107 protein-coding genes (1 of these 107 running past the window's edge) are annotated in these 115,343 nt (G+C 33.2%); 42 read left to right on the top strand and 65 right to left on the bottom strand.

Translation table 11 applies throughout. From position 1 onward, the window contains the following. Together ABJM36_RS05560 and ABJM36_RS05555 are read right to left on the bottom strand one after the other, a co-directional pair. Positions 1-909, bottom strand: partial view of a M56 family metallopeptidase gene (locus ABJM36_RS05560; RefSeq protein ID WP_348450029.1) — the 5' portion only. The gene continues 174 nt to the left of window position 1, outside the view; only the first 909 of its 1,083 coding nucleotides appear in the window; its start codon is at positions 907-909; its stop codon lies off the left edge, out of view. Positions 910-911: 2 nt separating this feature from the next. Then, positions 912-1,271 (bottom strand): BlaI/MecI/CopY family transcriptional regulator, encoded by a 360-nt coding sequence (locus ABJM36_RS05555; RefSeq protein WP_348450027.1) that lies wholly within the window; start codon positions 1,269-1,271, stop codon positions 912-914. Between the two features lie 164 nt (positions 1,272-1,435). Between ABJM36_RS05555 and ABJM36_RS05550 the strand changes: the two genes are divergently transcribed. Further along, complete coding sequence (locus tag ABJM36_RS05550; RefSeq protein ID WP_348450025.1) at positions 1,436-2,380, top strand: calcium/sodium antiporter; 945 nt, start codon at positions 1,436-1,438, stop codon at positions 2,378-2,380. 376 nt (positions 2,381-2,756) lie between these two features. Here the strand turns inward: ABJM36_RS05550 and ABJM36_RS05545 are convergent, their stop codons facing one another. Continuing rightward, complete coding sequence (locus ABJM36_RS05545) at positions 2,757-3,779, bottom strand: glutamine synthetase beta-grasp domain-containing protein (protein ID WP_348450023.1); 1,023 nt, start codon at positions 3,777-3,779, stop codon at positions 2,757-2,759. Between the two features lie 271 nt (positions 3,780-4,050). Here ABJM36_RS05545 and ABJM36_RS05540 point away from each other — a divergent pair, with 271 nt between their 5' ends. The 6 genes from ABJM36_RS05540 to ABJM36_RS05515 all read left to right on the top strand — a co-directional run bounded on the left by ABJM36_RS05540 (position 4,051) and on the right by ABJM36_RS05515 (position 12,528). Continuing rightward, a complete protein-coding gene (locus ABJM36_RS05540; protein ID WP_348450021.1) occupies positions 4,051-6,237 on the top strand; it encodes a glutamine synthetase III in 2,187 nt (728 codons plus the stop codon). Positions 6,238-7,012: 775 nt separating this feature from the next. After that, positions 7,013-8,191, top strand: a complete 1,179-nt coding sequence (locus ABJM36_RS05535) for an AIR synthase related protein (protein WP_348450019.1) — start codon at positions 7,013-7,015, stop codon at positions 8,189-8,191. A 71-nt stretch (positions 8,192-8,262) separates the two neighbouring features. Beyond that, positions 8,263-9,225 (top strand): DUF3078 domain-containing protein, encoded by a 963-nt coding sequence (locus ABJM36_RS05530; protein ID WP_348450017.1) that lies wholly within the window; start codon positions 8,263-8,265, stop codon positions 9,223-9,225. 499 nt (positions 9,226-9,724) lie between these two features. Then, on the top strand, positions 9,725-10,801 hold the full coding sequence (gene prfA, locus ABJM36_RS05525; RefSeq protein WP_348450015.1) for a peptide chain release factor 1: 1,077 nt from the start codon (positions 9,725-9,727) through the stop codon (positions 10,799-10,801). A 93-nt stretch (positions 10,802-10,894) separates the two neighbouring features. Continuing rightward, the gene (gene pyrF, locus ABJM36_RS05520) at positions 10,895-11,707 is read left to right on the top strand and encodes an orotidine-5'-phosphate decarboxylase (RefSeq protein WP_348450013.1); all 813 of its coding nucleotides are present in this window, start codon (positions 10,895-10,897) and stop codon (positions 11,705-11,707) included. 11 nt (positions 11,708-11,718) lie between these two features. Continuing rightward, on the top strand, positions 11,719-12,528 hold the full coding sequence (locus ABJM36_RS05515; protein WP_348450011.1) for a helical backbone metal receptor: 810 nt from the start codon (positions 11,719-11,721) through the stop codon (positions 12,526-12,528). Here ABJM36_RS05515 and ABJM36_RS05510 read toward each other — a convergent pair. Further along, a complete protein-coding gene (locus ABJM36_RS05510; RefSeq protein ID WP_348450009.1) occupies positions 12,488-12,634 on the bottom strand; it encodes a hypothetical protein in 147 nt (48 codons plus the stop codon). The two genes, ABJM36_RS05515 and ABJM36_RS05510, sit on opposite strands and share 41 nt — an antisense overlap. A gap of 132 nt (positions 12,635-12,766) precedes the next feature. Beyond that, a complete protein-coding gene (locus ABJM36_RS05505) occupies positions 12,767-13,471 on the bottom strand; it encodes a DUF4197 domain-containing protein (protein ID WP_348450007.1) in 705 nt (234 codons plus the stop codon). Positions 13,472-13,591: 120 nt separating this feature from the next. On the opposite strand from ABJM36_RS05505, the gene ABJM36_RS05500 reads away from it, so the two are divergent. Further along, a complete protein-coding gene (locus ABJM36_RS05500) occupies positions 13,592-14,725 on the top strand; it encodes a TlpA family protein disulfide reductase (protein WP_348450005.1) in 1,134 nt (377 codons plus the stop codon). Positions 14,726-14,986: 261 nt separating this feature from the next. Here ABJM36_RS05500 and ABJM36_RS05495 read toward each other — a convergent pair whose 3' ends face one another. Both ABJM36_RS05495 and purU read right to left on the bottom strand, forming a co-directional pair. Next, on the bottom strand, positions 14,987-16,084 hold the full coding sequence (locus tag ABJM36_RS05495; RefSeq protein ID WP_348450003.1) for an OmpA family protein: 1,098 nt from the start codon (positions 16,082-16,084) through the stop codon (positions 14,987-14,989). Between the two features lie 128 nt (positions 16,085-16,212). After that, positions 16,213-17,067 (bottom strand): formyltetrahydrofolate deformylase, encoded by an 855-nt coding sequence (purU, locus tag ABJM36_RS05490; protein ID WP_348450001.1) that lies wholly within the window; start codon positions 17,065-17,067, stop codon positions 16,213-16,215. A gap of 143 nt (positions 17,068-17,210) precedes the next feature. Between purU and ABJM36_RS05485 the strand changes: the two genes are divergently transcribed. Beyond that, positions 17,211-20,648 (top strand): methylmalonyl-CoA mutase family protein, encoded by a 3,438-nt coding sequence (locus tag ABJM36_RS05485; RefSeq protein ID WP_348449999.1) that lies wholly within the window; start codon positions 17,211-17,213, stop codon positions 20,646-20,648. Between the two features lie 277 nt (positions 20,649-20,925). Beyond that, positions 20,926-21,465 (top strand): sigma-70 family RNA polymerase sigma factor, encoded by a 540-nt coding sequence (locus ABJM36_RS05480; RefSeq protein WP_348449997.1) that lies wholly within the window; start codon positions 20,926-20,928, stop codon positions 21,463-21,465. Between the two features lie 16 nt (positions 21,466-21,481). On the opposite strand, the gene ABJM36_RS05475 is transcribed toward ABJM36_RS05480, so the two are convergent. Next, complete coding sequence (locus tag ABJM36_RS05475; protein WP_348449995.1) at positions 21,482-21,877, bottom strand: hypothetical protein; 396 nt, start codon at positions 21,875-21,877, stop codon at positions 21,482-21,484. Between the two features lie 123 nt (positions 21,878-22,000). Here ABJM36_RS05475 and ABJM36_RS05470 point away from each other — a divergent pair, with 123 nt between their 5' ends. Beyond that, on the top strand, positions 22,001-22,444 hold the full coding sequence (locus ABJM36_RS05470) for an Lrp/AsnC family transcriptional regulator (RefSeq protein ID WP_348449993.1): 444 nt from the start codon (positions 22,001-22,003) through the stop codon (positions 22,442-22,444). 31 nt (positions 22,445-22,475) lie between these two features. Here the strand turns inward: ABJM36_RS05470 and ABJM36_RS05465 are convergent, their stop codons facing one another. Together ABJM36_RS05465 and ABJM36_RS05460 are read right to left on the bottom strand one after the other, a co-directional pair. Continuing rightward, complete coding sequence (locus ABJM36_RS05465; protein ID WP_348449991.1) at positions 22,476-23,447, bottom strand: YpdA family putative bacillithiol disulfide reductase; 972 nt, start codon at positions 23,445-23,447, stop codon at positions 22,476-22,478. Further along, a complete protein-coding gene (locus ABJM36_RS05460) occupies positions 23,444-24,658 on the bottom strand; it encodes an MFS transporter (protein ID WP_348449989.1) in 1,215 nt (404 codons plus the stop codon). Before ABJM36_RS05460 ends, ABJM36_RS05465 begins: the two co-directional genes overlap by 4 nt. A 267-nt stretch (positions 24,659-24,925) precedes the next feature. On the opposite strand from ABJM36_RS05460, the gene ABJM36_RS05455 reads away from it, so the two are divergent. Both ABJM36_RS05455 and ABJM36_RS05450 read left to right on the top strand, forming a co-directional pair. Continuing rightward, on the top strand, positions 24,926-25,453 hold the full coding sequence (locus tag ABJM36_RS05455) for a DUF4252 domain-containing protein (RefSeq protein ID WP_348449987.1): 528 nt from the start codon (positions 24,926-24,928) through the stop codon (positions 25,451-25,453). After that, positions 25,453-26,058, top strand: a complete 606-nt coding sequence (locus ABJM36_RS05450; protein WP_348449985.1) for a DUF1684 domain-containing protein — start codon at positions 25,453-25,455, stop codon at positions 26,056-26,058. The genes ABJM36_RS05455 and ABJM36_RS05450 overlap by 1 nt, the downstream gene beginning before the upstream one ends. A gap of 90 nt (positions 26,059-26,148) precedes the next feature. Here ABJM36_RS05450 and crcB read toward each other — a convergent pair whose 3' ends face one another. The 3 genes from crcB to ABJM36_RS05435 form a co-directional block, all read right to left on the bottom strand. Continuing rightward, complete coding sequence (crcB, locus tag ABJM36_RS05445) at positions 26,149-26,514, bottom strand: fluoride efflux transporter CrcB (RefSeq protein ID WP_348449983.1); 366 nt, start codon at positions 26,512-26,514, stop codon at positions 26,149-26,151. A 3-nt stretch (positions 26,515-26,517) separates the two neighbouring features. Next, a complete protein-coding gene (locus ABJM36_RS05440; protein WP_348449981.1) occupies positions 26,518-27,537 on the bottom strand; it encodes a GyrI-like domain-containing protein in 1,020 nt (339 codons plus the stop codon). A gap of 659 nt (positions 27,538-28,196) precedes the next feature. Next, positions 28,197-29,519: a DUF5723 family protein gene (locus ABJM36_RS05435; protein ID WP_348449979.1), complete on the bottom strand. Its 1,323-nt coding sequence runs from the start codon at positions 29,517-29,519 to the stop codon at positions 28,197-28,199. Positions 29,520-30,260: 741 nt separating this feature from the next. On the opposite strand from ABJM36_RS05435, the gene ABJM36_RS05430 reads away from it, so the two are divergent. Then, entirely contained in the window at positions 30,261-30,647 is a 387-nt protein-coding gene (locus tag ABJM36_RS05430; protein WP_348449977.1) for a nucleoside triphosphate pyrophosphohydrolase family protein, read from the top strand. Positions 30,648-30,704: 57 nt separating this feature from the next. Beyond that, positions 30,705-33,719, top strand: coding sequence for a ThuA domain-containing protein (locus ABJM36_RS05425; protein ID WP_348449975.1), 3,015 nt, complete (start codon positions 30,705-30,707; stop codon positions 33,717-33,719). A gap of 92 nt (positions 33,720-33,811) precedes the next feature. On the opposite strand, the gene ABJM36_RS05420 is transcribed toward ABJM36_RS05425, so the two are convergent. Continuing rightward, positions 33,812-34,876 (bottom strand): branched-chain amino acid aminotransferase, encoded by a 1,065-nt coding sequence (locus tag ABJM36_RS05420; protein ID WP_348449973.1) that lies wholly within the window; start codon positions 34,874-34,876, stop codon positions 33,812-33,814. 94 nt (positions 34,877-34,970) lie between these two features. Between ABJM36_RS05420 and ABJM36_RS05415 the strand changes: the two genes are divergently transcribed. The 7 genes from ABJM36_RS05415 to ABJM36_RS05385 all read left to right on the top strand — a co-directional run bounded on the left by ABJM36_RS05415 (position 34,971) and on the right by ABJM36_RS05385 (position 40,214). Beyond that, on the top strand, positions 34,971-35,474 hold the full coding sequence (locus ABJM36_RS05415; RefSeq protein ID WP_348449971.1) for a DUF4920 domain-containing protein: 504 nt from the start codon (positions 34,971-34,973) through the stop codon (positions 35,472-35,474). 246 nt (positions 35,475-35,720) lie between these two features. Beyond that, a complete protein-coding gene (mnmD, locus tag ABJM36_RS05410) occupies positions 35,721-36,413 on the top strand; it encodes a tRNA (5-methylaminomethyl-2-thiouridine)(34)-methyltransferase MnmD (protein ID WP_348449969.1) in 693 nt (230 codons plus the stop codon). 184 nt (positions 36,414-36,597) lie between these two features. After that, positions 36,598-37,500 (top strand): TIGR01777 family oxidoreductase, encoded by a 903-nt coding sequence (locus ABJM36_RS05405; protein WP_348449967.1) that lies wholly within the window; start codon positions 36,598-36,600, stop codon positions 37,498-37,500. Positions 37,501-37,677: 177 nt separating this feature from the next. After that, complete coding sequence (locus ABJM36_RS05400) at positions 37,678-38,610, top strand: peptidylprolyl isomerase (protein ID WP_348449965.1); 933 nt, start codon at positions 37,678-37,680, stop codon at positions 38,608-38,610. A gap of 128 nt (positions 38,611-38,738) precedes the next feature. Continuing rightward, positions 38,739-39,161 carry a hypothetical protein gene (locus ABJM36_RS05395; RefSeq protein WP_348449963.1) on the top strand — a complete coding sequence of 141 codons (423 nt, stop codon included), beginning with the start codon at positions 38,739-38,741 and terminating at the stop codon, positions 39,159-39,161. 21 nt (positions 39,162-39,182) lie between these two features. Beyond that, on the top strand, positions 39,183-39,728 hold the full coding sequence (locus ABJM36_RS05390) for a YfiT family bacillithiol transferase (protein WP_348449961.1): 546 nt from the start codon (positions 39,183-39,185) through the stop codon (positions 39,726-39,728). Next, positions 39,729-40,214, top strand: coding sequence for an N-acetyltransferase family protein (locus ABJM36_RS05385; RefSeq protein ID WP_348449959.1), 486 nt, complete (start codon positions 39,729-39,731; stop codon positions 40,212-40,214). It abuts the gene before it with no gap. On the opposite strand, the gene ABJM36_RS05380 is transcribed toward ABJM36_RS05385, so the two are convergent. Next, on the bottom strand, positions 40,211-40,768 hold the full coding sequence (locus tag ABJM36_RS05380) for a thioredoxin family protein (RefSeq protein ID WP_348450171.1): 558 nt from the start codon (positions 40,766-40,768) through the stop codon (positions 40,211-40,213). The genes ABJM36_RS05385 and ABJM36_RS05380 overlap by 4 nt on opposite strands. 46 nt (positions 40,769-40,814) lie before the next feature. Between ABJM36_RS05380 and ABJM36_RS05375 the strand changes: the two genes are divergently transcribed. From ABJM36_RS05375 to ABJM36_RS05365, 3 genes are read left to right on the top strand one after another with little or no spacing between them, the layout of a single operon-like run. Continuing rightward, complete coding sequence (locus ABJM36_RS05375) at positions 40,815-41,150, top strand: tRNA-binding protein (RefSeq protein ID WP_348449957.1); 336 nt, start codon at positions 40,815-40,817, stop codon at positions 41,148-41,150. A gap of 3 nt (positions 41,151-41,153) precedes the next feature. Beyond that, a complete protein-coding gene (locus tag ABJM36_RS05370) occupies positions 41,154-42,059 on the top strand; it encodes a bile acid:sodium symporter (protein WP_348449955.1) in 906 nt (301 codons plus the stop codon). Further along, a complete protein-coding gene (locus ABJM36_RS05365; RefSeq protein WP_348449953.1) occupies positions 42,056-43,087 on the top strand; it encodes a lysophospholipid acyltransferase family protein in 1,032 nt (343 codons plus the stop codon). Before ABJM36_RS05370 ends, ABJM36_RS05365 begins: the two co-directional genes overlap by 4 nt. Before the next feature lie 37 nt (positions 43,088-43,124). Here the strand turns inward: ABJM36_RS05365 and ABJM36_RS05360 are convergent, their stop codons facing one another. Then, positions 43,125-43,517, bottom strand: coding sequence for a PUR family DNA/RNA-binding protein (locus tag ABJM36_RS05360; protein WP_348450169.1), 393 nt, complete (start codon positions 43,515-43,517; stop codon positions 43,125-43,127). A gap of 205 nt (positions 43,518-43,722) precedes the next feature. Further along, a complete protein-coding gene (locus ABJM36_RS05355; protein WP_348449951.1) occupies positions 43,723-45,486 on the bottom strand; it encodes an ABC transporter ATP-binding protein in 1,764 nt (587 codons plus the stop codon). A gap of 331 nt (positions 45,487-45,817) precedes the next feature. On the opposite strand from ABJM36_RS05355, the gene nusB reads away from it, so the two are divergent. The 4 genes from nusB to ABJM36_RS05335 all read left to right on the top strand — a co-directional run bounded on the left by nusB (position 45,818) and on the right by ABJM36_RS05335 (position 48,288). Further along, complete coding sequence (gene nusB, locus ABJM36_RS05350; RefSeq protein WP_348449949.1) at positions 45,818-46,765, top strand: transcription antitermination factor NusB; 948 nt, start codon at positions 45,818-45,820, stop codon at positions 46,763-46,765. A gap of 104 nt (positions 46,766-46,869) precedes the next feature. After that, positions 46,870-47,343 carry a DUF1573 domain-containing protein gene (locus ABJM36_RS05345; RefSeq protein ID WP_348449947.1) on the top strand — a complete coding sequence of 158 codons (474 nt, stop codon included), beginning with the start codon at positions 46,870-46,872 and terminating at the stop codon, positions 47,341-47,343. A 12-nt stretch (positions 47,344-47,355) separates the two neighbouring features. After that, the gene (gene yajC, locus ABJM36_RS05340) at positions 47,356-47,649 is read left to right on the top strand and encodes a preprotein translocase subunit YajC (RefSeq protein WP_348449945.1); all 294 of its coding nucleotides are present in this window, start codon (positions 47,356-47,358) and stop codon (positions 47,647-47,649) included. A 192-nt stretch (positions 47,650-47,841) separates the two neighbouring features. Continuing rightward, positions 47,842-48,288: a hypothetical protein gene (locus tag ABJM36_RS05335; protein ID WP_348449943.1), complete on the top strand. Its 447-nt coding sequence runs from the start codon at positions 47,842-47,844 to the stop codon at positions 48,286-48,288. 41 nt (positions 48,289-48,329) lie between these two features. On the opposite strand, the gene ABJM36_RS05330 is transcribed toward ABJM36_RS05335, so the two are convergent. From ABJM36_RS05330 to ABJM36_RS05270, 13 genes are all read right to left on the bottom strand, one after another. Then, a complete protein-coding gene (locus ABJM36_RS05330; protein WP_348449941.1) occupies positions 48,330-48,932 on the bottom strand; it encodes a DUF1801 domain-containing protein in 603 nt (200 codons plus the stop codon). A gap of 4 nt (positions 48,933-48,936) precedes the next feature. After that, positions 48,937-49,509 (bottom strand): pentapeptide repeat-containing protein, encoded by a 573-nt coding sequence (locus ABJM36_RS05325; RefSeq protein ID WP_348449939.1) that lies wholly within the window; start codon positions 49,507-49,509, stop codon positions 48,937-48,939. A gap of 188 nt (positions 49,510-49,697) precedes the next feature. Next, positions 49,698-51,002, bottom strand: coding sequence for a deoxyribodipyrimidine photo-lyase (locus tag ABJM36_RS05320; RefSeq protein WP_348449937.1), 1,305 nt, complete (start codon positions 51,000-51,002; stop codon positions 49,698-49,700). 1 nt (position 51,003) lies between these two features. Next, complete coding sequence (locus tag ABJM36_RS05315; protein ID WP_348449935.1) at positions 51,004-51,465, bottom strand: SRPBCC family protein; 462 nt, start codon at positions 51,463-51,465, stop codon at positions 51,004-51,006. 4 nt (positions 51,466-51,469) lie between these two features. After that, a complete protein-coding gene (locus ABJM36_RS05310; RefSeq protein WP_348449933.1) occupies positions 51,470-51,931 on the bottom strand; it encodes a TspO/MBR family protein in 462 nt (153 codons plus the stop codon). Next, a complete protein-coding gene (locus ABJM36_RS05305; RefSeq protein WP_348449931.1) occupies positions 51,918-52,094 on the bottom strand; it encodes a Lacal_2735 family protein in 177 nt (58 codons plus the stop codon). The genes ABJM36_RS05310 and ABJM36_RS05305 overlap by 14 nt, the downstream gene beginning before the upstream one ends. A gap of 7 nt (positions 52,095-52,101) precedes the next feature. After that, complete coding sequence (locus ABJM36_RS05300; RefSeq protein ID WP_348449929.1) at positions 52,102-52,638, bottom strand: glutathione peroxidase; 537 nt, start codon at positions 52,636-52,638, stop codon at positions 52,102-52,104. Positions 52,639-52,641: 3 nt separating this feature from the next. Continuing rightward, positions 52,642-53,325: an SDR family oxidoreductase gene (locus ABJM36_RS05295; protein ID WP_348449927.1), complete on the bottom strand. Its 684-nt coding sequence runs from the start codon at positions 53,323-53,325 to the stop codon at positions 52,642-52,644. Between the two features lie 22 nt (positions 53,326-53,347). Beyond that, the gene (locus tag ABJM36_RS05290) at positions 53,348-53,563 is read right to left on the bottom strand and encodes a hypothetical protein (RefSeq protein WP_144116908.1); all 216 of its coding nucleotides are present in this window, start codon (positions 53,561-53,563) and stop codon (positions 53,348-53,350) included. Between the two features lie 153 nt (positions 53,564-53,716). Next, on the bottom strand, positions 53,717-53,935 hold the full coding sequence (locus tag ABJM36_RS05285; RefSeq protein WP_348449925.1) for a hypothetical protein: 219 nt from the start codon (positions 53,933-53,935) through the stop codon (positions 53,717-53,719). 254 nt (positions 53,936-54,189) lie between these two features. Then, on the bottom strand, positions 54,190-55,620 hold the full coding sequence (locus ABJM36_RS05280) for an SDR family oxidoreductase (protein WP_348449923.1): 1,431 nt from the start codon (positions 55,618-55,620) through the stop codon (positions 54,190-54,192). A 73-nt stretch (positions 55,621-55,693) separates the two neighbouring features. Beyond that, positions 55,694-57,004: an AarF/UbiB family protein gene (locus ABJM36_RS05275; protein ID WP_348449921.1), complete on the bottom strand. Its 1,311-nt coding sequence runs from the start codon at positions 57,002-57,004 to the stop codon at positions 55,694-55,696. A gap of 6 nt (positions 57,005-57,010) precedes the next feature. Further along, on the bottom strand, positions 57,011-57,667 hold the full coding sequence (locus ABJM36_RS05270) for a TetR family transcriptional regulator C-terminal domain-containing protein (RefSeq protein WP_348449919.1): 657 nt from the start codon (positions 57,665-57,667) through the stop codon (positions 57,011-57,013). A 220-nt stretch (positions 57,668-57,887) separates the two neighbouring features. Here ABJM36_RS05270 and ABJM36_RS05265 point away from each other — a divergent pair, with 220 nt between their 5' ends. Further along, positions 57,888-58,736 (top strand): DUF2911 domain-containing protein, encoded by an 849-nt coding sequence (locus ABJM36_RS05265; protein WP_348449917.1) that lies wholly within the window; start codon positions 57,888-57,890, stop codon positions 58,734-58,736. Between the two features lie 71 nt (positions 58,737-58,807). Here the strand turns inward: ABJM36_RS05265 and ABJM36_RS05260 are convergent, their stop codons facing one another. The 8 genes from ABJM36_RS05260 to ABJM36_RS05225 all read right to left on the bottom strand — a co-directional run bounded on the left by ABJM36_RS05260 (position 58,808) and on the right by ABJM36_RS05225 (position 69,354). Further along, a complete protein-coding gene (locus ABJM36_RS05260; RefSeq protein ID WP_348449915.1) occupies positions 58,808-59,779 on the bottom strand; it encodes a Gfo/Idh/MocA family oxidoreductase in 972 nt (323 codons plus the stop codon). Beyond that, positions 59,772-61,481, bottom strand: a complete 1,710-nt coding sequence (locus ABJM36_RS05255; RefSeq protein ID WP_348449913.1) for a sodium:solute symporter — start codon at positions 61,479-61,481, stop codon at positions 59,772-59,774. The genes ABJM36_RS05260 and ABJM36_RS05255 overlap by 8 nt, the downstream gene beginning before the upstream one ends. A 113-nt stretch (positions 61,482-61,594) precedes the next feature. Continuing rightward, the gene (locus tag ABJM36_RS05250; RefSeq protein WP_348449911.1) at positions 61,595-64,120 is read right to left on the bottom strand and encodes a PIG-L family deacetylase; all 2,526 of its coding nucleotides are present in this window, start codon (positions 64,118-64,120) and stop codon (positions 61,595-61,597) included. 161 nt (positions 64,121-64,281) lie between these two features. Then, on the bottom strand, positions 64,282-64,764 hold the full coding sequence (locus tag ABJM36_RS05245; RefSeq protein WP_348449909.1) for a hypothetical protein: 483 nt from the start codon (positions 64,762-64,764) through the stop codon (positions 64,282-64,284). A 308-nt stretch (positions 64,765-65,072) separates the two neighbouring features. After that, the gene (locus ABJM36_RS05240) at positions 65,073-65,903 is read right to left on the bottom strand and encodes an FKBP-type peptidyl-prolyl cis-trans isomerase (RefSeq protein WP_348449907.1); all 831 of its coding nucleotides are present in this window, start codon (positions 65,901-65,903) and stop codon (positions 65,073-65,075) included. A 91-nt stretch (positions 65,904-65,994) separates the two neighbouring features. Then, the gene (locus tag ABJM36_RS05235) at positions 65,995-66,954 is read right to left on the bottom strand and encodes a tRNA-dihydrouridine synthase family protein (protein WP_348449905.1); all 960 of its coding nucleotides are present in this window, start codon (positions 66,952-66,954) and stop codon (positions 65,995-65,997) included. 172 nt (positions 66,955-67,126) lie between these two features. Further along, complete coding sequence (gene lpxD, locus ABJM36_RS05230) at positions 67,127-68,119, bottom strand: UDP-3-O-(3-hydroxymyristoyl)glucosamine N-acyltransferase (RefSeq protein WP_348449903.1); 993 nt, start codon at positions 68,117-68,119, stop codon at positions 67,127-67,129. 62 nt (positions 68,120-68,181) lie between these two features. Next, positions 68,182-69,354: an LETM1-related biofilm-associated protein gene (locus ABJM36_RS05225; protein ID WP_348449901.1), complete on the bottom strand. Its 1,173-nt coding sequence runs from the start codon at positions 69,352-69,354 to the stop codon at positions 68,182-68,184. A 151-nt stretch (positions 69,355-69,505) separates the two neighbouring features. Here ABJM36_RS05225 and ABJM36_RS05220 point away from each other — a divergent pair, with 151 nt between their 5' ends. From ABJM36_RS05220 to ABJM36_RS05210, 3 genes are all read left to right on the top strand, one after another. Further along, positions 69,506-70,186, top strand: coding sequence for a DUF4331 family protein (locus tag ABJM36_RS05220; RefSeq protein WP_348449899.1), 681 nt, complete (start codon positions 69,506-69,508; stop codon positions 70,184-70,186). A gap of 32 nt (positions 70,187-70,218) precedes the next feature. After that, positions 70,219-70,782 carry a DUF4331 family protein gene (locus tag ABJM36_RS05215; RefSeq protein ID WP_348449897.1) on the top strand — a complete coding sequence of 188 codons (564 nt, stop codon included), beginning with the start codon at positions 70,219-70,221 and terminating at the stop codon, positions 70,780-70,782. Positions 70,783-70,893: 111 nt separating this feature from the next. After that, positions 70,894-72,186 (top strand): cell surface protein, encoded by a 1,293-nt coding sequence (locus ABJM36_RS05210; protein WP_348449895.1) that lies wholly within the window; start codon positions 70,894-70,896, stop codon positions 72,184-72,186. A 141-nt stretch (positions 72,187-72,327) separates the two neighbouring features. On the opposite strand, the gene ABJM36_RS05205 is transcribed toward ABJM36_RS05210, so the two are convergent. Together ABJM36_RS05205 and ABJM36_RS05200 are read right to left on the bottom strand one after the other, a co-directional pair. Further along, positions 72,328-73,395, bottom strand: a complete 1,068-nt coding sequence (locus ABJM36_RS05205; protein WP_348449893.1) for a serine hydrolase domain-containing protein — start codon at positions 73,393-73,395, stop codon at positions 72,328-72,330. Further along, entirely contained in the window at positions 73,392-74,675 is a 1,284-nt protein-coding gene (locus ABJM36_RS05200) for a DUF1343 domain-containing protein (protein ID WP_348449891.1), read from the bottom strand. The genes ABJM36_RS05205 and ABJM36_RS05200 overlap by 4 nt, the downstream gene beginning before the upstream one ends. Positions 74,676-74,684: 9 nt before the next feature. Between ABJM36_RS05200 and ABJM36_RS05195 the strand changes: the two genes are divergently transcribed. Beyond that, on the top strand, positions 74,685-75,920 hold the full coding sequence (locus ABJM36_RS05195; protein WP_348449889.1) for an FtsX-like permease family protein: 1,236 nt from the start codon (positions 74,685-74,687) through the stop codon (positions 75,918-75,920). A gap of 124 nt (positions 75,921-76,044) precedes the next feature. Here the strand turns inward: ABJM36_RS05195 and ABJM36_RS05190 are convergent, their stop codons facing one another. From ABJM36_RS05190 to ABJM36_RS05175, 4 genes are all read right to left on the bottom strand, one after another. Then, the gene (locus tag ABJM36_RS05190) at positions 76,045-76,527 is read right to left on the bottom strand and encodes a CIA30 family protein (RefSeq protein WP_348449887.1); all 483 of its coding nucleotides are present in this window, start codon (positions 76,525-76,527) and stop codon (positions 76,045-76,047) included. A 165-nt stretch (positions 76,528-76,692) separates the two neighbouring features. Further along, positions 76,693-77,499, bottom strand: coding sequence for an anti-sigma factor (locus ABJM36_RS05185; protein ID WP_348449885.1), 807 nt, complete (start codon positions 77,497-77,499; stop codon positions 76,693-76,695). A gap of 1 nt (position 77,500) precedes the next feature. Further along, positions 77,501-78,031: an RNA polymerase sigma factor gene (locus ABJM36_RS05180; RefSeq protein WP_348449883.1), complete on the bottom strand. Its 531-nt coding sequence runs from the start codon at positions 78,029-78,031 to the stop codon at positions 77,501-77,503. 44 nt (positions 78,032-78,075) lie between these two features. After that, positions 78,076-78,693 (bottom strand): YceI family protein, encoded by a 618-nt coding sequence (locus ABJM36_RS05175; protein WP_348449881.1) that lies wholly within the window; start codon positions 78,691-78,693, stop codon positions 78,076-78,078. Positions 78,694-78,817: 124 nt separating this feature from the next. Here ABJM36_RS05175 and hemN point away from each other — a divergent pair, with 124 nt between their 5' ends. Together hemN and ABJM36_RS05165 are read left to right on the top strand one after the other, a co-directional pair. Then, positions 78,818-80,182, top strand: a complete 1,365-nt coding sequence (hemN, locus tag ABJM36_RS05170; protein WP_348449879.1) for an oxygen-independent coproporphyrinogen III oxidase — start codon at positions 78,818-78,820, stop codon at positions 80,180-80,182. 82 nt (positions 80,183-80,264) lie between these two features. Beyond that, the gene (locus tag ABJM36_RS05165) at positions 80,265-81,098 is read left to right on the top strand and encodes a universal stress protein (RefSeq protein WP_348449877.1); all 834 of its coding nucleotides are present in this window, start codon (positions 80,265-80,267) and stop codon (positions 81,096-81,098) included. A 287-nt stretch (positions 81,099-81,385) separates the two neighbouring features. Here the strand turns inward: ABJM36_RS05165 and ABJM36_RS05160 are convergent, their stop codons facing one another. The 12 genes from ABJM36_RS05160 to ABJM36_RS05105 form a co-directional block, all read right to left on the bottom strand. After that, positions 81,386-82,789: a TolC family protein gene (locus ABJM36_RS05160; RefSeq protein WP_348449874.1), complete on the bottom strand. Its 1,404-nt coding sequence runs from the start codon at positions 82,787-82,789 to the stop codon at positions 81,386-81,388. Continuing rightward, complete coding sequence (locus ABJM36_RS05155) at positions 82,789-84,144, bottom strand: biotin/lipoyl-binding protein (protein WP_348449872.1); 1,356 nt, start codon at positions 84,142-84,144, stop codon at positions 82,789-82,791. Before ABJM36_RS05155 ends, ABJM36_RS05160 begins: the two co-directional genes overlap by 1 nt. A gap of 3 nt (positions 84,145-84,147) precedes the next feature. Further along, positions 84,148-85,815 carry an ATP-binding cassette domain-containing protein gene (locus tag ABJM36_RS05150; RefSeq protein ID WP_348449870.1) on the bottom strand — a complete coding sequence of 556 codons (1,668 nt, stop codon included), beginning with the start codon at positions 85,813-85,815 and terminating at the stop codon, positions 84,148-84,150. A gap of 2 nt (positions 85,816-85,817) precedes the next feature. Continuing rightward, positions 85,818-86,489, bottom strand: a complete 672-nt coding sequence (locus ABJM36_RS05145) for a TetR/AcrR family transcriptional regulator (RefSeq protein ID WP_348449868.1) — start codon at positions 86,487-86,489, stop codon at positions 85,818-85,820. Between the two features lie 345 nt (positions 86,490-86,834). Beyond that, positions 86,835-87,536: a sulfite exporter TauE/SafE family protein gene (locus tag ABJM36_RS05140; RefSeq protein WP_348449866.1), complete on the bottom strand. Its 702-nt coding sequence runs from the start codon at positions 87,534-87,536 to the stop codon at positions 86,835-86,837. A 1-nt stretch (position 87,537) separates the two neighbouring features. Continuing rightward, complete coding sequence (locus tag ABJM36_RS05135; protein WP_348449864.1) at positions 87,538-87,984, bottom strand: FixH family protein; 447 nt, start codon at positions 87,982-87,984, stop codon at positions 87,538-87,540. Positions 87,985-88,251: 267 nt separating this feature from the next. Further along, positions 88,252-89,676, bottom strand: a complete 1,425-nt coding sequence (gene ccoG / locus ABJM36_RS05130; RefSeq protein ID WP_348449862.1) for a cytochrome c oxidase accessory protein CcoG — start codon at positions 89,674-89,676, stop codon at positions 88,252-88,254. 32 nt (positions 89,677-89,708) lie between these two features. Beyond that, positions 89,709-90,605: a cbb3-type cytochrome c oxidase N-terminal domain-containing protein gene (locus tag ABJM36_RS05125; RefSeq protein ID WP_348449860.1), complete on the bottom strand. Its 897-nt coding sequence runs from the start codon at positions 90,603-90,605 to the stop codon at positions 89,709-89,711. After that, complete coding sequence (locus ABJM36_RS05120) at positions 90,602-90,787, bottom strand: CcoQ/FixQ family Cbb3-type cytochrome c oxidase assembly chaperone (RefSeq protein WP_144116952.1); 186 nt, start codon at positions 90,785-90,787, stop codon at positions 90,602-90,604. The genes ABJM36_RS05125 and ABJM36_RS05120 overlap by 4 nt, the downstream gene beginning before the upstream one ends. Before the next feature lie 21 nt (positions 90,788-90,808). Further along, a complete protein-coding gene (gene ccoN / locus ABJM36_RS05115) occupies positions 90,809-93,001 on the bottom strand; it encodes a cytochrome-c oxidase, cbb3-type subunit I (RefSeq protein ID WP_348449858.1) in 2,193 nt (730 codons plus the stop codon). Positions 93,002-93,012: 11 nt separating this feature from the next. Beyond that, entirely contained in the window at positions 93,013-93,198 is a 186-nt protein-coding gene (ccoS, locus tag ABJM36_RS05110; protein ID WP_348449856.1) for a cbb3-type cytochrome oxidase assembly protein CcoS, read from the bottom strand. A 242-nt stretch (positions 93,199-93,440) separates the two neighbouring features. Further along, a complete protein-coding gene (locus tag ABJM36_RS05105; protein ID WP_348449854.1) occupies positions 93,441-95,816 on the bottom strand; it encodes a heavy metal translocating P-type ATPase metal-binding domain-containing protein in 2,376 nt (791 codons plus the stop codon). A gap of 112 nt (positions 95,817-95,928) precedes the next feature. Between ABJM36_RS05105 and ABJM36_RS05100 the strand changes: the two genes are divergently transcribed. The 6 genes from ABJM36_RS05100 to ABJM36_RS05075 all read left to right on the top strand — a co-directional run bounded on the left by ABJM36_RS05100 (position 95,929) and on the right by ABJM36_RS05075 (position 103,925). After that, on the top strand, positions 95,929-96,606 hold the full coding sequence (locus ABJM36_RS05100; RefSeq protein ID WP_348450168.1) for a Crp/Fnr family transcriptional regulator: 678 nt from the start codon (positions 95,929-95,931) through the stop codon (positions 96,604-96,606). Between the two features lie 85 nt (positions 96,607-96,691). After that, on the top strand, positions 96,692-97,819 hold the full coding sequence (locus ABJM36_RS05095; protein WP_348449852.1) for a VWA domain-containing protein: 1,128 nt from the start codon (positions 96,692-96,694) through the stop codon (positions 97,817-97,819). 90 nt (positions 97,820-97,909) lie between these two features. Further along, positions 97,910-99,376, top strand: a complete 1,467-nt coding sequence (locus ABJM36_RS05090; protein ID WP_348449850.1) for a magnesium chelatase — start codon at positions 97,910-97,912, stop codon at positions 99,374-99,376. 265 nt (positions 99,377-99,641) lie between these two features. Continuing rightward, the gene (locus ABJM36_RS05085) at positions 99,642-101,726 is read left to right on the top strand and encodes an HAD-IIB family hydrolase (RefSeq protein ID WP_348449848.1); all 2,085 of its coding nucleotides are present in this window, start codon (positions 99,642-99,644) and stop codon (positions 101,724-101,726) included. A 27-nt stretch (positions 101,727-101,753) separates the two neighbouring features. After that, positions 101,754-103,031, top strand: a complete 1,278-nt coding sequence (locus tag ABJM36_RS05080; protein ID WP_348449846.1) for a glycosyltransferase — start codon at positions 101,754-101,756, stop codon at positions 103,029-103,031. A gap of 12 nt (positions 103,032-103,043) precedes the next feature. Then, positions 103,044-103,925 (top strand): carbohydrate kinase, encoded by an 882-nt coding sequence (locus ABJM36_RS05075; protein ID WP_348449844.1) that lies wholly within the window; start codon positions 103,044-103,046, stop codon positions 103,923-103,925. A gap of 6 nt (positions 103,926-103,931) precedes the next feature. On the opposite strand, the gene ABJM36_RS05070 is transcribed toward ABJM36_RS05075, so the two are convergent. The 9 genes from ABJM36_RS05070 to ABJM36_RS05030 all read right to left on the bottom strand — a co-directional run bounded on the left by ABJM36_RS05070 (position 103,932) and on the right by ABJM36_RS05030 (position 115,039). Next, complete coding sequence (locus tag ABJM36_RS05070; protein ID WP_348449842.1) at positions 103,932-104,504, bottom strand: YdeI/OmpD-associated family protein; 573 nt, start codon at positions 104,502-104,504, stop codon at positions 103,932-103,934. 5 nt (positions 104,505-104,509) lie between these two features. Beyond that, on the bottom strand, positions 104,510-106,156 hold the full coding sequence (locus ABJM36_RS05065; RefSeq protein WP_348449840.1) for a M1 family metallopeptidase: 1,647 nt from the start codon (positions 106,154-106,156) through the stop codon (positions 104,510-104,512). Positions 106,157-106,205: 49 nt separating this feature from the next. Beyond that, on the bottom strand, positions 106,206-106,682 hold the full coding sequence (locus ABJM36_RS05060; protein WP_348449838.1) for a DUF6265 family protein: 477 nt from the start codon (positions 106,680-106,682) through the stop codon (positions 106,206-106,208). Between the two features lie 96 nt (positions 106,683-106,778). Continuing rightward, on the bottom strand, positions 106,779-108,587 hold the full coding sequence (locus ABJM36_RS05055; RefSeq protein ID WP_348449836.1) for an acyl-CoA dehydrogenase family protein: 1,809 nt from the start codon (positions 108,585-108,587) through the stop codon (positions 106,779-106,781). A gap of 25 nt (positions 108,588-108,612) precedes the next feature. Next, positions 108,613-109,809, bottom strand: coding sequence for an acetyl-CoA C-acyltransferase (locus ABJM36_RS05050; protein ID WP_348449834.1), 1,197 nt, complete (start codon positions 109,807-109,809; stop codon positions 108,613-108,615). 29 nt (positions 109,810-109,838) lie between these two features. Further along, positions 109,839-110,195 (bottom strand): four helix bundle protein, encoded by a 357-nt coding sequence (locus ABJM36_RS05045; protein WP_348449832.1) that lies wholly within the window; start codon positions 110,193-110,195, stop codon positions 109,839-109,841. Between the two features lie 91 nt (positions 110,196-110,286). Continuing rightward, positions 110,287-112,695 (bottom strand): 3-hydroxyacyl-CoA dehydrogenase/enoyl-CoA hydratase family protein, encoded by a 2,409-nt coding sequence (locus tag ABJM36_RS05040; RefSeq protein ID WP_348449830.1) that lies wholly within the window; start codon positions 112,693-112,695, stop codon positions 110,287-110,289. 7 nt (positions 112,696-112,702) lie between these two features. Continuing rightward, positions 112,703-113,149, bottom strand: coding sequence for a MarR family transcriptional regulator (locus ABJM36_RS05035; RefSeq protein WP_348449828.1), 447 nt, complete (start codon positions 113,147-113,149; stop codon positions 112,703-112,705). Between the two features lie 111 nt (positions 113,150-113,260). After that, positions 113,261-115,039, bottom strand: coding sequence for an AMP-dependent synthetase/ligase (locus ABJM36_RS05030; protein ID WP_348449826.1), 1,779 nt, complete (start codon positions 115,037-115,039; stop codon positions 113,261-113,263). Positions 115,040-115,343 lie beyond the last annotated feature (304 nt).

Here is a 115,343-nt window from a genome sequence, read left to right as displayed (position 1 = left end):
ACCTTCAAGGGCGTTTACTCCAACGGTTGTTTTCCAGGTACTTGTTTGTTCGTCATTAACCTTTTTGATATTGGTCTTTTCAGAGTTACAACTTATTAAGAATAGGATTATTAAAGGCAGGACTAAGGCATATTTTACTAAATTGATTTTCTTTGATTTTGATTTGTGTAACATAATGATTCGTTTTTTAATTAATGAATTGTAAAAATTAGTGCTCAACTCCATTTGATTACATGTTGCTGTTGTTTTTAATAAGGTTGTTTGATAGCTCTTGTGATCAAATTTATTTTGGGTTTTAAAGTCGGCTATAAATTCTAAATTTTGTTTTAGGTCTTTGTTATAAAACCATATAAATGGATTAAACCAAAGAGCTATACAGGATAGTTGTCCAATTAAAATATCTATGGAATGTTTTTGGTTAGCATGCATTTGTTCATGCGTGATTATATGATTTAATTCTGTGTTGTTAAAAGCATTATAATTTAAAACAATCCAATTGAAAAATGAAAAGGGAGATATATTATTAGTTGTTTCCACATAAGTATAATTTCCTTTTTTATAACTTGTGTTGTTATTAATAATAGAAAATAATGATACAAACTGTATTATAAAACGTATTATGAAAAAGAAGACACCTAAAGCATAAATTAATAGGAAGTATTTAGAAACATTAAACTTGTTAGAGGTTAAAGTAGTGCTAATGGCTTCTTCTGGAATATAATTTGGTATTAGTAATTGTCCAAATTCAATATCAATAGGAATAACTAGAAATGGAATTATAAAGGATGATAACAAACCTAACAGTAAAAAGTATCTACTAGCATTAAAAAAGGTGTCGCGTTGTAAAAACAGTTTGTAGGATAGATAAAATATAACAGAAACTGTGCTTGCTTTTAGAAGATATTCCATGGTTAGTTATTTTTTTCTATGAGGTCAATAATTTCCTTAAGCTCTTCAACGCTTATTTTTTCTTCCTTAGCAAAAAACGATACCATGTTTTTGTACGAATTATTAAAATAGTTGTTAATGGCTGTATTCATAAAACCTTTTCTATAATCTTCTTTAGAAACAATAGGGTAGTATTGGTGTGTTTTGCCATATGCGATATAGGAGACATAGCCTTTTTCTTCTAAATTTCTAATTATTGTTGATAGGGTATTGTAATGGGGTTTGTCTTCCTTTATTTCTGCCAGTACGTCTTTTACAAAAGCTTTTTCTAGCTGCCATAAAATATGCATGATTTCCTCTTCCTTATTTGTTAATTTCTCCATTTAAGTAATGTGTTAATTATCAGTGCTAAACAAACCTATAACTATTTTTATAGTTATACAACTAAAACAGTAGTTGTTTAACTATAATTTAAGTTTTTAAAAAAATGTATGACAAGTTACATTTCATTTTTACTTTCAATTATCTTCGCAAAAAATAAATATTTATGAGTATTCTTTTAGTTATTATTGGTTTTGTGTTATTGGTAGTAGGAGGAGAATTTTTAGTACGCTCTTCTGTAGCTTTGTCATTTAAATTTAATATCTCTAAAATGGTAATTGGTATGACAGTGGTTTCGTTTGCGACCTCTGCTCCCGAATTATTAGTGAGTTTACAAGCGGCGCTTTCAGGATCGCCAGCTATTGCTATAAATAATGTTGTAGGGTCTAATATAGCCAATATAGGTTTGGTGTTGGGTATAACGGCTATGGTTGGTACAATTGCAGTAGATAAATCGTTTTATAAGCTTAATTGGCCTGTAATGATGGTGTTTTCGATAGTGTTGTATTACTTTTTAAAGAATGATGGTAAATTAACTGCTATTGAAGGAGGTGTTTTATTTGCAGGACTTGTTGTATTTCTAGCCTATCTTATTAGAGGTGTAAAAAAGGATGCCGATGTAGAAGATGTTGATGATGCTTTATCTGTAGTATCTAATTTTAAAATAGGTTTATGGTTATTAATAGGAGCGGCAGCACTTTATTTTGGAAGTGAGTGGCTTGTTTTTGGAGCAAAAGATATTGCTACAGCCGTTGGTGTTAGCGAAGCTGTAATAGGGGTTTCATTAATCGCTATAGGTACTAGTGTGCCAGAATTGGCAGCATCGGTTATTGCCGCGGCAAAGCAGGAGAAGGCTATTTCGTTAGGAAACTTAATTGGGTCTAATATATTTAATATAGCATCCGTATTAGGTTTAACGGCTATGGTAAAACCTATTCCGGTTACAGAACCACAAATATTATCGAGCGATATTTTTTGGATGCTTGGGTTTTCGGCAGTATTAATTCCTCTTGTATTTTTACCAAAACGTTTTGAAATTAGTAGGTTAAAGGGCTTCTTTTTAGTAATTTGTTATGGTGTTTTTATGTTTTTGGTGTTTACTACTAAGTAAATAAAAGAATCATTTTAAGGTTTGTTTTCTTAAACTTATTTTAATTCAAATTTTGAATCTAGGTTGCTAACCCAAGTTAGGATTTAGCGGTTCAACTAGGCTTACCTCAGGCTAAATATTTGAACTCTCCGAGTTTTTAGTAGGGAGGGAGTAGTGAAATATTTATATTCATGAGTTCTTTTGTTTAAAATTAAAATCAACGAATAAAGTACAACCTAGGTCCTGAGTTAAATTCAGATTATAGGTAATAGCCTATTTTTGGATACCATTCTGATAAAATTAACAGAATTACTAAAAATGAGATTTGATGGAGACAAAAAAACGCTAACAAATTAATGTTAGCGTTTTTTTATGAACAAAACTGAATCTAAAATACTTATATTTTAGCGGATTTAACAGTTTTAATAATACGTCCTGCAATTTTGTATGGATCTCCGTTTGAAGCTGGTCTTCTGTCTTCTAACCAACCTTTCCAGCCTTTTTCTACGGCAATAATCGGAATACGAATTGATGCGCCTCTATCTGAAATTCCCCAAGAGAAATCTGTAATAGCAGCTGTTTCGTGTAAACCTGTTAAACGTTGGTCGTTAAACTCACCATAAACAGCAATGTGTTCTTTTACTACTGGGCGGAAAGCCTCGCAAATTGCAGCATAAGTATCTTTGTCACCACATGTTCTTAATGTTGTGTTAGAGAAGTTAGCGTGCATACCAGAACCATTCCAGTCCATATCTTTTCCTAATGGTTTTGGGTGGTAATCAATGTAGTAACCATATTTTTCAGTTAAACGGTCTAGTAAATATCTAGCAATCCAAATTTCGTCTCCGGCTTTTTTAGCTCCTTTGGCAAACAATTGGAATTCCCATTGTCCTGAAGCAACCTCTTGGTTAATACCTTCAAAGTTTAAACCAGCATCGATACATAAATCTGCATGTTCTTCAACTAAGTCTCTACCATGTGTGTTTTTTCCTCCAACAGAGCAATAGTACATTCCTTGTGGTGCAGGATATCCACCTACAGGGAATCCTAAAGGAAGTTGAGTTTTAGTATCCATAATAAAATACTCTTGCTCAAAACCAAACCAGAAATCATTATCATCATCATCAATAGTAGCTCTTCCGTTAGAAACGTGAGGCGTACCGTCAGCATTCATAACTTCAGTCATAACTAAGTAACCGTTGATTCTATCTGGATCTGGGTAAATAGCTACAGGAACTAATAAGCAGTCAGATGAGCCACCTTCAGCTTGTCTAGTTGATGAACCATCAAAAGACCAATTTCCTATTTCTTCTAAAGTCCCTTTAAAGTCTTCATGCTCTTCTACCTTAGTTTTACTTCTCAAATTTTGAGTAGGGTAGTAACCATCTAACCAAAGGTATTCTAATTTAATTTTTGCCATAATGAATATTTTATAATTGAAATATTGATAATAATATCACAAATATATATTTTTATATTTTTACTTCATATTTATAGGGGGTGTTTTAGTAATTTGATGACTTATTTTTATTTATACCCTATTAAATTGAGCTTTATTTTAAAAAAAGATGATTTTTTAATAAAAATACTGAAAAAAGCTTAAAAGTTATTTTAAGGAGTAGGGTTTTTACCTGCAAGCTGTTTATTTTTGTCTAACATATTATTATCAAACAAATTAAATTACCATGCCGATGTCCACATTAAGATTTCATGCCATTAAAGAATCACTTAAATTTAAACCTGTTTTGGTTGAAGAAAAGGAGCGTCGTTCAGATTTATTCGGAAAAAATGTGTTTAATGAAAAGGCTATGCGTCATTACTTAACAAAGGATGCATTTAAGGGGGTTATGAATGCGATTCGCTATGGTAAAAAGATTGATAGAAATATTGCTGATCAGGTAGCTTCTTCCATGAAAGATTGGGCCTTAACAAAAGGAGTAACTCACTATACACACTGGTTTCAGCCATTAACGGGAACAACTGCAGAGAAACACGATGCCTTTTTTGAAACTATTGGCGATGGCATGGCGGTAGAGAAGTTTGGAGGTTCGCAATTGGTGCAACAAGAACCCGATGCCTCTAGTTTTCCTAATGGAGGTATTAGAAACACCTTTGAGGCGAGAGGTTATACAGCTTGGGATCCCACTTCGCCAGCATTTATTTATGGCACAACACTTTGTATTCCAACTATTTTTGTGGCTTATACTGGTGAAGCTTTAGATTACAAAACACCACTTTTAAGAGCCTTAAATGCCGTTGATAATGCAGCAACAGCTGTTTGTAAATATTTTGATAAAAACGTAAAAAAAGTAACCTCGTCCTTAGGTTGGGAACAGGAGTATTTTTTAGTAGATAAATTAATGGCCGCAAGTAGGCCAGATATTGCCTTAACAGGTCGTACTATGTTGGGGCATTCTGCAGCAAAAGGGCAGCAGTTAGACGACCATTATTTTGGTTCTATCCCAACAAGAGCGTTAAATTTTATGCGCGAGCTAGAAACCGAGTGTATGCTTTTAGGTATACCTGTAAAGACCAGACATAACGAAGTAGCGCCAAACCAATTTGAGTTGGCACCTATTTATGAGGAAGCTAATTTAGCGGTCGATCATAATGCCCTGTTAATGGATGTTATGGGACGGATAGCATCGCGCCATAATTTTAAAGTACTACTACACGAAAAACCTTTTGCAGGGGTAAACGGTTCTGGAAAACACAATAATTGGTCGTTATCAACCGATACCGGCGTTAATTTATTGGCACCAGGGAAAACGCCTATGAGCAACCTTCAGTTTTTAGCATTTTTTATAAATACCATAAAAGCAGTACATACGCACGAAGCTTTGTTAAGAGCAGCTATTGCATCGGCAAGTAACGATCATAGACTTGGTGCAAACGAGGCGCCACCAGCAATAATATCGGTATTTATTGGCGAGCAGTTAACTAAAGTTTTAGAGGAGTTAGAAGGGGTTACAAAAGGCAAGCTATCTCCTAAAGAAAAAACCGAATTAAAACTAAATGTAGTAGGTAAGATTCCCGATGTTTTATTAGATAATACCGATAGAAACCGTACCTCGCCATTCGCATTTACAGGAAATAAGTTCGAATTTAGAGCTGTAGGTTCATTGGCTAATTGCGGAAACCCTATGACGGTTTTAAACACCATAGTAGCTAAGCAACTTAAAGATTTTAAAATAGAAGTAGATGCTCTTATCGATAAAAAAGATTTAAAAAAGGACGAGGCTGTATTTAACGTTTTACGTGAGTATATTAAATCGTGCCGTCCTATATTATTTGAGGGTAACGGTTACGGTGCCGAATGGGAAAAGGAAGCTAAAAAACGCGGATTAAGTAATAATAGAAATACTCCCGAAGCCTTAAAAGCAAGGGTGTCCAAAGCGTCTATTGCGTTATTTGAAGAAATGAATGTTATGAGTAAAATAGAAACCGAAGCCCGATATGAAATCGAGGTGGAGGCTTACATTATGCACATACAAATAGAAAGTCGTGTATTGGGCGATATTGCACGGAATCATATTGTGCCAACAGCTGTGAAATATCAAAATATTTTGGTTGAAAACGTACGCGGATTAAAGGAGATTTTCGAAGAAAAATATAATAGCGTATCCAAAGAGCAAATTAATCTGATAGAAGATATATCGAGCCATATAGAAGGCATTAACGTGAATGTTACTAAAATGACTGACGCCCGAAAAGCAGCCAATAGTTTAACAGATATTGAAAAGAAAGCACACGCTTATTGCCATAAAGTAAAACCTTTGTTCGACGATATACGTTACCATTGTGACAAGTTAGAATTGTTGGTCGATGATGAAATTTGGCCACTAACTAAGTATCGCGAAATGCTATTTACAAGGTAGTCTTGTTGTTTCGATTGTGTTAAGAAATTGGTCGCCTGCCTACTAGCATGCAGGTTGCCAAAAGGTGCGGGATTTTATTTATGTATTTCTATTTTAAATTTTTTTGATAATTGTAATTCTTGTCTTTTGTGAAATTTCCTTCTTTTATTTGAAGTAAATAATAGTTGTTATAAAAAGACGCGTATTCTGAATGCCTATGCTCAATCATTTCTCCGTATAACAAAATTAGAAATCCGATGTACCAATCCATTCTAACTGTATCTCCATCTAGAAAAACCTGTTTATATATTGAAATTGATTTTGTTTTTGACTTTCCATACAAATCCGTATAATGACGTGGAATTGTAATATGTGTTTCGAATAATTGATTTTCTATTGTTTTAATATGACCTACGTAACCACGATATAATGCAGTTATATACCATTGAGGCCTTTTTTTAGGGGACTTTTCAAAATAAGGTTCTAATGTAATGGAATAGTATTCTATGAATATTGAATTCCATTGTACTTTATTTTGTCAGGATTCTAGGCGGTCAATAAATTTTTCGGCTTTAAAATGTCCAATTGAAAAAATAAAAATGGTATTACCATAAGTTTTTTCATATTACGTAAAACATTATAAAGTAGCTTTTGTGTTTCACAGCCGGTAAATAGAATTGATTTTTCTTAAGAAATTAAAGTGGTTTAAAACCCGTTAATAAAACCTGTTTCATATTTCAATTAATGCCTGTTACTTTTAAAATATTACTTTACTTTTGCATCACAATACAACATTATGAGTCAAGAAGTTTCAAAACGATACGCACAACGAGGTGTTTCGGCATCAAAAGAAGATGTTCACAATGCTATTAAAAACATTGATAAAGGATTATTTCCGAAGGCATTCTGTAAAATAGTTCCAGATTATTTAACCAACGATGATGATTATTGCTTAATCATGCATGCCGATGGTGCTGGTACAAAATCGTCTTTAGCCTATATGTATTGGAAAGAAACGGGCGATGTGTCGGTTTGGAAAGGTATTGCTCAAGATGCGTTAATTATGAATATTGACGATTTACTTTGTGTGGGAGCAACAGATAACATTATGCTATCTTCAACCATAGGGAGAAATAAAAATTTAATTCCTGGCGAAGTACTTTCTGCTATTATTAATGGTACAGAAGAGTTGCTTGAGGATTTAAAATCTTTTGGTGTAACCATTCATTCTACGGGTGGAGAAACTGCCGATGTTGGCGATTTGGTTAGAACCATTATTGTAGATTCTACAGTTACGGCCAGAATGAAACGTTCAGAGGTTATTGATAATGCCAATATTAAAGCTGGCGATGTTATTGTTGGTTTAGAGAGTTTTGGACAAGCATCTTACGAAAAAGAATATAATGGAGGTATGGGAAGTAACGGATTAACTTCTGCGCGCCACGATGTATTTAGTAAATATTTAGCAGAAAAATATCCAGAAAGTTTTGATGCTTCGGTACCCGAAGAATTGGTGTATTCCGGTGGTGTTAAGCTAACCGATAAAGTTGAAAATGCGCCTATTGATGCTGGTAAATTAGTATTGTCGCCAACAAGAACCTATGCACCTATTATAAAGAAAATATTATCTGAATTTAATAGCGATACCGTTCATGGTATGGTTCATTGTTCGGGAGGTGCACAAACAAAAATTCTTCATTTTGTTGATGAGTTTCATATTGTAAAGGATAATATGTTTCCAATTTCGCCGCTTTTCAAATTAATACAAGAGCAATCTAAAACCGATTGGAAAGAAATGTACCAGGTGTTTAATTGTGGACACCGCATGGAGTTATATGTTTCGCCCGAAGTAGCAGATAGGATTATAGAAATTTCTAAATCATTTAATGTAAATGCGCAATTAATTGGTAGAGTTGAAGCTTCAAAAAATAAAAAGCTTACAATAAAATCGGAGTTTGGGGAGTTTAACTATTAAAATTATCTGTTTTTAGTGAAAAACGGAATAGTTTTTGATAATAAAAGAAATTTAAAGCTAACCAAGCAACAATGAAGTATTTATCAATAATTTTAATTACCCTCTGTTTTCAGTTTTCATTTGCACAACCAGATTCTCTTTTTATAAAAGTAAAAAAGGTTAAATATGTTGGTCCGCAATGGAAACAAGAAAATAAAGCCTCGGTCGATATTAATCAAGTCTCATTTACTAATTGGAATTCTGGTGGTAGTACATCTATCTCAGGTTTATTAGGTTTGGTGTCTTCTTTAAATTATTCTGATAAATTCTTCAATTGGAAAAATAACGTTAATATTCGTTATGGTATAAATAAGCAAGAGGATAGGGAAACTAGAAAAACCGACGATTTATTTGAGATTAATTCTAATTTAGGCTACAATCCAGATGATGGGATTTCTAACTGGTTTTACTCTGCGCGTCTTAATTTTAGAACCCAACTTACAAATGGTTTTAACTACCCTAACAAACAAGATCCAATTTCTAGATTGCTTGCACCAGGATATTTGTTTTTTGGTGGTGGTATGGAGTATGGTAAAAATATAGATAGATTATCCTTTTACTTTTCTCCATTAACTTTAAAAGCCACTTTTGTTTTAGATGAAGATTTGGCAAATGCCGGTTCTTTTGGTGTTTCACCAGCTGTTTATGACTCCGCAGGTAATGTAATTGTTCCTGGAGATAAGGTGCGAAAAGAGGTTGGTGTTTTGGTTACCAATAGCTACGAAATGGAAATTATTGAAAATATTAATGTAAAAAACCAAGTGAGTTTATATTCCGATTACGTTAATAACTTTGGTAACGTAGACGTCGATTGGCGAATAGATTTTGATTTTAAAGTAAATTCTTTTGTTAGAGCTTCTTTAGGTTCGCATATAAGATATGATGACGACGTTAAAACTCAAGTCCCTACACAAGTGGAAGGTGAGTTTGACGAAGCGGGTGCAAAAGTGCAATGGAAACAATTTTTAGGTGTTGGTTTTGCAGTAGATTTTTAGAGCGAATACCGTTATATATACTTCAAGAATTTAAATAAGAATACATAGGTTTGTGTTTATAGTGTCTTGCCTTATAAGACTTTATAAACAGAGTGTAAACTATAATATTTAATTGCGGTAAAAAAAACTACAAGTTAAAATACAATCTATTTTATAAAGATGGGTACTAATTTAAAATTAGAAACACCAAGTATTTTATAGGATCCTATTCTATTCCTCATATTTATATCATTAATAATCCAATACTGTATAAACATTAAAAAGAGCTTAGTTAAAAGAATAGGTAGTATTTGTAGTCCCACTATGCTAAAGGTAATGATGGCAAAAAAAAGGCCACATAGCAAGCGGTTTGAAACATATTAATATGGCTCTAAACTGCTGTAACATATAGTAAATATGGTTTGTATTAAGGATTATATTTTTCAAAGTGGTAAAGAAAATTTTAATCATGATAAATTCATAAATTATCGTATTTTTGATATCCAATTAAAATAGGCAGATGTTAGAGAAATTACAGATAGTAAAACAGCGTTTTGATGAGGTTAGCGATTTAATTATCCAACCAGATATTATTACAGATCAAAAACGTTATGTAGCGCTAAATAGAGAGTACAAAGACTTACGTATCCTTATGGATAAGCGTGAGGAATATATAGAGCTTACCAATAATTTAGCTGAGGCAGAAGAAATTATTGCGGATGGAAGTGATGCCGAAATGGTAGATATGGCCAAAATGCAATATGATGAAGCTAAAGAAGGTATTCCTGCGTTAGAAGAAGAAATAAAATTACTTCTAATACCTAAAGATCCAGAAGATTCTAAAAATGCAGTAGTTGAACTTCGTGCGGGAACAGGTGGCGATGAAGCTAGTATTTTTGCTGGTGATTTGTTTAGAATGTATACAAAATACTGTGAAGGAAGAGGATGGCGTGTAGATACTGTCGATTTTAGTGAAGGTACTAATGGCGGATTTAAAGAGATTCAGTTTGAAGTTTCTGGCGAAGATGTTTATGGAACTTTAAAGTTTGAAGCTGGTGTACACCGAGTGCAACGTGTACCGCAAACAGAAACTCAAGGTCGTGTACATACTAGTGCTGCAACCGTTATGGTGTTTCCTGAAGCTGAAGAATTTGATGTGGAAATAAATCCAAAAGATGTAAGAATCGATTTTTTCTGTTCGTCTGGTCCTGGTGGTCAGTCGGTAAATACGACCTATTCAGCAGTGCGTTTAACACACGTTCCAACCGGGTTAGTAGCACAATGTCAAGATCAAAAATCGCAGCATAAAAATAAAGAAAAAGCTTTTAAAGTATTGCGTTCTCGTTTATACGATTTAGAATTAGCAAAAAAAATGGAAGAAGATGCTGCACTTCGTGGTACCATGGTTACAAGTGGTGATAGAAGTGCTAAAATTAGAACTTATAACTACCCACAAGGACGTGTTACAGATCATAGAATTGGATTAACACTTTACGATTTGTCTAATATTGTAAATGGCGATATTCAAAAAATAATAGATGAATTACAGTTAGCTGAAAACACCGAGAAGTTAAAGGCTAATACCGATGTAATTTAACTCGAAATTCCAATAAAGGCAGGAATCCATTTCATGTAAATCTTTGTAAAAATTAGATTCTTGCTTGCGCAGGAATGACAAATACTTTTAAAATTGACAACAAACCAACTAGTCGAGCAAATCAAAAAAAAGAAATCCTTTTTATGTATTGGATTAGATGTAGATTTAAATAAAATACCAAAACATCTTTTAAAGGAAGACGATCCTATTTTTGCATTTAATAAAGCGATTATCGATGCTACACATCATTTATGTGTGGCTTATAAACCCAATACCGCTTTTTACGAAGCCTATGGTTTAAAAGGGTGGCAAGCTTTGGAGAAAACGATTAATTATATCAACGAAAATCATCCGGAAATTTTCACAATTGCTGATGCCAAACGTGGCGATATTGGTAATACCAGTACCATGTATGCTAAAGCTTTTTTTGAGGATTTAGCTTTCGATTCGGTTACTGTTGCTCCTTATATGGGAAAAGACTCTGTTGAACCGTTTTTAGCCTTTCAGGATAAACACACCATTATGCTGGCCTTAACATCAAATAAAGGTGCGTTCGATTTTCAAACTAAAGAAATTGAAGGTAAAGAAGTGTATAAGCACGTTTTAGAAACTTCAAAATCTTGGAAAAATGCTCAAAACTTGATGTATGTTGTTGGTGCTACAAAAGCAGAATATCTAGCCGATATAAGAACCATTATTCCAGATAGTTTCCTATTAGTGCCTGGTGTTGGTGCTCAAGGCGGAAATTTGCAGGACGTTTGTAAATATGGAATGAATAATAATGTAGGGTTGTTAATAAACTCATCAAGAGGTATTATTTATGCTTCAAATGAAACCGATTTTGCAAAAGCAGCCGCTTATAAGGCAGAAGCTTTACAAAAAGAAATGGAAGCTATTTTGAGTTAAAAAATCTCTATATGGAGGCTTTTAAAGATCAACTTAATAGAACAATTCACCTAAAAGACATACCAAAACGTATTATTTCGTTAGTGCCAAGTCAAACAGAATTACTGTGCGATTTGGGATTAGAATCTTATTTAGTTGGTGTAACTAAATTTTGTGTGCATCCACAACATGTTAAAATAAATGTGACTGTTGTTGGTGGGACCAAGCAAATTCAATTAGAAAAAATAATAGCACTTCAACCAGATATTATTCTTTGTAATAAGGAGGAGAATACAAAAGAAATTGTTGAAGCATGCCAATTAATTTGTGCCGTTCATGTGTCCGATATTTTTAATATTGATGATAGCGTAGCACTAATTCAACAATACGGTTCTATCTTTAATAAAGAGCAAGAGGCGCTTAAAATTTCCAATAAAATTAAAAGTGAAATGGTAGATTTTAAGGTGTTTATTCAAAATAAGCCTGTTTTAAAAGTGGTTTATTTTATTTGGAAAAATCCGTGGATGGTCGCAGCAAGTAATACGTTTATAGATTATTTACTTCAGCTTAATCAATTTGAAAATGTTTTCGCATCAAAAATGCGATATCCAGAAATCGATATTTTAGATTTTGCAACAAATGAAAACATAGAACTTGTATTACTTTCATCGGAACCGTTTCCGTTTAAAGAAACGCACCAAAAGGCGCTGCAAGAAAACTATCCAAACGCCAAAATTATTTTAGTTGATGGCGAAATGTTTTCTTGGTACGGTTCTAGACTTACAAAAGCGTTTACTTATTTTAAATCGCTCCGTTTAAATCTTCAGAATAATGCACTTTAGTTGTGTCATCTACAAAATTTGCTATTCTTCTTTCTATTTCTTTTAAGCTAATGGCTTTACTTAGGTTTGGTTTAATTTTACCAACTCTACAAAATTGTTTGTTCATAAACGTTCTTTTGTATAAAGTACGTGTAAATGAAGGTTTTAGACGTTAACTATACGTTAAAAAATCATTAATACAAAAACAAAAAAAACCGAATCGGGCGGATTCGGTTTTTTTATATTCTTATTATAACATTTAATCTTGTAAAGCAAATACTTTTTGTAATAAGTCTGTAGTTCTTGAGGATACTTTTGTTCTAATATCTTTTTCTTCAACAGCAATCATAGTAAAAACACCTTTTAAAGCTTCTCCTGTTACATAATCCGTTAAATCCGGGTTTACGTTATTCGTAAACGGGATACTATTGTATTTATTAATTAAATTAGTCCAAATCTCGTCGGCACCAACCTTACTAAACGAGTTTTTTATAACAGGATTAAATTTAGCATAAAGGGCATCTTGAGTTTTCGATGTTAAAAATTGTGTTGCTGCATCGTTATCTCCTAATAAAATATTTTTGGCATCATCAAAAGTTATGCTTTTTACGGCATCAATAAAAATAGGTGTAGATTCTTTTACAGCATCTTCAGCAGCCCTATTTAGCACTTTTAAACCTTCATCGGCTAAATTACTTAATCCAATATCACGTAATGCTTTGTCTACTTTGGTTAACTCTTCTGGCAATAAGATTTTAACTAGGTCGTTTTTAAAAAAGCCATCAGTTTGGGTAAGCTTGGTAACTTGTTTATCAATTCCTAAATCTAACGCTTGTCTTAATCCAGACGCTATTTCTGTATTGCCTATAGTTCCACTTTGTGGTAATTGGCTAACAACTTGTTGTAATTCTGCACAAGCTGTTAAATTAAATACTAAAAAAACAGCTAAAAATTTACGTATCATACTATGGGTTTTATGTTTAGACAAATATATATTTAAGTTTTTAAAGTATATTTATAAAATACTATTTTAGCATAATATTTGCATTGTTTATATTGTAATAGCAATATGTAGCCTTTAAAAATGAAATTTTATAAAATTACGTTCAGTTTTTTATTTTTATTATGTACCAAAATTGGTTTGGGACAAATAAATATTTCTGAACAAATTCAGCCTTCTTCATTGGCTAAGCAAGATACCAATTCTTTATATTTTGTCGATTTTTGGGCCACTTGGTGCGGACCATGCATTCATGTGTCTAGGTATTTAGAATCCCTGCAAGAGCAATACCCAAACAATTTTTATGTGGTATCCTTAACTAAGGAAAGTCCAGATGTTGTAGATCGTTTTATGGAAAAACATAAAATGAATTTAGCTATAGCTATTGATTATGAAGGGGAAACGTTTAAAAAAAATAATGTTCGTAGTTTACCTTACGGGATTCTTTACAACGCCTATGGTGAAGAGCTTTGGAAAGGACATCCTGCAGATTTAAAAGGTTATCAAATAGGCGGTTTTTTAAATAAAAACAAAAATACAATAGCGGTTTCTGAAATGATTAAGCTACATAAATATGAAAAATTTGTAGTAGTAGAAGAGGAAATTCAGGAGGACGAATTAATCATTACTAATTTAAATTTTGTAGAAGCTAATAACGATTTAAGAGCAAGTAAACATAAGTCTTATTTAGAGCTTAAAGGTGACTTAAAAGCCATACTGGCTTATACTTTAAATTGCCATAGAAATCAAATTCAAATTCCTGATGAATTAAATAAATCTTATGAAATACGATTTAAACTTGATTCTCGTGCTTATTTTGAGCAAACTAAAATGCTTTTAAAGAAGTTGAAATTAAAGAAAAGTGATGCAGAATTAGTAGGCGAGGTTATTGTATTCGATATAAAGGAACCTCGATTTTGGGGCGATAATGAAATTAATTGGGGGCCTGATACACCTAACTTTTTAATAGGAGATTCTGAAATTAAGGCTGATGGTGTTAGCTTGGAAGAAGTAAAATTTAAACTTATTAATTTATTAGATAAGCCAATAGTTTTGCGACATGATAATATTGATGTAAACCGTTTGCATGATTGGGATATACACTACAAATATTTCGATTTAATGGTTTCTGGAATGTGGGATAGTTATGGTATTGATGTAGCCAAGAAAAACATGAAGTACCCTAAGTATGTTATAACTAAAAGAGGTTTCTTTTAATATTTATCTTTTGTTTAGTTAATGAATTACCATGTTATCAATGTGGTGCAAAGCTTTTTCTTCACAACTCAAATAGAAATAATCATATTTCCATTCAAATAATTCATTTCTATTACTAAATGGATTTCCAGTTTACATAAGAAAACAGGAATTAGTAATAAGTAGACTAGGTTCATAAAAAAAAGCCTGTGAAAATTAATTCACAGGCTTTATATTATTTTTAAATATATTTATTTGATACTCTATTAAGAATAAATTGAATTAGTTATTGATAACTCTAAATTCGGTTCTTCTGTTTCTTTGGTGTTGATCCGCCGAACAGTCAACGCCGTTAGAACAACGGTTTACTAATCTAGTTTCACCAAAACCTCTTGCGGTTAAACGACTTCTTGAGATACCTTTAGATACTAAGTAGTTTACAACAGAATTAGCACGTTGTTGTGATAAAGACATGTTGAAATCATCGTTTCCTCTAGAATCTGTATGAGACATAATTTCAACATTTACAGGCTTGCTTTTTAATAATGCTAATAGGTTTTCGTCAATGATTTTCTTAGAAGCTGCAGTGATACGTGCGCTACCAGTTTCGTAAAATATTGGTAAAGCGTTAGCCTCAAATAAACCACAATCCACTTCTTCCCAAGTAGTAATTCCACCTTTTTTAGCTAAAACAGTTCTTGTAACAGTTTGATTTTTAGCAGGAACTGTGTTGGACCTTGTAGTAGCAGACGTTGCTAATACTTGACGTTTGATAGTTCTATATTGCGCAGGAATGTCAATTTGATCCATACGAGCTGGAGTTTTAACAACTTGCTTGGTGTATGTTCCAGGTACTTCGCTTACAGGAGTGTTACTTACTGTAGCATCTTTAGCTAAGGTAGTGAATGATACATCTCTGTATTGAGCAGGGTAACCAACAAAACAAGCTACCATACAATCTTCCTTGTTTGGAGAGTCACAAGCAGTTTCTTTATATTCCCATCCTGAAGTTGCAGGGTAAGTTTCAAAAGTTCTTGAGTTAGTTCCAAATGTAGCAGGAATGATGTTTAAGTCACTTCTTCCTTCTTTTTTGGTGTAAGGCACTTCAACTGTTTCATATACCGCAGGGATGTATACTAATTTTTTTGATGCTTCCTTAATAAGTACACGATCTTCTACAGTTTTGTATGTAGCAGGTACAATTTCTAAAGTTGTGTAAGAGGGGTGAACTTCGATAGTTTCTTGAACATCTTTAAATTCGTCCTTAGTAATACACTTTACATAACATTTCCCAGGTTCTGGGCTTGAGGGTAAGTTTTGAGCTTGAGCAAAACCTAAGCCTAATAAAAAAGTTAGGCATAAAAATAAATTTGTTTTCATAAAAATAAGAATTTAGTTAATGGGTTAATTAATCCACATCTATATGACACAGAGAATGTTAATTAGTCACTAATTTAGCGAATAAATTGCTGGTTAACCGTTAATTACAATTTTTATTTAACAAATTTTTAAGAAAAAATAACTGTCTTGTTATTGAAAACCAAGACTTTCCTATCTGCATGGAGCTTAACAGCGTTTGCTAAAACGATTTTTTCTAAATCTCTACCTTTAGCAATTAAATCGGAAATAGCATGTGCATGTGTAACCCTAGTAACATCTTGTTCTATAATAGGACCTGCATCCAATTCTTCGGTTACATAATGGCTGGTAGCTCCAATAATTTTTACCCCTCTTTTATATGCAGAATGGTAAGGCTTAGCACCTACAAAAGCAGGTAAGAAGGAATGATGAATATTAATAATTTTGTTAGGATACTTATTTATAAGTTTCCCAGAAACAATTTGCATGTATCGAGCTAAAACAATAAAATCTATTTTATGAGCTTCTAATAGTTTTAATTGCTGGTCTTCGGCTTCCGCTTTAGTATCTTTAGTGACTGGGATATGATAAAATGGAATTTTAAAATTATCTGCAATCGTTTTTAAATCTAAATGGTTACTAATTATAAAAGGTATATCTAAATTAAGTTCTCCAGAATTGTAACGCCCCAATAAATCGTATAAACAATGGTCGTATTTAGAAATGAACAAAGCCATTTTGGGTTTCTTTTCAGATGAATAAATTCTCCATTTCATCTCAAACGTGTCGGCCAACTCACTTTTAAAAATGGCTTTAAAATCATTAGTAGAAAAAGATTCTGAAGCAAACTCACTTTCCAAACGCATAAAAAATATATTTTGCTCTCTATCAACATGCTGATCAATATAAACAATATTACCGCCTTCTTTAGCTATAAAATTGGTAACCGAAGCAATAATGTTAGGTCTGTCTTTACAATGTATTAATATGGTAATCTTATTCATAATTAGTTTTAATTGGCACTAAATTTAGTTTAAAAAAGATACAAGCAAGTGTAGAGATTTAAATTTTATATTATTTATTGTAAACCATTGGGTTTTTTGAATATTTCGTAAATTGCAAGACTAATATTCCATAATCTTTACGAATGAACCAACAAGCTAAATATAAACCAAAATATAAAGTTAGAATTGTTACTGCCGCATCACTTTTTGATGGCCACGATGCCTCTATTAATATTATGCGTCGTATTATTCAGTCTACCGGAGTTGAGGTGATTCATTTGGGTCACGATAGAAGTGTTGAAGAGGTTGTAAACACGGCTATTCAAGAGGATGTAAACGCCATTTGTTTAACCTCATATCAAGGTGGGCATAATGAGTATTTTAAATATATGTACGACCTTTTAAAAGAAAAAGGAGCAGCACATATTAAGATTTTTGGTGGCGGTGGCGGTGTCATCCTTCCTTCAGAAATTAAAACCTTAATGGAATATGGTATTGCACGTATTTATTCGCCAGACGATGGTCGAGAAATGGGATTGCAAGGCATGATTAATGATTTGGTTGAACAGTCTGATTTTGCTATTGGAGACGAATTGGATGTTGATGTTAAAAACTTGAAAAACAGAAATTCAAAGGAAATAGCACGTATAATTTCTTCAGCCGAAAACTTTCCGGAAATAGCAAGGGATACTTTAGATAATATTCATTCAAAAAATAAAACGTCAAAAACACCTGTTTTAGGAATAACAGGTACAGGTGGCGCTGGGAAATCTAGTTTGGTCGATGAGTTAGTTAGACGCTTTTTAATAGATTTTCCTAATAAATCGGTTGGAATCATTTCTGTGGACCCGTCTAAAAGAAAAACTGGAGGCGCTCTATTAGGTGATAGAATTAGAATGAATTCCATAAACAATGCAAGAGTATACATGCGAAGTTTGGCAACACGGCAGTCTAATTTAGCGTTATCTAAACATGTTAATGAAGCTGTTGAAGTTTTAAAAGCTGCCGAATACGATTTAATTATTTTAGAAACCTCAGGTATAGGACAATCGGATACCGAAATTATTGAACATTCTAATGTGTCTTTATATGTAATGACGCCAGAATTTGGTGCTGCTACACAATTAGAAAAAATTGACATGCTCGATTTTGCCGATTTGGTAGCCATAAATAAATTTGATAAAAGAGGGGCGCTTGATGCCTTACGAGATGTAAAGAAACAATACATGCGTAACAATAACCTTTGGGATGTGAACCAAGATGATTTGCCTGTTTTTGGAACCATAGCTTCTCAATTTAACGACCCCGGAATGAATACGCTTTACAAAGCGGTAATGGATAAATTAGTAGAAAAAACAGAAGCAGGTTTAAAATCTACATTTACCATTTCAAGCGAAATGAGTGAAAAGATTTTTGTTATTCCGCCATCAAGAACACGTTATTTATCTGAGATTTCAGAAAGTAACAGGGCTTATAATAAAAAGGCAGATACGCAAGTTGAAGTGGCTCAGAAATTATATGGTATTTATAAAACCTTAGAATCGGTCCTTAATATTGGTTTTAATGAAACCAAACAAGAGCTCCTTGATAAACATGGATTGCATAGTGATGAGATCCTGAAACGAGTTAAGGATGATAATAAGATTTTTGTAAAACTTCTTATAGCAGAATTTGATCGCGTTAAGCTTGACTTAGACCCTTATAATTGGGAAATAATAACAGGTTGGAACATTAAAGTAAACAAGTATAAAAATCCTATTTATACGTTTAAGGTTAGGGATAAAGAAATAAAAATTGAAACCCATACCGAATCCTTATCGCATACCCAAATACCTAAAGTAGCGTTACCTAAATATCAAGCATGGGGCGATATTTTAAGATGGTGCTTACAAGAAAATGTTCCAGGAGAATTTCCTTTTACCTCAGGTTTATATCCTTTTAAAAGAACCGGAGAAGATCCGGCTAGAATGTTTGCCGGCGAGGGCGGACCAGAGCGTACCAATAAACGTTTTCATTATGTAAGTGCAGGTTTGCCGGCTAAACGGTTATCCACTGCTTTTGATAGTGTAACGCTTTATGGTAACGATCCCGATTATCGTCCAGATATTTATGGGAAAATAGGAAATGCCGGCGTCTCTATCTGCTGTTTAGATGATGCTAAAAAACTCTATTCTGGTTTTGATCTGGCACATGTTATGACATCGGTAAGTATGACTATTAACGGGCCTGCACCAATGTTACTTGGGTTTTTTATGAATGCAGCCATAGACCAACAATGCGAAAAGTATATTAAGGAAAACGGCTTAGAAAAAGAAGTTGAAGCTAAAATAGCCACGATTTACAAAGGTAAAGAACGCCCTAAGTATCATGGTAATTTACCAGAAGGTAATAATGGTTTAGGTTTAATGCTTTTGGGAGTTACCGGAAATCAAGTGTTGCCAGAAACTATATATTCTGAAATAAAGAAGACCACTATAGCTCAAGTTAGAGGAACCGTTCAAGCCGATATTTTAAAAGAAGATCAGGCACAAAACACATGTATTTTTTCAACAGAATTTGCCTTGCGATTAATGGGCGACGTGCAAGAATACTTTATTGAAAATAATGTGCGTAATTTTTATAGTGTTTCTATTTCAGGCTATCACATCGCAGAGGCAGGCGCAAACCCTATTACACAGTTGGCATTAACCTTATCAAATGGTTTCACTTACGTCGAATATTATTTAAGCAGAGGTATGGACATTAATAAGTTTGGTCCTAACCTGTCGTTCTTTTTCTCAAACGGTATCGATCCTGAATATGCCGTTATAGGTCGTGTAGCTAGAAAAATTTGGGCCAAAGCCATGAAGCATAAATACGGAGCTAATGCCAGAGCTCAAATGCTTAAATACCACATTCAAACCTCGGGTAGAAGTTTGCATGCTCAAGAAATAGATTTTAATGATATTCGTACCACCCTTCAAGCGTTATACGCAATTTATGACAACTGTAATTCATTACACACCAATGCTTACGATGAAGCAATAACCACACCAACCGAGGAGTCTGTACGTCGTGCAATGGCCATTCAACTTATAATTAATAAAGAATTAGGGTTGGCTAAAAATGAAAATCCTATTCAAGGATCGTTTATTATTGAAGAATTAACCGATTTAGTTGAGGAAGCCGTTTTATTGGAGTTTGATAGAATTACCGAACGCGGTGGGGTTTTAGGCGCTATGGAAACCATGTATCAGCGTTCTAAAATTCAAGAAGAAAGTTTGTATTATGAAACATTGAAACATAATGGCAAGTTTCCAATTATAGGTGTAAATACATTTTTAAGTAGTAAAGGATCTCCAACAGTTTTACCTGCAGAAGTTATAAGAGCAACAGAAGAGGAAAAGGAGTTTCAAATTAAAACACTAAATAATCTTCATGAGGCCCACAATTCAAAAGAATTGTTGAAGGAGCTGCAAAAGAAAGCAATTAACAACGAAAATATTTTTGAATCCCTTATGGATGTTTGTAAAGTATGTAGTTTAGGCGAGATTACTTCGGCTTTATTTCAAGTAGGAGGACAGTACCGCAGAAACATGTAAGCAGAATTCTGTGCTTTTTTTAAAATAACGTTCAGTTTTTGCATCTTTTTCAAAGCGTTTACGTCTATTATATGAATATTAAACACAATTATCATGAAAAATATAGAATGTAAATGCAACTGCGAGGGGTGTAAAACTGGAGATTGTAAAAATTGTACTTGCGAAAATTGTACTTGTAATAATTGTAATTGTTAAGTTAGACTTAAATGAAGTAATACCAACGCTAATTTTAGTAAATTTATACTAAGATTAGCGTTGTTTTTAACAAGTAGTTATTATGAACACTCAGGAAATTTGGAAATTACATGCAAACCATATTAAGTATTTTATTTTAAGTAAAGTAAAAGATGATACTATTGCCGATGATTTGGTGCAGGAAACATTTATAAAAGTACATACTAAACTAAACACTTTAAGGGACGAAAATAAGATGAAGTCTTGGTTGTTTTCTATAGCAAGACATACGGTTTTAGATTATTTTAAAAGTAAGAAGTTAGTTTACGAAACCACCGATGAAGATTTTATTTTTGAAGAACAAAAACTAGAACATTCTGAAATAGATTGCTTGCGTGGTATTATTAAAAGTTTGCCTAAAAAGTATAGGGACCCTTTGTTTTTATGCGATATAAAAGGACTTAAACAACAACTCATTGCAGATCAATTGGCATTACCCTTACCTACTGTGAAATCTCAAATACAACGTGGCAGAAAATTAATTGCACAAGGCTTTGTCGATTGTTGCGATTTTGTAATTAACGATGATGGTTTTTTAGTAGGAGAAATTAAAGACAAGGCAGACTGCAAAATGTGTCATTAATTCATCTAGAATACAATTATAAAGTTAGCATCCAAGTACTCTGTAGCTTTTTAAACTTTTTCAATTCGCTACGTAAAATAGGTAAAAAGTCTTTTCCGTTGCTATTAGAGCGCTCTAATCTATAAGAGTTTTTATAAAGTTTATTGGTTAGGCGTTTAAGAGAAGCAATGTGTCTATGTTTTCTATCTGAATAGCGTTCTCGTTCAGCATTCATGATTTCAGGAACTAATGAAACAGATTGCTGCACAATATCTCCAGAGAAATAAATATCATGATCTTCTGAACCATCTGGCTTTAAATTAGATAGGTCGTGATTAAGGTATGTAGATATGTTTTGAGATAAGGTGAAAATCTCAAGTGCTTTTTTATAAATCGGTAATTCCGATAGATTTGGTGGGGTATTGTGTAACATAATCTTTTTCTAATAGCAATTGTATCAAAATTACTCACAAGAAATGACATTTAACTTTATAATTTAAAGTAAAACTGTATATTTACTTTAATTTTTAACTTATTTATGTTAATTTTCCTTTAAATGAAAGTAGATTCGATTAACAGTAAGATTTTAAAGTGCTTACAGCTAAATGCAAGACTCTCGAATGCCGAAATTGGCAGGCAAGTTGGTATAAGTTCTCCGGCGGTTTCCGAACGTATAAAAAAAATGGAAGATCTTGGAATTATTGAAGATTATAAAGCTATTATTTCGCCTTACGAAATGGGATATCAATTTAAAGCCATCATTACATTACGTGCCTTTATGGGAAAATTAAAGCCTTTTTTAGAAAAGGTTAAAACCTATGATGAGGTTATTAATTGCTATCGCATAACGGGCGACGAAAATATTGTAATGGAAGTTGTTTTAAAAAATCAAAAACATTTAGAGTCTTTTATAGACCAACTTATTACCTATGGCGAATCTAAAACCCAAATTGTATTGTCTAGAGTGGTAAAGCAAAAGGAAGTAATAGCGGTTAAGTAAATTACAAATAAAAAAAAACGACTTCTTCATTTTATGGTTGTAAATGGTTTGTTTTTTCAATTTGGATAGCTATTTGTTTCGCATGAATTCGGCTATTTTCAATAAACCATTTATGGGTTTCCATACCACCACAAATTACACCTGCTAAATAAACACCTTTAATATTGCTTTCCATGGTTTCTGGGTTATATTCCGGGCGTTTTTTGTTATCCTTTCTAAGTGAAATTCCTAACTGATTCAAGAGATCGAAATTTGGTTTGTAGCCAGTAAGCGCAACTACATAATCATTAGGAATAGTTTTTAAGCCTTCTGGAGATTTAAACGTTAATTCATGTGCTTTAATTTCGGTGATTTCAGAATTAAAATATGCTTTAATACTGCCTTCCTCAATTCGGTTAATAATATCTGGTCTTACCCAATATTTTACCCGTTGCCCAATTGCATCGCCACGAATTATCATGGTAACATGGCCACCTTTTCTATAAATTTCTAATGCTGCATCTACCGATGAGTTACTGGCACCAACAACAACACTATGTTGCATAGCGTAAAGATGAGCCTCCTTGTAATAATGCGTTACTTTTGGTAAGTCTTCACCAGGAACATTTAAAAGGTTTGGTATGTCGTAAAAGCCCGTAGCCAAAATAATGTTCTTGGTTTTGTAAGTCGACTTGTTAGTTGAAACTTTAAAATGGTTTCCTGTATTTGTTAGGGTTTCTACGGTTTCAAATAGGTTAATATTTACTTGGTTTGTTGTAGCTACTCGCCTGTAATACTCCAAAGCTTCATCTCGATTAGGCTTAGGGTTATTGCTTATAAATGGAATATCGTCAATCTCTAATTTCTCAGAAGTAGAGAAAAAAGTCATGTTTTTTGGGTAATTAAAAAGCGAATTGGTAAGTGCACCTTTTTCAATAATTATATACTTCCAATTTCTTTTTTTGCATTCTAAGGCACAAGCTATTCCAATTGGGCCACCACCAATAATTATAACATCTTTCATTTTAATAATTTTACTTTTAAATTTAAATGACTTTTTAAAAACAGCAGAAGGATAACACAAAAAGCGCCTATAGCTGTAAGGGAATACCAAGTGTTGTCAAATCCCCAATCATTAACCATTTGCATACCGGCTTTATGTCCAAAAATATGGGCCATAGAAAATGCTATGGAGTATAATGCCATATACTCACCTTGATTTCCTTTTTTTGCACGTTCTAGGGCAAATGCATTAGAAAACGGAAAGGCAATCATTTCTCCAATAGTCATTAAAAACATTCCAATAATTAATATGCCAGACCATGTTGTGCTATTTAAAACAATAAAACTCGATGCCGTTAATAACGCACCAAATATCATGAGGTCTGTTTTAGAAAATTTACTGTTTTCTAACCATTTTATAAGTGGCATTTCTAATACGAAAATTAGAAAACCGTTAGCGCCTAATAATAAGCCAATATCTAGTTCCGATAAAATATGTATTTCTCTGTAATATATCGGCATAGTAGAAAAATATTGTAAAAAGATAACACCAAATAAAAACATGGCTACTAAAAAAATAGTGAATGCTTTATCTTTATATGCCGAATCAGGATTAGAAACTATTACATTATCTAAAACGGTACTTTTTTTAGGGTTTAAAACCTTAAATAGTACAGCGGTAGCAAGAATACAAGTAATGCCATCTACCCAAAATAAACCGCTATAGCCCAAGGTTGTAATAATAACTCCTCCAACGGCAGGTCCTGCCGAGAATCCTAAATTTATGGCTAATCGAATAAGTGTAACACTTCGTGTTTTATTTTCGGGTTTGCTGTAGGCGCTTAACGCCACAAACATAGCCGGACGAAACATATCGGCCACCAACATAACCAAAAATATACCTAAACAAAAGGCATAAAAAGTGGTTAAATACTGTAAAGCTATAAATAGAATTCCTGTGCCAATTAAACTTCTTACCATTACTTTATAATAGCCAATGGTATCGGTTAATTTACCACCTAGCCAAGACCCAGCAACCGACCCTAATCCAAAACACATCATTATAGTACCAACATTGGTTAACGAAAACTCTAAATCTTCAGTTAAATACAATGACAGAAAAGGAATTACCATGGTTCCAGCTCTGTTTATAAGCGTAATTAATGCCAGCCACCAAACTTCTTTGGAGAGGCCTTTAAAGGTATCTATGTAATTGTGTAATAATTTTATCATAAGTTCTAGTTGTTCTTTTTTACATATTTAAATGGATTTATGTTTGGTATAAAAATAAAAAGTCCGACTGCGAAGTCGGACTTTTTAATATTGTAATATTTTATATAAACATCAATACAATATATAACTAGCCCAACAACTTGCCTTTAAACATGAAGTCGATTGCTTTTTATAAATAGTGACGTTATTACGCATTTTTATTTCTTTCTAACTTCAAATCTAGGTAAAATAATTTTAACTTGCGTTTTTCAATGATAAAATTTAAAAATGAAGCAGATAAGTTTAGTTTTCCTCTTAAGTGTTCTACTCGTATCTTGTGGTAGTAGTTTTCAAAGATTTTATAATAATCATAAAGCAGATATGGGAACAACATCCTTTCAAGTTCCTAATTTTATGAAGGCTGTTTTAAGTAACATTTCGCCAGAGGTAAAAAATGCAATTGGAAATATTTCAGATTTTAAATATATAAAGTTCGAAAATACAAACGCTATTAAACGAAACACCTTAATTGCCGAAATGAATGCAGTAACAAACAGTGGTTATACGGATGTTTTTAGACAGAATGAAGTTGATAATACCCGAATTATTTCGGTAATAGAATTAGGTGCTGTAGTAACTCATGCTATTATTTTTAATAGTACAGCAACCCAAACTACGGCCTATTACTTACAAGGTAATTTTGATCCTGAAAAAATTAAATCATTTTCAGACGAAGAAACTTTTAATACCTTTTCAACCGATTTATTACAGTCGTATAATACTAATCTTAATCCTTCTTTTAACCCAAATAAGTAATGAGAAATCTACTAATTTTTACTTTGGTTTTATCATCTGTATTAAGTTGTGCACAAGATAAGCGCGCTATAAAAGGTGAAACTGAATTTCAAATAGAATTGAATGCAGACTTTAAAGATGCTAGTAAATCGCCCTTAAAAGATAAGGATAGAAAAAACTTTGATGGATTAGATTTTTTTAAGTTTGATTCTTCCTATGTGGTAACAGCAAAACTAACGAGAACGCCAGAAAGTAAATGGTTTAACATGAAAACTACAACAAGTAGAGTGTCTAAAGAACGGGTTTTTGGGATTTTAAATTTTAAATTGAAAGGAGAATCCTATCAATTGGAAATCTATCAAGGTCAGGATTTAATGAACAAGGAAGGTTTTGAGGATTATTTGTTTCTCCCTTTTCTAGATCAAACCAACGGACTAGAAAGTTACGGTGGTGGGCGTTATTTAGATGCTAGTATTCCTGAAGGCAGTACCATGGAAATCGATTTCAACAAAGCTTATAACCCATATTGTGCCTATAACGATAAATATTCTTGCCCCATAGTGCCAAGAAAAAATTATTTAAAAACTAGAGTAGAGGCTGGGGTTAAGGCGTTTGATAAAAATTAGGTTTATGGGGTTTTGGAGGGTTTGTTTAATGTTTTTATGCATACCTGTCGTTAAACGAATTTAGTTGAAATTTATTACAAAGTCAAGGAGTTACTTCACCAAGTACATCCCTGCAAAAACAGCTAAAAAGCCAATAACAAAACTGGCAATAGTATATACAGCAAAACTTGTAAAATCTCCAGATTTTAAAAACACATGGTTTTCGTAAGCAAAGGTAGAAAAGGTTGTAAAGCCGCCACAAAATCCTGTGGCTAATAATAAGGTGTGACTTTGAGAAAGGCTGTTGTTTTTTGCCGCTAAACCTAATATCATTCCTATTAATAAGCTTCCGAATATATTAGCTGCAAAAGTGCCATAAGGTATTCCAGTTTCGACATTGTTGAGGTATTTGCCAATTATATAACGCAAGCTACTTCCAAAACCACCACCCAAAAAAACCAATAAAATATTTTTCATATACTATTTTATTGGGATATAAATTTCTGTAATCCAATCTGCCGGATTTGGGAAATTACCTGGATCGTTAGTGTAAATTTCAAAAGGTTTTAAATCGGATTGTTCAAGGTTTTTGGCCACAAGGTATTCCATTGTAGCTTCCCAAGCTTCTGGTAAGTTCGTGTAGTTCCCTTTTAAGGTTGTTTTTAAAACGGTAGTTTTTGGTATGTATCCGCATAAAACTTCACTTGAGTCGTCAACAGTTACGCGGTCCCTTACAGGTATAGCGTTGCTCATTATAACACTTCCATTTTCGGAATTCATTTCGTTATAAATGGTAAATGGCATACCAGTTGTAACAATGTTATTTTGAGCCATGTAAGTCATTATTTCTCCAAATTGTTTACCTATTATTCTGCTAATATTGGCACTAGAAGCCGATGTGGTTTTATACAAATAAAAGCCTCCGCCATACTCGGTGATATCATCAATATTAATAGTGTAGACTTTCATGCTTTCCTGCACTATACTATCTAATTTTTCTAAACTACGCTCGTAATGTGGTGCAATTTGTTTTTCCATGCCACCCATAAAAGTTGTGAATGCCTTAAAACCGAATGGTAAATCTTTACCTGAAATTTTCCAGGTAACATCGGTAGTTCCGTTTTTGTTGGGCTCAAAATGCCATGAGATATCGGATGAAGGAAAATCTGCAAATTGCATTTGTTGGTGTATAGAATTGTTAACTACAGTTTGCGTTGTTTTAAGGGTACCAATACCGTCCTTATCTTCCCATGAATACGAACCATTTACACCTTTAGTTTGTTCGGCAAGGGTGATAGTCATGTCTGGATCCGCTTCTGCCCAAGAGGACCAAGCTTCCCAATTTTTAAAATCTATTACATTATTATAAACTACGGCTGCAGGTGCATTTATAGTTCTGGTTCTTGAAACCTCAAAACTATTAGGCTGAACAGCAATATAAATAGCTAAGCCAATAATAGCAATTAAAAATAAAAATAAAATGTATTTAGCAGCCTTCATAAAAAATATTTGCGAGATTTAATAATCAAATATAATGATTTTTAGTACTTAAAAGAAGTTTATAAGGCAGCACTAAATGGAACCATTGCATTACCTATTGCTTTAAGGTAATGGTTCTAATCCTATTTGAAATAAATTAAGGTTAAACTAAAAGGGTGTATTCTGAAAGTGGTATGTTTTAATTAATGTTTACAGGTGTTGTTAATATTGAAACATAAAGGAAAGTGGTAAGTTTTAAAAGGTGGAAGTATTGTTTAAAAAGGGTTGGAATCTAAACGGTAAACCTGCCATTTAAGGTTCTGTTTTCTTGTTAACACTAAAGACTAATAAGATGACGTTAAAAATAATTAGAGCACTAATAATTAATATAATATTCATTTTAATATGGTTTAGTTATTTAATAGATGTCGATAGTTGAAAAAGGTTGCGTAGAAAAACACTTTTTTTTATTTGGTGTGTAAATTATTGTTTTTTTTAGGGTTAAGTTACTAAATATGGCCTATTCAAAGCGTTTCTTTTTCTGTTAACATTAAATTTTTTGTAATGTTTTTTCTGTGAGTTTATATAGTCGGTATTTTAATTTTTCAGTACTATAAGTTTAATATTTAAACGAAAAAATCCCCAGTGAAGGGGATTTTTATTAAATATACTGCTGTTGCTTATTGGTAAATAGGAATTTTTAAACCCAAATAAACATCTGTAGTTTTTGAGGTGTCCGACAATAGATTTGACAGGATAGAACCAGAGCCCACCATTAGCGGTCCTAATCGAATGCCACCACCCCAAGCTATATCACCATATTGCCTGAAACTTACAGGTGAATAGATGCTAAACCATTTAGTTTCTAAACGTGGCGCTAATGTTACAGAGTTAATAATGCTGTTACTGTTTGCCACGTTTTTCTTTACTAGTGATAAATTAGTTTGTAAACTTACATAAAGTTTATTTTTTATGTTGTAATCTGCCAAAAAGTGAAACGCCGTAGGTAGGCTTATTTTTTGAGCAATAGTTTCTTCGGTACTAGTGTAGTTATTATCTAAAAAATCTTCAGTGTCCTCATCATAATCTGACGCATCTACCGTAGCGTTTAAATCATAAGTAGTTACCACACTTTCTTTATAATCTATAGACCCGATATCGGTAATAGAAGCTCCAATTTTCAATTTATATTTGTTGTGCTTTTTAGATAATGAATCTAAATCTACGTTAGGTCTTAACTCATAAGTGAAACCTATATCGGCACCAAAACCTGAAGTTAAATTATTAAATTCAATATCATCATTATCAAAATCTTGACTAATGCCATATTGCAATGCTCCTGTTGTTTCTAAGGTTTTGTTAGCAGCGGTGTAATTACCTGTAAAATTAGGGCTGTTTATAAATAAGCCTCCAGCACCTTGTAGGTATTTTAAAGTTACACCACCTTTTAAAAAGTTGTTTTCTTTATCAATAAGTACCCGACCATATACTATGCCTATTTCGGCCCAGGCATGTATGGTTCCTGTTAAGTTTTTAGAGTTAAAATCAAAATCTTCGTCGGTATCAAAATTATCTGCTAGATTTTCATAAAGTTCGCCACTAATATTATTTATATTAAATAAGGCGCGCACTCTACTTACTACACCAAAACTGCTTTTTGGAGTAAGGTTGAACATAAATGAAGGTCCTAGTATATCGGCATTTAAAAAGAAGTTGTTCGCATCAGAAGGAAATTTTTTAGCATCAGATTCAAAATCAAAACCGCCATCAGATTTTATAACATCTCCTACGTTTATTCCAAAATAATCACTTCCACCGAAAACGCTAGCAGAAAATAAATTTACATCGGCTTTAACTCTAGAGTCTACTACATTAGAAGGGTTTGAAATTAAGCCGTGAACTCCTGAATAATTGTCGACGGAATGGCCCACATAACTTTGAGCTTTTAAAAATAGGGTGTTAATACAAATACAACATGCAAGTAAAATTTTTAGTGTTTTCATTTTTAATTGGTTTGGTTAATAATGGCAGAAACAGGATATTTATTACTGCTTCCACCCACATTCTTATACTATAGTCAGTTTCGACATGATAATTTTCAGTTTTGTCTCCCGATAATTCAGATTAGTCAGATTCTGAAACACCAATAATTTTAAAAAAAACATCAGTGGTGTTTATTACATCTTCAACATCCTTATACGTAATGGCTCCTATGGTCTTTTGGAATAGAGTTTTACTGTTTAGACTTAAAGAAGTACAAAAGGCTAATCAGAAAAAAGTAAAAGTTGTTTCATAATGAGAGCGATTAATAAGATTAGCATATGTGCATAAAACAGGTATTAACAATACCTGTGCTAAAAAATAATCTAAGGGAGACCATTAATTTATAAAAACACTTTCCTAATTAATAAAAAAATCGATGAAAAGTAGTGAAAATAGGTCTACTTAAAGAAGAACTTAATAGCCGAAATTAAAAGAATGAAGCTAATAAAGGCAACTAAAACCCAAATACTACCACTATAAAAGCGTTTATGTAGTTTAAAGTCTTTTCGGTAGGTAAAAGCAATAACTATTGCGAACGCTATGAAGAATATAATTCCGAAAATGATTTGACCTTTACTAAACATATAGTTACTTTTATGCAAATTTATAGAATATTCATGAGATTCCCTCCCTATAGCTATTGGTATTTGTGGGAATGAATAAACAATAATTTCCAGTAATTATTAAAGAAAAAAGTATATATGAAAAATAAAATTGAGGATGTAAAAGCATTTCATACCGCGTTTAAAATAGGGCATAGAGAAACTCCCAAAGCCGATTTAGGTACAAACAAAAACCACTTGCGTTTCAATTTAATGAAAGAAGAAAATGAAGAGTATCTAGAAGCCGCAAATAACAACGACTTGGTTGAGGTAGCCGATGCTTTAGGCGATATGCTTTACATTTTATGTGGTACTATTATAGAACACGGAATGCAACATAAAATTGAAGAGGTTTTTGAAGAAATACAACGCAGTAATATGAGTAAATTAGGCAAAAACGGCGAACCTATTTATCGTGAAGATGGTAAAGTTTTAAAGGGGCCTAATTACTTTAAACCAAATATAAAAGCTATTTTAGATAAATAAATTTTTATCTAATTATAAATTGAAATTAAGGTGTTAATGATTATAAATATATTTTAAATGAAAAGAATTGTTGTTGTTTTAGTTGTTGTGATCGGTTTTATTATTAGTAGTTGTAATAATCAAAGAGATGGTGTAGCAAAAGTATTAGTGTTTTCAAAAACTTCAGGCTATAAGCATAAGTCAATTCCAGCTGGAATAGCAGCCATAAAAAAACTAGGTTTAGAAAATGATTTTGAGGTAGATGCTACAAAAAATGCCGACTTATTTACGGATGAGAATTTAAAAAAGTACAGTGCTATAATTTTTTTAAGTACTACAGGAAATGTATTAGATAATAAGCAAGAAGCAGCTTTCGAGCGTTATATTCAAGCGGGAGGTGGTTATGTTGGAATTCATGCAGCAACCGATACGGAATATGATTGGGGATGGTATACTAAATTAGTTGGAGCACAATTTTTAAGCCACCCGCGAGGTACTCCTGAAGCCGATTTTATAGTAAAAGATAAAGGCTTTATAGCGAATAAGCATTTAAAGGATACTGTTTGGCATAGAACAGATGAGTTGTATAATTACAAAAAAAATAATCCTGATGTTAATGTCATTTTAACGCTAGATGAGTCTACTTATAAAGGTGGCGAAAATGGCGATTTTCATCCTATTGCGTGGTATCACGATTATGACGGTGGACGTGCATTTTACACGGGTGGAGGTCACACCAAAGAAAGTTATGAAGAAATAGATTTTTTAAAGCATATTTTAGGAGGGATCCAATATGCCATAGGGAAAAATGAAAATTTAGATTATAGCAAATCAACGACTCAAACCCCTCCAGATGCCGATCGTTTTTCAAAAGTAACTTTAAAGGAAGGTGACTTTTTTGAACCTACAGAAATGACTGTTTTACCTAACAATGATGTGCTGGTTGCAGAACGTAGAGGGAAAATTAAATTATATAAGGATGCCACTAAAGAATTAATAGAAGTCGCTAATTTAGATGTGTATCATAAAACCTTAAATACGCCTAAAGTAAACGCTGAAGAAGGCCTTATGGGGTTGCAAAAAGACCCTAACTACGCAACAAATAATTGGATTTATGTGTATTATAGTCCAACAGGAGACGCATGGATAAACCGTTTATCTAGATTTAAGTTTAAGGACAATGTGTTCGATTTAGCTTCAGAGCAGGTTATTCTAGATGTTAATTCAGATAGAGAAATTTGCTGTCATACCGGTGGTTCTATTACATTTGATGCAAATGGATTATTATACCTTTCTACGGGTGATAACACAACCCCTTTTAATGAGAGAAATGTAGAATATGTAAGTAACGGTTTTGCACCCTTAAACGATATACCTGGTCATGAGCAATACGATGCCAGACGTTCGTCAGGAAACACAAACGATTTAAGAGGTAAAATTTTACGAATTAAAGTGAGTGAAGATGGTAGTTATACTATTCCAGAAGGCAATTTGTTTGCTAAAGGTACAGAAAAAACAAGACCAGAAATTTATACTATGGGGCATCGTAACCCGTATCGTATTTCGGTAGATCCTAAAAAAGGATATTTGTATTGGGGTGAGGTAGGTCCAGATTCTAGAAAAGACGATTTTAAAAATCGTGGTCCTAAAGGATATGATGAGTTAGGGCAAGCACAAAAAGCGGGTAATTTTGGTTGGCCATTATTTATTGCTAATAATATACCTTATGTGGATTATGATTATGAAACAGGGGAAAGCGGCATTACTTTTAATCCTAAAAAACCTATAAACGATTCAAGAAACAATACAGGGCTTACCATATTGCCAGAAGCAATGCCTGCATTTGTTTATTACCCTTATGCAAAATCAGGCGATTTTCCGCAAGTTGGAACAGGTGGTCGAAATGCAATGGCAGGACCAACGTATTATTCAGATATGTTTCCTAATGGAGGTGGATTACCGGAGTATTACGACGGTAAGCTAATTGTATACGATTGGATGCGTGGTTGGATGATGGCCGTAACTAATTTTGAAGATGGTACGTTTAATAAAATGGAACCTTTTGCTCCCGAGGTGGAAATAAATTCTGCTATCGATATGGAACTTAGCCCAGATGGAAGACTCTATATTTTGGAATATGGTAGCGGATGGTACAGTCATAACTTAAATTCATCGTTAGGTTATATTTCTTATAATGCGGGAAACAGACCTCCAGTAATTGAAAATGTTGCAGTTAATAAAGACTCTGGAGCAGCGCCGTTGGCAATTACAGCTAAAGCAGAAGCTTTTGATCGTGATGGTGATGCCATAGTTTATGTATGGGATTTAGGTAATGGAGAAACTAAAGAAACTACAGAACCAGAAATCAACTATACTTATACCGATATTGGAGAGTATAACATTGCTTTAAATGTTAAAGATGATAAAGGTGGTGTTACGCACACCAATTTATCTTCAATAGTTGTTGGTAATTCTAAACCTATAGTAACTATCGATATATTAGATGGAAACACATTAACTTTTGCTTCAGGAACACCTGTAAAATATAAGGTAACTGTAACTGATCCTGATGGAAATACGGATGTTAATCCTAACAATATATTTGTTTCAGTTGATTATTTAGAAGGTATGGACGAGGCTAATATGACACTTGGACACCAACAAGCCTCTGCCGAAGTTACTGGTAAGGCCTTAACACAGGCTATGGATTGTAAAGCCTGCCATAAGGAAAAAGAAGCTTCAATTGGTCCAAATTATTTAGCTGTAGCAGAAAAGTATAAACGCCAGAAAAAAATTATTCCATATTTACAAAATAAAATTGTGAATGGTGGTGGTGGTGTTTGGGGCGAAGTCATGATGCCTGCACATCCAAGTATTTCCAATGAGGAAACTAGACAAATAGCAACATATATTATGTCGTTGGCTAAAAATGATGGCGATAAAAAATCATTACCTCAAGAAGGTAGCATCATGCCTAGTACTTCAGAAGACGACAATGTACTGGTGCTTAAAGCTAGTTATACAGATAATGGGTTAAATGGTGTAAGGCCACTAATAGGTGCTGCATCAGTTAGGCTTAAAAGAACCAAGTAAGCCTACCATATACAAGCACACGTTAATCAAAAAAAGAAAGAGCCTCTAAAATTAATTTTTTAGAGGCTCTTTTTTTTGGTTACTTATTAAATTTAAACTTTATAACGCCATCCAAAAATATCTTCTGCCTTATTAGTTTGTATATCTGTAATACGTTTTTTCAAGAAACTTGCGTAAGTTTCATCAAGCTTAGGTAATTCATAATCTTCATCCTTATAACCAAAACCAGCTATTGGAGAAATTACCGCAGCAGTTCCCGCACCAAACATTTCTTTTAACGATCCGTTTTTAGCAGCTTCAACTACTTCGCTAACCGTTATTTTTCTAACTTCAACGTTTATACCTTCCTTTTTAGCAAGTTCAATAATACTTTTACGAGTAATACCATCAAGAATTCTATCACTTGTAGGTCCAGTTATTAAAGTATCATCAATACGAATAAAAATATTCATCGCACCAGCTTCTTCAATATACTCATGTGTATTATCGTCTGTCCAAATTACCTGTTGGTACCCTTTATCAATAGCTAATTGTGTTGGGTAAAACTGACCAGCATAATTACCACCAGCCTTGGCAAAACCAACACCTCCGTTAGCAGACCGCGAATACTTCTCTTCAATTAAAACACGAACTTCACCAGCAAAATAAGCACCAGAAGGCGCAGTACAAATAATAAATTTATACTCATCGGCTGGCGATGCATGAAAACCATTTCCAGAAGCAAATACAAATGGTCTTATGTATAACGAGCTTCCTTCGTTTTTAGGAATCCAATCTTGGTCAACCTCCAAAAGCGCCTTTAAGCCATCCATAAAATAGTTTTCTGGTAATTCAGGAATAGCCAAACGTTTTGCGGAAATATTTAAACGCTTAAAATTATCTAACGGTCTAAATAACCAGACATTTTCATCTACATCTTTGTAAGCTTTCATGCCTTCAAAAATAGACTGCCCATAATGAAAAATTTTAGCCGATGGATTCAACACAATAGGTTGATAAGGAAGCACTTTTGGTGCTTGCCATTTTCCGTCTTTAAAATTGCATTCTAACATATGGTCAGAAAAAACACTTCCAAACTTTAAATTGTCAAAATCTATCTCGTTAATTTTCGAGTTTTTTGTCTTTATAATCTCAATGTCGTTGATTATAGAATTCATATTCCAAGTTATTTATAAGTACAAATTTAAAGAAAAACGTTTTTAAAAAAGCGGTATATTTACACAAATCCTATAAAATCGAAAAATTTGTTCTATGAAGTCAATTTCTTTAGTGATAATTTGCGTTTTCATGTTAATTTCTTGCAATAATAAAACCAAGGAAGATGTTAAAAATACAGTAAAACCAGAAAAAATAGAATATGCATCCTTTGGAGCGACTATTATTCCCAACGATGCTATTGCGGCAAGCTCTATGGCGGAACATTATAAAACCATGAAAAGTGGCGATAGCATTAACTCTAAAATAATAGCTACGGTTAACGATGTCTGTCAGGCTAAAGGCTGCTGGATGCGTTTAAATTTAGACAATGAAAACGAGGTTATGGTTAAATTTAAAGACTACGCCTTTTTTGTGCCCAAAGACATAAAGGGCAAGCAAGTAATTGTGAACGGAAAAGCATTTGTTACCGAGGTATCGGTCGATGAGCAAAGGCATTACGCCGAAGACGCAGGGAAATCTGCTCAAGATATTGCAGCCATAACCACCCCAAAACGTACGTATTCTTTCGAGGCCGATGGTGTTTTGGTAGAGGAATAATATATTAATAATTTATGGCCTGCCTGTAGGAAGGCGGTTTACCACAAGGAGGTGAGCTTAGCGCCTTTATTCAGCGAATATTTTTAATATTAAAGAATTTATGAACATTAATGTTTCATTTTCAACCTTTAACGCAACTCTTTGCTAATTTCAAATCTAAGCGTATTGTTAAGGATTGCTTATTGTCTGTATATAATGCAATTATCAAAATAAAAAGTAAGTATTAAAAATAACAATTATAGCCCCATGAAACGCGAAATAATAATAACTGGTGATGGCTCAACCACCATTCAAATTGCCGATTGGAACGAGCAATACCACTCCATACATGGTGCCATACAGGAAGCCTATCATGTATTTATAAAACATGGGGTACAACATTATAATTCATTCCATTGCAGTTCGGGAACTGTTTTAGAATCCAAAAATATAACCATTTTAGAAATAGGTTTTGGTACTGGGCTAAATGCTTTTATTACCTTATTAGAAGCGCAAAAACTAGGATTAGATATAATTTACACGGGCGTTGAAGCTTACCCTGTTTCGGATGAAGAAATAGATGCTCTTAATTATACAAAATCATTAAAAGCTGAAAACAGCGATTTACTGTTTAATAAGTTACATAATACCACTTGGGAAGAACCCCATCAAATTCATGATAGCTTTACATTAACAAAGCAGAAAAAATTTTTTATAGAAATAAATGATGTTGAAACATACAATATCATTTATTTTGATGCCTTTGGTGCGCGTGTTCAACCTGAGTTATGGACCGAACCCATTTTTGAAATTATGTATAAAGCCTTAAAACCTAAAGGCGTATTGGTTACCTATTCGGCTAAAGGTAGTGTGCGCAGGGCAATGCAGGCTGTTGGTTTTATAGTTGAAAGGCTTCCAGGGCCTCCAGGAAAACGAGAAATGTTGAGAGCTACTAAATAGTCTGTTATAATCATTGGAGAGTCAGGAGTTTGTTTAATTATAACATCCATTTCACTTTTATATTTTACCCTAGCAACTTTGTAAGATTTTTTATTTTGTACATTTTTACGTTCAATTTGTTAAACCTTATATAAAACGTTAGTACTTAGGACATCCATTTTGTAACTTTAATAAAAAAAGAAAAATGCGTGTTTTAATAACAGGAGCAACTGGTTTGGTTGGTCGAGAAATAGTTAAACTTTGTCATGACAAAGAGATTAAGGTAAACTATTTAACTACTAGTAAATCTAAACTTGTTCAAAATGAAAATTATAAAGGTTTCTATTGGAACCCCAAAACAAATGAAATTGATGAAAATTGTTTTGAGGGTGTTCATGTAATAATAAATTTAGCTGGTGCAACTATTTCAAAACGTTGGACAAAGCGCTATAATAAAGTGATTCTTTCTAGCAGAACAGAAACCATAAACTTATTAATAAGCACATTAAAAACCATAAATCATACTGTTAAACACGTAATTTCGGCTAGTGCCATTGGTATTTACCCAGATTCGCTAACCAATTATTACGATCAATCTTCAAGTGAAGTTAGTACATCGTTTTTAGGCCAAGTAGTTACCGCATGGGAAGAAGCTGTCGATGGGTTTGAAGTACTTAATATTGCGGTTTCTAAAATAAGGATTGGCTTAGTATTATCAAATAAAGGAGGTGCGCTTAAAGAAATGACTAAACCCATAAAATTAGGCTTAGGTTCTGCATTTGGATCAGGTAAGCAGTGGCAATCTTGGATTCATATTCAAGATTTAGTACACATGTTTTTATATGTTCTAGAGCATGAATTACCTGGTGTTTTTAATGGTGTTTCACCAAATCCTGTCACTAATACCGAGTTAACAAAAACAGTTGCAAATGTATTGTCAAGGCCCTTGTTTATGCCTAATGTTCCTAAAGGTGTTTTGAAATTGGTTTTAGGAGAAATGCATGTATTGTTATTTGAAAGTCAGCGCGTAAGCTCTAAAAACATAGTAAATAAAGGATTTTCGTTTAAATATAATTATTTAGAACCCGCCTTAAAAGATTTACTGTAATTTTCAATAATCATTTTTTTTTAGCTTAAAATCTTACAATGTGCAGTTATCCTGTTTGTTTTTTGTGGGCTTTACTTTCCGCTAAAGCGATATGTTAAGCATTTATAAAACTTATATTCCTTTGGTAAGAACTTTTAACTAACTTTCCTATCTTTGCACATCTTAAAATTTAGAACAATGCAAGACGGATTATACGCAAAATTTAATACTACAAAAGGAGAAATTCTTGTAAACCTAGAGTATACAAAAACACCAGGAACAGTTGGTCATTTTGTAGCTTTAGCAGAAGGAAACTTAGAAAACTCGGTTAAACCTCAAGGAACACCATATTATGATGGATTAAAGTTTCATAGAGTTATTCCAGATTTTATGATTCAAGGTGGATGTCCACAAGGATCGGGAGCAGGAAATCCGGGGTATAAGTTTGACGATGAGTTTCATCCAGATTTAAAACACGACGGACCAGGAGTATTGTCTATGGCCAATGCAGGACCAGGAACAAACGGAAGTCAGTTTTTTATAACACACGTAGAAACAGCATGGTTAGATGGTAAACATACTGTTTTTGGTAAAGTTGTAACAGGACAAGATGTTGTTGACGCTATTGCTCAAGGTGATAAAATTGATAGCTTAGAAATTGTAAGAGTAGGAGAAGATGCCGAAGCATTTAATCCAGTTGAAGCTTTTAGAACTTTTGAAGGGTCTAGAGAAAAAAGAGAAGCAGAAGTAAAAGCTGCTGCCGAAGCAGAATTAAATAAATTAGCTGCTGGTTTTGATAAAACTGAAAGTGGTTTACGTTACCAAATTCTTCAAAAAGGAGATGGTGTAAAGGCAGAAAAAGGACAAACGGTTTCTGTACATTATAAAGGTCAATTATCTGACGGAACGGTTTTTGATTCGTCCTACAAACGTAATTCACCAATAGATTTTCCATTAGGAGTTGGTCAAGTTATTCCAGGATGGGATGAAGGTATTGGTTTATTAAAAGTTGGCGATAAAGCACGTTTAGTAATACCTAGTCATTTAGGTTACGGTAGCGCAGGCGCTGGAGGTGTTATACCACCAGATGCTACTTTAGTTTTTGATGTTGAGTTAATGGCAGTGAAGTAAAAGTAATTTAAGTATAAAAACATTTTAGCAAAAAAGCGTCTTTTTTTAGACGCTTTTTTTTTTTAGGGAATAATTAATCCAGCTACCGAAAAAATAACTTAAATTAATGGCTTATAATAATTGACAGGATGATTAGTATAAAGGACACCGAAACATATTCTGAGGTGCTTAAAGAGTTTAATTATGCTTTCGCAGATATATTTATTTTTAAAAATTTTGTGGTTTCCGAAGTTAAAGAAGATGTAGACTTTAGTTGGGATGAGCATGCTCAAAAAATAGTGGAAGATGTTTTTGGATTTACCGGAGGTAATGGCGGTGAGCTTGTTTTTATTTCTAATAGGATAAACTCATATTCGGTTCTAGCTATCGATTGGTTAAAGTTTTTTAAACAAAGTTATAATTTAAAAGCGTATTGCATAGTGTCTCAAAACAGATCTGGAATTTTAAATACCATGATTGAGAAACTCTTTTATCCAAAAAACATAAAACATTTCAATTCTATTTACGAAGCTTTAAACTTTGTGGAAAAAAGGCTCATGGAAGTTTCTTAGCAATTCTATATATTTGTTTCTATGACAGAAGAAGAATTGCAACGGCTTAAATATCCTATAGGACAGTTTAATTGTCCAGCTACTATTTCTAATAAACAAATAGAGCATTGGATTTCTATTTTAGAAGATTTTCCTAAGCGTTTAGAGAATCTTGTAAAACATTTGTCAGACCAACAATTAAATACCGAATACAGACCCGAAGGTTGGACTATTAGACAAGTTGTTCATCATTTATCAGATAGTCATCACCACAGTTACACTCGTTTTAAATGGGCCTTAACGGAAGATAAACCTGTTATAAAAGCTTATTTTGAAGACCGTTGGGCAGAACTTATCGATTCTAAATCAGCGCCAATAAATATGTCTTTACAGCATTTAAAAGCGATTCATTTTAAGTTAGTATATATTCTAAAGACTTTGTCTGAAGACGAATTAAACAAATGTTTTATTCATCCGGAAACTAACAGTGAAGTCTTTTTAAGCTATAATATTGGTATGTATGCGTGGCACAGTAATCACCATTATGCCCACATCGAAAATTTAATGAAACGAAAAGGTTGGTTATAGATGGTAAGAGCTTTTCATATAAATGACGTGCCCCAATTACTTGCTATTTATAACTATTATGTGTTAAATACTACGGTAACTTTCGACCTTGAAGCGGTAACTTTAGAGGCGTTTACAGAAAAATTAAAAACTATAAATGCAGAATATCCTTTTATTGTTTTCGAAGAAGGAAATGAAATTATAGGCTATGCTTATGGTAGTAAGTTTAGGTCAAAACCCGCTTACAATTATGTGGTAGAGTCTACGGTTTACGTAAAGCATAATGCCCATGGTAAAAAGGTAGGAACAACACTTTATGCCGAGTTATTAAAATTATTAAAAGAAGCAAAATTCCATACTGTACTTGGTGTTTTAACCATTCCTAATGATGCTAGTATAAAGCTTCATGAAAGGTTTGGGTTTGAAAAAGTAGCTCATTTAAAAGAAGTAGGTTTTAAGTTTGGTGCATGGCAGCATATAGGTATTTGGCAACTTAAGTTTGATTAGTTTTTCCATTTAATATTACAACCAATACTTGGCTTTTGTAATTGGGTGTTTTCTTTATTTTCTAATAAGCAATCTAACGCGTGGCGTAAATGGTTACCAGTAACTTTAATGTTATTTCCTGGTCTAGAATCATCTAATTGCCCTCTATATGTTAATTTTAATTCTCTGTTAAACACATAGAAATCTGGTGTACAAGCGGCATCATAGGCCTTCGCTATTTGTTGAGTTTCATCATATAAATAAGGAAAAGGGTAATTTTCTTTTTTTGCATGAGCCTTCATTTTTTCTGGAGAATCTTGAGGGTAATTAACAACATCATTACTGGAAATAGCTATAAACCCTAATCCTTTTTTCGCGTAAGCATTTGCTATAGCAACAATTTCAGAATTTAAATGGATTACAAAAGGACAGTGGTTACATATAAACATGATAACTGTTCCGATATCGCCTTTTAATTCACTTAGTTTTAAAACAGAACCAGAAACGGTATCAAAAAGTGAAAAATCTGGAGCTTCAGTATTTAAAGGAAGCATGTTTGAAGGTGTTCTAGCCATAATTAAAGATTTGCTCAAAGTTCGTTAAAATTTGTATTTTTAAAAAATGGATAACACAATTACTTTTGATGACTTTTCTAAAATCGATTTACGCATAGGAACAATTATTGATGTTAACGATTTTCCTGAAGCAAGACAGCCTGCGTATCAACTTACCATAGATTTTGGAGCGTTAGGTGTCAAAAAATCTTCGGCTCAAATAACAACCCTTTATAAAAAATCTGATTTGCTAAATAAGCAAATTATAGCAGTGGTTAATTTTCCTAAAAAACAAATCGCAAAATTTATGAGTGAATGTTTAGTGCTTGGAGCTGTTAAAGACAAGGAGGTGGTGCTTTTAAATCCAGAAGAAAAGGTTAAAAATGGTACGGCTGTAAATTAAAATATGCTAGAATTAGATAAGGTTCAAATTAATTTTGATAGTAAAGGGCTTTGGGTGCTTAATATTGCCCTTGCAGTTGTTATGTTTGGGGTTGCCTTAGGTATTACTGTAAATGATTTTAAAATACTTTTTAAACAGCCTAAATTATTGTTTGTAGGTGTAATATCTCAGTTTTTCTTACTGCCATTGGCTACTTTTTTTTTAGTTAAACTAATAGAACCACAGCCAAGTATTGCTTTAGGTATGTTTATGGTAGCAGCCTGTCCTGGAGGAAACATCTCTAATTTTATAACCCAATTGGCTAAGGGTAATGTAGCCTTGTCTATAAGTCTATCAGCTTTTGCAACCCTTTTGGCGTTGGTTATGACGCCTTTTAATTTTCATTTTTATAGTAAATTATATGAACCTACAGCGCAAGTGTTAAACACGGTCGAACTTGATTCGTGGGAGTTGGTAAAACTAGTACTTTTAATTTTAGGGTTGCCTTTAGTTTTAGGTATGGGGCTAAGATTAAGACAGGAGGCCTTGGCTTTAAAATTATCAAAATTACTTAAGCCTTTATCTGTTGTTGTGTTTATAGCTATAGTGATTATAGCATTTTTAAAGAATTTAGATGTTTTTAATACCCATATACATCATGTGTTATTTATAGGCATAGGGCATAATATTTTAGCTTTAGCACTAGGATTTGTAGTAGCAAGAGGTTTTAAATTGTCCTATGAAAATCAAAAAACTTTAGCGATAGAAACAGGTATACAAAACTCGGGTTTAGGTTTATTATTAATTTTTACATTTTTTAATGGGCTAGGAGGAATGGCTATTCTTGCAGCCTTTTGGGGTATTTGGCATATTGTTTCTGGATTGCTAATAGCATTTTTTTGGTCAAAACATAAAACAGTTGCGGTTTGAAATTAATTTGGCTTTACTTTATTCGAGCTTACATAAGCGCAGGTCTATTTTTCTATTTTAGAAGGATTAAAATTTATAATGTTGAACATGTTGAAAAAAGCAAACCTGTTTTATTATTAAGTAACCACCAAAATGCCTTATTAGATGCCTTGATAATAGCCGTTAAAAGCGGAAGGTTTTCGTATTTTTTAACTCGAGCAGGGGTTTTTAATAAACCTTTTGTTGCAAAAATTTTAAAAAGCTTTCAAATGCTCCCGGTGTATAGAATTCGTGATGGTTGGGGGAAACTATCTAATAACGAAGCGATTTTTGAAACCTGCTCAAAGCTTTTAAATAATGGCGCATGTATTGTTATTTTTCCTGAAGGGAACCATAGTTTAAAAAGAATGGTAAGGCCTTTAAGTAAGGGTTTTACAAGAATTGTGTTTGAAACATTAGAATCCTTTCCCAATGCCGATTTACAACTTGTACCTGTAGGTTTAAATTATGCTAAAGCTGCGTGTTTTCCAGATAGTGCGTCTATTTATTTTGGTAAGCCTATTGCTGCAAAACCATACCATTTAGAAGACAGAAATGGAGCTATTGTTAAGTTGAAATCTAAAATACAATTTGAAATTGGCCAATTGACAACAGATATTGCTAAAAACAATTACGACAGTACTATGGAAGCTTTGGAACGCTTGGAGGTTGATTTTTTAAATCCCAAGGCAGTTAATGCCTGTGTAGAATCAAAATTCCAGGATTGCACGCCACAAAAGGTAGTTAATTCGGGCTTATTAAAACAAGTTTTTTTAGCCTTACTTAAATGTGTTTACGTTTTACCATTTTTAATTTGGCGGTTTTTGGTAAAACCAAAAATTATAGAAATAGAATTTATATCAACTTTTAGGTTTGCAGTTGTAATAACATTAGCGCCCTTATGGCTATTATGTGTATTAACCATACTACTATTGACGTTGGGTTGGCAAGTGGCAGTAGCTTATGTAATGTTAAGTTTGTGCATTGCTTTAATTGCCGTTAAACTATAAAAAAAAACCACAACGGTTAGTTGTGGTTTTTGTATAATTAAATATCATCAAAATCTATATCTGTAAAACTTCCAGTAGTTTCTGTTTTAATATCAGCTTCGGTAACTCTAGAACCGTTGTCTTCAAAATCCTTTTTAAAATCTTTTTGATGACGCTCGCTAATTACTTCATCGCCTTTTTCGTTAATGATATAATCAGTCATTTCTGCTAAAATATCTTTAAACTCTGCGAAGTCTTCTTTATAAATATATATTTTATGCTTTTTGTAGTGAAACGATCCATCATCATTGGTGAATTTTTTACTTTCTGTAATCGTTAAGTAGTAGTCTTCGGCTTTGGTTGCTCTAACATCAAAAAAATAAGTTCGTCGTCCTGCTCGTAATACTTTTGAAAAAATTTCCTCTTTCTCCATCATACCGTTATTCATAATTTATTTTATAATTATTGTATCAAAAATCTAAAAAAAAACGATATAAACCAATAAATAATGAATTTTCTTTTTAGATTATTCAAATTCTTTGCGTTTAATTTAAAAACCAGAAGGTTGCGTCAATTCTTACTTTTGCTGCAATTTGATGTATTTGTAGAAATAGTCTGTAATAAAACACGATTCTATATCCTTAATTTTTAAATAATTAAGGGGTGTTTTCATTAGTTTCACTAAGTTGTTTAAGGTATAAATGTTTGTAGTAACCATCAACATTAATTAAGGTGTCGTGTGTGCCTTCTTGGACTACCTCGCCATCTTCTAAAACAATTATTTTGTCTGCATTTTTAGCCGATGATACTCTATGGCTTACAATAAGCGCTGTTTTTCCTTTTGAAATCTTGCTGAGGTTTTTTAATATTTTTTCTTCTGTTTCTGTATCTACAGCCGATAAGCAATCGTCTAGTAATAATATTTTTGGCGATTTAATAAATGCTCGGGCAATGGACACACGTTGCTTTTGTCCGCCAGAAAGGGTGATACCACGTTCGCCTAAAACCGTGTTGTAGCCTTTATTAAATTTAATTATGTTTTTATGTACCTGTGCATTTTTTGCTGCTTCTATAACATCGTTATCTGTAGCATCTTGCTTACCAAATTTAATATTGGTTTTTATAGAGTCGGAAAACAAAAAGGCATCTTGTGGCACATAACCAATACTATCCCTTAAATCGTTTAAATTAAGTTGGTTAATTTCGCTGTTATTTATGGTTATTGAACCTGAGTCGATATCATATAGACGGCCAATTAAGTCGAGGATTGTAGATTTTCCGGATCCAGTTTTTCCTAAAATGGCTAAAGTTTCCCCTTCTTTAACACTAAAACTAACTTCTTTTAAGGCTTTAATATTGGTATCGCTATAGGTGAAAGATACTTTATTAAAAACAATATCGCCCGTAATTTCAGAATGTTGGGTTACTGTATTTTTAATTTCTGGCTCAATTTTTAAAAACTCATTAATTCGTTTTTGTGAAGCTTCGGCTTGCTGTACGATAGATGTTACCCACCCCACGGTGGCCACCGGCCATGTAAGCATATTAACGTAAATAATAAACTCTGCAATAGTACCAATGCTCTCTATTTCGCCGTTTATGTATTGCATACCGCCAATATAAATAACAAGTAAATTACTGGTGCCAATAAGTAATATCATTGTCGGGAAAAACCACGCCTGTACTTTAGCTAAGTTAATTTGTTTTTCTTTACTTTCTTTAGCAAGGGTTTTAAAGTTTACCGAAGTTTGTGGTTCTATACCATAGGCCTTTATTACCGATATACCGCTAAAAGATTCTTGTGTGAATGTGGAAAGTTTTGATAAATATTCCTGTACAATAGTACTTCGTTTATGGATTTCTTTACTAAGATTATAAATTATTATAGATAATATAGGAAGCGGTACTACGGTGTAAAGCGTTAATTTTGGTGATGCATTTACCATATAAATAATAACAATGACAAAAAGTGCTAGAGTATTTATACTATACATTAATGCCGGACCTGCGTACATTCTAACACGTGATACATCTTCGGTTATGCGGTTCATTAAATCGCCGGTACGATTACTTTTGTAAAAGTTTAAAGAAAGCTTCTGGTATTGGGCGTAAATTTCGTTTTTTAGATCGTACTCAATATTACGAGACACATTAATAATAGTTTGTCTCATAAAAAAAGTAAGTAGCGCAGCTATTAGCGCAGCACCTATAATATAAAGAATAGCTTCGAGTAAATCTGAGCGGAAAACAGTTTCGTCTATCGATTTATCGAAGTATTTTTCAATGGCTATAAATATTTTTTTTACGTAACGTGGTGTATATAGCAAAAATAAACGCGCTATAACGGTTATAAAAGAGCCAATTATAAGGTGCGTTCTGTATTTATAAAAGTATTTATTTAAGTGTTTTAATTCTTTCATTTACCTAATTAGGAATAGGAATGCAAATATAACTTATTAATAAGGAATATGATTGTTTATAAGGTTTTCAAAGTGTTAAATATCTTTTAAAATATGCTAGCTGCTACGGTAAGCACTATACTTTTTAGTTATATCCGCGTTAGGGATAGTAATAAAAAGCCCACAGCCCGAGGTAGGAGGTGCGAGGACTTGTAATGGATAGCCCGACCCTTTAAGGGTAACGCCCAAATAACTTTAATTTTTATTGTTTTGTACTAAAATATAGTATTACTTTTGCGGCTCTAAAAACAATGAAAAATAGTTTGTATTTTTTAATTAAAAGTTCTTTGTAATGATGCTAAATAGAAGACATATACGTGTGAAAGTTATGCAAACCATGTATGCCTTTAAGGGAAGCGAGAGTGACGATTTTTCTAAAGATCAGAAATTTTTGCTTTATAGTATTGATAATATGTACAACTTGTACTTGTTATTAATATCCCTGTTAATTGAAGTTCAGAAACGTGCTGAAAACGATTTAAAAAAGAAACAAAATAAGCATCTTGCTACTAAGGAAGATAAGGACCCAAACCGAAAGTTTATTAACAACCAAATACTTAAAAGCCTAAAGGAAAACTTGCCTTTAGCAGACCAATTAAAAGCCCATAATATTAATAATTGGGATTTAGATGGTGAGTATGTAGATCTTATTTTTAAAGATATTTTGGCTAGCGATTTATACAAGGTGTATATGCAAACTAGAGTGTCTGATTTTAAAGAGGATAAAAACTTTTTGGTTGATGTTTTTAAAGATATTATTGCTCCTAATGAGAAACTTTATGATTATATGGAGGATAAAAACCTAACTTGGTTAGATGACCTTCCTACGGTTAATACCACTATTTTAAAGTTACTTAGGAAGGTTAAAGAAACGTCGCCAGAAAATTATTTTACTCCAAAGTTATATAAGGATATTGACGACAAACAATTTGCAATTGATTTGTTTAAGAAAACCCTTTTAAAAAGTACGGCTATAAATACCGAAATAGACCAAAAAACAAAAAACTGGGATTCGGATCGTATTGCCACGGTAGATTATGTTTTATTACAAATGGCTATTTGCGAGTTGAATAATTTTCCATCAATACCGGTAAAAGTAACTATTAATGAGTATTTGGAAATATCGAAGGAATACTCAACACCTAAAAGTAGCATTTTTATAAATGGTATTTTAGATAAGTTAGTGAAAGAGTATGAAGCCTCTGGTGAATTAAATAAAATAGGTCGTGGACTTATGTAAGGCGATTTTTAAATTACAAATAAATGTTAAGAAGAATACAAAACTTTTTAATCCTTTAAATAATTGCTATTTTTACCATCTAAAAAATTAAAAACAAACCTATAATGAAAAAAATAATATTCGGACTTGGTGCCTTGTGTTTAGTTGCATTTACTTCTTGTAAAGATAATGCCGCTCAAAAAATTGATGAAGCTAATGTTGCAGTAGCAGCAGAAAGAGATGCTGTTGCATCTAAATTCCCTGTGTTAGTTTTTGATAAAACTGAGCATGATTTTGGCCAAATTGAAGCTAAAACAGCTGTTGAAACTACTTTTAGTTATACTAATAAGGGGGATGCTCCTTTAGTAATTACAGATATTAAAAGTTCTTGTGGGTGTACTGTACCTCAAGATTGGAGTAGAGAGCCATTATTACCTGGAGATTCTGGGAAGTTTTCAGTTAAATTTAATGGTAGCGGATCTAACAAAGTAACTAAAACTATAACCGTAACTGCTAACACCGAAAAGGGGTCTGAAATTGTAAAAATCACAGCCTTTGTAAAACCAGATCCTAATAAATCAGCACCAGCTAAAAGCTAAATAATCTAGACAATGGGAGAAGGAATTGGGCAATTTTTGCCATTTATTTTAATGTTCGTAGTTGTGTATTTCTTTATGATTGCACCACAAATGAAACGAGCTAAAAAAGAAAAGAAATTTGCAGCCGAATTAAAACGTGGCGATAAAGTAATTACCAAAAGTGGTTTACACGGTAAAATTGCCGAGTTAAATGATAAAGATAACAGTTGTGTTATTGAAACCATGGCGGGAAAATTAAAGTTTGATAGATCTGCCATTTCTATGGAAATGAGTTCTAAACTTAATGCTCCTGCAACGGTTAAGTAATTTTACTTTTTATATATTTATAAAAAAGCTTCCTTTTAAGGAGGCTTTTTTTATGTTTATATGCGACATGCCACAATATGTTTTGGGTATGTTTACATTATATTTTTAAGTTTTTTTTTGATTTTAGGTAGGGTAAACCGTAAATGGGTTGTCTTATAAATGAATTGTTAATTAATTTAAAATTTATTTATCATGGGTTTACTTTTTATTTGCTTAGTGGTGTTAACAATAAACAGTGCTTTCTTATTTGTCTTTCTACATAAAACGACCTTAATTAACTTAATTAATTATTTAAAGAAAAATTTAAATTTAAAGCGTTCAAGTTTTACAAGTAATTTTGATTTGAAAAACATAAATTATAAGCATTTTAGGCTTGAATTTAGATTTTTAAAAGGATCTAATAAAGAGTTGAAAATCCTTGAAGCAAAACGGATACAAGATTTGGCTTTAGAGAAAGAACAATTAAGTAGTAAACTTAAAATGTTAGAATACTTATCGGTTTTTGAATTGTACTTAAATCAGAACAATACTAAGAAAGATAGAGTCTGTCAAATAAATGAATTTAAAAATCTTAAATTATCGACACAAAGGAGCATCCTCGAATCGACAAAGAAAGTATCTTATTTAAGTGTCGCTTAATTATATAATACTCAAATCTAGATATCGTAACTAGTATTAGGTTAGCAATTTTTGTACTTGTCATGCAATCCCTTATTATTTAAAATCATAGGTTTAATTTTTTCTAAACGCGTTTGCTTGGTGGCCTCTCTTTTTGCGGAATCAATATACTCGCAATATTCACGTTGTTTGCCTGGTGTTAGGTTAATAAAAGCATCTTTTAGTTCAGGATTAGCGCCCAATTCTACTGTAAGCTCCAAAGGAATGGTAATATCTTTTTTAGTAGTTCTGGAAGCTTTTATTTCTTTACCTAACTTTTGGTTTTCGATGGCTTCTTTTACATAAGCTAAAACGATATCCTTGTTTATAGTTTCGGTACTTTCAAAACGCATTTGCCTTAAGGCTTTTGTTTTGTTTTCTTGGGCGTTAACTAATAGGTTATGCCTGTCCTTTAAAAATACACCGTTAAAAAACCAAATGCCAAAATGATTTTTAAAAGCGCCTAAACCTAAAACATTCTTACCGTTAACCATATAAGTTGGCGCATTCCATTTTATGGCTTCCTCAACTTCGGTGGTTAATATAAGCGTTCTTAATAGCGTTAGTGCCTCATTAAAATTACTGTGTTCCTCAATGTATTCTTCAACCGAATAAATTTTTTTCATAACCTTATTCAATTTTTATTTGATATTTAGTTAATAGTCCTTCTACATTTAACAACGAAAATTTAGCCCCTTTTAAACGGTTGTTTTCGGGATCTATTTTAAAATTTTCGGATGTTTTAAAGTTCGTGTTTTCTAAATTCGTGTTAAAAAATGTTGAGTTTATTAAATTACAGTCATCAAAAACAGCATCAATTAAATTACATTCTGTAAAATCAACACCTTCTAGCTTAGAACCTTTAAATCGTGTTTTTTTAAGATTCATTTTAAAAAAAGAAGCATGATTTAGTTGACATTGCTCTACCTTAATATTGAAAGCAAAATCACTACATTTTTCAAAATCTAAACCTAGTAGTTTACATCCCTTAAAAAGGACTTCTTGAAATCCTGTATCAAAAATATTGGCAGAGCTTAAATTACAATCATGAAACTCACACTCTATAAATCGTGAACCCGATAAATTGGCATTCAAAAAAATGCAATTTATAAAGGTGCATAATTCGTAATCGCCTCTTTCAAATTCATTTTCGGCAAAGGTTTTATTTTTAAAAGTTATCTCCTCTATAAATTTTTGTTCCATCAAATTGTCTTTTCCTTAAGCTCATTTAAGCATTCACTTGTAAATATAATTATTAAATTTTAAGGCGTTTCCACAAGCGAGCACTTTCACTACGGGCACCTCGAAAGTCTTGAGCTCAAACATGCCGTTCAATCGCTATCTCATATGTTTGTTTTAAGGGTTGCTTTAAAAAGGTTTTTTATTTAGGATTAATTTAATGCGGCTTTATAAGTTTCTAAACAGCGTTCTCTTGCAAATTTATGTTCTACAATAGGTTGTGGGTAGGTTGATTCTTGAAAATCTGGAACCCATTGGTTTATGTAGTTTAGGTTTTTATCAAACTTCTGAATTTGGGTTGTTGGGTTAAAAATCCTGAAATAAGGAGCAGCATCAACACCGCTACCTGCCACCCATTGCCAATTACCTACGTTGCTTGCCATCTCGTAATCGTGCAGTTTTTCGGCAAAATAAGCTTCGCCCCAGCGCCAATCTATAAGTAAATGTTTGCAAAGAAAACTACCAACCAACATTCTAATTCGGTTGTGCATAAATCCTGTTTGGTTAAGTTGGCGCATGCCTGCATCAACTAACGGATAACCTGTTTTGCCTTCGCACCAAGCTTTAAATTCTGTTTCGTTATTACGCCACTCAATACGATCGTATTTGGGCTTAAAACTATCATTTAGAGTATGCGGAAAATGCCAAAGGATTTGCATAAAAAACTCACGCCAAATCAATTCTTGCCAAAATATTTCGTTATGTTCTGCTATAGCTTTTTGTACCATTTTTCGAACGCTTACCGTTCCAAAACGTAAATGCGGACCAAGTCTGGATGTGCTATCTTTAGCGGGGAAATTACGTGTGGCTTCATACTCTTGAATAAGTGTTGGTGTTACCGTAAAGGGGACTATTTTCTGTGTAGATTTTTTGAAGCCCATATCAGATAAATTTAGGTTTGGTAGGCTTGAGTGATCTATCAAATTATCCAAATGTGAGTGGGTGTAAAAAAATTCTAAATTATGAGATTTGAATGTTTGTTTCCATAGTTTCATATAAGGTGTGTAAACCATATAAGGGTCGCCATTTTTTTTAACTACTTCATCTTTCTCAAAAATTACTTGATCTTTAAAGGTTTTAAAGTCAATATTACTTTCAGTTAAAAAAACATCTATGTTACCATCACGCTCTTTGGCATATGGCTCATAATCATGGTTTGTGTAAACTGTTTTAATGCTGTAATCTTTAACTAAACTTTTAAAAATGTCTACTGGTTTGCCGTGAAACAGGGCTATACTACTGTTATGTTGTTTTTGTAAGGTAGAGCGCATATCTTGTAAGGTTTCATAAATAAACGTTACTCGTGCATCATTTTCAGGTAGATTTTCTAAAATTTTAGAATCAAAAATAAATATTGGTAAAACAGGAAGGTCAGATTTTAAAGCTTCGTAAAACCCTTTATTGTCGTCTAGTCTTAAATCGCGTCTAAACCAAAATATGTTAATTGTTTGTTTCATTTTAATAGGTGCCAAATAATTCTTCTAACTTTTTAGTTCGGTACCTAAAAATCTCATCAAGTTTAGGTTTAACTAAAAAGGGGTGTACCAATTGCCCAAGAAAACCAAAAGGAACTTTATAATCTATAATATCTTCCATTTCTACACCGCCATCAATTTCTTTAATAAAATGCTTGTGGTGCCATAAAGCATATGGTCCAAAGCGTTGCTCGTCAACAAAATAATGTTTGTCTACACTATGTGTAATTTCGGTTACCCATTTTGTTTTTATTCCTAAAACAGGCGTAACGATGTATTGTATTATTTGACCAGCATACATAGGTCTGTCTGCGCCAGATAAAATATGAAATCCCATATAATCTGGAGTTATTATTTTTAGGTTATTCGGGTTCGATAAAAACTCCCAAGCCGTATTAATACTTATTGGTAAGTTTTGTTTTTTATGTAGTCTATAAATTTTCATACCATTAATTATTTAATAGAATATATCCATTAAGCGACGTGGCAACACATATCCAAATTAAATAGGGGATTATAAGTAATGTTTTTAACCTCATATCTTTTTTATAAATTAAAGTAAAACTTACAATAACTAAAGTAAGTGCTATTAGGGTTATTAAACCCACTAATACAAGGTGTTGTGCAAAAAAAATGTAATTCCATATAACGTTTAGGAAGGACTGAACTGCAAAAAGAGAAAGTATATAAATTGTTGATACGCGTTTATATAAATAGGCCATATAAACTGAAAAACATATCATTATCGTTGTCCAAGCTACTCCAAAAAACCAACCAGGTGGTGTCCAAGGTGCTTTATTTAGTGTTGTATACCAGTTAGATTGTGGTCCATTATCCATTAACCAACTCCCTATTGCTAAAGCACTAAGATTTATAGTTAGGAATATAACGAAGTATTTAAGCAATTTCATTTTTAAGAGTTGTTAGTTGTTTTGCTATTTCTTGAGCTTCAGCATATTTTTTATCGCTAGCCGACCTGTTTATTGATGATAAGGTATGCCACTCTTGCATTAACTTTTTAAATTTTGCTTCAAGTTTTTCTTTTTTTGATTTTTTCTTAAATAGTCCGAACATACCTTTATTATTTTAAATGTTTTGTGATTTTAGAACTCCTTGGATTGGTTGTTGGGAAATAATAGTCCACCAATACGCCATCAGGATTCACTAAATATTTTTGAAAGTTCCATTTTACTGAAGAGCTTTTAACTCCGTTATTAATTTTTTCGGTTAACCAAGTATATAACGGATGTTTGTTTTTTCCTTTCACCTTAATCTTTTCTGTTATTAAAAATGTTACACCATAATTAGTTTCACAAAATGACATTATTTCTGTTTTGTTCTTGGGTTCTTGATTGGCAAATTGATTACACGGTATTCCAATTATTTCTAGCTTGTCTTGATGTTTATTATATAAAGTTTGTAAATCTTTATACTGAGGTGTAAAGCTACATTTAGAGGAAACATTAACAAATAAAATGTGTTTACCTTTAAAATGTAATAAATTGATAGGTTTAGAATTAATAGCATTAATTTTTATTTCATAAATAGAATCAACATGTAATTTTTTAGGCCTAGATTTAGAAATTAAAGTCGATAGAAAAGTTTTAGGCGTATTCATAAGTTATATTTTAAAACTAACAATTCCACAATCCATTTCAAATATTTGACCAGACATAGAGGCGCAACTTTCCGATAATAAAAAGACAGCCATATTTGCAACTTCCTCAGAAGAAAGAAATTTTTTAAGCGGATGACGCTCTTTAATATTCTCGACCATCTTATCGTTTCGTAAAAGTTTGGCCGCAAGTTCTGTGTTGGTAACCGTAGGTGCAATGGCGTTTATACGAATATAAGGTGCTAACTCTGCGCCAAGGGATTTAACTAACCCTTCAATACCAGATTTAGCCACAGCTATGCTAGCATGATAAGGCATGCCTAGTTTTGCTGCTACAGTACTAAAAAGTACAATAGAAGGGTGGTTTCCATTTTTTAAAATGGGAAGATATTTTTGGATGACTTTTACAGCGCCAAGTACGTTAATTTCAAAGTCGTTTTTGAAATCATCAATACTTAATCGTGTAAAAGGTTTTAAATTGATACTACCAGGACAATAGACAAGTCCGTCGGCCTGGTTAATATTGGGTAAATCGTCTTTAGTAATATCACAAGAATGGTGAGTTAGTTGGTTATGCGATATTTCGGGAGTACTTCTGCTGATGTTTATAACGCGGCAAGAGGTTAATAATTTTTGTATTAAAGCTCTGCCAATGCCCTTACTTCCACCAATTACAATTATTGTTTTCATGGTTTTCAGGGCATTTTTTTTGTTATGGCCTGCCCTTTAGCCTTTTTTCAATTTTTTGTTTTATAACGGTTAATCGTTTCATTAAATCCATAATCTCAGGATCTTTCTTTTCTTTATAAATATCGTTTAATCCTAATATTAAGCTTTTTACTTCTCTAGACGATTCGATGCGTTCACTTGTAGTTTTAAAAGTGTGTCTTCGTTGCTCAAATTCTAAAGCTTTATCAATAATCTCCATAATTCTTTTTTAATCTTTATTCAATCTTTATTGGTTGTATTGGATTACCAATTTTGCCAATATAGTAAATTATGCTAGATTAATTATTTTTATATAGAATTATTAGAAAAAATTTAATATATATTAGTGTTTTATAGCTATAATTATCAGTTTTTATAAAAGTTTGCCTTTTAATCGGCGTTCTATTTTTCTTTTAATAACAGTTAGTCGTTTCATGAGATCCATAATTTTTTCGTCTTTTTTTTCCTTATAAATTTCATTTAACTCTAAAATTAAGGCTTTAGCTTCTCTAGAAAGTTTAACACGATCGCTAGTAGATAAAGATCTCTTTTTTCGCTGTTCAAATTCTATTGCTCTGTCTATTAATTCCATATTTTTAGCTGTTTGTATGATTTAGAAATACTATATTTTACAGTATTTTAATTTAATGTACTCTATAAGTCGTTGCTGAACCTTTTTTATCAGCATTTAAGTCTGGGGGTATAATGTAATCTTCTAAAGTTGCCATTCAGGATAGTACCTTTTTTTGTGACGATAAACTTTTCTGTATCCATGTGTGTTTATTTTGCGGGGTTTCTATAACTTTTTTACTTAATGCATATATTTTTTTGAAACATGTTGCTTAATTAGGTTTCAATATCAACCAATTTGTTAATCATGCCCCGAAAAATAAATCCATGAAATGGTAAAACGATGTACCAATATAACCTTCCAAAAAGTCCACGAGGTCTAAAGGTTGCGGTTTGTTTAAGTAAGCCATCCTCAATTTTAAATTCTAACCAAGCTTCACCCGGCAGGCGCATTTCGGCATAAAGCAATAGCTTTTGTTGTTTTTTATCTGCAAAAATAACACGCCAAAAATCTAAGGCATCTCCAGCATCTAAATCTGTTGGGCTCGTGCGTCCTCGTCTTAATCCAATACCACCAAATAACTTGTCGATATACCCACGTATTCGCCATAAAAAGGTACCGTAATACCAACCTGTTTTCCCTCCAATAGCCCAAATTTTATTTATTGTTTTTTCTGAATTTTTAACTTGTCGTTCTTTATAATCTGTAAAACAACCGTATTTTGGAACGTTAATATATTTGTGCAATTGGTTTCTTAGCCTTCCGCTACTTACCATAGAATCTTTCCAACTAGAAACAATACTGTTTTGTTCTATTTTTTCGAAAGCTAAAGACACCGCCTCTTTGTAAGTTAGTGGGTTAACATTAAGAATTTTATTTATGTTACTAGGTTTTCCTATAATTTGCACTCCCATACTATCAACTAATGATGTCGCTAATTTGTAAGACGTTGACGTTACAAAATAAAGCCAATACGACGATAATTTTGGAGTCATTACAGGTACTGTTAAAATGTATCGTTTTAAACCTCTAACTTCCGCAAATTGTAATAGCATGTCTTTGTATGTGATGACTTCGGGCCCAAATACATCGAATGTTTTATTAAATAGCTGTTCGTTGCCGGCGGCCTTAGATAAAAAAGCTAAAACATCTCTCACTGCGAGTGGTTGTGTTTTTGTATTAAGCCATTTAGGAGCGATCATAAATGGAAGTTTTTCAACCAGATCTCTTATAATTTCAAACGAGGAACTCCCAGAGCCCACAATAATTCCCGCTTTAAAAATAGTAAGCGCGTACGTGTTAGATTTTAAAATGGTTTCAACATTTTTTCTTGATTGTAGATGTTTGGATAATTCGTCCTCATTAGTTATACCACTTAAATAAATAACTTGTTTTACCTCTGTAGTTTCAATATAGCTTTTAAAGTTTTCAGCACAACGGGCTTCAAGCGATGCAAAATCTTTAGAAGAGTGCGACATGGAGTGAATAAGGTAGTAAGCCACATCAATTTTGAGAGGAGAATTTTCTAAGGTTTCAGGTTTTAAAAAATCGCCTTCAATAACATAAATATTTTCGTGTTCGGAATAACTTTTATCAGCTCTAAGTCTATCTCTTACAACACATACAACAGTATGCCCTTCATTCAATAACGAAGGGATAAGTCGTTTGCCAATATAGCCTGTGGCTCCAGTTACTAGAATATTCATGTTTTAATATAATAATTAATACTCTTAAATTTAAGTTTGGTTTACTTTATAATAGTTTCTTTAAAGTATGCCATTATAACTTTAGATAATTATTTATTTCTATGTTTTTCGCTTTTAAATCGAACATAAGATTATAAAGGCCAAAAAAGGTTCTGTTTATGTATATGAAATGTTTAGAACCGCGATTAGCATTCATCTTTTTTAAGTCGGTATTATTAGAATAACGTTCACCTAATTCGGCTATTTTGTCAAAAAAATCACTATCCGAAAAGTCAAAGGTGTCTTGATGAAATGGTTGGGTAAATAAACTTAACATGTCATGAAACATTTCGGTAAAAAAGGCTAATTCATCTTTACTATCATCTTCTCGAAGTATTTCTAGTTCGTATAGTTTTGAAATAAAATAGTCTTTATTTTTAATGTTTTCTGCTTTTACTAATTCGAAATAAGGTGTATAAAACTCCATAGGTATGGATTTCATACACCCAAAATCGAGTGCTATTAATTCCCCTCTTTCATTTACTAAAAAGTTTCCTGGATGCGGATCTGCATGTACTTTTTTCAAATTATGGATTTGAAACATGTAAAAGTCCCACAGGGCTTGACCTATTTTATTTGATTTTTCTTGATTGGTATTACTTGCATTAAACTCTGAAAGATGCTTGCCTTTCATATAATCCATGGTTATAATTCGTTCAGAAGAGTAGGCTTCATAATATTTAGGAAATAAAAGATTTGGAATGTGAGCACAATGTTTAGCAATATCCTTGCTTTGTTTCATTTCCAATACATAGTTGGTTTCCTCTGTTAATTTATTTTCTACTTCTTCAAAGTATTTATCTGAGTTTTTACCTTTAATATTGAACATACTCATTGCTATAGGCTTTACCATAGCTAAATCGGAAGCAATACTTTCTGCAACCCCTGGATATTGGATTTTCACAGCAAGTTTTTTCCCATTCTTAGTTGCAATGTGTACCTGACCGATGCTTGCAGCATTAACAGAAGTTGCATTGAAAGTATCAAATAGTACATTTGGATGTTTTCCAAAATATTTTTTAAATGTTTTTATTACTAAAGGTGGCGATAATGGTGGTACAGAAAATTGTGCTAAAGAGAATTTCTCTACATAAGCTTGTGGCAATATGCTTTTTTCCATACTTAGCATTTGGGCGACTTTAAGTGCGCTCCCTTTTAATTGTTTTAAGCCATCATATATATCGGTGGCATTACTTTTATCAAGACGCGATTTAGCGTCTTTAGGAGTGTTTACTATTTTATCTCCGTAATATTTTAAATAATTTACACCTACTTTTGCACCTGTAGCGACTAATTTACTAGCTCTTTGGATTTTTGATGTCGGTATGTTATCAATAGTTTTCATGGGCAATTAGTTCATTTGAAATTTATCTTTAAACAAAAATCTACTTAAATCAAAAACACTTTTTAGGGGCGCAATATCCAAAACATCAAAGGTCGTATTTACGGATTTCTCAATATATATGTCTGTTTTTTCAAAAGAAGCCGATGTGTCTTCTAACCAAAATTTCATGGTTAGAATTAAGTGTAACCATGCAGATTCTTTTAGCGCACGATCTTTAATTTTTTCTAACTGTTCTTGATTAATAACTAATATTTTTATGCCTAATTCACTAATATATTGGGTGAAATTCATTTTTAAACCTGAAAGTATTTTTAAACCTATAAAGTCGGTTTTATACTTACCCAATACATGCTCAATATAACTTCTATTGGCAGTTAGATTTTCAAAAAATGTGTAATAGAAACTTAAGAGTTTGTTTCTAGTGTCAAAAATTTTATAATTTTCACTTTCATTTAAAAGTGTTACAGTATTTGTAAATAAAGTTTCAAAAACTCCTTTTTCAACAGCTTCAAAAGATGAAAAATATTCGTAGAATTTAGCTTCCTCAAAATTATTCATTTTAGAAAAGGCAAATATAGTTTTGGGGTTTTGGTTATGTTCTAACACATAATCCATGTATAATGTTATGATGTCGCTTTTTGAAATTGTTTTTTTCTTTGCCATGAGTTTTAATATTTAACCAAATATACGAAATTGTTTAAGGTTTTTTATAAAAAGTTAAACAAAAATTATAATAACGGTATAGTTTAAATCTATAGTGCTAGTTTATAATAGGTTGGAAATGGGCTTTGTAAGATTTTTATTTTAAGCTTTTGTTAACAGTTACCCGTGTAATTATGATTAATTTTATGCAGTTTTAAACCAAATATTAATAACTACGAAAATGAAAAAAATACTATTATTATTTATGTCGTGTGCCACCTTTTATGGTGTTAACGCACAAATTGCTACACCACAACCAAGTCCTTTCTCTAAATTAGAACAAAAAGTTGGGGTTACAGATGTTACTATTGAGTACTCAAGACCAGGGGTTAAAGATCGTACCATTTTTGGCGATTTAGTTCCTTATGGGAAAATATGGAGAACAGGAGCTAACGCAAGAACAAAAATAACCTTTAGTACAGATGCTGTGGTAGATGGACAAACCTTAAAAGCTGGTTCCTATTCAATATTTACTATACCAAATGCCGATTCTTGGGATGTTATTTTCTATAATGACGGAAAAGAATCAGGAACACCAAAAGATTTAGATGGTAAGTATGTTGCAGCAAAAACAAACGTTAAGTCTCACGAAATTCCTTTTAATGTAGAATCTTTTACCATCGATATAAACAACTTAAGTAGTACCGGTGCTAGACTTGAGTTTATTTGGGCAAAAACATGGGTAGGACTAGATTTTACTGTGCCTACAGATATTCAAGTTACAGCAAGTATAGACCACGTTATGAATGGTCCTAGCTTTGAAGATTATTATGCTTCGGCTACCTATTATTTAGAAAATGATAAGGATATCAATAAAGCTAAAATTTGGATTGATAAAGCTATCGATATGACTAAAGATAACCCACGTTTTTGGTACTTAAGAAAACAAGCATTAATCCATGCTAAAGCTGGAGATACTAAAACAGCTATTGTAGCAGCAAAAGCTTCTTTAGAATTAGCTAAAAAAGCAGATAACGCTGGATATGTAAAAATGAACACCGAGTCCTTAAAAGCTTGGGGTGCAATGTAAACCATACCGTATATCAATAAAAAAAAACGCAATCTGTTAAGGTTGCGTTTTTTTTTTTTTTGGTTTATAATTTAATACTCAAGGTTTATTTTGCTCCTAACCGAATCTAAGGTTTTAATAAGTTGCTCACTAAAGGCAAAAGACATCACCTCGCTTTCTGTTTTTCCTTGTTTAAGTAGGGCATTAAAATGTATGGTTTCGTAGTTATAACCAATGGTATTGTAGTTGAAATTTATAGTTTCCTCTTTACCACCCTTAGGTATTAAAGTTACTGTAGATGGGGCGTGAAACTGACTATTTATTTTTATAGTACCCGTTTCACAATAAAAAATAGCCTCTGTTGGGGTGTCTTCAAGCAAGGTGCTTTTAAGTATAGCTTTAGCATTGCCATAATCAAAAAGCATGGTGCACGACGAATCTGTACCGTTTTCAAAATAAGTAGCCTCGGCATTTATGGTGTTAGGTTTCCCTAAAGTAGATAAAGCAGCAAAAATAGGGTAGATGCCAATATCTAATAAACTACCGCCACCTAAAGATTTATTAAATAATCGAGTGGACTCATCAAAACCCCTATGGAAACCAAAATCGGCTTCAAGTTTAACCAAGTCTCCAAACACTTTATTTTCTAAGGCCTTTAAAACATATTGGTAATGTGGTAAAAAGTACGTCCAAAGGGCTTCCATAAGTAGTACATTTTTTGCTTTAGCTTTTGCTATCATTTCAGCTACTTCATCGCTATTCATTGCAAAAGGCTTTTCGCATAATACCGCTTTACCATGTTCTAAACATAATAATGTGTTTTCCTTGTGTAAAGCATGTGGTGTTGCAATATAAATGGCATCAACATTTTTATCTTCGACCAAGGCATTGTAACTATCATAAGCCTTTGTTGCGTTAAATTTTAAAGCAAAGGCATCCGCTTTGTCTTGTCTTCTAGAAGCTACAGCATATAGGTTAGCACCTTCAATAGTTAATAGGTCTGAAGCGAATTTATTGGCAATATTTCCTAAGCCAATAATTCCCCAATTAATTGTTTTATGCATCAATTTTAATTTTTGGTGTTATAGATTGAATTATGCAGGCAATTGCTATCACAATCATACAGCCAATAAAGTTTAGCCATAAAAAAGGTAGGTTTATATATTCGTATAAATCTAATAAATACAACGCAATTACAATAACTTGAGTTATTAAAGCTCCAATAAAAACAGCATTTCCTTTCACAAATTTAAAGAAAAAAGCTAACAAGAAAATGCCCAAAACATTGCCATAAAATATGGAACCGATGATGTTTACCAACTGAATTAAATTTTCGGCAAGATTAGCAATACAAGCCACTCCTATGGCTATTATGCCCCAAAGGAACGTAAACCATCGGGATGCTTTTACTTTTTCTTCTTCCGTTTTTTCTCCAGTATTTCTAATGTATAAATCTATTGTTGTTGTGGAACCTAAAGCATTAAGTTCACTTGCGGTACTAGACATGGCAGCGCTTAAAATTACGGCTAGTAATAAACCAATTAAGCCACGTGGTAAATTGTTTAAAATAAAATGTATAAATACATAATCTTTATCGTTGCTCTCTACTTTTATATCTTGGTTATCTGAAACTTGATCAATTAAATCTCTGGCTTCTTGTCGCAATTCATTATTTGCGGCATTTGCGGCAGCAATATAGTTTATGGCTTCGGGGTCTTCAGAGTTGGTATAAGCTTCAATGATTTTTTGCTTATCTCTAAATATTTGTTTCTGTTCCGATTGTAGCGCTTTAAAATCATCGGCATATTTAGAATTTAAAACCAACTCGGTAGCTGTAGGGTTAAAGTTTACAGGGGCCTCATTAAACTGATAAAACACAAAAACCATAACACCAACTAACAAAATAAAGAATTGCATAGGTATTTTTAAAAGACCATTAAAAACCAAACCAAGTTGCATTTCTTTAACCGATTTACCCGAAAGGTAACGTTGCACTTGGCTTTGATCGGTTCCGAAATAAGAAAGCATTAAAAATGTACCACCAATAATACCACTCCAAAACGTATAACGATTATTGAGGTTAAAGGAGAAGTCTAAAACTTCCATTTTTCCACTAGCACCGGCAATATCTAAGGCTTTACTAAATGTTATATCTTCCGGTAACTTATCTACAATTAGTAAAAAAGCGATAAGCATACCAATAAAAATGACTACCATTTGATGTTTTTGAGTCACGTTTACTGCTCTTGTTCCTCCAGAAACGGTGTAAATAATAACAAGACAACCTATAACGATGTTTAGGGTTAATAAATCCCATCCTAAAACTACCGATAATATAATGGCTGGAGCAAAAATGGTAATACCTGCGGCTAAACCACGCTGGATTAAAAACAAAATAGCTGCTAATGTTCTAGTTTTTAAATCGAATCTGTTCTCTAAAAACTCGTAGGCAGTATATACTTTTAGGCGGTGATATAGCGGGATAAATACCATGCAAATTACAATCATGGCAATAGGTAATCCAAAGTAAAATTGAACGAATCCCATGCCATCATTAAAAGCCTGTCCTGGTGTAGACAAAAACGTTATAGCACTTGCTTGTGTTGCCATAACCGATAATCCAATTGTCCACCATTTGGATGTGTTGCCACCTCTTAAATAATCTTTTACGTTTTTACTGCCTCTAGTTTGCCATGTACCGTAACTTACTATTGCAACAAGGGTTATACCAAGTACCAACCAGTCAATCCAATTTAATGTTTGCATCGTTTAAAAGGATTTAGTGATCATGTAAAATAATATAAAGTATATCGCATTGGCCACCAAAACTAGGGTGTAAAGCGAATGCCATTTTTGTTTAGGTGCGTCTTCGTTCATGGTTAATCATTAAGTTTTACAGGCTGTTTAATATCTTCTTTTCCTAAGGAAAGTATGTTTGCAAATAGGCGATAAGCGCCAGAAACACCTGCAGGAAACTCCCTAAAAAAGCTTAAACCAGTATATATGTAATAGCCTTTACCGTGTTGTGCCACAAGTAAACTGCCAGGTTTTGCAGACTCTCCTTTATCGCTCATCGATAAGATAGGCGTGAAGGCTTTATCCCAACTATCAGGAAAATATAATCCGCGTTCTTGCGTCCAACCTTCAAAATCATTTTGAGTGATTTTATTAGGAGAATTTAACACCTCATGGTTTGGGTTTAAAAAATTTACCTTAGCCTGTTCATCGGTTACGCGGTCGCGAGATAAGTTTAAAGAATAAGGCGCAATTTGATCTACTTTTACACGATGGCTAGTATTGTATTGCACGACCATATTGCCACCATTGGCAACAAAATCAAACAACAATTGTTGTTTAAAGTTTAAATCTTCAACGGTGTTATAGGCTCTAATTCCAACAACAACAGCATCAAAATTACTTAAGGTTTCTTCCGTTATATCATCGGGCGAAATAATACGAACATTATATCCAATTTGTTCTAAACTTTCTGGTACTACATCACCAGCACCTTGAATATAAGCAATATTGTTACCTCGTTTTTTTATGTCTAAACGTACAATTTTACTTTCGCTAGGTAGCAATACAGTTTGAAAAGGGATATGGTCATAATCAATAGCAATTAGTTCTTTTGTGTAACTTTTATCCCCAATATGTACAATAGGGCCAATAAAACCTTCACTTTGTTCTTTAGGAGGAATTACTGTAAACGTAAGTATTTGTTCTTCGCCTTTGTTTGCTATAGTTACTTTTTGTTTCTTAGGTAATATACTCCAATTATTAGGATGGCAAACTTCAACATCACCTTCAAGATTATCTCTTCCAGACTTAACAACTACTGTAATGTCTCGTTGTTGGTCATTATTTAAAATAATAACCTTTTCTGTGATTTTTGCTGAAACCTCAGGAATGATTTCAAACGGACGATATAATTCACCTTTATCTGGTTTTGCGAATCGCTGAATAACAGGTTTTGTAAACGTTATTGGGGTATTGTTAATTAGTACATTAAAGTCGATGTTATAAACGCGTGGTGTTTCTGGTTTTCCAATAAGATTTGTGTCATCCACTTTGTACATGCCTAAAGACCCTTTTTCATTTAACCAATAAGGCGTTGAAGGTTCTGCGTTATTCGGAATTTTTACAACCTCACTAAAATTATATTTTACATTATTTTTAAGAGTAATACCTTTGGAAATGTTTAAATTGCTTGCATTGTTTAAGCTTTCTAAAACTATTGGTAAGTCACTTCTATTTAGCACTTCTAAATTGAGTTTAATAGTTTCGTTTTGGGTAGCCCAATTTGTTTCGGCCGATGCTTCTAAATAAAGTCCAGCACACATTTCAATGATGGCTTTAAGTTCTTTGGTTTTTTGAGTTTTCCAATGTTGGTTATCAATTCTTTGGAGCAATTTATAAGCTTCAACCAGTTGAGGTACATGGGTTGATGGATTTTTAAAGTTAAAATTATCTTCAATTGTATTTAAAATAGTTCCTATGGCCTCTCCGCCATTTACACGGTTCCATGAGGTATCGATACCTTCAAAAATATTGTTAGATCCATTTAAAGGTTCACCTTTTAAAAAGTCTATATATTCGTCATCTGAACCTCGTTGCGATAAACGACCAAAACCTTGGCACAAATGCTGGCTACGAGCCAAATCTGCTAATTCGTTATTACTTAAGCCTTTTGTAGGGTAGTAGGTGCCAATATCGAAAGTAATCATGTTGCTTTTATCAACCTTATCAAAAGCTTCTTGACCGCCATAACGCCAGGAACTTGTGTTGTAGAATAAGCGTTTTGGTTGCCAAAGTTCCGTTTTGTTTAATTGTATAGGGTAAGCGTTTTCGTTGTTAGCCAAATCGAAAGCTTCGATACTTAAAATAGCAGAAGTTGTGTGGTGCCCATGTGTTTTACCTGCTCTTTTTTCATCAAATCTATTAATTATAATATCGGGTTTAAATTGGCGTATAGCTAAAACCACATCGCTTAATACCTGGTCTTTATCCCAAATTTGTAAAGTTTCGTCTGGGTGTTTTGAATAACCAAAATCATTGGCTCTTGTAAATAATTGTTCACCACCATCTACACGTCTTGCAGCTAATAGCTCTTGTGTTCTTATTACGCCTAAAAGTTCTCTTATTTCTGGTCCAATTAAGTTTTGTCCGCCATCGCCACGGGTTAACGACAAGTATGCGGTTCTAGCTTTTATTTGGTTAGACATGTATGCAATTAAACGCGTGTTTTCGTCATCTGGATGAGCGGCTACATATAAAACAGAGCCTAAAAAGTTGAGTTTTTGTATGGATTCATAAATCTCTGATGATGATGGTGCTTTGGGCTTTTGGGCATTGGTAAACAATACAGCGAAAAGGCAAATAAATAATGATAGTAAATGTTTGTACATAGTTTTTTTTGCTAAGCATCAAATATAAAAAACAAACCAGCTTTAGGGCTGGTTTTAGTTTTTATTTAACGCTTTTATAACAACGTTTTATAACAAGTAATCTGGGGGTATAGATGTATAGTTAAGTTAATTAATTAAAGGTTTTTATGTTTCTCAATTAATTAAATATGTTTGAAATTTATTTTCTCAGTATTGGGTTTTGGAGTTTCTGGTTCTGCAGGAATAATGGGTTTCGAGTGCTGATTGAAAAATAATTGCTGAATAGAATCCATGCGTCGCATCATTTGTTCAATTTGCCGATTATGATTCATGAAGCCATCATGAAAAAAGTTTTCAGAATTAAATTGTTTTGAATCAGGGTCTTGATCAAAAAAGTCTTTAAAAAATGAATCGTTAAAAAAGCTATGACTGTTAAAATACTTCTGAAACTCTATTTTTAAACTATCGGTTAACTTTCCATTATTGGAGTAACTGTACGAGTATATGGAGTCGTAACGAGTTAAGTTGCCGTTTTCGTCATACTCCTTATTTACGGTAATGTTTTCGTCAGGTTTTAACGCTAGAGCCTCGTTTTTTTGTTTGTCTTGTCCTGAACAATTAAAAAATAACAAACAAAACAAAGGGATTAATTTCAAAGTTTTCATTGGTATATATTTTAAAATTATACAATCTTTAACAGGGATTAATTTTCAAAAAATGTGCCGAAATGGTTTACGGTAAGGAACTTGGTTTTTCAATGTCAAGTTGACAGCGCTAATATTTGATGCAGGCTTTTTATTGATTACAATTATGCTAATTTGTAAAAATTATCTTGTAAATAACATGTACCGTAATTTAATGTTCGTGTTACAATATAAATGTTAGTGGGAGGAATTTAATTTTTCGTCCGTATTGAAACAAAAAAACCACCTTGTTTTCACAAAGTGGTTTAATATATTCTTTAAAATATAATTTAATTAACAGAAAGTAGTTCGATGTCGAAAATAATAACAGAACCTGCTTCAATTCCTGAAACCGCATTATTTCCGTAGGCTAAATGCGCTGGAATATACAATGTACCACTTCCACCTTCTTTAAAATAAGTAATGCCTTCGGCAAAACCTGTTATTAAAGTGCTTAAGTCGAAATAAGCTCCTGTTGTGTTTTCATCAAAAACATCACCGTTTGTTAAATAGCCTTTATAGGTAACCGTTACATTATCGGTTAATGTTGGTTGTTGGCCATCTCCAGGTTCATCAATGGTGTAATATAAACCAGTGTCTGATTGTAGTGCCATTAAATTATTCTCTGTTAAATAACTTTGAATTTCAGCTTCATTTTCTGTTTTATAATTTACATAAATAAGTTCGATATCGAAAATAATTACCGAACCGGCAGGAATACTTCCAGTAGAGTAACTACCATAGGCTAAATGTGCAGGAATAATAAGTTTTCCGCTTCCGCCTTCCTTAAAATAAGTAATACCTTCTGCAAAACCACTTATTAAGCTGTTTAAATAAGAAAAAGAAACACCTTCCTCAGGACTTTCATCAAACACAGTACCGTCTGTTAAATAGCCTGTGTAGGCAACTTTAACTCTGTCGGTTCCGGTTGGAGAAACGCCAGTTCCTGGGTTGTCTATAACATAGTACAGTCCCGTATTACTTGATTGTGCGGTTAAATTGTTATTGGCTATATAAGCCTGAATTTCTAGTTCGTTTTCTTCGGTGTAGTCTTTTGGGGTGTCGTCAGAACTACAAGCTGTAAAAAGAAGTACAGCAAGTACCATACATAGTTTTTTCATATTCTAATTTTTTTAAACAAATATAAGAGCAAAAGGCTTACTTTTTAACATTTTTAACGTTTCTTTTATGTCTCATACTTAAGGTAATAGGCTAGTGTGTTAACTTTTTTTCGTTTGTTAAAATAAGTTTTACGGCTTGCTTATATTTAAACGGATTGGTCGCTTTTTTAATAGCTTTATACGTTTTTTGAGGGTTGGTACACGACTGCGAAAAGAATTCCCAAAACCCTAACATTTTCATTTTAATTGGTGTTGGTCCCGAAAGATATTCGTCGTATTGTTGGTAAATGGTATTGTGGAAATCTTCGAAAATTTCCCAGCGATTTTTAGGGTATTCTGTAGTATTGTTTTTTATCATTTGAGGTAAAAAAGGATCGGCAATTAAGCCACGTCCAATCATAAAATGATCTAAACTAGGAAAACGTGCTTGCATCGATTTAAAGCTAGCCACACTTGTAATATCGCCATTGTAATACAACTTATGTTTCGTGCTTGTAATACAACGCTCAAATGCATCAAGGTCTACAGGGCCTTTATAGAGTTGTTTTCCAATTCTGGCATGAATGGCAATATTTTTTAGTGGGTATTGATCTAAAATAGGGAAAACATCCAGAATTTCTTCAGCATTTTCATAGCCCATTCGCATTTTCATAGAGACCAAAATATTAGTTTCTTTGTGGGCGCGTTCTAAAATGGTGTTTATTTTTTCAGGATTACAGATTAATCCGGAACCCATTCCAGATTTAGCAACCATAGGGTAAGGGCAGCCTAAATTCCAGTTTAATTCTTTATAGCCTAAATTTTGTACATACTTGGCAACAAACAAGAATTCGTCGGGGTCGTTAGTTATAATTTGTGGTATAACCTCTAATGTAGAATTGTTTTCTGGGAGTAAATCGTTTTGATATGAGCTTTTTATTTTAAACTTTCCATTAAGCCTTATGTAAGGCGAATAAAAAGTATCGATACCCCCAAAATAATGATGAAATGCATTACGGAATCTAAAATCTGTAAACCCTTGTAATGGTGAAGAAAGTAATGTGAAAGCCATTTATAATTTATGTGGCGCAAAGATAAGCATAACTTTTATTGAAGTGTATAAAAGTTTTGAGAGGTGAACGCTGGGAATTTGGGTTTTATTATATAATTGCAATAAAGAATTAATAGTTGTTTTTTTTCGAAACTAGATAGTTTCGTATCTAGTCCTGCCATTAAACTAAACCTTACTTTTTAACTAGCCTTCGCATAGCTACCCATTGTTTCAACATTGCTTTTGCATTTTGAGCAGGATAGCCCAAAACGGTTTCGCCAGCTTTAACATTATTCATAACACCAGAACCAGCGCCTACGGTTGCTCCAGATTCTATTGTGGTATGGTCTTTTATAGACGCAGAACCACCAATTATAACACCATCGCCTAAGGTTACAGAACCGGCAAGTCCACTATGTCCAGCCATAATACATGAGCGTCCCATAACGCTATTGTGTGCTATTTGGACCAGATTATCAATTTTACAGCCATCACCAATAATGGTACTACTAAATTTGGCTCTATCAACACAAGAGTTTGCACCAATTTCAACATAATGACCAATAATAACATTCCCTATTTGTGGAATTTTTGTAAGACCTCTACCGTCATCGCTTGGTCGGTACCCAAAACCATCGGCTCCAATACTTACGTTAGTATGGAAAATACAATGACTACCAATAACACAGCGTTCTCTTATAACTGTGCCTGACCATACTATGGTTTGATCACCTATCGTGGTTTCATCAAAAACACAAACATTAGGGTAAAGCGTTACGCCATTACCTAAAACTACATTTTTACCTATATAGCAATTTGCTCCAATTTTACAACCATTACCAATTTTTGCCGTATCATGAATTACGGCAGTAGGGTGAATGTCGATTTCAAATTCTGGTGCTGGCGGATTAAATAATTCTAAAACTTTGGCCATAGCCAAATCTGCATTTTTTACTTTTATAATGGCACGATTGTCTCCTGGTTCTAAAGTTAAATTGTCGTTTAACAAAACCGCTGAAGCTTCAGAATCGTTCCAAAATTTTAAGTATTTACTACTCCCAATAAATGTAATATGATGTTTTTTAGCATGGTTTAGTTGTTCCGGACCTTCAATATGTTGCGTGGTGTTGCCTATTAATTCGCCCTTTAAAAGGTTATTAATCTCTTCAATCGTGTAAGTTGCCATGTAATTTTAATTGGTTAGTGTGCTTGTAAAGCTAATGGAAAAAAAACAAAAATTATAATGTTTTAATCTTCAATCCTATTTTCGTCAAATGCAGATGGTAATAATTTTGGAATAAACTTAACAACTAAGGGCAACAGTAAAGCGCCACCAGGTAACAAAAATATAGCTAAACTAGGTATGGATTTAAAAATATCAAGAAGTTGCTCCTGAACTTTTTTCTGTTCTTCTTTGTTAAGGTCTCTAATGGTCGATTGCGTAAGCAAAACCATAAGCTCTTTACTGTCTTTTAACTCTTGGTACAATCGTTTACTGTTTCTAGTAATTAGTTTGTTAACCATCCTACTAGAATTGTTATAAAAACTTTGTACTACATTTTTAGAGCTTAAAAGGGCAATATTATCTTTATTTATCGTGTAAAATTTATTTACGGCTTTTATAGATTGGTGTATTTTAGAAATGCTTAGGTTGAGGTCGTTACCCAATTTTTCTAGAAAATGTTGTTCTTCAATATCAATCATTTGGTCGCTCCAAGTAGCCATACAAGCCAAGTCTAATATATAATGTTTTTCAAGATTAGTATTAATGTTGCTAATAGCCTTTTTGTAATCTATATCGGGGTTTTCTTGATAGCGTAACGAAGCATCAAATAATTTAATTAAACTATCGTCGTACTTGTTTTTGGTTTCTTTAGAATTTAAAACATTTAAAGAAATAGAAGTAATTGAAGCTTCCATGTCTTTTAAATATTCTTTTGATATATTTTGTTTTTCTAAATAGGTTTTATAGGCTAATACATCAACAAATAAAAGGGCGTTAATAATAAAGTAATTAAAATTTTTGGTAAGTACATTGGCATCAATTTGAATGCGTCTATGTATTATTTTTTCAAGTTGATCACTCGATTTTTTACCGCTTAATAAATCACTAAAAAAAGAGCTTTTAATTTCATCAATATCAGTATAAAACCCAATAACGCTGTTTATAAATGAGGTTTCTGAATTTGAATTGGCGTGAATGTAATATAAGGAAAGGCATAAATTCGTTTTACAAAGCTCTTCTTCAGTCAAGTTTCTATCAATAATAACTTGACTTACAACGCCCAAATTAGTACCATAAATGAATCCACACAATCTCAAAGCCTCATAAAAGGATGCTTCATCAAATTTTAAAAAGAGATTATTGCTTTCTATCTCTTTCATCAACTTCTTAATCCAACCAGCAGATGATGGGTTCATAATTCAATTTTCAAATAGAATGTAAAAGTAAACTTTTAACTGAATATCTGCATAGTTTTTTCTTTAACATAATTTTAACAAAACCGCTATTTCTTTTTTTTCGTAGGTATGGCAGAGAGTGAAATTAATAATAACAAAAAATCTCAAAAACATGAAAAATTTAAAACGAGTATTAGGAATTGGGTTAGTAGCGGTAGCTAGTTTCTTTGTAATTGCGGCCGATCATATTGACGCGCCAGAAGTATCTGGGGGAAATAGTGATATTACCGATTTTTATGCCTTTCAAGGTGAAAATGAAGATAATTTAGTTTTTGTAGCTAACATCCAAGGATTAATAAGTCCTGCCAACACAGCTGCTGCATCATTTAGTGAAAATGTAATGGTTGAGTTTAATATTGATACCAATCAAGATAATGTTGAAGATTTAGTTATTCAAGCCATTCCTAGAGATGGTAAAATGTATTTCTTTGGTCCTGTTGCGCCTTCTCAAACAGGCTTAAATAGTATTATTGAAACGACTTCTGCAGCTGGTGGAAGTGTAGCAATTTCAAGCTACGGAAATGCGGCAGTAACGGTTACCAATGGAGGTATGTCCTTTTTTGCAGGACCAAGAGACGATCCGTTTTTTATGGACTTTGCACGATTCACTCAAATTTTAACACCTGGTGATGATGATGGCGACGGCGAAGAGGAAATTGCTTTTTTACCTGCAGGTTCTGCATCTGATACGTTTGCAGGAACTAACGTAATGTCTATTGTTGTTGAGGTACCTAAATCTATGATTGGTGGATCTGGAAAAATTAACACATGGGTAGAATCTAAAACAAAATAATCAAAAAAATAACCTTATTAAAATATCAAATTATGAAAAATATAAAAATATTAACCTTAGCGTTAACTGTATCGTTAATAGCATTTAACTGCTCGAACGACGATGATAATAATATGAGTATGGAGGAGCCTGTTTTAGATTTCTCAGGAACCTACTCGCAAGAAGATCAGATGGGTAGGCCAGCTGTAAATACAGTATTTAATGCTAGTTCAGATAAAGATGCGTTTAATGTAACAACTCCATCTGCTCAAAATGCAGCATTTCAAAGTAAGTTTGAAGCTAATTTATTAGCCTTAAGTCCTGCTTACGCAGACGGTGGAATGAATGCTTTAGGACAAGATGCAGCAGCATTTACAGGTTTATTAGCTACCGATGTTTTAAACGTATCTTTAGATGGTACAACTACATTTTATGATGGCGAACCAGTAAATACACTTTCTGGTCGTGCTTTAGCAGACGATGTTATTACTGTTGAGTTATTATTAATTTTTGGAGGTGAAGATTTCTCTGAAAACCCTGGCTTATCTAATGATAATGTTAGCGAGAATGATAAAACCTTTTTGAGTTCATTTCCTTACCTAGCATCTCCTCACTAGGAACTATTACCTCTAGAACATGGTATCAATTACCCTGTTCTAGATTTTTTACCTACACAAAAAACACAAACACAAAGACAAACACAAAGACAAACACAAACACTCATTAAAATGAAAACGACAAGTCAATTAACTTTTGTTTTTTTGCTACTGCTTTTGATAAGTTGTAACGAAAACACAAAAAAAATAACAAATATTAACGATTACGTTGGGTATTTAGAAGCAACAGATGAAGAGGTGTTGCAATTAGTAAAAGAGGATTTTAATTTCTGGGAAAAAAAGCTAGAAAAAGAACCAAATCAATTTCCCTACTTGGCTAAAGCAGCAGCATCTCAATCTGCGATTTTTAATAAAACAGGAAATATTGATGCTTTAATTAAGGCTGAAACATATTTGGTTAAGGCTAATAAAGCAACAAATTATAATAACGCTGGTTATTTAAGAGCTTTGTCAAGAAACTATGTCTCTCAGCATCGTTTTAAGGAAGCTTTGCTTTTACTTATCAAGGCCGAAGATAACGGTGAAGGTTTAAAAGGTACGCAAAAAATGCTTTTCGATGTGCATTTAGAATTAGGTAATTACGATGCTGCAAAAACATATTTGGAGCGCATTAAGAAAACCAATGATTTCGATTATTTAATAAGGCTTTCAAAATGGTCCGACCATCGTGGTAATTTAGATGCTGCCATAAAATATATGGAACAAGCCAAAACCATTGGAGAAAGAGCAAATTTGGCGGCTACAAAACAATGGGTATACACCAATTTAGCAGATTATTATGGGCATGCAGGACGTATTGAAACTTCTTATAACCATTATTTAAAAGCTTTAGAGTTAGATCCTAACGGTGCGTATGCTAAAAAGGGAATTGCTTGGATTGTTTATTCTTATGAAAAAAAACCAGACGAAGCACTTCGTATTTTAAATGAAATTACCAAAACCTATAATGCTCCGGATTATAATTTACTTAAAGCTGAAATAGCAGAATTTAATGGTAACATCGTTTTAAAAGAAGAACAATTAAAGCTATATGCTACTGAGGTTAAAAATTCGTTTTATGGCGATATGTATAATAAATACAATGCTTTGTTGTATGCCGAAAGCGAAAAAGACACAGAAAAGGCTTTAGAGATTGCTTATGTTGAAATAAAAAACAGACCTACCCCGCAATCGTATGATTTGTTAGCATGGTCACTTTATAACCATGGCGAAGTAAAAGAAGCTATGGAAGTTATAGAACAACATGTAGTTGGTAAAACCTCTGAACCCGATGTGTTATTTCATGTAGCTAAAATTTATAAAGCTAATGGAGAAATAAAAAAGGCTAATGCGTTAAAAAAAGAGCTTTTGGAAAGCGTTTTTGAACTTGGTCCTATTATGGAAAAGGAAATAAAAAATATATAAATTTAGTTTGATTTGTTATGTGTATGATAATTTTTATGAAAACTTTATTCTCATAAAGAAACCTTTATGAAGTGTTTATTCTAAGGTTTTTTGTTAGGTGAAAGTGTCTGGTTACTTAATTGTAATTAGGCACTTTCTTTTTTATTTAATGAAAATATCCTCGAGCTTTTTTGCAAAATCGTCCATTTTCACTCCCGATTTATTGGTTAACACTGAAATAACAATCTGCTCTTTTGGGTATATTAATAAAACAGTAGAAGCACCAACACCTCCACCTGTATGGTAATATTTTGGAGTGTTGTTAGTTGTATAATCTGAAGAAAAGCCAATGCCGTAACCTGTTAGTTTTCCTGATTTTAGTTTTTGAGAAGTCGTCATTTCCGACAAGGCTTCTTTCGATATTGTTTTGGGTGAAATAATTTCTTCTCCAAATTTTATTAAATCTTCTGATGTGGATAAAAAACCACCACCAGCAACCTTGTATTCATTAGCAACAGGAGTGGCAAGTACTCTTTTTTTTATGTAGAAATTGGTTTTATTGGGAAGGTTTATTTCTGAATCTTCCAACAGGGTATTGGTCATTCCTAAAGGCTTAAAAACAGTCTGTTTTACTAATTCATTAAAATCGGTACGGGCAACCTTTTGCATAATCTCACTTAGCAAAACATAGCCAAAGGTATTGTATGAAAATTGTGTTGAAGGGGCAAACAAAAGCGAATCGTTTTTAAAGATATTCACACCTTCTGTTATCGATATTTTTTTATTCCATGTAAACTCATTGCCTTTGTAATGTCTAATGCCGGCAAGGTGTCCGCCTAATTCCTTAATATTAAAATCGTATGCTTTTGTAGGATAGCTTGGGAGGTAGTTGTAAATACTTTTATTTAAATCAATTTGTTTGCTATCAACTAAATGAGCTAGGGTTAAAGCGGTAATAGATTTTGATATACTAGCAATTCTAAACAGTGTTTTATTAGGTTCAACTTTTAATTTAGGCTTTCTTTTGGCATATCCAAATCCTTCAGACCAAATAAGATTACCGTTTTGAGATACCGAAATTGACATTCCAGGAATGCCTTGTTGGCGTAAAAATTTTTTAGCTCGTTTTTTAGCTGTTTTTATTCTGTAATCAGTAGTAACATTGCTTTCGGTAGTATTAAATCCTACCGAAATAAGAAAAATAAATATGGATGCTAAAAGTTTTTTCAAGGGTAAATTAAATAGTTTTTTCTAGTGTTTTCAAAATGATTTAATCCGGTTTCCCAAGTCGCTTTAATTGCTTTTTCGGATAAACCAGATTCAATTTGGTGTTGCAATGTTTTTGTGCCTGCTAATTTTGTAAAAAAGCTGTTGAAAAATTCAGTTTTCTTTTCTGTATTCTTATAGGCTTCAATAAGCCAATTTAGGTTTAAGGTATTTATAGTCTCCAATTTGGTTAAATCCTTACCATAACATGTTTTGTTTTTGTGTTTCGGGAATTTAGAGCCTTCATTAGGTTGGGGGGTAAATTGAAAACTATACAATTCAGGATTTAAAAACGGACTTCCAAAAATTTGAAATTGTGTTTCTGTTCCTCGGCCTGCGCTTACATTAGTGCCTTCAAAAAAACATAAACTAGGATAAAGGTTTATGGCTTGGTCGTTTGGTAAATTCGGACTTGGTTTTATTGGTAAACTATATTTTAATTCGTGCTTGTAATGTTTCATACCAATAACTTTTAAATCACATTGTATGCCATTAGCTAACCATTTTTCGCCATTAATCATTTTAGCATATTCTCCAATAGTCATGCCATGAACCACAGGAATAGGGTGCATGCCAACAAAACTAGTGTGCTCCTTTTCTAAAATAGGCCCGTCAATGTAATTGCCGTTTGGGTTTGGCCTATCAAAAACAAAAACTGGAATACCTGCTTCTGCACAAGCCTCCATTACATAATGTAAAGTTGAGATATAGGTGTAAAATCGAGCCCCTACATCTTGGATATCAAATATTACAACATCTAAATTTTTAAGTTGAGTTGCCGAAGGCTTTTTGTTTTTTCCGTAAAGTGATACTATAGGTAATTTGGTTTTGGTATCAATACCATCTTTAACAATCTCGCCAGCATCAGCTTTACCTCTAAAACCATGTTCTGGAGCAAATACCTTTTTTATATCAACCTTTAAAGCAAGAAGTGAATCAACAATATGTGTATATTTTATAGCGCCCAATGGCTGTGTTGCACTTTTAGTAAAAATCACCGACGTTTGATTTGCAACAACGCCAACACGTTTTCCTTTTAATAGCGGGAGGTACAAGTCGGTTCGGCTTATTCCAATAATTATGGAGGTGTCTTTCTTAACTTCCATAACCGGTTTTTCTCGATTGTCAATTCCAAGCTTAGATATAGATCCATCTCCCTTCGATTTACTCGCGCAAGAAATCATTACTAAAACTATCCCTATAATTATTGGGAAAACTGTATTTTTGAAAACATTAAATCTCATTTTTAACTTTTGAATTACGAGTTTTTTATAGCAAAACGCATTATTGGTAGTAAAGCGTATAAAAGTAGCGTATCAGCGCCAATAATAAAAATTGGAATCGCAGCAATTGCTATTGGTATGATTGTAATGATGGTTACCGTGGCTATAAGTATTGGATTACAACAAAAAATACGCGATAAAGTTATAGCTTTTAATGGGCATGTAACTATTACAAATTACGATACTAATAACTCCCAAGAAAGTGTGGTTCCTATTTCTATAAATCAAGATTTTTATCCTGACTTTAAAGCTGTAGAAGGGGTTAAGCATGTACAAGGTGTCGCAACAAAATTTGGAGTTATTCGAACCGAAACCGATTTTGAAGGTTTGTACTTAAAAGGCGTTGGCGCCGATTATAACTGGGATTATTTTACGGAATTTCTAGTAGAAGGTCAGTTGCCAGATTATACAAAAAAGCGAAATGAAAATGTTTTGATATCCCAATATCTTGCTGATAGAATGCATTTTAAAGTGGGTGATACCTTCCAGATGGTTTTTGCAAAAGACGATCCCGAAAAATTACCAAATATTATCTCCTACACCATATCTGGAATTTTTAATTCTGGATTTCAAGAATTGGACGCTCAATATCTAATAGGAGATATACGCCATTTACAGCGGATAAATAGATGGGAAAGCGATCAAATTGGCAATTTTGAGGTTTTTATAAATAATTACGATGCCTTAGATGTAAAAGGAGCCCAAATACACCAAAATCTATCATCCTTACTCGATTCACAAACTATTACAGATCGGTATTATTCTATATTCGAGTGGATTAAAATTTTCGATAAGAACACCTATGGAATAATTGGGATTATGGTGTTAATTGCCGGTTTTAATATGGTAACAGCCTTACTTGTTTTAATTTTAGAGCGTACTAAAATGATAGGTGTTTTAAAAACTTTAGGAAGTAGTAATTGGAGCATTCGTAAACTCTTTCTTTATAACGCATCTTACCTAATTTTATTAGGCTTGTTTTGGGGTAATATTTTAGGTTTGGGTATCTTGTTTGCTCAAAAATATTTTAGCCTTTTCCCTTTAGATCCAAGTGTGTATTACGTATCCGAAGCGCCAGTATATATAAATTTAGGCTATATCCTAGCCCTAAATATAGGGACATTAGTTTTATGCTTATTAATGTTGCTTGTACCATCATATCTTATCACAAAAATATCGCCAGTAAAAGCCATTCGTTTCAGTTAAATAATAATTTGGGCGTTACCACAAGGGTCGGGCTTTCCGTTACAAGTCCTCGCACCTCCTTCGTCGGGCTGTGGGCTTTCTACTGCAATCCCTAACGCGCGCCTACCCACAAACATTGGAGCTTTTACTTTAAAGCAATGCTATCTATTTCTAAATTAAATGCTTCTGCTTTTTTATTACCTATCAAAAAAGCAAGCATCTCAATTTGCGTTCCAGCAAAATTTGGAAGATCAAGTTTCTTTCCTCGAAAGTTAGCAAACATGTTGTTAAAAGGTATTTCGATAGTTTCCCATTCAGATGTAGTTTTAAAAGGATATATGTACGAATGCTTGTCTTGCTCATGTTCCTTTATTCTAAACTGATAATTTTTGCCATCGCCTTTTAATTTTATACAAAACTTAGTGAAGGATGATGTTTTTAAAGTTTTAATAGGACATTTAACCATTGAGAAACCGCCGTTGTTTTCCAGTGATACCTTGCCATAAAACAAGCCATTTCCATTAGCGTTTATTTTAAAGTCGCCTTCAGATTTTCCACCCATTACATTATCGTCCACCGTTTGCCAGTTGGAACTATCACTTTCAGCATTAAAATTAACTAGGGTCATGGTTTTGCGGTGTTATATTTAGTTGAGACTTTGTATGAATATATAAGTGTGTATTGGCGTTTTGCTAGGGGGGTAATTTTATTATCACATAAAAAAACGCACTACTATATTAATTGGTAATGCATTTATAATATTTAAAACTACTTATAATGTTTGTTTACTTTGTTAACTCGCACTTACTACACCCAAAGTATATAATTGATCCATAGTAGGCGATTCGCTACCGCCATCAGGCTCTAAAGTAATACCAAAGGCCTCACTTTCATTAGCATTCTTAATTTCAAATATTTTATTGGCGTCTGCTGTAAAACGGTCAATAGTACCTAAACTTGTTGGGGTTAACGGTGTTAATGTTAAAGACCAAACTTGGTAAACTTTCCCTTCTGGTGGTTCTGGTAAACCTTGAGCATCTAAAAAGATACGATCGGAATCTTTATCCCAATACACCTTGGCAAAAGTACTGGCAAAATTACCTTGTCCTGCTAGTGGTACTTTTGTTATATTATCATCGCGTAACACATTTATTAAAACATTAGCGTCTTTTAAGTTGTTTTTAGAATTGGCTATTTGAGTTTCTAATAAAGATTGTTGTGTCTCTGCTATTTGAATATCAGATTGTAATTGTTTGTTTTGGTTTACGGTCCATAATAATCCAGCCGCTAAAACAATAGAAGCTGCCCAACCTGTATAAGTTATCCAGTTGTATTTCGGTTTAGCAATCGAGATTAATTTGGTGTCATTATCACTACCAAAACCTAATGTTTGCTTAATACGCTGTAAAATATGGTCGCTATCGCGTTGCGATGTCGAGGCTGTTAATTTAACAATGGCTGCTTCAATTTCTAAAACTTCTTGCAAAACCTCGGGGTGTTTATGCATAAGCGCATAAACCTCCTCATTTTCTTTTTCAGAAAGGGTTCCAGCTACGTATAGCTCTAGTATTCCAGATTCTATGTATGCTTTTATATCCATTTTAGTTTAATACCAAGTTTCTTAATTCTTGAATGCAATTTCTATTTCTTGTTTTAATAGTACCAATTGGCATATCAAGAGCTTCGGATGCTTCACTTTGTGTGTAACCTTTAAAGTAAAGTAGTTCAATTACGGCTTTACATTTTTCGGCTAGCTTACCAACAAATTTTTTAATGCCGATAGCATCCGTTTTATCATCAAGGTTTTCATTCCCTTCAATTATATCTACGAAAAAATCTGAGTTGAGGTTTTGTTTTGAGTTTTTAAAGGCTTTAGACCGCGTTTTATCTATGGCTGCGTTTCTAGCAATATTTAAAATCCATGTAAAAAATCTACCTTTTTTTGACGAATAGCTATCTCCTTTATGCCATGCTTTTATAAAAACATCTTGCATAACTTCTTGGGCAATATCATGGTCTCTTAAAATATTGTAAATAACACCATGCATGCTATCGCTATACATATTGTAAAGTTTCTCAAATGCTTTTTCGTCTTTTTGTTTAAAATTTTCTACTAGCTGGTCTAATTCCATATAAGTTTTTTAGTGATTAAAATAATACTAATACTATATATGGTTTAGTTTTCGCGAAGGTAAGTTTCAACTTCAATGGCCACATCTTCCCAAGTTTTACTTACACCATCTGCTCCTTTATGTAAATCAAAACATACTTTGTTTAATGAAGCTAAAGCATCTAATGCATTCCAATCTTTAAGATTCATGGTTCCTGTTAGTGTTACACGTCTTTCGTCGGTAATTTTAACGTCTAATGGCAAATTATTAGTTTCTCCATTCATTGTTATAGATGCCACATACCCATTGTCAACATATTTAATAATACCTTTTAAAAACTCGGTATCTAACATAGCTCCAAAAAAGGAGTTTATTATTTTGGCGTCACGTGTGTTGGTGGCATCATTTGTAAACACGCTACTAACCGGAATAGAAAAACTTAAATTATTTAAAGCTTCTTGTGGCGTTGCACCAGCTTTATTTTCAAAATCTAAAAGTTTAAATTTTCCTCCAACAGGAAGTTTGTCTGTAGTTTTATAAGCCGTCCATTTTACGGTAGTACCTTCAGGTTTAATAACGTATTTTTCTGTTATTTCAGCTTCCTTTTTTGATTCTTTTTTTTCGTTTTTACACGCTACTATACTTATGGTTAGGGCGATTAATAGGATGCTTATTTTTTTCATATTTTTTGTTTTTTGTATTTACCCGAAAGTTAAGTCAATAATAATTCAATTGCAAGATTTAGTATGATATATGTCATTTTATAACGAGCTCTTTTGGTATACTTTTGAGGTATAAAAGTTAGGTATGTTAAAATCGTTAGTAAATAAGTATAACATTGCAGGTCCTCGTTATACGAGTTATCCAACAGTTCCATATTGGAACCAGGATACATTTTCATTAAAAAAATGGAAATCTTCATTAATACAATCTTTTAAAGAAAGTAATGCGGAAGAAGGCATAAGTTTATACATTCATTTACCATTTTGCGAAAGCTTATGTACGTTTTGCGGCTGTAACAAGCGCATTACCAAACAGCATAATGTAGAGTCGCCATATATAAACGCCGTTTTAAAAGAATGGCATTTGTATTTAGAGTTGTTTGATGAGAAACCCATAATAAAGGAATTGCATTTAGGTGGTGGCACACCAACTTTTTTTAGTCCAGAAAACTTAAAACGCTTAATTACTGGCATTATGCAGACCTCAAAATTAGCAACGCAACATGAGTTTAGTTTTGAAGGACATCCAAACAACACCACTCGAGAACATTTGCAGGCGCTTTATGATGTGGGATTTAGACGAGTAAGTTACGGTGTGCAGGATTATAACCCAACGGTACAAAAAGCGATTCATAGAATTCAACCTTTTGAAAACGTAAAGAAAGCCACCCAATTAGCAAGAGAAATAGGGTATACCTCTGTAGGACACGATATTATTTTTGGTTTACCTTTTCAAACCTTAGAACATGTTAAAGAAACCATTTTAAAAACTAAAGCCTTGCTACCAGACCGATTAGCTTTTTACAGCTACGCACATGTGCCTTGGATTAAAGGTAACGGACAACGCGGTTTTGATGATGCAGATTTACCAAGTGCCGATTTAAAACGAAAGCAATACGAACTAGGAAAGAAATTACTAGCCGAAGTAGGTTACGAGGAAATAGGAATGGATCATTTTGCATTAACCACAGATTCACTATATAAATCAATGACTCAAGGTGATTTACATCGAAATTTTATGGGGTATACCGCATCAAAAACACAAGCAATGATTGGCTTAGGTGTATCTTCGATAAGTGATAGTTGGTACGGGTTTTCGCAGAATGTAAAAGGGGTGGAAAGCTATTATAGTTTATTAAAAGATAATATTATTCCGGTTTATAGAGGGCATATTTTAAATACCGAGGATTTAGTGATTCGTAAACATATTCTTAATTTGATGTGTCAATTTGCAACCTCTTGGACAAACGAAGAACTTTATTTTAATGATTTACCAGATACTTTAATTAAACTAAAGGAGATGGAAAAAGATGGTTTACTTAATATATATTCTAATAAAATAGAAGTCACCAAAAAAGGACAACCCTTTGTTCGTAATATATGTATGGCATTCGATGTGTTATTACAACGTAAAAAGCCAGATACACAACTGTTTTCTATGACTGTTTAGTACATGTCATTTTAAAATCATGTATTAAAATACTCATTTTAACTGTTTTTGTTTTCTAAACAAGAACCTAAAATTTGAAGCTATGAAAAAAATAATTATACCAATCGATTTTTCCAAACATTCAGAATATGCATTGAAAACGGCAGCGAAACTTGCCAAAAAGCATGGTGCCGAATTGCTAGTGCTTCATATGCTGGAAATGTCTGATATTATGTTGTCGGCTTCCGATGGACTTCAAAACCAGAAAACGGCATTTTTCCTTCAATTAGCCGAACAAAAATTTAAAGACTTTTTAAATAAAACTTATTTAGAAGACGTTAAGGTTACACCCATAATAAAACATTTTAAAGTATTTAGCGAGGTTAACGAAGTGGCTAAAAGTTATAATGCCGATTTAATTGTAATGGGCTCTCATGGCGTAAATGGTTTAACCGAGTATTTTGTGGGGTCCAATACCGAACGTGTTGTGCGTAGCTCTAATATTCCGGTTTTGGTGGTTAAAAATGATATGAGAGATGTTGATTTTGATGTCGTTGCCTTTGCCTGCGATTTTAATGAAGAGTCTATAAAATCCTATTTAAACGCCAAAGAAATGTTTAAAAATGAGGTGGCTAAATTGTATTTAATACATGTTAATTTACCTAACGAAAGGTTTAAAAGCAGTTTAGAAATCGAAAAGAAAGTGGTGAATTTCTTTATAAAAGCAGAAGGTCATTTAGATAAAATGGAAGATGTGTTTTACGTATCAGATTATACTGTGGAAAATGGCGTTTTAAATTGTGCTAATAAAATAGGAGCCGATTTAATAATAGTGCCAACACATGGCCGAAAAGGTTTAGCGCATTTTCTACAAGGCAGTATAGGCGAAGATGTTGCAAACCATGCCACCTTGCCAGTTATGACGTTTAAGATTTAAAACTATATAATAGTTTATCCCTTTTTTTAATGGAATGCATCTTGAGGTGGAGGGATACGCTTTTATATTTTTTTTGCGTTTCCACAAGGAGCGGGCTATCCACTGAATTTTTTTAAACGACTAAGAATTTACCTAGGCTGTTGCTATTTAATAAATGTTAGCATTTACAAAAATGTGTAGCGTCATAAATTTATAAAAGGATGCGGTTACTATCCCTAAAGCAGCTACTTATTAGCTTTGGTAGCTGAAATTTTCTGTAAAGTCAAGCAATCTTAAAAAACTATAAATTAATTCAACTCAACCCCAGAAAGCCCTAAAACATTAAATAAAGAAGCTTTAGTTTTAAAGAAACTATTTTCAAGATCTATAGCTTTAAGTTTAGCGTCAATAAGTTTTGATTCGCGCGAGTTTACTAAAAATAGAGAACTTTCACCTAAAAAGAATTTACGCTCTTCGGCTGTAAGTATTTTAGAATAATCATGTACCATAGTGTCTGTATAATCGTTTTGTAATAGGTAAGATTCTAATTCTTGGTTAATAGCATCAATTTTATTTTTAAGATTCACTTGTGTGTTTTTAATATCGAACGTCGTGTTTTGTAGTTTGATTTTTGCTAGTTTTAAATTGCTACGCTCTTTTCTTAAAAACAAAGGGAAACTAATATTGACCCCGCTTTTATAAGCCGATGTGCTAAACGAACGTGCTACTTCTGGAGTTTCCGATAAAAAATTATACTGTAAATCAATTTGAGGTAATAAACTATTCAGTTTTAATCGCTTTTCTATCTTTAAACTTTGAATTTTATAATCTAACGATTGTAGTTTGGGGTGTTTGTTAATATTGTAGTTTTCAACATTTAAGCCAGACGTGTTTAAGGCTAAATCGATGGTTTTAAGAGTGTTAATGTCTGGTATAATCTGGTCCTTAATTTCAATAGGTGTATTTTCATTAAGCCATAAATAGTTAGATAGTTCCAATGAGGCTTTAACAAATTTAATTCTAGATTTTTCTAGGTTTAGTTTTCGGTTGGTTAAAGCTATTCTAGCTTCTAAAGTATCAATGGCAGGTTTGTCTCCCACTTCAAAACTTTTTTTAATACCGTTAAAGCGTATTTCGGCGTTGGTTAGAAAATCTTCGTAAACCCGTTTTTCGTTATACGTTTTTAGCCAATTAAAATAGCTTAACGTGGCATGATATAAAATTGTGTTTACTAATAATTGTCTATCGGCATGGGCTTGTTTTATATATAATTTTGATTGCCTCAACATGGCCATACGGCTGTTTGTAAGTAGTCCTTTGGCAACGGGTATAGAAATACCTGCGCTGTATAGCCCATCTTCTGGTACGTAGGACTCTGGGTTTAAATAGTCGCCTGTGTTTTCTTCAAAGTTTCCTTTTAATTCTATCCCAAACCAAGTTGGTATTTTAAAAGATGCATTAAGTTTATCATAATATTCGGTGCTTTTAAACTTTTTTCTGTTGTAATCTACCTCAAGCTTAGGGTCGAAAGCACCGCGAGCTTTCATAAGTTTGGCTTCACTTTCTTTAATGGTTAAATTGGCTTGCTTTACAATGGGATGAAACGCCTTAACATAGCCCAAATATTCCGATAAGGCCATAACCGAAGTGCTGTCTTGTGCAGAAGCCAATAGACTAAAGCCTATAAGAATACTACATATAAATGCTTTCATTAGTTATCTTTTTTTAAGGTTGTTTTACTGCCTTCTGGCTGGTAATAATTAGGAGGGAAGCTATTTATTTGGCGCCATAACTCGAACCAAATTGGCACATCTTCAAGTAATGCAATGGTTTTAGCACCAGAGCCAACACGTATAGCTTCCGGCCAATTATACTCGGTATTGTCTGGAGCTAATAAAATGCGATATTTACCATTACTGCTTATAAACTGCTCTATAGCTACAACTTTGGCACCATAAGTACCGTAAGATACATTGGGCCATCCGCTAAATACAATGGCCGGCCATCCATCAAACTGAACGCGTACTTTTTCGCCAACATGAAGCAATGGTAAGTCGATTGGACGAACAAAAGTTTCGACAGCTAAATCGTATTTGGAAGGCATAATACCTACTAATTGTTCCCCTTCTTTAAATGTAACACCAATACCTCCCTTTAAAACTTTGTTTATAAAACCGTTTTGTGGTGCCGTTACATATAACAAACTATTTCGCTTTTCGTAGTTGCTAAAGGCATTTTCAAGTTTTGTAACTTGGGCTTGTGTGTCGAACCCGCTAGATTGGGCTGTATACATGTCACTTTGCGCTTTCGATATTTTATCGGTAAATACAGCTTTGGTTCTCGATAGTTCTAATTTGGCGTTAATAACTTCGTTTTTACTCGCTAAATACTTGTTTTCTTGGGAAATAAATTTAGCCTGCGATTCTTGAAGTTTTAAGCGTTTTTCTTCAACATCTTTAACCGCTTTTAAGCCTTCTTTTTGCAGGGTTTGAATACGGTTAAATTGTGTTTCTGCAATTTTTAAATTGGTTTTGGAAGCTTCCAAATCAATACTATCGCTTTTTACTTTTAACCGAGCTTGTAATAGTTTATTTTGAGTTTGTTCTAGCTTTAATTTTTTTTCGTTTTGTAACGCAGAAATTTGTCGGTTTAAAGCTTCTACTTTTCCACTATAAGCTGTTACTGAAGATGATTTTGCTTGAATTTGATCGTTAGTCCTTTCCATTAACCTATCGTCAAAATAGTCGCTTTTTACTTCGGATATTCTTAAAATAGTATCGCCTTTTTTTACTTCGTCGCCTTCTTGTACATACCATTCTTCAATGCGTCCTGGTATTTGAGATTGGATATGTTGTGGGCGTTGATTTGGTTTTAATGTAGTTACCGTGCCTTGGCTGGTAATATTTTGAGTCCATGGTAAAAACATCACGAGAAATAAAATAATGGCTGCGGCGAATAAAAACCAATTAAAGAATTTATAATATTTAATATTCATGATTTTTTTACCAGACTTATAGTCAGCCAAATCAATTTTTTTATTTAATTGGTTATGAGATATATTGAGCATAACTTAATCGTTTTTAGATTTTATTTTACCCTTATCTAAGGTTATAATTTCGTTACATTTATCTGTCCATACCGAACTAAAACTAACAACTATAAGTGCCCAAGGTCTGTCTGGGTGCGATAAATAATCTACAATAGCTTTTGTTTCCTTTCTATTAAACCTATCTAGAGCATCTTCAAGAATTAATATTTTAGGGGTCTTTAATATGGCTCGGGCTAATACTAATTTTTTAGAAACAGAGTAAGACATTTGCCTTCCATCGGGATATAATACCGTATTTAAACCTTCTGGCTGTGATTTTATAAAAGACTTTAAACCCACAATATTAAGAATCTCATAAACTTTTTCATCCGGAATATTTGTATTCGAAAAAGTGAGATTCTCTCTAATGGTACCTTCAAATGGGGTTTCGTCAGATAATGATAAGCCTAATTGAGAACGGTAGAAGTTTAAGTGAATACTTTTAATAGACATATCGTTAACATAAACATGACCACTTGTAGCTTCAATTACACCGGCAATTAGCCTGAGTAAAGTGGATTTTCCTGAGCCACTTTCACCCTTAACTAAAATTCTACTTTTCGAATTTATTTTTAATGATATATTTTTTAATATATGCGCATCTCTATTATCAATCTCAAAAGCAACATTATCTAATTCAATTTCTAAACCTTTACTAAATTGTGGTGTATCACCTTCTTGATCTTCTAATTCTTTATCAACTATTTGACCTATTTTTTCTAAAGAAGTTAGGGTGTCATAAAATGCCTCTAAGCCTAAAATGAGTTTTTCAACAGAGGCAATAACTAACAGAATAATAATTTCGGCAGCAACAAATTGTCCAATATTCATTTCTTGATTTAAAACTAAGGCACCACCAATAAGTAGCAAACTGGCAGTAACAATAACTTTAAAACCTATCATTTGGATAAATTGAAGCATTAAAACTTTAAAGTGACTCTCTCTAGCATTAAGGTAATTGTTAACCAGTTCGTCATTTTTATTAACACCTAAACTTGTACTTCCTGAGAGTTTAAAACTAATAACCGAACGTGCAATTTCTTGAATCCAATGGGCTACTTTGTATTTGTTTTTAGACTCGTATAAACTAGTGGACAACCCTTTTCTTGCTGTGAATTTAAAAACAACAAAAATGAGAGCAAGTAGTAGGAGACCGAAAACTATAAAAAATGGATGGTAAAACGATAGCAGGATTAAAGCAAATACTATTTGTAAAACCGCTGCAGGAACATCAATTAAAATTTTTGATAAACCTTTTTGAATGGTTAAGGTATCGAAAAATCGATTTGCCAATTCTGGAGGGTAATAATCTCGTAATTCGGCCATTTTTATTTTAGGAAAGCGATACGCCAACTCAAAGGACGATCTTGTAAATATACGTTGTTGTATGGTTTCTATAATTCTTAACTGCATAAGCTGTAAGGCCCCAGAAAATGCAACGCCTAGTGTTACTATAATGACTAAAACCACCCATGATGTTGATATTTGAGCGCCTTGTAATAAGTTGATAATAGCCTGAATACCTAGTGGGAGCGATAAAGCTACAACTCCGGCAAAAATGGCATAGTAAAAAATTTGTAAAATGTCTCTTCTTTCTAATTGTAGCATGCCAATTAAACGTTGCCACGGGGTCATTTGCTTGTGTTCCATATTTATGACTTAAGCGTATTAAGGACTAGATTTTTTATATAGTTAGTTGGGGTGACTTCATCATTACAATCTGTAATAGTGGTAAAATGGTCTTTTAAAAAGTGTTGGTGTAAGCTGCTTTCAAGTATGGTGCTGCCTAGGCTAGAAGCAAATTTGTAATCTGGTTTTACGGCAATAATCATATCGCGTAAACGATGTACAATGCGCTTGTAAATAATAAAAAAACCTTCTTTGTTTTCTTGATCGACTTCTTTAGTTAAAAACGATTTTGAATTTTCGTTAACTATAATAGTAGTTAATTTGGTATCATTAATATGTGAGAATTTCGAGTCTGCTTTTATACTTCTCGTAACAATTTCTATTGCTTTTTCTAGTTTGTCTGATGGAGTTAAACTGTGTGTTTCGAATACCAATTGGTATTCTATCCATGCCCAATACCAAGAGGATAAATAAACCAAAAGATTATGCTTACTTTCAAAATACCTATAAATAGAGCTTTCGTTAGAGCCTATTAACTGACCTAACTTTTTAAAAGTGAAACTATCAAAACCTATTTCGTGTATTAATAGGATGCTATGTTCTATAATGCGTTTACCTAAAGTAGAAGATTCTGGGTCTTTTACATAGATTTTTTCGGGTACAGAAATTTTTAAATTTGATAGTAATGAATCCATAATTAATAAATTTAATTTCAAATATAATAGTAATACTATTACATAAGAAATTAAAGCTATTGATTTTGCTAATGTCCCATTGAGAAATACTATGAGAGGACTTGTAAATGAAACAATTTAAAGACGGTTATATAATAAATACATACAAAGGCATTGCTTTAAAATGTACTTTGGCGTTTAATTGGGTTAGGGATTGCAGCGGCATCCTTTTTTGTATTTGGCTTAAAATAAATCCAACTATATTAGACTCATGCTTTAAGGTTTTAAAAACTAGTTAGCACAAAAAAGATATAGCGTAAAGCCCGACCCGAGGGGCGAGGGAACCCCCAAATTAAAATTTAAGAATTAATGACAATCGATACCATTGGTAACCATATCGTATACCGGAGCGGGAGATAGGTAAGGAATACCCAGGCCCAAACCGCGAATTATAAATAGCACCCCTATTATAACCACGAAAACCGGTATTATGTTTTGTATGCGTTGTCTCGCTTTGCCTTTTAAAAAGTGGCTAAAATAAATTGCGGTGGTCATTAATGGTATGGTGCCAAGGCCAAAAATGCTCATGTATAAACTACCGTTTAAGGCATTACCATTAGCAATGGCTGCAAATATCGCCATATAAACTAAGCCACAGGGCAGAAACCCGTTAAGAAAGCCAATGGTTAAAAACGTGTCCATTGTTTTCTTTTTTAAAGCTGTTCCTAAAGCCGATTTTACTTTAGAGATAAGCTTGTATATGGGTTTAGAGACATTGTATTTGTTAAATGTTTTTTGCGGTATAAGAACTACTAAAATCATTAATACTCCAATAGCAATGGAGAGTTGCTGTTGGAAACCAAAAATAAAAAGCCCTTTGCCAATAAGTCCAAAAACTAATCCGATTGTGCTGTAAGCGAGTAATCTGCCAAAATGATAAATGGCAATTTGAGATGCTTTTTTGAACCCATTTGTACGATCTACGGGTAACATAAAAGCTATAGGGCCGCACATGCCTACGCAATGAAAACTGCCTAAAAGCCCTAATATGAATGCTGAAAATAGCATATTAATAAATTATAGATTCTTTAAATAAATAAGATTTTCCGTTATATTGCCAATCTATTTTAATGTTCCAACGACCATCTACCAAACGATTGTCAGGTATGAGCAAATTTGAATTAGACAATGAGATAGCAGTCTCAAAATCTAGTTGTTTGTTAGATGGTCTATATAGGAACAATTTTCCTTTAATATTTTTATAATCGAATCCATTGGGAAACTGTATTACCAATCCCTTGTTTGTTTTCTTGTAACTTATATTTTCGTTTAAAGCCTTGGCGCTTTTTAATTTGTTTATGTCGTTTTGATATTGTAATTCTTCGGCATAATAATCTTCACTTACCAAATCATGGTTGTATTTACTATTTACACTCATGTTAATAACAAAGTACATTATAAACGAAATAAAGGCTATAAATGCAATAACAATACCGGTTCCCCAATTAATTTTCATCTTTCAATATTTTTGTCATACCCTAAACGAAGGGGATCTGTTTTTTAATTTTTTACATACAAGGGTTTTAAAACCTCGTACATCAGTGCTAATTATTTTAATGGCATTTCCCTATCGGGTCGGGCTTTACGCTATATCTTTTTTATTTGTTCTCGATACATTTTGCTCATGCTTCTCAAAACACTCGAACTGACATAAAAAAGGATGCCGCTGCAATCCCTAATGCACGGATCAGCCTAAGTTACTTGCTGTCTTTGTGCTTTTAGCTTATTTGAAACTCCGTGGTCCTAAAAAGTTAGCCGTAGTGGTTTCAATTAACTTATCGCCTTTGAAAACGCCAATTTTTATTTTATTTCTATCTCCAGATAACGCCGAATTATTTATTTCAATAAACAAGGTGCCTTCTGCCATACCTTGACTAGGTACTATAAAATCGGTACCTGTAGATACTAATTTTAATTCGCCTTTATGAGACATGAGTTTAAAGCTCACATCTTCAATATCTTTAGATGTTTTATTAACTAATTTATAGGTAAATACATTACTTATAATGTTGTTCTCTTTATGTTCATACAACTGCCCAGGAAGTCTTAAAATATTAGCTTCCACATCGTTTCTTAAAAACAACATACCAACCAATAAACCAGTTAAAATAGCTAAAACCGCTATATAACCTTTAATTCTTGGTGTTAGTTTAAAAGGTGTTTTGTTTTCAATGTTTTCTTCACTTGCATAACGAATTAACCCTTTAGGTAAATTAATGCTGTCCATAATATGGTCGCACTCATCAATGCAAGCGGTACAGTTTACGCATTCTAATTGTGTTCCGTTTCTAATATCAATACCGGTAGGGCAAACGTGTACGCATTGCATACAATCAATACAATCGCCATGACCTAAAGCCGCTCTATCTTCGTTTTTTCTAAACTTTTTTTTGCCATTTTCAGCTTCTCCACGTTTATGGTCGTAAGCCACAACAATAGATTTAGTATCTAAAAGTGCACCTTGTAACCTTCCGTAAGGGCAAGCTATAATACAAACCTGTTCTCTAAACCAAGCGAACACAAAGTAGAACACCGCGGTAAAAATAAGTAACGATATTAAGGTGCTTACATTATTAAAAGGACCTTCAGAAATATATTGGATGAGTTTGTCGCTACTAATTAAATAAGCTAAAAAAACATTAGCAATAACAAAGGAGATTAAAACGAATATTATAGTTTTAAGTCCTTTTTTTCTAATCTTTTCTGCATCCCATTTTTGTTTGTCTAGTTTACGTTGCTTGTTTCTGTCGCCTTCAATCCAGTATTCTATACGTCTAAAAACCATTTCCATAAAAATGGTTTGCGGACAAATCCACCCGCAAAAAATACGACCGAAAGCTACCGTAAAAAGGGCTATAAAAATAACACCAATTAACATGGAAATAACAAACAAATGAAAATCTTGTGGCCAAAATGGAAATCCGAAAATATTAAAACGGCGTTCCACAACATTAAACATTAAAAACTGATTACCATTTACCTTAATAAAGGGGGACAATAGTAAAAAAGCTAATAAAAAATAACTTACATATTTTCTATACTCGTAAAATTTACCACTTGGTTTTTTAGGAAATACCCAAGCGCGCTTACCTTCTTCGGTAATCGTTCCTATCGAGTCTCTGAAAGTTTCGTTCTCTGGGGTTTCCATGTTTTTGGTTGGTATTTACTCTTGCTTTATTCTTATTTTGCTTCAGTTTCGGCGTTTTCATTAACCCAAACATCACCTTCGGCAGGTTTTGGGTTTGCAGGTGTTGTGCCTTGTAAAGTCAATACATAGCTTGCAACTTGTGCTATTTGGGCTGGCTTTAACTGAGCTTTCCAAGCAATCATTCCTTTACCAGAACGTCCACCTTCAGATATGGTTTTAAAAACATTTTTTATACCACCACCTAAAATCCAATGGTCATCGGTTAGGTTAGGTCCAATACCACCCCCACCATCTGCCATGTGGCATGCCACACAATTGCTTGTAAAGATGCCTTCACCAGCTTTAATGTCGGCAGTTTCGGTTAAAACGGTTACCGTATTAAAGTCTACTAGATCTTTAGCTGTTTTTTTATACTCCTCTATGGCAATTTTAGCCTCGGCCAATTCTGTTTCTAATTCGTCTATTTGAGTATAGCCATCAAATACGTGGAATCTTAATAAATAAACGGCAGCAAAAATTATAGAAATGTAAAACGAATACACCCACCATGGTGGTAAGTTGTTATCTAACTCTTTAATACCATCGTAATTGTGGTCTAGGATAATTTCGGTTTCTTCTTCTATTGGTTTTTGGCCAAGTAGTTTTAGATATGTTTCTTTTATCCAAGTAAAGTTATATGTGCTTTGTTTTTCTGCTAAAAATCGTGCTTTTGCAGCGTCGTCTAGTTTTTGAAGCATAACGTTTTCTAAAGCACCAATAATAGCTTCGATAGCAATTAATATTAATAATACTAAAAGCAGAAAAAGTAATACTGCTGGATACTCCACAAATGCTGGCTTATTTCCAGAATCTATAAAGAATTCTACGGCTCCAAAAATAATAAAGAATGCTACTGGAACACGAATCCAGGATGGAACTAATTGTCTCATAATATATCGTCGTTTTGGTTGTCTAATGGCATGTTACTTACCTTGTCTATATAATCTTTTTTAGCAGTTATAACCCACCAAAATAGAACTACAAAAAAGGTGAAAAAGATAATTAAAGAAATCACGGGGTAAATCTCGATTCCTGCAATACTATCCATATGATTTTTTACAAATTTCAACATGATTTTTAAAATTTTAGTTGGTTAATTTTGCGCTGTTTCCGTTTTAACATCTGTTCCTAAGCGTTGTAAATACGCTATAAGGGCTACAATTTCTCGGTTTTTCATTTCTACAAATGTTTCACCGTTATCTGAAGCGTATTTTTTATCGGCCTCATAGGTTTTTGTAAAATCAGGATCAGCATGAAGGTTCTCTTCAATTTTAGTTCCTTGTTCTAACATACTCTGTTGCGCATTGGCTATTTCTTCATCTGTATATGGTACACCAAGAGATACCATGGCTTTCATTTTTTTCTCGGTCATAGATTTATCTAATTCACTACTAGAACCTGTAATTAACCAAGGATAGCGCGGCATAATAGAGCCTGATGAGGTGCTTTGTGGATCGTACATGTGGTTAAAGTGCCAGTTGTCGGAGTATTTACCACCAATTCTGTGTAAATCTGGTCCGGTACGTTTACTTCCCCAAAGAAATGGATGGTCATAAACAAATTCTCCGGCTTTAGAGTAATCCCCATAACGTTCTACCTCACTTCTAAACGGACGAATCATTTGTGAATGACAGCCTACGCAACCTTCACGTATATAAATATCCCGACCTTCTAACTCTAAAGGTGAATATGGCTTTACACTTGCTATGGTAGGTATATTTGATTTTACAACAATTGTTGGCACAATTTGAACAAGACCACCAATTAAAATAGCTATAGTAGCGCCTATGGTTAATTGAATTGGTTTACGCTCAATCCATGTGTGCCATCCTTCATTTGCTGTACGCTTTTTAGATACGCGCTCTAAAGCAGCAGCTTCTGCTAGTTCGTCTTCAACTTTACTACCTTTTTTAATAGTTGCAATTACATTGAACACTAAAATTAGCATTCCTGTTAAGTATAACGTACCACCAATGGCACGCATCCAATACATAGGCATAATTTCGGTTACGGTTTCTAAAAAGTTACCATAAGTTAAAGTGCCATCTGGATTAAATTGTTTCCACATACTGGCTTGTGTAAATCCAGCCACATACATAGGTAAAGCGTACATAATAATACCTAAAGTACCTATCCAAAAGTGTAAGTTAGCAAGTGCTAAAGAGTGTAATTTAGTTTTAAATAATTTTGGTACTAAATAGTAAATCATACCAAAAGTTAAAAAACCGTTCCAGGCTAAGGCACCAACGTGTACGTGTGCAATAATCCAATCGGTATAGTGGGCAATAGCGTTTACGTTTTTAAGGGAAAGCATTGGCCCTTCAAAAGTTGCCATACCGTAACCAGTAATGGCTACAACCATAAACTTTAAAACCGGATCTGTACGAACTTTATCCCAAGCACCACGAAGTGTTAATAATCCGTTTATCATACCACCCCAAGATGGCAATAATAACATTATAGAAAATGCTACACCTAAGTTTTGTGCCCATTCTGGTAATGCGGTATATAATAAGTGGTGTGGTCCTGCCCAGATATAAATAAATATTAACGACCAGAAATGCACAATAGATAATCTATAAGAATACACTGGTCTGTTAGCGGCTTTAGGTACAAAGTAGTACATAAGTCCTAAAAACGGTGTAGTTAAAAAGAAAGCTACCGCATTATGTCCGTACCACCATTGTACTAAGGCATCTTGAACTCCTGCGTACACCGAATAACTTTTCATAGCACTAACAGGAAGCTCCAAACTATTAAAAATATGAAGTACGGCAACTGTTACAAACGTAGCAATGTAAAACCAAATGGCAACATATAAATGGCGTTGTCTTCTTTTTAACATGGTACCAATTAAGTTCCATCCAAATATCACCCAAATTAAGGCAATGGCAATATCAAAAGGCCATTCTAATTCGGCATATTCTTTTGAGCTTGTATAGCCTAAGGGTAGTGTTATAGCTGCTCCAATAATAATAAGCTGCCAACCCCAAAAATTAAGTTTACTTAAAACATCACTAAACATTCTTGCTTTAAGTAAACGCTGTGTAGAGTAATAAACACCTGCAAAAATGGCGTTACCAACAAAGGCAAAAATAACGGCATTGGTGTGTAGTGGTCTTAATCTTCCAAAACTTAACCACGAAATTCCGTCTGTTAAGTTTGGAAATAAAAACATAAATGCTAGTAGCAACCCTACAAGCATACCTACAACCCCCCATAGCATAGTGGCGTAAATGAAGTTTTTTACGATTTTATTATCGTAATGAAATTGTTGCATTTCCATAATTATAATTATTAATCTTTTTTGGTTAGTATTGTTTTTTCTGTTTTATCTTTAATTAATTCGTCCTCAAATAACATACGTACCGATGGTGTATAACTATCGTCATACTGCCCACTTTTTACAGCAAAAATAAATGCCACAAAAAAGCCAATAGCAACTATAATGCTAATTGCAAGTAAAATATATATAACGCTCATACCTATTAGAAGTTACGGTTCAAAAGTACTTTTATGCTGTTTTTTAAAACATGACATTTATCATGTTTCATTATTTTATTCGGGCGTTTCCTCGAAAAGGAGGTCGAGCTTTTCGTTACAAGTCCTCGATTCGCTAATAAAAATTGGCAAACCTGTGGGCTATCCACTACAATCCCTAACGCACTATCCTTCAAAGTCAGTATTCAATGTCGTCTCTGTTCTTCTCAGTTTACAGTCTGTCATTAGTTTAGTTTTTTACCCACAACATTTGTGCTAATGGTTGTAAACACGACAATGCTTATAGAGCTTAAAGGCATAAGTATAGCAGCGATTACAGGTGCTAATTGCCCAGTAACGGCAAAATATAATCCAATAATATTATAGATAAATGAGAACAAAAAGCTCCATTTAATAATTTTTATAGCTGATTTTGAGGCCTTAATAAAATAGTGTAATTTATTAAACTTGGTGGCGTCCAATATAGCATCACAAGCTGGCGAAAACACATTAACATTTTCAGAAATTGCAATACCTACGTCACTTTGTGCTAATGCACCTGCATCATTCAAGCCATCACCAATCATTAATACTTTTGCACCAGAATTTTGATGGTGTTTTATGTATTCTAATTTGTCCTCTGGTTTTTGATTAAAAAGTAGCTTTGTTTTGGCTGGTAATAATTTTGTTAAATTCTCCTTTTCGCCGGCATTATCACCAGATAAAATGACTAGGTCGTAGTTCTTTTTAAGTGTTTTAAATAACTTGGAAAGTCCTTTTCTGTATTTATTATAAAACGTAAATTTCCCTTTGTATTGATTGTTAGTGCTAATATGTACGGCAGTATTTAAAGTAGCCGTTTCAAGAGTGTGTCCTACATAGGGAGCAGATCCTATTTTTATTGAGTCTTGGTTGTGTTTTGCGGTAATTCCTTTGCCAATATGCTCTATGTAATCATCTACAGTTACAATGTCGTTTTTTGCTAAAAGGGAATACAACGATCTGCTTAAAGGGTGGTTAGAGTTACGTAAGGTGCTTTTTAATAAAGATTCTTCATTAGCCGAAAGTTCAAAACCATCATAGGCGATGGTTGTTTGTTTATTAGCTGTAATGGTTCCTGTTTTATCAAAAATAATGGTGTCGATAGCTGCTAATTGTTCAATTACCGAAGCGTTTTTGGCATAGAATTTTTGCTTTCCAAAAATACGTAGCATATTACCAAAAGTAAAAGGTGCAGCTAAAGCAATAGCGCAAGGGCAAGCAATAATAAGAACTGCAGTAAATACATTTAACGCTTTTGTTGAGTCATGTAATAACCAAAATCCTGTGGCAAGAAACGCAATAGATAATATGGCAATTGTAAACTTTTTACTAATGGCGTTGGTTAGGTTTGTAAAACTGTCTTCTTTGTTTTTGTTAAAAATATCATTACTCCATAATTGGGTTAAATAACTTTGCTCTACCGTTTTTAAAACGTCTATTTCAATACTACCATTTAGTTGTTTTCCGCCAGCAAAAAGTTTGTCGCCCGATTGTTTGGATACGGTTTCCGATTCACCAGTTACAAAACTGTAATCAATTTTGGCTTTACCATTTATTAAAATACAATCTACCGGAATAAGTTCTTCATTTCTAATTAAAAGTCGGTCACCTTTTTTAATATCGTAAACTTGAATAGAGGTTTCTTTTTTATTGGCATCAATCTTAGTAATTCCAATAGGGAAATACGATTTATAATCCCTTTCAAATGATAAAAAATTATAGGTTTTCTGTTGAAAAAATTTACCGAGTAATAAAAAGAAAACAAGGCCGGCTAAACTATCAAAAAAGCCTGTTCCTATATCTAGCACTATTTCAGCAGTACTTCTTAAAAATAAAACAGTAACGCCCAAGGCAATAGGTACATCAATGTTTAAGAGTTTCGATTTTAGACCTTTGTATGCTGAGATAAAATAGTCTTGTGAACAATAAAAAACAACTGGGAGCGAAAACGAAAACATGAGCCATCTAAATAATTGCTTGTATTGTTCTAGCCAAAATTCTGTGGATTCAAAATATTCCGGAAACGACAAAAACATAATGTTTCCAAAGGCAAACCCTGCAACACCAAGTTTATAAATAAGCGATCGGTTTACATTTTTTTTACCAACACTATAGTCATCCAAACTAATAAAAGGTTCATAGCCAATACTGCTTAAAAGTGTTACTAATTCCTTAATGCTAAAGGTATTGGTATGATAGTTTACGCGAACCGTTTTCTTTCCAAAATTTACAATAGATGAGCTTATAGAAGGGTGAAGTTTATTTAAGTTTTCTAGTACCCAAATACAAGAACTACAATGGATATGAGGGATATATAGTGTAACAATCTGAGTTTTCTCGTCGTTAAACTCTAATAAATTTTCAACAATTTTAGCATTGTCTAGGAAATTATATTTGCCTTCAATTTCTTTAGGCGTGGCCCCCGGGGCGTTTTGTAAATCGTAGTAACATGTTAAATCGTTTACCGAGAATATTTCGTACACCGTTTTACAGCCGTTGCAACAAAACGGTTTGTTATCATATATAATATCTGAAGTTGTAGAATCTAATCCACAATGGTAACATGTTTTATGTCCCATATAATTTGCTCATTTATACCTGCGGCAAAGGTTACTATTTAGCAAAAAATAAAATATGATATTAGTCATGATTTATTTATTTTTACAGAACTTTCAAAATAATAAAAGAGGTATGAGTAAGTGCGAACAGTGTATTATTAAACAATTTAATTCTTTAAAATCTTTAACCAAAGATGAGTTGGTTCGTATTTCTGCTTGTAAAACCTCTAAAATTATTAAAAAGGGGGAAGTTATTTTTGAAGAAGGCGATACCTTAAACGGTGTGTATTGTGTAAAGGATGGGGTTTGTAAACTATCTAAGCTTAGTGAAAACGGAAAAGATCAAATTGTAAAAATGGTTGTAAAAGGGCAACTATTAGGGCAACGTTCTTTAATTAGCGACGAGAGTTCAAATTTACAAGCGGTTGCTTTAAACGATATGGAAGTTTGTTTTATTCCAAAAAGTGAGATTATTGCAGATCTTCAAAAAAACCCTAAATTCTCGTTCGATGTTTTACAAGATATGGCTAATGATTTAAAAGAAGCCGATGATATTATTGTAAATATGGCACAAAAATCTGTAAAACAACGTTTAGCAGAAACGTTGGTTTATATTTACAATAGTTTTGGAGTAAATCCAGATGGAACTTTAAGCGTACTTTTATCCCGTGAGGATTATGCAAGTATAGTTGGTACGGCCACAGAATCTGCAATTCGTGTACTTTCTCAATTTAAAAAGGAAGGTTTAATTACTACCGTAGGTAAATTTATTAAAATTGAAGACCTTAATGGTTTAAAGCGTGTAGAGTAACCTTATTTAGTATTTCTTGTTAAAGAAAATATAAAAACAATTATAGGTTTTAATGTCCTGAAAAATATAGTATTTTTATAGGGCTATGAAAAACAATATAAACTATAGAAAAGGCTTCGTTTTTAAAACATACGAATCACCTTTTCAATCGCCATTCGATAAACTTTTTGAAATTTTCAAAGAGTTAATTACGCATACTTCTGGCGATTTTGATGAAGCTATCGATTGGCTTCGTGAGTTGGATAAAGAATATAAGCTTACTACACCGGAATATACAATAGACGATTTTATTGAAGACTTAAAACTAAAAGGCTATTTACGAGAAGAAATTGATCCTGATGGAAATGGAACCTTAGCTATAACTGCTAAAACGGAACGCGCCATTAGACAACAAGCTTTAGATCATATTTTCGGAAAAATTAAACGCAGCGGACAAGGAAACCATAAGAGTAAAAGCCCCGGCGTAGGCGATGAGCATACTGGCGATTTTAGAAATTACCAGTTTGGTGATGCTTTAGATAAAGTGTCTATGACCGAAAGTTTAAAAAATGCGCAAATTAATCATGGTATTGGTGATTTTACATTATCCGAGGACGATTTGGTGGTTGAAGAAACCCTGCATAAATCACAAATGAGTACCGTTTTGATGATAGATATTAGTCATAGTATGATTCTATATGGTGAAGATAGAATTACACCTGCTAAAAAAGTAGCCATGGCTTTGGCAGAATTAATAACTACAAGATATCCCAAAGACACCTTAGAAATTTTAGTTTTTGGTAACGATGCATGGCAAATAGAAATAAAAGATTTACCCTATTTAAAAGTAGGACCTTATCATACTAATACCGTTGCTGGTTTGCAATTAGCAATGGATTTATTACGTAGAAAACGAAATACAAACAAACAAATCTTTATGATTACCGATGGAAAACCAAGTTGTTTGCGATTACCCGATGGTCAATATTATAAAAATAGTAATGGTTTAGATTCTCATATTGTAAACAAGTGTTACATGATGGCTCAACAAGCCAGAAAACTGCATATTCCAATTACCACATTTATGATTGCTCAAGATAGTTATTTAATGCAATTTGTAAGAGAGTTTACTTATGCCAACCAAGGGAAAGCATTTTATACTGGGCTTAAAGGTTTAGGTGAAATGATTTTTGAAGATTACGAAACAAACAGAAAAAAAAGAATTAAAGGATAATTAATTAGCTGTTAGCAATTGGATATTAGTCTTTAGCTTTTTTATAAGAGCTTTGCCAATAGATAAAAGCAAATGGCCAAAAGGTATAAAATGAAAATAGAAAATATAACAACACTAGGAGAATTAAAAGCTTCAGGTTATCAATCAAAATCTATTAAAGATGAATTAAGGGATAATCTAATTAATAAAATAAAAAATAAAGAAACGACGTTTAAAGGTGTTCATGGTTATGAAAACACGGTAATTCCAGAGTTGGAACGCGCCATTTTATCAAGGCACAATATCAACTTACTAGGTTTACGAGGGCAAGCGAAAACGCGTTTAGCACGTTTAATGCTAAATTTGTTAGATGAATATATTCCAATTGTTGAAGGTTCCGAAATAAATGACGATCCTTTAAAACCAATTTCAAGATATGCTGTTGAATTAATTAAAGACAAGGGTGATGATATACCTATAGTATGGTTACACCGTAGTGAGCGTTTTGCCGAAAAACTGGCAACGCCAGATGTAACGGTTGCGGATATCATAGGTGATGTCGATCCTATAAAAGCAGCTAATTTAAAATTAAGTTATGCCGATGATCGTGTTATACATTATGGTATGATACCTAGAGCAAATCGATGCATATTTGTAATTAACGAATTACCAGATTTACAAGCTAGAATTCAAGTGGCCTTATTTAATATTTTACAGGAAGGGGATATTCAAATTAGAGGGTTTAAATTGAGGTTACCTTTAGATATACAGTTTTTATTCACTGCAAACCCGGAAGATTATACAAATAGAGGAAGTATTGTAACCCCTTTGAAAGATAGAATAGGGTCTCAGATTTTAACACACTATCCCGAAAATATTGAGACGGCAAGACGAATTACCGAACAAGAAGCAAAAATAGTTGAAGGTCAAAATGAAATGGTAAAAGTTCCAGATTTAGCAAGAGATTTACTAGAGCAAATTGTATTCGAAGCCAGAGAAAGTGAATTTATCGATGCTAAAAGTGGGGTGAGTGCACGATTAAGTATAACAGCCTTAGAAAACTTGTTAAGTACCGCCGAAAGAAGGGCTTTAATAAATGGAGATAAGCAAACAACATTAAGGTTATCCGATTTTGTGGGTATAATTCCTGCTATAACAGGAAAGGTTGAATTGGTTTATGAAGGGGAGCAAGAAGGAGCAGCTTCGGTAGCTTTCAATTTAATAGGGGAAGCTGTAAAAAGATTATTTGAAGATCTTTTTCCTAAAATAGGAAAGCTTAAAAAGCAAGATGAAGAAAGCCCGTACGATGATATTGTATCATGGTTTTTTAATCAGAAAGAAGGCTTTGAGTTATTGGACGAATTGCGCGATAAAGAATATGAAAGCTTATTAAATGGTATTTCACCTTTAGATGATCTTATTGGTCAATTTCAACCAAACGTATCAAAAGAGGATGCTTGCTTTGTTAAAGAGTTTGTGCTTTGGGCTCTGGTTGAGTATAAATTATTAAGTAAACATAGATTTACCGAAGGGATTCAATTTAAAGACCCTTATGGTAGTTTTATAAGTGGTATCTAATCACTAAATACATATACTAAATTTTTAAAATGCTGTAATGGAACTATAGTTTTCTATTACAGCATTTTAGTTTTTACTCCATTATCAAATTTGCAAAATGGTTTAACCTATTTTTCATATTTCTTAAAGTAAGGCTTGCTAATTATCACTATTAGATTAATATTTAAAATTAGCCTGTTTTTCTTGTTTTTACATCGAAAATCTATTAATTTTTACCAAAATGAAGTAAAAAACATTAAAAAAGTAAAATTTGTAGATTTTTTATATGAGCAAAATTAAAGACAAAAATAAGCCAGAAATTAACTTCCTTTCTTTCGATATTGATAATACATTAATAGACTTTCACACTCATAAAAGTAATTTTCGAAAAACCTGGAAAAAGTATAAACCTAAAGATATTGTTCTAACCTATAATACAGGGCGATTAATTGATGATGTACTTAATTTAATTGATAAAGGTATCCTTCCGGAGCCTGATTATATAATTTCTGGTGTGGGTACACACATTTATAATTATAAGGACAAATGCGTTGTAAAAGAATTTAATAATGTGCTTGATGATGGTTGGGACTTAAAAGCTGTTGAAGATTTAATTCAAAACATAGACCATCCTATTAGTGATCAGCCTACAAAGTTTCAACATGCTTATAAAAGAAGTTATTTTTTCCATAATGCTAGTCCAGAACTTATAACTAGTGTAGAAAAAGGTTTTGAAAATGCTAACATGAGTATTAATGTGGTGTATTCTGGAGATAAGTTTTTAGATATTCTTCCAAAATTTGCCAACAAAGGTAATGCCTTACAATGGCTAACAAAAAAGTTAGATATAAAACCAGACTCGGTTTTAGTAGCCGGAGATAGTGGTAATGATTCTGCTATGTTTGATATGCCGAACGTTAAAGGAATTGTGGTTGCTAATGCACACGAAGAATTATATCAATACACAAAACACAGACAAGTTTATCACACCGAAAAAGAAAAAAGTGATGGTATCATTGAAGGGTTGGTTTACTATGGCATTTTACCCAATGTAGCGAAAGATGTTACAAATATTGATCATAAAGATGATTTCTTTATAAAACAAGAGTCAGAAAGTTTAGCAGCCGAGGATGCCGATGAAAAGGTAGCTTTAATTCGCGAAGGATATGAAAAAGCAGTATTAGCTTTAAAAAAGAATATTACACCACTTGGGTTTTCTGCTTGCTCTATAAAAGATAATGTGGCACATGGAACCGACGAGAATTATTATAGCGTTTGGGCTAGAGATGGCGCCATAACCGTAATTGGTGCATTGCCTTTAATTCATAAAGATAAAGACCTTCATAAATGTGCAAGACAGACACTTTTAACCTTGTTTGAGCACATTTCTCGCAACGGTCAAATTCCTTCAAACGTGCGTATTAAAGATAATATTCCTGATTATTCTGGTGTAGGTGGTATTTGCTCTATTGATAGTGGTATTTGGGTGGTTATTGCTTTTTATGAATATGTAAACGAAACCAAAGATATTGAGTTTTTAAGAAGTCATATTGCCGATATAAAGGAAACTATGCGTTGGTTAGGAGCGCACGATAGTAATAATGATGCTTTGTTAGAAATTCCTGAAGCTGGAGATTGGACAGATTTATTCGGGAGAAGTTATAATATTCTTTACGATGAAATTCTATGGTACCGGGCTAATGTTTGTTTTGGTCGTATGATGGAAATGTTGGGCGATCATGAAGAAGCTGGCGAGCATATTAGATGGTCGCAAGTTATTAAAAAGGAAATTTTGCAAAACTTTTGGCCTTCTACACAACAGCAATTATTTCAATCGGTTTCTTTTGCCGAAAAGCAATTTACATTAGGAGATACCTCTTACTTAATTGCGCAAACAACACCTTTCGATTTTAGTTGGCGTTGCGATACTTTAGGGAATATTTTAGCCTTTTTACATGGTACTATAGATGCTGAAAAAGCACATCAAACCTTCAAGTTTATGTGGGGTGTTGGTGTTAACGACCCTTTTCCGGTAGCCAATGTGTATCCTGTTGTAAGCCCTGGCGATCCAGATTGGAGACCATATTACACAGTTAATTTATTAAACCTCCCAAACCATTATCACAATGGCGGTATTTGGCCATTTGTAGGTGGTTTTTGGGTAAAGTTTGTAAACAAGCTAGGTTTTAGGGATATCGCAATAGCAGAGTTACATAAACTCGCTTTAATAAATAAAGAAGGTATAAATGTAGAGTGGGAGTTTACCGAATGGGCTCATGGTACTACCGGAAAACCCATGGGGAAAGCTTACCAGGCATGGTCGGCAGCTCAATACATCTCTGCTTGCCATGATTTAAAAATAATTAAATAATTAATATAATAACTAAAGCAAAACACTATGAAATCGATATTGATGATCTCTCTACATGGCTATGTTGGAGCAAATGCAGAATTAGGAAAACCTGATACAGGCGGACAAGTAGTATATGTTTTAGAACTTGCTGATCGTTTTAGCAGACTAGGAAAAAGAGTTGATTTAGTAACTCGACAATTTGAAGATCAACCCGAATACGACTATGTAGATGAAAACTACAGCGTTTGGCGAATTCCCTTTGGTGGTAAAAAGTTTATTAGAAAAGAGGATATGCACGATCATCTTAAAAAATTTGTTACCAATACTTTGGCAGCCATTAAAAAGGAACGTAAAAAATACGATGTAGTATATTCACATTATTGGGATGCAGGTTGGGCAGGACAAAAAATAGCTGAAGAATTGGGTATTTCTCATGTACATACACCACATTCCTTAGGGTGGTGGAAGCAACATAGTATGGGGAGCGATATGGACGAGAAAGAAATGGAAAAGACGTACCGTTTTAAAGAGCGGATAAGAAAAGAATATTTCGTGTATCAAATGTGTAATTACGTTATTGCTACAACACTTCCTCAAGTCGATTTATTAACTAAGCAATATGATGTGTTGCCTAAAAACTGTGGCATGATTCCTCCTGGAATTGACGAAAATCGTTTTTTTCCAGTGCCTTCAAAAGAAAACGACAGAATACGCGCCAAGTACGACATTCAACCTACAGATATTTTAGCATTAGGTAGAATGGCACACAACAAAGGCTACGATTTACTATTCCAAGCTTTACCCACAGTATTCGAGTTATGTCCCGAGGCACGATTGGTTGCAGCTATTGGTGGCGATCAATCCGATCAAGATAATCAAGGTATTAAAAAACTCAAAAAATTAGCAGAAGAGTTAGGGATTGCAGATAAAATATCTTGGAAAAACTATATTGCCGATGAGGATTTAGCAAACGTATATAGGTCTGCAAATATATTTGTAATGCCTTCTAGATATGAGCCATTTGGGATGGTTGCTATTGAAGCTATGGCTTGTGGAACCCCAAGTATAATAACTGTTCATGGAGGGTTGTGTGATTTAATAGATTTTGGAAAACAAGGATTATTCGCGGATCCGCATCGCCCAAAAGAGTTTGGAGCTATGATGGCTATGCCGCTTTTATATCCTAAATTAAGAAATGAATTATCTGTTGAAGGCGCTCGTTTTGCACGTCGTAATTTTGGTTGGACAGGTATTGCTAAGCGTATGTTAGAGGTGTTTAGAAGCTCTATTAATCAACGTACTATGGAATCTAATATATATTAAATTTATTCCATTATGGCGAACATAGTTAGTTATGGAGAAATTCTATGGGATGTATTTCCTAATCATAAGAAAATTGGAGGTGCCCCTTTAAATGTTGCGCTTAGAGCAAAATCATTTAATAATCATGTGGCTATGATTAGTGCCATTGGGAATGATAATCTTGGTAAAGAAATACTGAGCTATTTAAATGAAAATGGCATTAATACGGAATGTATTCAAGTGCTGGATGATTATAAGACAGGAGAAGTTAAAGTTGTTTTAGATGAAAAAGGTTCTGCCTCTTACACCATTGAATATCCAAGTGCTTGGGATAAAATAGAATGTAAAGAGGTTATAATTGATACAGTAAAAGCTTCAAATGCCTTAGTTTTTGGAAGTTTAATTACGCGCGATGATACTTCAAAACAAACACTGTATAAGCTTTTGGAATATGCGAATTATAAAATTTTTGATCTTAATTTAAGACCACCACATTTTTCAGAAGATACTTTGGTTTATTTGATGAATAAGGCCGATTTTATAAAATTTAATGATGATGAACTTTATGAAGTAAGTAGGCTTTTAGGTTCAAAATATAATTCTTTAGAACAAAATATACATTTCATAGCAAAAAAAACAAATACAAAACGGGTTTGTGTTACCAAGGGACCCCACGGCGCTGTATTGCTATACGATGGTTTATTGTATTACAATAGTGGTTATCAAATAAAAGTTGTTGATACTGTAGGTGCAGGAGATTCTTTTTTGGGCACATTAGTGAGCCAATTAATTAACGATATTAATCCCCAAGAAGCTATAGACTTTGCTTGTGCTATTGGTGCATTAGTAGCACAAAGTGAAGGTGCGAATCCAAGATTATCCTTAACAGCGATTAACGATTTTATAAACCCTTAAAAAGTTTTACCAATTGGTTCTGCTTTTGATATTATTAGCGCATAACTCTATTATTTGAGTAATGCGCTTTTTTTTAGTGGCTTCTCGTTTGGCTTGATTTAACCAATACAAATAACTTTTCCTGTATGATGGTGCGAAATTTTTAAAGTTTTCAAAAGCTATAGGGTTTTCATCAAAAGCATCTTTTAAAATTTGTGGTATTATGCCTTTTTCAACACTATCTAAGGCTGTCCAACTCCCATTCTGTTTCCCAATTTCAATACTATTAAGGCCAGCTTCGTGCATTAAACAATTCGCGGTAAGCTCTTCGATATATGTTTTATTTAATGCGCTCCAAACACTTTTAGGGTTCCTTTTACAGAAGTATTGCCTACGCTTTCCTTTACCCAAACTTTTAACAGTAGAATCTATCCAACCAAAACATAAAGCAACTTTTACAGCTTCTTCCCACCGCATTGAAGGTTCTTTGTTTTCAACTTTATAAAAGATGAGGTAAACACCATTAGCGCAGTCATGGTTTTCAAGGAGCCATGTTCGCCATTCTATATGTGTTTTGAAATAAAGCTCAGGAGTCTTCAATTGTGTTATATCTTTTTCGATTCTACATAAAAGTCAATATCTACTTTTACATCTTCAATTTTAGAATCTGACGTAAAAGTATGCCAATCAGATTTTGGGGAAATCCAATGGTCTTCGTTATTAATTTTAACTTGAATAGGCATTTCGAAACCTTCCACACAATTGGTCCATCTGTATTTTAAAACTTTCTTATTGATAGAATATTCTAAAGTTGGAATTTTTGTAGTTCTTAAATATTGATTAAAAAATGCTGATAGATCGATGGTTGTTTCTTGCGATAAAAAGTTTTCAATTTGTTGCGTTGTTACCGTTTGATGATAAAATTCAACATTCATTTTACGCAAAATTTTTCTCCAAACTTCGTCATCTTTAATAAGTTGTCTTAGCGTATGCAGCATGTTTGCGCCTTTGTAATACATGTCGCCAGAGCCTTCATTATTAACATTATACAGTCCAATTAGTGGTCTGTCATTTTGAATATTTGCTCGGGTGCCAATAACATATTCTGCACCAGCCTCTTTTCCAAAATGATAATCTAAATACAAGCTTTCGGAGTATGCCGTAAAGCTTTCATGAATCCACATATCGGCTATGTCTTTGTTGGTAATATTATTAGCAAACCATTCATGCCCAGCTTCATGTATAATAATAAAATCGAACTTTAAACCCCAGCCTGTTCGCGATAAATCTTTTCCTAAATAGCCATTTTGGTAACCATTACCATAAGTAACCGAACTTTGGTGCTCCATACCTAAGTAAGGCGCTTCAACAAGTTTAAAACTATCTCTATAAAAAGGATATTGACCAAACCAATGCTCAAATGCTTTAAGCATCATAGGGACTTGCTTAAATTGTTCCTTAGCTTTTTCTAGGTTATAACGAAGTACATAATATTCAAGGTCTAAATTTCCACCCTGACCATCAAAAACTTCAGAAAAGTTGACGTAATCTCCAATATTAATGTTTACACCGTAGTTGTTTATTGGGCTTTTTACTTCCCAATGGTATGTTTTAGTATCACCTATTCGCTCTACGAGGGTTAACCTTCCATTAGATACATTGGTTAAATGACTTGGTACGTTTACACTTATTTTCATGCCTTCCACTTCATCGTACATATGGTCTTTACAAGGCCACCAAACACTAGCGCCTAATCCCTGGCATGAGGATGCAATAAAATCATTACCGTTTTTATCTTTTTTCCATGATATACCACCATCCCATGGTGCTTTTATAGCTTCTTTTGGGTGGCCTTCATAATACACTTCTAAGGTGTTAATATCATCAGCTTTTTGATTATTAATTAATGAAATAAAATGGGCATTGCCTTCATGTCGAATTTTCAATTCTTTACCATTTTGAACGGCCTTTAAAAGTTTCATTGGCGATTGTAAATCAATTTGCATTATAGAATCGCTTTTTAAAACTTTATAAGTAATCGTGTTTTTACCAGAAATAAATTTGTTTTCTGGATTTACTTTAATGTCTAAATGATAATAGGTTAAATCCCACCACTCGCGCTCTGGGGTAATACTGCCTCTTAAGGTGTCTTGCTTTGTAAATTTTGTTTTTTCAGATAGTAAGCCTTGGGCATTTAAAAAAAATAATGGTGTGATTAAGAAGGCGATAAGTATACAGTAGGTGTTTTTCATTAAATTTTGAATTTTCAGCAATTTAAATAAAAAGATTATTAAGTGTTTGTTAATATTTCTGTTTCGTATAATTGAATTTTACAGTTTCAATGGTTCCATCTTTTTGATGAATATCTACATAAACATTCATTTCATTAGTATTTACTTTTTCAAAAGTCATGCCATCAAATACAACTTTAGATGCGGTAATTTTTTGTAAAGGATAATCAATACTTTCATTTTTAGATTCCCATCCTTTTAAATCATTATTGAAATGTTTTAGCTGAAGTAATAAAGAATTTTCTATTTCTCTGATAATTTCAATTTCATAAAAGGCTACACTACCATCCTTAATTAATTTGAAAGTTGCCATCATTGAACCTCCAGAAGGTTCGCTCCATATTTCTTCAGTAATTCCACCAAAAGCTTCGCCTTTCCAGTATCCGGAAATCCAAGCGATATTTTCTAGTTTTGGTTCGAGTGTTATGTCTTCTTGAGCAAGTAGAATAGAGGAGAAGCATAAACAACCTATTAAAATTAATTTCATTATTGATGATTTTTACTCAATTTAATAAAAAAACGCCTCGAATTTAATTTCGAAGCGTTTTTTAGTAATTGAATTAGTCACTATAATTTATTTATGTTAAAAACAGTATTTGTTTTCTGCTTTAACTTTTTCTGCTATCTCGATACGTAAATCTACAATATCTGGGTAGTTTACATATTTAGTAAAACGCTTTAGTCCCATTAGCATCATGCGTTGTTCATCTCCTTCAGCAAAAGAGATAATACTTTCTTTACCTTTTTCTTCCACGATGTCTACGGCGTGATATAAATATAATTTAGCCATTGCAATTTGAGCAGATTGTTCTTTTTCGCTGGTACGCTTTACATTTTTCTCTGTCCTTAAAATTGCTGATTCTGCCATGTATATTTCAATTAAAATATCGGCCGCAGCAATTAATAACTGTTGGTGGTCTTCTAATTTAGGCCCATATTTTTGAACTGCTCCACCGGCAACCATTAAGAAGGTTTTTTTAAGTTTAGCAATCATTACTTTTTCTTCTGAAAATAATTCAGAATAATCAGGTGTATCAAAAGACGGGATACCCATTAATTCCTCCTGAACAGCTTGGGCAGGACCTAATAAGTCTACGTGGCCTTTCATGGCTTTCTTTACTAGCATACCAACAGCTAACATTCTGTTAATTTCATTAGTACCTTCGTAAATACGTGCAATTCTAGCATCTCTCCAAGCAGATTCCATTGGTGTTTCTTCAGAGAATCCCATACCTCCAAAAATTTGGATGCCTTCATCTGCTGCATTTTGCACATCCTCTGAAACCGCAACTTTTAAAATAGAACACTCAATAGCGTATTCCTCAACACCTTTAAGTTCTGCTTCTTGGTGGGAGTTTCCAGCCGCTTCACGTAATGCAATTCTATCTTCAATATTTTTAGCAGCTCTATAGGTTGCAGATTCACCGGCATAAGCACTAGCTGCCATTTCTGCTAATTTTGTTTTAATAGCACCAAAATTTGCAATAGGCGTTTTAAATTGTTTACGCTCGTTGGCATAATTTACGGCTGTTGTTAAAATTCTACGTTGTGAATCTAAACAAGCTGCCGCTAGTTTAATACGACCAACATTTAATGCATTCATTGCAATTTTAAAACCTTCACCTCGTCCTGCTAACATATTTTCGGCAGGAACTACAGTGTCGTTAAAGAAAACTTGACGTGTAGAAGACGCCCGAATACCTAATTTATGCTCTTCTTCACCTAAAACAATACCATTAGGATTTTCGGCATCAAATTCTACTATGAAACCTGTAATATTTTTGTCATCTTCAATACGAGCAAAAACAATCATCAAACTACAGAAACCTGCATTTGAAATCCACATTTTTTGTCCGTTAATTTTATATGATTTTCCGTCTGCCGATAACTCAGCGGTTGTTTTACCTGAATTAGCATCCGATCCAGCCCCTGGTTCTGTTAAGCAATATGCGCCAAACCACTCACCAGAAGCTAATTTAGGAACGTATTTTTGTTTCTGTTCCTCTGTACCATATAATGTAATTGGCATGGTGCCAATTCCTGTATGTGCTCCAAAAGCAGTACTAAAAGAACCTGTTCCAGAAGAAATATAATCGCAGGTTAATACCGTCGATACAAATCCCATGCCCAGGCCACCATAAGCTTCAGGAACTGCAACACTTAAAAAGCCCATGTCTCCAGCTTTACGCATAACGTCTTCAGTTAAAGCATAATCTTTAGCTTCAAAACGTGGTTTATGAGGGATGATTTCACGATCGTTAAATTCCATCACAGATTCTTTCATCATGGTTTGTTCTTCTGAAAAATCTTCAGGAGTAAACACATCTTCACAATTTGTTTCTTTTACTAAGAATTGACCTCCACGAAGGATATCTTTTTCTAAATCTGCCATTTTATAGTTTAGTATTAAGTTTTTATTAGTTTAAAAATTCAAATATCCCACAAGCACCTTGTCCTGTACCAACACACATGGTAACTGCACCATATTTACCTTTCATATCTTGCTTACGCATTTCATCAAAAAGTTGCACAGAAAGTTTTGCTCCAGTACATCCTAGCGGATGCCCCAATGCAATGGCACCACCATTTACGTTAATAATATCGGGGTTAAGATTTAACTCTCTAATTACTGCTAAAGATTGAGAAGCAAAGGCTTCATTCAATTCAATTAAAGATAAATCGTCTTGTTTTAATCCTGCTTGTTTTAATGCTTTCGGGATTGCTTTTACTGGTCCAATTCCCATAATACGAGGTTCGACACCTGCAGCAGCATAATTTACCATTCTTGCAATAGGTTCAAGATTTAATTCTTTAACCATATCTTCACTCATAACCATTACAAAAGCAGCTCCATCACTCATTTGCGATGAGTTTCCTGCTGTTACACTTCCTCCGGCAGCAAATACAGCTCTTAATTTTGCTAAAGCTTCTATGCTTGTTCCGGCACGAGGACCTTCATCTTTAGTTACTGTATATGATTTTGTTGCTTTTTTGCCGTTAGCATCAATATAAGTTTGCTTTACTTCAATTGGTACAATTTGATCTTGAAAACGGTTTTCGGCTTGTGCTCTTAAAGCTTTCATATGCGAATTATAAGCAAACTCATCTTGGTCTTGGCGAGATACGTTAAATTGGTTTGCAACTGCTTCAGCAGTATTTCCCATGCCCCAATAATAATCTTCGTGACCAGCTTTTACAATGGCGTCGTAATTTAATTCGGGTTTAAATCCTGTCATAGGAACGCTACTCATACTTTCTGCGCCACCAGCAATAATACAATCGGCCATTCCGGCTTGTATTTTGGCTGTTGCCATACCTATAGTTTCAACTCCAGAAGAGCAAAAACGATTTACGGTTACACCAGGTACATCAACAACATCTAATCCCATTAAAGAGATTAATCGCGCCATGTTTAGTCCTTGTGAACCTTCTGGCATAGCGTTGCCTACAATAACATCGTCAATTCGTTTTGGGTCTAAACCTGGCAATTCTTTCATCATATATTTGATGGTTTCTGCTGCCAATTCATCTGTTCTTTTAAAACGGAACACGCCTTTTGGTGCTTTACCAACTGCGGTTCTATATGCTTTTACGATGTAAGCTTGTTTGCTCATAGTAGTATTAAGATTTTTAGAATTAAGTATTAAGACTTGCTAAGCGTTCTTTGAAGTGAATAATTCATTTTTGTTACTTCTAAAACTTCCTTTATAATAGGTCTTACTTTTTCTTCTGTTATTAAATTTAATCTTTTAGATAAATATAATTGTGTTAATAATTCGAATGAAGAACCATTTGCAATTCCTAGAAATTGTTTAAACTCTCCATTAGTATTTCTTCCAGTTCCTTCTGAAATGTTTGAAGGAATAGAAACTGCACTTCGTCTTAATTGAGATGTTAAACCGTATTTTTCTTCCTTAGGAAAATTATCGGTAGCTCTACAGCAATGCTTGGTAATATCCATTGCTTTTTGCCATATTTTTAACTCTTCAAATCTGTGCATCTTTATTTAAGTTTTAAAAATTTTATTATAAAGTACCAAGAATTAACGGTGAACTTGTCTTTGTACTTAATACTTTATACCAAGTGCTTTTTTAATTTCTAAGCGGCTTCCCCTTAGTTAACATGTGCTGTATACGCTCTAAAGTTTTACGCTCTGTACATAAACTTAAGAAAGCTTCTCGCTCTAAATCCAATAAATATTGTTCAGTAACTAAAGTTGGTTCAGATAAATCTCCACCAGCCATAACGTAGGCTAGTTTATTGGCAATTTTAACGTCGTGTTCACTAATATAGTTGGAGTCTTTCATGGAATCTGTTCCTACTAAAAACATACCTAAAGCTTGTTTACCAAGTACTTTTACATCCGAACGTTTTACGGGTTGTGTGTACCCTATATCGGCCATTAATTTGGCATGTTGCTTGGCAACAGCAATTTGGCGGTCTTTGTTTACCACAACAATATCTTTTCCTTTTTGTAGCAGACCTAAATCGAATGCTTCATAGGCAGAAGTGGAAACCTTTGCCATTCCAATAGTTAAAAAGTAGTCTTGAAGTGTGTTTAACTGTACATCGCCTTTTCTAAACGTATCAGAAGCTCTTAAGGCCATTTCTTTCGAACCTCCTCCTCCAGGAATTACACCAACTCCAAATTCTACAAGTCCCATATATGTTTCGGCAGCTGCAACAACTTTATCGGCATGCATAGAAAGCTCACATGCACCACCTAAACTCATTCCGTGAGGTGCTGAAATTGTTGGGATAGACGAATAACGCATACGCATCATGGTATCTTGGAAATATTTAATAGCACCATTTAGCTCATCATATTCTTGCTCTGCAGCCATCATAAAAATCATTCCTATGTTGGCGCCAACAGAGAAATTAGCACCTTGATTACCAACTACTAAACCAGCAAAATCTTGTTCTGCAAGATCAATAGCTTTATTTAATCCGGCAAGTACATCGCCACCAATGGTATTCATTTTAGATTGGAATTCTACATTAAGGATTCCGTCTCCTAAATCTTCAATTACAACACCCGAATTTTTAAATACTTCGTTAGATTTTCTAATATTATCTAAAATTATGAAACTGTCTTGTCCAGGAATTTTTTCTTGTGATTTCTTCGGAATATCATAAGCATAACTAGCACCTTCTTTAACGGTGTAAAAAGATGAACTTCCTGAGGTTAACATCTCGTTTACCCAAGCAGCAGGCTCTAAACCTTCAGCTTTCATGATTTCTATTCCTTTTTCAACACCAATAGCATCCCAAATTTGGAAAGGACCATGTTCCCAACCAAATCCAGCTTTCATAGCGTCGTCAATCTTATATAAATCGTCGGTAATTTCTGGTATTCTATTTGAAACATAAGCAAATAGAGCAGCAAAACTTTTTCTGTAAAATTCCCCTGCTTTATCTTTTCCTTTTACTAAAACTTTAAAACGGTCTACAACTTTATCAATAGATTTAGTTAATTCTAAGGTTGCAAATTTTGCCCGTTTTGCTGAGCGGTATTCTAATGTGTTTAGGTCTAAAGTTAAAATTTCTTTTTTACCATCTGAAGAAACATTCTTTTTATAAAATCCTTGTCCTGTTTTGCTTCCTAACCATTTGTTTTCCATCATTGTATTGATGAAATCTGGAAGTTTAAATAATTCTAAACGTTCGTCGTTCGGGCAGTTTTCTCTAATTCCATTGGCTACATGCACCAAGGTGTCTAGACCTACAACATCAACGGTTCTAAATGTTGCTGATTTTGGACGACCAATCACTGGTCCTGATAATTTATCAACTTCTTCAATAGTTAAATCTAATTCTTTAACGGTGTGAAATAAGCTTTGAATGCTAAAAATCCCTATTCTGTTTCCAATAAAGGCTGGAGTGTCTTTAGCTAAAACAGAGGTTTTTCCTAAGAATTGCTCACCATATCCATTTAAGAATTCTAAAACAGTAGCGTCTGTTTTAGGTCCAGGTATAATTTCGAATAATTTTAAATAACGAGCTGGGTTAAAAAAGTGAGTACCGCAGAAATGCTTCTGAAAATCTTCACTACGGCCTTCGCTCATGAATTTAATAGGAATTCCAGAAGTATTACTTGTAATTAAAGTCCCTGGTGTTCTATATTTTTCAAGTTTCTCAAAAACTTGTTGTTTAATGTCTAGACGCTCAACTACAACTTCCATAATCCAATCAACATCCTTTACTTTAGCGATGTCATCTTCAAGATTACCTGTGGTAATTCTACTCGCAAAGTTTTGATGGTAAATAGGAGAGGGTTTCGATTTTAACGATGCTGCAAGCGCCTCATTAACCAATCTGTTTCTAACTATTTTGTCGTCTATAGTTAAGCCTTTAGCCTTTTCTTTATCATTTAGTTCTCTAGGTACAATATCTAATAAAAGGACATCTACACCAATATTAGCGAAATGACATGCAATGCCACTTCCCATAATTCCAGAGCCAATAATGGCTATTTTTTTAATACGTCTTTTGCTCATTGTTTTTTTAACTATCAGATTGATTGTATATTTTTTTATTACAAACCATATCGTTTATAACATCGGCTACCTCATAAAAGTGTTTTAGTTTTTCTGGTGGAACATTATTTTTTATAGCCTCGTTAAAAATCAACACTTTGTCTTTGGAAGCGTCTCTTTTTTCTATACCAAAATCGGTAAGCGAGATAATAACACCACGACCATCCTTAGGGTTAGGTTTTCTAGTTATTAATCCTTTTTTCTCCATGGTTTTTAAAGTCCTAGATAAACTAGTAGCTTCCATACCCATTTTTGGGCCCAATGCTGTAGAAGGTGTTCCTTTTTCAGGGTCTATACTTAGTAAAGTAAAGCCTGTTGCCATAGTGCTTCCAAACTTTAAAGCCTCTTCATTGTACATTTTCTGAACCGCTAACCAGGTGGTTCTTAGGATGTAGTCTATGGTTTTGTCTTTCATATATTTAAATGATAAGTTCAAATATATAAAATTTTATTATGCGTGCATAATAAAATTAAGAAAAAATAGGAATTAAATTCAATGGGACTGAAGAAAAATTATTTTTAGATTTTACGAAGGTCTGTAAATCTTTTCAATTAATGCAGTATACATTTTTTTTATTACATCTCTCTTCATCTTCATCGTCGGTGTAAGGTGTCCCTGATCTATTGACCAAACGTCTGGTGTTAACTCAAAACGTTTAATTTGTTCCCATTTTCCGAATTTTTGATTACAAGTATTGACTTCTTGTTGTAATCTATCCTGAACAATTTTGGAATTAGCAATGGCATTATTACTTTTTTCTACTGAAAGTTTTTTATGATCGATCCAATCTTTAATAAAATCGAAATTTGGTTGAATTAATGCAGCAGGCATTTTTTCGCCTTCTCCAATAACCATAATTTGTTCAATAAATCGTGATTGTTTTAAGTCGTTTTCTAACAATGTTGGAATAATATATTTACCTCCAGATGTTTTAAACATTTCTTTTTTGCGCCCTGTAATTTTTAAAAAACCATCGGTATCAACTTCTCCTTTATCCCCAGTGTGGAAATAATCTCCAGTCATTACACTTGCCGTTTTTTCTGGGTCTTTATAATAGCCCATCATCACATTTGGACCTTTTATTAAAATTTCTCCATCTTCAGCAATTTTAACTTCAACATCGTCAATTGGTATTCCAACACAGCCTACTTTAAACATTTTATCTTTATAGCGTCCTACAGAGACAACAGGAGACGTTTCTGTTAGTCCATAACCTTCCATGACTTGCATGCCTGCAGCCGAAAAAATTCGTGTTAAACGGGGTTGTAATGCAGCACTTCCAGAAACCATAGTATGTAGCTCTCCTCCAAGGGCATCCCTCCATTTGCTAAAAATCAATTTATTGGCAATGCTTAATTTAAATTCGTACCAAGCGCCGTTTTGTTTATAGGGTTCCCATATTTCGCCTAAACCAACGGCCCAATAGAATAATGCTTTTTTGATACCCGTTAATTCTTCAGCTTTAGCCATAATTTTGTCGTACACTTTTTCAAGTAATCTTGGTACAACACTCATCATGTTTGGTTTTATTTCTTTAGCATTATCTCCAATTTTATCTATAGCCTCGGCATAATAAATAGACGTTCCTGTGTATTGATAAATATAAATAAGGACGCGCTCAAAAACATGGCAAATAGGTAAGAAGCTTAAAATTCTAGTTTTTTCACCATCTTTAAAAGGGACTCTTGGGCTACTTGATAGAGCGTTACTAGTTATATTCCAATGTGAAAGCATTACACCTTTTGGTTTTCCTGTTGTGCCTGATGTGTAAATAATGGTTGCTAAATCTGTGGATTTTACTTGGTCTTTTCTAGCTTCTACTTCATTTTGATTTATTGTGTCTTTTCCTAATTCTAATAACTCAGAATAATGCTTGCAACCTTTAATTTGATCAAATGAATAGACTTCTTTTAATTGCGTATTTCCTTTAACTTTATTAACCTTTTCAAGGACTTCAGCATCTGAGACAAAGCAATAAATAGATTCACTGTGATTTAAAACATATTCATAGTCTTCGGCACAAATAGTTGGATAAATAGGAATGTTTTGTGCTCCAATTTGTAGAGTGGCAATATCAATAATATTCCATTCTGTTCTATTGGTTGTAGAAATAATAGCAATTCTATCACCCTTTTTAATCCCAAGTTTTAATAAAGCTCTGCTCATAGCATTTGCTTTATCTACATATTCTTGTGTAGACGTTTTAACCCATTCGCCATTATACTTTGTAACTAAAGCAGCATCGTTAGGGTTGTTTTCCAACTGGAAATATGGGAAATCAAAAAGTCTAGTTATTTCTGTCATAGGGGTATTTAAAGCTTTAGTGCAAAGTATGAAATAAAATGATATTTACAAATAAGTCATGAAAAAAGGAGTATATTATTATAAACTCCTTACCTTTTTTGTTAATTTAATAAAATTGTTTTTCACATAAATTTAAATAGCTAATCTTTTATTATTCTGAATGTTTCAATGAAATTATTTTTAATAGTCTTTAAAATAAAGGTGTCAGTATCTAGTTGAGAAGTATTAATGGGTGTTAAACTTAGATGCTTTATTACTGGTAAAGTAAATTTTTATGAAATAAATTAATAAAAAAAGCCTTTAT

Origin of the sequence: Algibacter sp. (genome assembly GCF_039977455.1) — a bacterium.
Lineage (GTDB): Bacteria > Bacteroidota > Bacteroidia > Flavobacteriales > Flavobacteriaceae > Algibacter_B.
The sequence above is the reverse complement of the archived record's forward strand: the minus strand, read 5'-3'. Positions and strand labels throughout refer to the sequence as shown.

Excerpts from the sequence above, each read along its gene's own strand:
- ABJM36_RS05320 (WP_348449937.1), bottom strand. The coding sequence starts at position 51,002 with ATGAAACAAACAATTAACATATTTTGGTTTAGACGCGATTTAAGACTA.
- ABJM36_RS05510 (WP_348450009.1), bottom strand. The coding sequence starts at position 12,634 with ATGAACAAACAATTTTGTAGAGTTGGTAAAATTAAACCAAACCTAAGT.
- ABJM36_RS05120 (WP_144116952.1), bottom strand. The coding sequence starts at position 90,787 with ATGTTGAAATTTGTAAAAAATCATATGGATAGTATTGCAGGAATCGAG.
- ABJM36_RS05155 (WP_348449872.1), bottom strand. The coding sequence starts at position 84,144 with ATGCTCAATATATCTCATAACCAATTAAATAAAAAAATTGATTTGGCT.
- ABJM36_RS05335 (WP_348449943.1), top strand. The coding sequence starts at position 47,842 with ATGGGTTTACTTTTTATTTGCTTAGTGGTGTTAACAATAAACAGTGCT.
- ABJM36_RS05105 (WP_348449854.1), bottom strand. The coding sequence starts at position 95,816 with ATGGGACATAAAACATGTTACCATTGTGGATTAGATTCTACAACTTCA.
- ABJM36_RS05280 (WP_348449923.1), bottom strand. The coding sequence starts at position 55,620 with ATGAATATTCTAGTAACTGGAGCCACAGGCTATATTGGCAAACGACTT.
- ABJM36_RS05055 (WP_348449836.1), bottom strand. The coding sequence starts at position 108,587 with ATGGCAGATTTAGAAAAAGATATCCTTCGTGGAGGTCAATTCTTAGTA.
- ABJM36_RS05345 (WP_348449947.1), top strand. The coding sequence starts at position 46,870 with ATGAAAAAAATAATATTCGGACTTGGTGCCTTGTGTTTAGTTGCATTT.
- prfA (WP_348450015.1), top strand. The coding sequence starts at position 9,725 with ATGTTAGAGAAATTACAGATAGTAAAACAGCGTTTTGATGAGGTTAGC.
- ABJM36_RS05420 (WP_348449973.1), bottom strand. The coding sequence starts at position 34,876 with ATGAATTCTATAATCAACGACATTGAGATTATAAAGACAAAAAACTCG.
- ABJM36_RS05375 (WP_348449957.1), top strand. The coding sequence starts at position 40,815 with ATGGATAACACAATTACTTTTGATGACTTTTCTAAAATCGATTTACGC.
- ABJM36_RS05485 (WP_348449999.1), top strand. The coding sequence starts at position 17,211 with ATGAACCAACAAGCTAAATATAAACCAAAATATAAAGTTAGAATTGTT.
- ABJM36_RS05380 (WP_348450171.1), bottom strand. The coding sequence starts at position 40,768 with ATGGCTAGAACACCTTCAAACATGCTTCCTTTAAATACTGAAGCTCCA.
- ABJM36_RS05285 (WP_348449925.1), bottom strand. The coding sequence starts at position 53,935 with ATGGAATTAATAGACAGAGCAATAGAATTTGAACAGCGAAAAAAGAGA.
- ABJM36_RS05295 (WP_348449927.1), bottom strand. The coding sequence starts at position 53,325 with ATGAAAACAATAATTGTAATTGGTGGAAGTAAGGGCATTGGCAGAGCT.
- ABJM36_RS05090 (WP_348449850.1), top strand. The coding sequence starts at position 97,910 with ATGAAAATAGAAAATATAACAACACTAGGAGAATTAAAAGCTTCAGGT.
- ABJM36_RS05555 (WP_348450027.1), bottom strand. The coding sequence starts at position 1,271 with ATGGAGAAATTAACAAATAAGGAAGAGGAAATCATGCATATTTTATGG.
- ABJM36_RS05370 (WP_348449955.1), top strand. The coding sequence starts at position 41,154 with ATGCTAGAATTAGATAAGGTTCAAATTAATTTTGATAGTAAAGGGCTT.
- ABJM36_RS05385 (WP_348449959.1), top strand. The coding sequence starts at position 39,729 with ATGGTAAGAGCTTTTCATATAAATGACGTGCCCCAATTACTTGCTATT.
- ABJM36_RS05245 (WP_348449909.1), bottom strand. The coding sequence starts at position 64,764 with ATGAAAACTTTGAAATTAATCCCTTTGTTTTGTTTGTTATTTTTTAAT.
- ABJM36_RS05060 (WP_348449838.1), bottom strand. The coding sequence starts at position 106,682 with ATGAAATTAATTTTAATAGGTTGTTTATGCTTCTCCTCTATTCTACTT.
- ABJM36_RS05405 (WP_348449967.1), top strand. The coding sequence starts at position 36,598 with ATGCGTGTTTTAATAACAGGAGCAACTGGTTTGGTTGGTCGAGAAATA.
- ABJM36_RS05255 (WP_348449913.1), bottom strand. The coding sequence starts at position 61,481 with ATGCAAACATTAAATTGGATTGACTGGTTGGTACTTGGTATAACCCTT.
- hemN (WP_348449879.1), top strand. The coding sequence starts at position 78,818 with ATGTTAAAATCGTTAGTAAATAAGTATAACATTGCAGGTCCTCGTTAT.
- ABJM36_RS05235 (WP_348449905.1), bottom strand. The coding sequence starts at position 66,954 with ATGGCTTTCACATTACTTTCTTCACCATTACAAGGGTTTACAGATTTT.
- ABJM36_RS05075 (WP_348449844.1), top strand. The coding sequence starts at position 103,044 with ATGGCGAACATAGTTAGTTATGGAGAAATTCTATGGGATGTATTTCCT.
- ABJM36_RS05165 (WP_348449877.1), top strand. The coding sequence starts at position 80,265 with ATGAAAAAAATAATTATACCAATCGATTTTTCCAAACATTCAGAATAT.
- ABJM36_RS05065 (WP_348449840.1), bottom strand. The coding sequence starts at position 106,156 with ATGAAAAACACCTACTGTATACTTATCGCCTTCTTAATCACACCATTA.
- ABJM36_RS05190 (WP_348449887.1), bottom strand. The coding sequence starts at position 76,527 with ATGACCCTAGTTAATTTTAATGCTGAAAGTGATAGTTCCAACTGGCAA.
- ABJM36_RS05125 (WP_348449860.1), bottom strand. The coding sequence starts at position 90,605 with ATGAGACAATTAGTTCCATCCTGGATTCGTGTTCCAGTAGCATTCTTT.
- ABJM36_RS05540 (WP_348450021.1), top strand. The coding sequence starts at position 4,051 with ATGTCCACATTAAGATTTCATGCCATTAAAGAATCACTTAAATTTAAA.
- ABJM36_RS05180 (WP_348449883.1), bottom strand. The coding sequence starts at position 78,031 with ATGGAATTAGACCAGCTAGTAGAAAATTTTAAACAAAAAGACGAAAAA.
- ABJM36_RS05275 (WP_348449921.1), bottom strand. The coding sequence starts at position 57,004 with ATGAAAACTATTGATAACATACCGACATCAAAAATCCAAAGAGCTAGT.
- ABJM36_RS05470 (WP_348449993.1), top strand. The coding sequence starts at position 22,001 with ATGAAAGTAGATTCGATTAACAGTAAGATTTTAAAGTGCTTACAGCTA.
- ABJM36_RS05415 (WP_348449971.1), top strand. The coding sequence starts at position 34,971 with ATGAAGTCAATTTCTTTAGTGATAATTTGCGTTTTCATGTTAATTTCT.
- ABJM36_RS05265 (WP_348449917.1), top strand. The coding sequence starts at position 57,888 with ATGAAAAAAATACTATTATTATTTATGTCGTGTGCCACCTTTTATGGT.
- ABJM36_RS05260 (WP_348449915.1), bottom strand. The coding sequence starts at position 59,779 with ATGCATAAAACAATTAATTGGGGAATTATTGGCTTAGGAAATATTGCC.
- yajC (WP_348449945.1), top strand. The coding sequence starts at position 47,356 with ATGGGAGAAGGAATTGGGCAATTTTTGCCATTTATTTTAATGTTCGTA.
- ABJM36_RS05425 (WP_348449975.1), top strand. The coding sequence starts at position 30,705 with ATGAAAAGAATTGTTGTTGTTTTAGTTGTTGTGATCGGTTTTATTATT.
- ABJM36_RS05225 (WP_348449901.1), bottom strand. The coding sequence starts at position 69,354 with ATGAACCCATCATCTGCTGGTTGGATTAAGAAGTTGATGAAAGAGATA.
- ABJM36_RS05135 (WP_348449864.1), bottom strand. The coding sequence starts at position 87,984 with ATGAAAATTAATTGGGGAACCGGTATTGTTATTGCATTTATAGCCTTT.
- ABJM36_RS05515 (WP_348450011.1), top strand. The coding sequence starts at position 11,719 with ATGGAGGCTTTTAAAGATCAACTTAATAGAACAATTCACCTAAAAGAC.
- ccoG (WP_348449862.1), bottom strand. The coding sequence starts at position 89,676 with ATGGAAACCCCAGAGAACGAAACTTTCAGAGACTCGATAGGAACGATT.
- ABJM36_RS05480 (WP_348449997.1), top strand. The coding sequence starts at position 20,926 with ATGAACACTCAGGAAATTTGGAAATTACATGCAAACCATATTAAGTAT.
- ABJM36_RS05250 (WP_348449911.1), bottom strand. The coding sequence starts at position 64,120 with ATGTACAAACATTTACTATCATTATTTATTTGCCTTTTCGCTGTATTG.
- ABJM36_RS05290 (WP_144116908.1), bottom strand. The coding sequence starts at position 53,563 with ATGGAGATTATTGATAAAGCTTTAGAATTTGAGCAACGAAGACACACT.
- crcB (WP_348449983.1), bottom strand. The coding sequence starts at position 26,514 with ATGAAAAATATTTTATTGGTTTTTTTGGGTGGTGGTTTTGGAAGTAGC.
- ABJM36_RS05495 (WP_348450003.1), bottom strand. The coding sequence starts at position 16,084 with ATGAAAACAAATTTATTTTTATGCCTAACTTTTTTATTAGGCTTAGGT.
- ABJM36_RS05030 (WP_348449826.1), bottom strand. The coding sequence starts at position 115,039 with ATGACAGAAATAACTAGACTTTTTGATTTCCCATATTTCCAGTTGGAA.
- ccoS (WP_348449856.1), bottom strand. The coding sequence starts at position 93,198 with ATGAGCGTTATATATATTTTACTTGCAATTAGCATTATAGTTGCTATT.
- ABJM36_RS05085 (WP_348449848.1), top strand. The coding sequence starts at position 99,642 with ATGAGCAAAATTAAAGACAAAAATAAGCCAGAAATTAACTTCCTTTCT.
- mnmD (WP_348449969.1), top strand. The coding sequence starts at position 35,721 with ATGAAACGCGAAATAATAATAACTGGTGATGGCTCAACCACCATTCAA.
- ABJM36_RS05535 (WP_348450019.1), top strand. The coding sequence starts at position 7,013 with ATGAGTCAAGAAGTTTCAAAACGATACGCACAACGAGGTGTTTCGGCA.
- ABJM36_RS05175 (WP_348449881.1), bottom strand. The coding sequence starts at position 78,693 with ATGAAAAAAATAAGCATCCTATTAATCGCCCTAACCATAAGTATAGTA.
- ABJM36_RS05440 (WP_348449981.1), bottom strand. The coding sequence starts at position 27,537 with ATGAAGGCTGCTAAATACATTTTATTTTTATTTTTAATTGCTATTATT.
- ABJM36_RS05355 (WP_348449951.1), bottom strand. The coding sequence starts at position 45,486 with ATGAAAGAATTAAAACACTTAAATAAATACTTTTATAAATACAGAACG.
- ABJM36_RS05300 (WP_348449929.1), bottom strand. The coding sequence starts at position 52,638 with ATGAATACGCCTAAAACTTTTCTATCGACTTTAATTTCTAAATCTAGG.
- ABJM36_RS05450 (WP_348449985.1), top strand. The coding sequence starts at position 25,453 with ATGAGAAATCTACTAATTTTTACTTTGGTTTTATCATCTGTATTAAGT.
- ABJM36_RS05505 (WP_348450007.1), bottom strand. The coding sequence starts at position 13,471 with ATGATACGTAAATTTTTAGCTGTTTTTTTAGTATTTAATTTAACAGCT.
- ABJM36_RS05270 (WP_348449919.1), bottom strand. The coding sequence starts at position 57,667 with ATGGCAAAGAAAAAAACAATTTCAAAAAGCGACATCATAACATTATAC.
- ABJM36_RS05040 (WP_348449830.1), bottom strand. The coding sequence starts at position 112,695 with ATGAGCAAAAGACGTATTAAAAAAATAGCCATTATTGGCTCTGGAATT.
- ABJM36_RS05330 (WP_348449941.1), bottom strand. The coding sequence starts at position 48,932 with ATGAAAAAAATTTATTCGGTTGAAGAATACATTGAGGAACACAGTAAT.
- ABJM36_RS05545 (WP_348450023.1), bottom strand. The coding sequence starts at position 3,779 with ATGGCAAAAATTAAATTAGAATACCTTTGGTTAGATGGTTACTACCCT.
- ABJM36_RS05080 (WP_348449846.1), top strand. The coding sequence starts at position 101,754 with ATGAAATCGATATTGATGATCTCTCTACATGGCTATGTTGGAGCAAAT.
- ABJM36_RS05210 (WP_348449895.1), top strand. The coding sequence starts at position 70,894 with ATGAAAACGACAAGTCAATTAACTTTTGTTTTTTTGCTACTGCTTTTG.
- ABJM36_RS05185 (WP_348449885.1), bottom strand. The coding sequence starts at position 77,499 with ATGGATATAAAAGCATACATAGAATCTGGAATACTAGAGCTATACGTA.
- ABJM36_RS05240 (WP_348449907.1), bottom strand. The coding sequence starts at position 65,903 with ATGAAAAAACTATGTATGGTACTTGCTGTACTTCTTTTTACAGCTTGT.
- ABJM36_RS05395 (WP_348449963.1), top strand. The coding sequence starts at position 38,739 with ATGATTAGTATAAAGGACACCGAAACATATTCTGAGGTGCTTAAAGAG.
- nusB (WP_348449949.1), top strand. The coding sequence starts at position 45,818 with ATGATGCTAAATAGAAGACATATACGTGTGAAAGTTATGCAAACCATG.
- lpxD (WP_348449903.1), bottom strand. The coding sequence starts at position 68,119 with ATGGCAACTTACACGATTGAAGAGATTAATAACCTTTTAAAGGGCGAA.
- ABJM36_RS05035 (WP_348449828.1), bottom strand. The coding sequence starts at position 113,149 with ATGAAAGACAAAACCATAGACTACATCCTAAGAACCACCTGGTTAGCG.
- ABJM36_RS05465 (WP_348449991.1), bottom strand. The coding sequence starts at position 23,447 with ATGAAAGATGTTATAATTATTGGTGGTGGCCCAATTGGAATAGCTTGT.
- ABJM36_RS05160 (WP_348449874.1), bottom strand. The coding sequence starts at position 82,789 with ATGAAAGCATTTATATGTAGTATTCTTATAGGCTTTAGTCTATTGGCT.
- ABJM36_RS05435 (WP_348449979.1), bottom strand. The coding sequence starts at position 29,519 with ATGAAAACACTAAAAATTTTACTTGCATGTTGTATTTGTATTAACACC.
- ABJM36_RS05455 (WP_348449987.1), top strand. The coding sequence starts at position 24,926 with ATGAAGCAGATAAGTTTAGTTTTCCTCTTAAGTGTTCTACTCGTATCT.
- ABJM36_RS05145 (WP_348449868.1), bottom strand. The coding sequence starts at position 86,489 with ATGGATTCATTACTATCAAATTTAAAAATTTCTGTACCCGAAAAAATC.
- ABJM36_RS05310 (WP_348449933.1), bottom strand. The coding sequence starts at position 51,931 with ATGAAATTGCTTAAATACTTCGTTATATTCCTAACTATAAATCTTAGT.
- ABJM36_RS05400 (WP_348449965.1), top strand. The coding sequence starts at position 37,678 with ATGCAAGACGGATTATACGCAAAATTTAATACTACAAAAGGAGAAATT.
- ABJM36_RS05390 (WP_348449961.1), top strand. The coding sequence starts at position 39,183 with ATGACAGAAGAAGAATTGCAACGGCTTAAATATCCTATAGGACAGTTT.
- ABJM36_RS05325 (WP_348449939.1), bottom strand. The coding sequence starts at position 49,509 with ATGGAACAAAAATTTATAGAGGAGATAACTTTTAAAAATAAAACCTTT.
- ABJM36_RS05140 (WP_348449866.1), bottom strand. The coding sequence starts at position 87,536 with ATGCTATTTTCAGCATTCATATTAGGGCTTTTAGGCAGTTTTCATTGC.
- ABJM36_RS05100 (WP_348450168.1), top strand. The coding sequence starts at position 95,929 with ATGAGTAAGTGCGAACAGTGTATTATTAAACAATTTAATTCTTTAAAA.
- ABJM36_RS05460 (WP_348449989.1), bottom strand. The coding sequence starts at position 24,658 with ATGATAAAATTATTACACAATTACATAGATACCTTTAAAGGCCTCTCC.
- ABJM36_RS05095 (WP_348449852.1), top strand. The coding sequence starts at position 96,692 with ATGAAAAACAATATAAACTATAGAAAAGGCTTCGTTTTTAAAACATAC.
- ABJM36_RS05475 (WP_348449995.1), bottom strand. The coding sequence starts at position 21,877 with ATGTTACACAATACCCCACCAAATCTATCGGAATTACCGATTTATAAA.
- ABJM36_RS05150 (WP_348449870.1), bottom strand. The coding sequence starts at position 85,815 with ATGGAACACAAGCAAATGACCCCGTGGCAACGTTTAATTGGCATGCTA.
- ABJM36_RS05215 (WP_348449897.1), top strand. The coding sequence starts at position 70,219 with ATGAAAAATATAAAAATATTAACCTTAGCGTTAACTGTATCGTTAATA.
- ABJM36_RS05530 (WP_348450017.1), top strand. The coding sequence starts at position 8,263 with ATGAAGTATTTATCAATAATTTTAATTACCCTCTGTTTTCAGTTTTCA.
- ABJM36_RS05315 (WP_348449935.1), bottom strand. The coding sequence starts at position 51,465 with ATGAAAATTTATAGACTACATAAAAAACAAAACTTACCAATAAGTATT.
- ABJM36_RS05045 (WP_348449832.1), bottom strand. The coding sequence starts at position 110,195 with ATGCACAGATTTGAAGAGTTAAAAATATGGCAAAAAGCAATGGATATT.
- purU (WP_348450001.1), bottom strand. The coding sequence starts at position 17,067 with ATGAATAAGATTACCATATTAATACATTGTAAAGACAGACCTAACATT.
- ABJM36_RS05050 (WP_348449834.1), bottom strand. The coding sequence starts at position 109,809 with ATGAGCAAACAAGCTTACATCGTAAAAGCATATAGAACCGCAGTTGGT.
- ccoN (WP_348449858.1), bottom strand. The coding sequence starts at position 93,001 with ATGGAAATGCAACAATTTCATTACGATAATAAAATCGTAAAAAACTTC.
- ABJM36_RS05550 (WP_348450025.1), top strand. The coding sequence starts at position 1,436 with ATGAGTATTCTTTTAGTTATTATTGGTTTTGTGTTATTGGTAGTAGGA.
- ABJM36_RS05305 (WP_348449931.1), bottom strand. The coding sequence starts at position 52,094 with ATGTTCGGACTATTTAAGAAAAAATCAAAAAAAGAAAAACTTGAAGCA.
- ABJM36_RS05200 (WP_348449891.1), bottom strand. The coding sequence starts at position 74,675 with ATGAGATTTAATGTTTTCAAAAATACAGTTTTCCCAATAATTATAGGG.
- ABJM36_RS05500 (WP_348450005.1), top strand. The coding sequence starts at position 13,592 with ATGAAATTTTATAAAATTACGTTCAGTTTTTTATTTTTATTATGTACC.
- ABJM36_RS05430 (WP_348449977.1), top strand. The coding sequence starts at position 30,261 with ATGAAAAATAAAATTGAGGATGTAAAAGCATTTCATACCGCGTTTAAA.
- ABJM36_RS05220 (WP_348449899.1), top strand. The coding sequence starts at position 69,506 with ATGAAAAATTTAAAACGAGTATTAGGAATTGGGTTAGTAGCGGTAGCT.